Annotated in this window: 107 protein-coding genes (1 of these 107 running past the window's edge); 47 read left to right on the top strand and 60 right to left on the bottom strand. The window is 71.2% G+C overall.

All coding sequences use genetic code 11. The annotated features are described in order from the left end of the window. The 4 genes from OG787_RS01605 to OG787_RS01620 form a co-directional block, all read left to right on the top strand. Positions 1–1490: the 3' portion of an L-aspartate oxidase gene (locus OG787_RS01605; RefSeq protein WP_369034236.1), read on the top strand. 241 nt of this gene lie to the left of the window's left edge; 1490 of the gene's 1731 nt are visible here — the last part of the coding sequence; the start codon falls outside the window, past its left edge; its stop codon occupies positions 1488–1490. A gap of 118 nt (positions 1491–1608) precedes the next feature. Next, positions 1609–2355 (top strand): SDR family oxidoreductase, encoded by a 747-nt coding sequence (locus tag OG787_RS01610; protein ID WP_369034237.1) that lies wholly within the window; start codon positions 1609–1611, stop codon positions 2353–2355. Between the two features lie 122 nt (positions 2356–2477). Next, positions 2478–3854, top strand: coding sequence for an IS1380 family transposase (locus OG787_RS01615; RefSeq protein ID WP_405534056.1), 1377 nt, complete (start codon positions 2478–2480; stop codon positions 3852–3854). A 244-nt stretch (positions 3855–4098) separates the two neighbouring features. After that, on the top strand, positions 4099–4278 hold the full coding sequence (locus OG787_RS01620) for a hypothetical protein (protein ID WP_235472515.1): 180 nt from the start codon (positions 4099–4101) through the stop codon (positions 4276–4278). On the opposite strand, the gene OG787_RS01625 is transcribed toward OG787_RS01620, so the two are convergent. From OG787_RS01625 to OG787_RS01650, 6 genes are all read right to left on the bottom strand, one after another. Continuing rightward, on the bottom strand, positions 4275–7046 hold the full coding sequence (locus OG787_RS01625; RefSeq protein ID WP_405534057.1) for an ATP-binding protein: 2772 nt from the start codon (positions 7044–7046) through the stop codon (positions 4275–4277). The genes OG787_RS01620 and OG787_RS01625 overlap by 4 nt on opposite strands. A 115-nt stretch (positions 7047–7161) precedes the next feature. Further along, positions 7162–8103 (bottom strand): hypothetical protein, encoded by a 942-nt coding sequence (locus OG787_RS01630; RefSeq protein ID WP_405534058.1) that lies wholly within the window; start codon positions 8101–8103, stop codon positions 7162–7164. Beyond that, on the bottom strand, positions 8100–8585 hold the full coding sequence (locus OG787_RS01635; protein WP_369034241.1) for a hypothetical protein: 486 nt from the start codon (positions 8583–8585) through the stop codon (positions 8100–8102). Before OG787_RS01635 ends, OG787_RS01630 begins: the two co-directional genes overlap by 4 nt. A gap of 6 nt (positions 8586–8591) precedes the next feature. After that, positions 8592–9815, bottom strand: coding sequence for a macrolide family glycosyltransferase (locus OG787_RS01640; RefSeq protein ID WP_405534059.1), 1224 nt, complete (start codon positions 9813–9815; stop codon positions 8592–8594). Continuing rightward, complete coding sequence (locus OG787_RS01645) at positions 9812–10771, bottom strand: patatin-like phospholipase family protein (protein WP_405534060.1); 960 nt, start codon at positions 10769–10771, stop codon at positions 9812–9814. The genes OG787_RS01640 and OG787_RS01645 overlap by 4 nt, the downstream gene beginning before the upstream one ends. Before the next feature lie 92 nt (positions 10772–10863). Further along, entirely contained in the window at positions 10864–11868 is a 1005-nt protein-coding gene (locus OG787_RS01650) for an alpha/beta hydrolase (RefSeq protein WP_369034244.1), read from the bottom strand. A gap of 218 nt (positions 11869–12086) precedes the next feature. Here OG787_RS01650 and OG787_RS01655 point away from each other — a divergent pair, with 218 nt between their 5' ends. Continuing rightward, positions 12087–12776 (top strand): sigma factor-like helix-turn-helix DNA-binding protein, encoded by a 690-nt coding sequence (locus OG787_RS01655; protein WP_405534061.1) that lies wholly within the window; start codon positions 12087–12089, stop codon positions 12774–12776. 58 nt (positions 12777–12834) lie between these two features. On the opposite strand, the gene OG787_RS01660 is transcribed toward OG787_RS01655, so the two are convergent. The 3 genes from OG787_RS01660 to OG787_RS01670 form a co-directional block, all read right to left on the bottom strand. Continuing rightward, positions 12835–13176, bottom strand: coding sequence for a hypothetical protein (locus OG787_RS01660; protein ID WP_369034246.1), 342 nt, complete (start codon positions 13174–13176; stop codon positions 12835–12837). A 73-nt stretch (positions 13177–13249) separates the two neighbouring features. After that, a complete protein-coding gene (locus OG787_RS01665) occupies positions 13250–14857 on the bottom strand; it encodes a cytochrome bc complex cytochrome b subunit (protein ID WP_405534062.1) in 1608 nt (535 codons plus the stop codon). A 23-nt stretch (positions 14858–14880) separates the two neighbouring features. After that, on the bottom strand, positions 14881–15174 hold the full coding sequence (locus OG787_RS01670) for a WhiB family transcriptional regulator (RefSeq protein ID WP_369034248.1): 294 nt from the start codon (positions 15172–15174) through the stop codon (positions 14881–14883). A 212-nt stretch (positions 15175–15386) separates the two neighbouring features. Here OG787_RS01670 and OG787_RS01675 point away from each other — a divergent pair, with 212 nt between their 5' ends. Further along, a complete protein-coding gene (locus tag OG787_RS01675) occupies positions 15387–16244 on the top strand; it encodes an RNA polymerase subunit sigma (protein WP_405534063.1) in 858 nt (285 codons plus the stop codon). Here the strand turns inward: OG787_RS01675 and OG787_RS01680 are convergent. Next, complete coding sequence (locus tag OG787_RS01680; protein WP_369034250.1) at positions 16204–17118, bottom strand: sigma-70 family RNA polymerase sigma factor; 915 nt, start codon at positions 17116–17118, stop codon at positions 16204–16206. The genes OG787_RS01675 and OG787_RS01680 overlap by 41 nt on opposite strands. Positions 17119–17285: 167 nt before the next feature. Between OG787_RS01680 and OG787_RS01685 the strand changes: the two genes are divergently transcribed. After that, the gene (locus OG787_RS01685; RefSeq protein WP_405534064.1) at positions 17286–17729 is read left to right on the top strand and encodes a hypothetical protein; all 444 of its coding nucleotides are present in this window, start codon (positions 17286–17288) and stop codon (positions 17727–17729) included. Between the two features lie 21 nt (positions 17730–17750). Here the strand turns inward: OG787_RS01685 and OG787_RS01690 are convergent, their stop codons facing one another. The 14 genes from OG787_RS01690 to OG787_RS01755 all read right to left on the bottom strand — a co-directional run bounded on the left by OG787_RS01690 (position 17751) and on the right by OG787_RS01755 (position 33577). After that, the gene (locus OG787_RS01690) at positions 17751–18092 is read right to left on the bottom strand and encodes a hypothetical protein (protein ID WP_369034252.1); all 342 of its coding nucleotides are present in this window, start codon (positions 18090–18092) and stop codon (positions 17751–17753) included. Beyond that, a complete protein-coding gene (locus tag OG787_RS01695; protein WP_405540379.1) occupies positions 18079–19431 on the bottom strand; it encodes an NAD(P)/FAD-dependent oxidoreductase in 1353 nt (450 codons plus the stop codon). The genes OG787_RS01690 and OG787_RS01695 overlap by 14 nt, the downstream gene beginning before the upstream one ends. A 48-nt stretch (positions 19432–19479) precedes the next feature. Next, on the bottom strand, positions 19480–22497 hold the full coding sequence (locus OG787_RS01700) for a cation-translocating P-type ATPase (protein ID WP_405534065.1): 3018 nt from the start codon (positions 22495–22497) through the stop codon (positions 19480–19482). Between the two features lie 388 nt (positions 22498–22885). Beyond that, entirely contained in the window at positions 22886–23509 is a 624-nt protein-coding gene (locus OG787_RS01705) for a TetR/AcrR family transcriptional regulator (RefSeq protein ID WP_369034255.1), read from the bottom strand. Between the two features lie 83 nt (positions 23510–23592). Continuing rightward, complete coding sequence (locus tag OG787_RS01710) at positions 23593–24678, bottom strand: MSMEG_0565 family glycosyltransferase (RefSeq protein ID WP_405534066.1); 1086 nt, start codon at positions 24676–24678, stop codon at positions 23593–23595. Then, positions 24675–25511, bottom strand: coding sequence for a carbon-nitrogen hydrolase family protein (locus OG787_RS01715; RefSeq protein WP_369034257.1), 837 nt, complete (start codon positions 25509–25511; stop codon positions 24675–24677). Before OG787_RS01715 ends, OG787_RS01710 begins: the two co-directional genes overlap by 4 nt. Further along, positions 25508–26356 carry a carbon-nitrogen hydrolase family protein gene (locus OG787_RS01720; RefSeq protein ID WP_369034258.1) on the bottom strand — a complete coding sequence of 283 codons (849 nt, stop codon included), beginning with the start codon at positions 26354–26356 and terminating at the stop codon, positions 25508–25510. Before OG787_RS01720 ends, OG787_RS01715 begins: the two co-directional genes overlap by 4 nt. Then, positions 26353–27951 carry an MSMEG_0567/sll0787 family protein gene (locus tag OG787_RS01725; RefSeq protein WP_369034268.1) on the bottom strand — a complete coding sequence of 533 codons (1599 nt, stop codon included), beginning with the start codon at positions 27949–27951 and terminating at the stop codon, positions 26353–26355. The genes OG787_RS01720 and OG787_RS01725 overlap by 4 nt, the downstream gene beginning before the upstream one ends. Positions 27952–27956: 5 nt before the next feature. Further along, a complete protein-coding gene (locus tag OG787_RS01730; protein ID WP_369034259.1) occupies positions 27957–29039 on the bottom strand; it encodes an MSMEG_0568 family radical SAM protein in 1083 nt (360 codons plus the stop codon). 10 nt (positions 29040–29049) lie between these two features. Next, positions 29050–29580, bottom strand: a complete 531-nt coding sequence (locus OG787_RS01735; protein WP_369034260.1) for an MSMEG_0572/Sll0783 family nitrogen starvation response protein — start codon at positions 29578–29580, stop codon at positions 29050–29052. 42 nt (positions 29581–29622) lie between these two features. Beyond that, positions 29623–30438, bottom strand: coding sequence for an amidohydrolase family protein (locus tag OG787_RS01740; protein WP_369034261.1), 816 nt, complete (start codon positions 30436–30438; stop codon positions 29623–29625). Between the two features lie 16 nt (positions 30439–30454). After that, entirely contained in the window at positions 30455–31777 is a 1323-nt protein-coding gene (locus tag OG787_RS01745) for an MSMEG_0569 family flavin-dependent oxidoreductase (protein ID WP_369034262.1), read from the bottom strand. Next, positions 31774–32079: an MSMEG_0570 family nitrogen starvation response protein gene (locus OG787_RS01750; RefSeq protein WP_369034263.1), complete on the bottom strand. Its 306-nt coding sequence runs from the start codon at positions 32077–32079 to the stop codon at positions 31774–31776. Before OG787_RS01750 ends, OG787_RS01745 begins: the two co-directional genes overlap by 4 nt. Before the next feature lie 217 nt (positions 32080–32296). Then, positions 32297–33577 (bottom strand): GAF domain-containing protein, encoded by a 1281-nt coding sequence (locus OG787_RS01755; protein ID WP_405534067.1) that lies wholly within the window; start codon positions 33575–33577, stop codon positions 32297–32299. A gap of 163 nt (positions 33578–33740) precedes the next feature. Here OG787_RS01755 and OG787_RS01760 point away from each other — a divergent pair, with 163 nt between their 5' ends. The 4 genes from OG787_RS01760 (at position 33741) to OG787_RS01775 (ending at position 37161) form a co-directional block, all read left to right on the top strand. Continuing rightward, positions 33741–34757, top strand: a complete 1017-nt coding sequence (locus OG787_RS01760; RefSeq protein WP_405534068.1) for a carbon-nitrogen hydrolase family protein — start codon at positions 33741–33743, stop codon at positions 34755–34757. 56 nt (positions 34758–34813) lie between these two features. Beyond that, the gene (locus OG787_RS01765; RefSeq protein ID WP_369032254.1) at positions 34814–35353 is read left to right on the top strand and encodes a YbhB/YbcL family Raf kinase inhibitor-like protein; all 540 of its coding nucleotides are present in this window, start codon (positions 34814–34816) and stop codon (positions 35351–35353) included. Positions 35354–35517: 164 nt separating this feature from the next. Then, a complete protein-coding gene (locus tag OG787_RS01770; RefSeq protein ID WP_405534069.1) occupies positions 35518–36528 on the top strand; it encodes a Dyp-type peroxidase in 1011 nt (336 codons plus the stop codon). A gap of 24 nt (positions 36529–36552) precedes the next feature. Beyond that, positions 36553–37161, top strand: coding sequence for a DJ-1/PfpI family protein (locus tag OG787_RS01775; RefSeq protein WP_405534070.1), 609 nt, complete (start codon positions 36553–36555; stop codon positions 37159–37161). A gap of 14 nt (positions 37162–37175) precedes the next feature. Here OG787_RS01775 and OG787_RS01780 read toward each other — a convergent pair whose 3' ends face one another. After that, the gene (locus tag OG787_RS01780) at positions 37176–38399 is read right to left on the bottom strand and encodes an ROK family protein (protein WP_405534071.1); all 1224 of its coding nucleotides are present in this window, start codon (positions 38397–38399) and stop codon (positions 37176–37178) included. A gap of 224 nt (positions 38400–38623) precedes the next feature. Here OG787_RS01780 and OG787_RS01785 point away from each other — a divergent pair, with 224 nt between their 5' ends. The 5 genes from OG787_RS01785 to OG787_RS01805 are packed head-to-tail and all read left to right on the top strand — an operon-like array spanning position 38624 to position 43889. Further along, complete coding sequence (locus tag OG787_RS01785) at positions 38624–39970, top strand: ABC transporter substrate-binding protein (RefSeq protein WP_369036354.1); 1347 nt, start codon at positions 38624–38626, stop codon at positions 39968–39970. Continuing rightward, on the top strand, positions 39967–40950 hold the full coding sequence (locus OG787_RS01790) for a carbohydrate ABC transporter permease (RefSeq protein WP_369036355.1): 984 nt from the start codon (positions 39967–39969) through the stop codon (positions 40948–40950). The genes OG787_RS01785 and OG787_RS01790 overlap by 4 nt, the downstream gene beginning before the upstream one ends. Then, the gene (locus OG787_RS01795) at positions 40947–41807 is read left to right on the top strand and encodes a carbohydrate ABC transporter permease (RefSeq protein WP_369036356.1); all 861 of its coding nucleotides are present in this window, start codon (positions 40947–40949) and stop codon (positions 41805–41807) included. Before OG787_RS01790 ends, OG787_RS01795 begins: the two co-directional genes overlap by 4 nt. Positions 41808–41847: 40 nt before the next feature. Continuing rightward, the gene (locus tag OG787_RS01800) at positions 41848–42873 is read left to right on the top strand and encodes a Gfo/Idh/MocA family protein (RefSeq protein WP_405534072.1); all 1026 of its coding nucleotides are present in this window, start codon (positions 41848–41850) and stop codon (positions 42871–42873) included. Beyond that, positions 42870–43889, top strand: a complete 1020-nt coding sequence (locus OG787_RS01805) for a Gfo/Idh/MocA family protein (RefSeq protein ID WP_369036358.1) — start codon at positions 42870–42872, stop codon at positions 43887–43889. Before OG787_RS01800 ends, OG787_RS01805 begins: the two co-directional genes overlap by 4 nt. A 13-nt stretch (positions 43890–43902) precedes the next feature. On the opposite strand, the gene OG787_RS01810 is transcribed toward OG787_RS01805, so the two are convergent. From OG787_RS01810 to OG787_RS01830, 5 genes are read right to left on the bottom strand one after another with little or no spacing between them, the layout of a single operon-like run. Further along, positions 43903–44415, bottom strand: coding sequence for a hypothetical protein (locus OG787_RS01810; protein ID WP_405534073.1), 513 nt, complete (start codon positions 44413–44415; stop codon positions 43903–43905). Then, a complete protein-coding gene (locus tag OG787_RS01815) occupies positions 44415–45242 on the bottom strand; it encodes an ABC transporter ATP-binding protein (protein ID WP_405534074.1) in 828 nt (275 codons plus the stop codon). The genes OG787_RS01810 and OG787_RS01815 overlap by 1 nt, the downstream gene beginning before the upstream one ends. Before the next feature lie 13 nt (positions 45243–45255). Next, positions 45256–46038, bottom strand: a complete 783-nt coding sequence (locus OG787_RS01820) for an ABC transporter permease (protein WP_405534075.1) — start codon at positions 46036–46038, stop codon at positions 45256–45258. After that, positions 46035–46898, bottom strand: coding sequence for an ABC transporter permease (locus OG787_RS01825; RefSeq protein ID WP_405534076.1), 864 nt, complete (start codon positions 46896–46898; stop codon positions 46035–46037). The genes OG787_RS01820 and OG787_RS01825 overlap by 4 nt, the downstream gene beginning before the upstream one ends. Then, positions 46895–47872 carry an ABC transporter substrate-binding protein gene (locus OG787_RS01830; RefSeq protein ID WP_369036362.1) on the bottom strand — a complete coding sequence of 326 codons (978 nt, stop codon included), beginning with the start codon at positions 47870–47872 and terminating at the stop codon, positions 46895–46897. The genes OG787_RS01825 and OG787_RS01830 overlap by 4 nt, the downstream gene beginning before the upstream one ends. Before the next feature lie 158 nt (positions 47873–48030). Here OG787_RS01830 and OG787_RS01835 point away from each other — a divergent pair, with 158 nt between their 5' ends. Next, positions 48031–48849, top strand: a complete 819-nt coding sequence (locus OG787_RS01835) for a PaaX family transcriptional regulator C-terminal domain-containing protein (protein ID WP_405534077.1) — start codon at positions 48031–48033, stop codon at positions 48847–48849. Here OG787_RS01835 and OG787_RS01840 read toward each other — a convergent pair. The 3 genes from OG787_RS01840 to OG787_RS01850 all read right to left on the bottom strand — a co-directional run bounded on the left by OG787_RS01840 (position 48839) and on the right by OG787_RS01850 (position 51113). After that, positions 48839–49606 (bottom strand): hypothetical protein, encoded by a 768-nt coding sequence (locus OG787_RS01840; protein WP_405534078.1) that lies wholly within the window; start codon positions 49604–49606, stop codon positions 48839–48841. The genes OG787_RS01835 and OG787_RS01840 overlap by 11 nt on opposite strands. A gap of 58 nt (positions 49607–49664) precedes the next feature. Next, entirely contained in the window at positions 49665–50690 is a 1026-nt protein-coding gene (locus OG787_RS01845) for a DUF6745 domain-containing protein (RefSeq protein WP_405534079.1), read from the bottom strand. Between the two features lie 96 nt (positions 50691–50786). Then, positions 50787–51113 (bottom strand): hypothetical protein, encoded by a 327-nt coding sequence (locus tag OG787_RS01850; RefSeq protein WP_369036366.1) that lies wholly within the window; start codon positions 51111–51113, stop codon positions 50787–50789. 246 nt (positions 51114–51359) lie between these two features. Between OG787_RS01850 and OG787_RS01855 the strand changes: the two genes are divergently transcribed. From OG787_RS01855 to OG787_RS01895, 9 genes are all read left to right on the top strand, one after another. Next, a complete protein-coding gene (locus OG787_RS01855) occupies positions 51360–52328 on the top strand; it encodes an STM4015 family protein (protein WP_405534080.1) in 969 nt (322 codons plus the stop codon). Between the two features lie 48 nt (positions 52329–52376). Then, complete coding sequence (locus OG787_RS01860; protein ID WP_405534081.1) at positions 52377–53498, top strand: STM4014 family protein; 1122 nt, start codon at positions 52377–52379, stop codon at positions 53496–53498. Positions 53499–53529: 31 nt separating this feature from the next. Next, a complete protein-coding gene (locus OG787_RS01865; protein ID WP_405540380.1) occupies positions 53530–54336 on the top strand; it encodes an STM4013/SEN3800 family hydrolase in 807 nt (268 codons plus the stop codon). Continuing rightward, positions 54333–55688 (top strand): STM4012 family radical SAM protein, encoded by a 1356-nt coding sequence (locus OG787_RS01870; RefSeq protein WP_405534082.1) that lies wholly within the window; start codon positions 54333–54335, stop codon positions 55686–55688. Before OG787_RS01865 ends, OG787_RS01870 begins: the two co-directional genes overlap by 4 nt. Before the next feature lie 10 nt (positions 55689–55698). Further along, positions 55699–56622 (top strand): STM4011 family radical SAM protein, encoded by a 924-nt coding sequence (locus OG787_RS01875; RefSeq protein ID WP_405534083.1) that lies wholly within the window; start codon positions 55699–55701, stop codon positions 56620–56622. A 25-nt stretch (positions 56623–56647) separates the two neighbouring features. Continuing rightward, positions 56648–57220, top strand: a complete 573-nt coding sequence (locus tag OG787_RS01880) for a hypothetical protein (protein WP_369036371.1) — start codon at positions 56648–56650, stop codon at positions 57218–57220. A 140-nt stretch (positions 57221–57360) separates the two neighbouring features. Beyond that, complete coding sequence (locus OG787_RS01885) at positions 57361–58230, top strand: SDR family oxidoreductase (RefSeq protein WP_369036372.1); 870 nt, start codon at positions 57361–57363, stop codon at positions 58228–58230. A gap of 138 nt (positions 58231–58368) precedes the next feature. Continuing rightward, positions 58369–59130 carry a nuclear transport factor 2 family protein gene (locus tag OG787_RS01890; protein ID WP_369036373.1) on the top strand — a complete coding sequence of 254 codons (762 nt, stop codon included), beginning with the start codon at positions 58369–58371 and terminating at the stop codon, positions 59128–59130. 118 nt (positions 59131–59248) lie between these two features. Further along, positions 59249–60232 (top strand): protein-ADP-ribose hydrolase, encoded by a 984-nt coding sequence (locus OG787_RS01895; protein ID WP_405534084.1) that lies wholly within the window; start codon positions 59249–59251, stop codon positions 60230–60232. On the opposite strand, the gene OG787_RS01900 is transcribed toward OG787_RS01895, so the two are convergent. After that, the gene (locus tag OG787_RS01900; RefSeq protein WP_405534085.1) at positions 60202–61176 is read right to left on the bottom strand and encodes a helix-turn-helix domain-containing protein; all 975 of its coding nucleotides are present in this window, start codon (positions 61174–61176) and stop codon (positions 60202–60204) included. The two genes, OG787_RS01895 and OG787_RS01900, sit on opposite strands and share 31 nt — an antisense overlap. Positions 61177–61284: 108 nt before the next feature. Here OG787_RS01900 and OG787_RS01905 point away from each other — a divergent pair, with 108 nt between their 5' ends. From OG787_RS01905 to OG787_RS01925, 5 genes are all read left to right on the top strand, one after another. After that, positions 61285–62151 (top strand): NAD-dependent protein deacetylase of SIR2 family, encoded by an 867-nt coding sequence (locus tag OG787_RS01905; RefSeq protein ID WP_405534086.1) that lies wholly within the window; start codon positions 61285–61287, stop codon positions 62149–62151. A 175-nt stretch (positions 62152–62326) separates the two neighbouring features. Next, positions 62327–63256: an ABC transporter ATP-binding protein gene (locus tag OG787_RS01910; protein ID WP_405534087.1), complete on the top strand. Its 930-nt coding sequence runs from the start codon at positions 62327–62329 to the stop codon at positions 63254–63256. Then, a complete protein-coding gene (locus OG787_RS01915; protein ID WP_405534088.1) occupies positions 63256–64092 on the top strand; it encodes an ABC transporter permease in 837 nt (278 codons plus the stop codon). The genes OG787_RS01910 and OG787_RS01915 overlap by 1 nt, the downstream gene beginning before the upstream one ends. A 26-nt stretch (positions 64093–64118) precedes the next feature. Further along, positions 64119–65477 carry a sensor histidine kinase gene (locus OG787_RS01920; RefSeq protein WP_405534089.1) on the top strand — a complete coding sequence of 453 codons (1359 nt, stop codon included), beginning with the start codon at positions 64119–64121 and terminating at the stop codon, positions 65475–65477. Next, on the top strand, positions 65474–66142 hold the full coding sequence (locus OG787_RS01925; RefSeq protein ID WP_369036380.1) for a response regulator: 669 nt from the start codon (positions 65474–65476) through the stop codon (positions 66140–66142). The genes OG787_RS01920 and OG787_RS01925 overlap by 4 nt, the downstream gene beginning before the upstream one ends. Positions 66143–66373: 231 nt before the next feature. Here the strand turns inward: OG787_RS01925 and OG787_RS01930 are convergent, their stop codons facing one another. Further along, the gene (locus tag OG787_RS01930) at positions 66374–67750 is read right to left on the bottom strand and encodes a DEAD/DEAH box helicase (protein ID WP_405534090.1); all 1377 of its coding nucleotides are present in this window, start codon (positions 67748–67750) and stop codon (positions 66374–66376) included. Positions 67751–68000: 250 nt separating this feature from the next. On the opposite strand from OG787_RS01930, the gene OG787_RS01935 reads away from it, so the two are divergent. Both OG787_RS01935 and OG787_RS01940 read left to right on the top strand, forming a co-directional pair. Next, positions 68001–68858 (top strand): aldo/keto reductase, encoded by an 858-nt coding sequence (locus tag OG787_RS01935; protein ID WP_405534091.1) that lies wholly within the window; start codon positions 68001–68003, stop codon positions 68856–68858. A gap of 153 nt (positions 68859–69011) precedes the next feature. Next, complete coding sequence (locus OG787_RS01940; protein WP_405534092.1) at positions 69012–69725, top strand: DUF2993 domain-containing protein; 714 nt, start codon at positions 69012–69014, stop codon at positions 69723–69725. A gap of 26 nt (positions 69726–69751) precedes the next feature. On the opposite strand, the gene OG787_RS01945 is transcribed toward OG787_RS01940, so the two are convergent. From OG787_RS01945 to OG787_RS01955, 3 genes are read right to left on the bottom strand one after another with little or no spacing between them, the layout of a single operon-like run. Then, positions 69752–70777, bottom strand: coding sequence for a VOC family protein (locus OG787_RS01945; RefSeq protein ID WP_369036384.1), 1026 nt, complete (start codon positions 70775–70777; stop codon positions 69752–69754). Beyond that, the gene (locus OG787_RS01950; protein ID WP_405534093.1) at positions 70774–71646 is read right to left on the bottom strand and encodes an alpha/beta fold hydrolase; all 873 of its coding nucleotides are present in this window, start codon (positions 71644–71646) and stop codon (positions 70774–70776) included. Before OG787_RS01950 ends, OG787_RS01945 begins: the two co-directional genes overlap by 4 nt. Next, a complete protein-coding gene (locus OG787_RS01955) occupies positions 71643–73223 on the bottom strand; it encodes a bifunctional 3-(3-hydroxy-phenyl)propionate/3-hydroxycinnamic acid hydroxylase (RefSeq protein ID WP_405534094.1) in 1581 nt (526 codons plus the stop codon). Before OG787_RS01955 ends, OG787_RS01950 begins: the two co-directional genes overlap by 4 nt. Positions 73224–73341: 118 nt before the next feature. Between OG787_RS01955 and OG787_RS01960 the strand changes: the two genes are divergently transcribed. Beyond that, a complete protein-coding gene (locus tag OG787_RS01960; RefSeq protein ID WP_405534095.1) occupies positions 73342–73980 on the top strand; it encodes a TetR/AcrR family transcriptional regulator in 639 nt (212 codons plus the stop codon). 31 nt (positions 73981–74011) lie between these two features. Beyond that, the gene (locus tag OG787_RS01965) at positions 74012–75058 is read left to right on the top strand and encodes an amidohydrolase family protein (protein WP_405534096.1); all 1047 of its coding nucleotides are present in this window, start codon (positions 74012–74014) and stop codon (positions 75056–75058) included. 8 nt (positions 75059–75066) lie between these two features. Here OG787_RS01965 and OG787_RS01970 read toward each other — a convergent pair whose 3' ends face one another. Next, entirely contained in the window at positions 75067–75789 is a 723-nt protein-coding gene (locus OG787_RS01970; protein ID WP_369036399.1) for an IclR family transcriptional regulator, read from the bottom strand. A 113-nt stretch (positions 75790–75902) separates the two neighbouring features. Between OG787_RS01970 and mhpD the strand changes: the two genes are divergently transcribed. The 6 genes from mhpD to OG787_RS02000 all read left to right on the top strand — a co-directional run bounded on the left by mhpD (position 75903) and on the right by OG787_RS02000 (position 81038). Then, positions 75903–76715: a 2-keto-4-pentenoate hydratase gene (gene mhpD, locus OG787_RS01975; protein ID WP_405534097.1), complete on the top strand. Its 813-nt coding sequence runs from the start codon at positions 75903–75905 to the stop codon at positions 76713–76715. Continuing rightward, the gene (locus OG787_RS01980; protein WP_405534098.1) at positions 76712–77671 is read left to right on the top strand and encodes an acetaldehyde dehydrogenase (acetylating); all 960 of its coding nucleotides are present in this window, start codon (positions 76712–76714) and stop codon (positions 77669–77671) included. Before mhpD ends, OG787_RS01980 begins: the two co-directional genes overlap by 4 nt. After that, positions 77668–78708, top strand: a complete 1041-nt coding sequence (gene dmpG / locus OG787_RS01985) for a 4-hydroxy-2-oxovalerate aldolase (RefSeq protein WP_369036391.1) — start codon at positions 77668–77670, stop codon at positions 78706–78708. The genes OG787_RS01980 and dmpG overlap by 4 nt, the downstream gene beginning before the upstream one ends. Positions 78709–78784: 76 nt before the next feature. After that, on the top strand, positions 78785–80137 hold the full coding sequence (locus OG787_RS01990) for an ABC transporter substrate-binding protein (RefSeq protein WP_405534099.1): 1353 nt from the start codon (positions 78785–78787) through the stop codon (positions 80135–80137). A gap of 209 nt (positions 80138–80346) precedes the next feature. After that, the gene (locus OG787_RS01995; protein ID WP_369036394.1) at positions 80347–80715 is read left to right on the top strand and encodes a VOC family protein; all 369 of its coding nucleotides are present in this window, start codon (positions 80347–80349) and stop codon (positions 80713–80715) included. Positions 80716–80819: 104 nt separating this feature from the next. After that, complete coding sequence (locus OG787_RS02000) at positions 80820–81038, top strand: hypothetical protein (RefSeq protein WP_369036396.1); 219 nt, start codon at positions 80820–80822, stop codon at positions 81036–81038. Between the two features lie 134 nt (positions 81039–81172). Here the strand turns inward: OG787_RS02000 and OG787_RS02005 are convergent, their stop codons facing one another. From OG787_RS02005 to OG787_RS02040, 8 genes are read right to left on the bottom strand one after another with little or no spacing between them, the layout of a single operon-like run. Then, complete coding sequence (locus OG787_RS02005) at positions 81173–82399, bottom strand: thiolase family protein (RefSeq protein ID WP_405534100.1); 1227 nt, start codon at positions 82397–82399, stop codon at positions 81173–81175. Next, positions 82396–83043: a CoA transferase subunit B gene (locus OG787_RS02010; protein ID WP_405534101.1), complete on the bottom strand. Its 648-nt coding sequence runs from the start codon at positions 83041–83043 to the stop codon at positions 82396–82398. The genes OG787_RS02005 and OG787_RS02010 overlap by 4 nt, the downstream gene beginning before the upstream one ends. Then, the gene (locus OG787_RS02015) at positions 83043–83798 is read right to left on the bottom strand and encodes a CoA transferase subunit A (protein ID WP_405540381.1); all 756 of its coding nucleotides are present in this window, start codon (positions 83796–83798) and stop codon (positions 83043–83045) included. Before OG787_RS02015 ends, OG787_RS02010 begins: the two co-directional genes overlap by 1 nt. Before the next feature lie 5 nt (positions 83799–83803). After that, positions 83804–84772 carry a dioxygenase gene (locus OG787_RS02020; protein WP_405534102.1) on the bottom strand — a complete coding sequence of 323 codons (969 nt, stop codon included), beginning with the start codon at positions 84770–84772 and terminating at the stop codon, positions 83804–83806. Then, positions 84769–85887, bottom strand: a complete 1119-nt coding sequence (locus tag OG787_RS02025) for a maleylacetate reductase (protein WP_369037321.1) — start codon at positions 85885–85887, stop codon at positions 84769–84771. Before OG787_RS02025 ends, OG787_RS02020 begins: the two co-directional genes overlap by 4 nt. Next, positions 85884–87179 (bottom strand): MFS transporter, encoded by a 1296-nt coding sequence (locus OG787_RS02030; RefSeq protein WP_369037320.1) that lies wholly within the window; start codon positions 87177–87179, stop codon positions 85884–85886. Before OG787_RS02030 ends, OG787_RS02025 begins: the two co-directional genes overlap by 4 nt. Beyond that, the gene (locus OG787_RS02035) at positions 87176–88726 is read right to left on the bottom strand and encodes a bifunctional 3-(3-hydroxy-phenyl)propionate/3-hydroxycinnamic acid hydroxylase (RefSeq protein ID WP_405534103.1); all 1551 of its coding nucleotides are present in this window, start codon (positions 88724–88726) and stop codon (positions 87176–87178) included. Before OG787_RS02035 ends, OG787_RS02030 begins: the two co-directional genes overlap by 4 nt. A gap of 16 nt (positions 88727–88742) precedes the next feature. Further along, positions 88743–89729, bottom strand: a complete 987-nt coding sequence (locus OG787_RS02040) for an amidohydrolase family protein (RefSeq protein WP_369037318.1) — start codon at positions 89727–89729, stop codon at positions 88743–88745. A gap of 339 nt (positions 89730–90068) precedes the next feature. On the opposite strand from OG787_RS02040, the gene OG787_RS02045 reads away from it, so the two are divergent. Further along, positions 90069–90860: an IclR family transcriptional regulator gene (locus OG787_RS02045; protein WP_369037317.1), complete on the top strand. Its 792-nt coding sequence runs from the start codon at positions 90069–90071 to the stop codon at positions 90858–90860. 48 nt (positions 90861–90908) lie between these two features. On the opposite strand, the gene OG787_RS02050 is transcribed toward OG787_RS02045, so the two are convergent. The 7 genes from OG787_RS02050 to OG787_RS02080 all read right to left on the bottom strand — a co-directional run bounded on the left by OG787_RS02050 (position 90909) and on the right by OG787_RS02080 (position 100310). After that, positions 90909–91616, bottom strand: coding sequence for a maleylpyruvate isomerase family mycothiol-dependent enzyme (locus tag OG787_RS02050; protein ID WP_405534104.1), 708 nt, complete (start codon positions 91614–91616; stop codon positions 90909–90911). Positions 91617–92084: 468 nt separating this feature from the next. Next, entirely contained in the window at positions 92085–93767 is a 1683-nt protein-coding gene (locus OG787_RS02055) for a (2,3-dihydroxybenzoyl)adenylate synthase (protein WP_405534105.1), read from the bottom strand. A gap of 12 nt (positions 93768–93779) precedes the next feature. Continuing rightward, positions 93780–95885, bottom strand: coding sequence for an acetate--CoA ligase family protein (locus OG787_RS02060; protein ID WP_405534106.1), 2106 nt, complete (start codon positions 95883–95885; stop codon positions 93780–93782). Next, a complete protein-coding gene (locus OG787_RS02065; protein ID WP_405534107.1) occupies positions 95882–97486 on the bottom strand; it encodes an FAD-dependent monooxygenase in 1605 nt (534 codons plus the stop codon). The genes OG787_RS02060 and OG787_RS02065 overlap by 4 nt, the downstream gene beginning before the upstream one ends. A gap of 2 nt (positions 97487–97488) precedes the next feature. Next, positions 97489–98313, bottom strand: coding sequence for a fumarylacetoacetate hydrolase family protein (locus OG787_RS02070; protein ID WP_369037312.1), 825 nt, complete (start codon positions 98311–98313; stop codon positions 97489–97491). Continuing rightward, entirely contained in the window at positions 98310–99416 is a 1107-nt protein-coding gene (locus OG787_RS02075) for a cupin domain-containing protein (protein WP_405534108.1), read from the bottom strand. The genes OG787_RS02070 and OG787_RS02075 overlap by 4 nt, the downstream gene beginning before the upstream one ends. Before the next feature lie 87 nt (positions 99417–99503). Beyond that, a complete protein-coding gene (locus OG787_RS02080; RefSeq protein ID WP_405534109.1) occupies positions 99504–100310 on the bottom strand; it encodes a PaaX family transcriptional regulator C-terminal domain-containing protein in 807 nt (268 codons plus the stop codon). A 158-nt stretch (positions 100311–100468) separates the two neighbouring features. Between OG787_RS02080 and OG787_RS02085 the strand changes: the two genes are divergently transcribed. After that, the gene (locus tag OG787_RS02085; protein WP_405534110.1) at positions 100469–101194 is read left to right on the top strand and encodes an alpha/beta fold hydrolase; all 726 of its coding nucleotides are present in this window, start codon (positions 100469–100471) and stop codon (positions 101192–101194) included. A gap of 94 nt (positions 101195–101288) precedes the next feature. Continuing rightward, positions 101289–101570: a zinc-ribbon domain-containing protein gene (locus OG787_RS02090; protein WP_369037308.1), complete on the top strand. Its 282-nt coding sequence runs from the start codon at positions 101289–101291 to the stop codon at positions 101568–101570. A 19-nt stretch (positions 101571–101589) separates the two neighbouring features. Here the strand turns inward: OG787_RS02090 and OG787_RS02095 are convergent, their stop codons facing one another. Further along, positions 101590–103578 (bottom strand): DUF1996 domain-containing protein, encoded by a 1989-nt coding sequence (locus tag OG787_RS02095; RefSeq protein ID WP_405534111.1) that lies wholly within the window; start codon positions 103576–103578, stop codon positions 101590–101592. 253 nt (positions 103579–103831) lie between these two features. Here OG787_RS02095 and OG787_RS02100 point away from each other — a divergent pair, with 253 nt between their 5' ends. After that, a complete protein-coding gene (locus tag OG787_RS02100) occupies positions 103832–105196 on the top strand; it encodes an FAD-dependent oxidoreductase (protein WP_405534112.1) in 1365 nt (454 codons plus the stop codon). A 96-nt stretch (positions 105197–105292) separates the two neighbouring features. Here the strand turns inward: OG787_RS02100 and OG787_RS02105 are convergent, their stop codons facing one another. Continuing rightward, positions 105293–105616, bottom strand: a complete 324-nt coding sequence (locus OG787_RS02105; protein WP_369037305.1) for a YkvA family protein — start codon at positions 105614–105616, stop codon at positions 105293–105295. Positions 105617–106025: 409 nt separating this feature from the next. Here OG787_RS02105 and OG787_RS02110 point away from each other — a divergent pair, with 409 nt between their 5' ends. Next, positions 106026–106463, top strand: coding sequence for a DUF485 domain-containing protein (locus OG787_RS02110; RefSeq protein WP_369037304.1), 438 nt, complete (start codon positions 106026–106028; stop codon positions 106461–106463). After that, positions 106457–108067, top strand: a complete 1611-nt coding sequence (locus OG787_RS02115) for a cation acetate symporter (RefSeq protein ID WP_405534113.1) — start codon at positions 106457–106459, stop codon at positions 108065–108067. Before OG787_RS02110 ends, OG787_RS02115 begins: the two co-directional genes overlap by 7 nt. A gap of 479 nt (positions 108068–108546) precedes the next feature. On the opposite strand, the gene OG787_RS02120 is transcribed toward OG787_RS02115, so the two are convergent. The 4 genes from OG787_RS02120 to OG787_RS02135 form a co-directional block, all read right to left on the bottom strand. Next, positions 108547–109179: a DUF6629 family protein gene (locus OG787_RS02120; protein ID WP_405540382.1), complete on the bottom strand. Its 633-nt coding sequence runs from the start codon at positions 109177–109179 to the stop codon at positions 108547–108549. Between the two features lie 86 nt (positions 109180–109265). Then, a complete protein-coding gene (locus tag OG787_RS02125; RefSeq protein ID WP_405534114.1) occupies positions 109266–110093 on the bottom strand; it encodes a methyltransferase domain-containing protein in 828 nt (275 codons plus the stop codon). A gap of 17 nt (positions 110094–110110) precedes the next feature. Then, positions 110111–110497, bottom strand: a complete 387-nt coding sequence (locus OG787_RS02130) for a DUF6479 family protein (protein WP_369035673.1) — start codon at positions 110495–110497, stop codon at positions 110111–110113. Positions 110498–110786: 289 nt separating this feature from the next. Beyond that, positions 110787–112331 (bottom strand): helix-turn-helix domain-containing protein, encoded by a 1545-nt coding sequence (locus OG787_RS02135; protein WP_405534115.1) that lies wholly within the window; start codon positions 112329–112331, stop codon positions 110787–110789. Between the last annotated feature and the right edge of the window lie 21 nt (positions 112332–112352).

Below are 112352 nucleotides of genomic sequence, written 5' to 3' on the forward strand. Positions count from 1 at the left end.
TGCTGGCCGACCCCCGTACCGCCGAGATCGTCACCCAGGGTGCCGCCCGGGGCATCGACGACCTGGAGCGCTACGGCATGGCCTTCGCCCGGGAGGAGGACGGCCGGATCTCCCAGCGCTTCTTCGGCGCGCACACCTTCCGGCGTACCGCCTTCGCGGGCGACTACACGGGCCTGGAGATCCAGCGCACGCTCATCAGGCGCGCGGAGCAGCTGAGGATCCCCGTGCTCGACGGCGTCTACATCACCCGGCTGCTGGTGCACGACGGCGCGGTCTTCGGCGCCTACGGCTTCGACCTCACCGACGGCAAGCGCTACCTGATCCACGCGGACGCCGTCATTCTCGCGGCGGGCGGTCACACCCGGATCTGGCGGCGTACGTCCTCACGGCGCGACGAGAACACGGGCGACTCCTTCCGGCTGGCCGTCGAGGCCGGTGCCCGGCTGCGCGACGCCGAGCTGGTGCAGTTCCACCCGTCCGGGATCATCGAGCCGGAGAACGCGGCCGGCACCCTGGTCAGCGAGGCCGCCCGGGGCGAGGGCGGGATCCTGCGCAACGCGCTCGGGGAACGCTTCATGGCCCGCTACGACCCCGACCGCATGGAACTGTCCACCCGCGACCGCGTGGCCCTGGCCTCCTACACGGAGATCAAGGAAGGGCGCGGGACACCCAAGGGAGGCGTGTGGCTCGACGTCTCCCACCTCCCACGCCAGACGATCATGACGCGACTCCCCCGCGTCTACCAGACCCTCCTCGACCTCCAGATGCTCGACATCACCCGCGAACCGATCGAGATCGCGCCCACCGCCCACTACTCGATGGGCGGGGTGTGGGTACGGCCCGAGGACCACAGCACCGACGTACAGGGCCTCTACGCCATCGGCGAGGCGTCGAGCGGGCTGCACGGCGCCAACCGGCTCGGCGGGAACAGCCTCATCGAGCTGCTGGTCTTCGGCCGCATCACCGGGCAGGCGGCCGCCGCCTACTCGCGGTCCCTGACGGCGCAGCCACGGTCGGCGTCGGCCGTCGCACAGGCCCGCGCGGACATCGACGACCTCCTCACGGCCGACGGGCCGGAGAACGTACGCGCTCTTCAGCGCGCCATCCGCAACACGATGACCGAGCACGCGGGGGTCGTCCGGGACGAGGAGGGGCTGAGCGCCGGGCTGGCGGAGCTGGCGGTGATCGAGAAGCGGATGGAGGACGTCGGGGTCCACCCGGACATCGCCGGCTACCAGGACCTCGCGCACGCCTTCGACCTCAAGTCCGCCGCCCTCGCCGCCCGGGCCACTCTCGAAGCGGCCCTGGAACGTCGCGAGACCCGTGGCTGCCACAACCGCAGTGACTATCCCGAGCTGGATCCCGCTCTGCGGGTCAATCTCGTCTGGTCGCCGACGACCGGTATCACCCGCGAGAGCATTCCGGCCATCCCTGACGAGATCTCCTCACTGATGGGGGACGTCTCGACGGAGGGAAAGCTCGTCGAATGAGAAGTCGAGTGAGAAGTCGAGTGAGAAGTTTTCCCGATTCCGGGAAATCCCTGTCACACCTGGGGCCACTGCCCTGTCTCTCCTAGTACCGAGAAAGAACCTCCGGAAGGAATCCGTTATGAAGGTCGTAGTGATCGGTGGAACCGGGCTCATCGGCTCGAAGGTGGTCGGCAAGCTCAACGCGCACGGCCACGAGGCGGTCGCGGCGGCGCCCAACACCGGTGTCAACACGCTGACGGGCGAGGGCCTGGCCGAGGTCCTGGAGGGCGCGTCGGTCGTGGTCGACGTGTCCAACTCGCCCTCCTTCGCGGACGACGCCGTCATGGAGTTCTTCCGCACCTCCACGACCAACCTCCTCAAGGCGGAGACCGAGGCCGGTGTGACCCACCACGTGGCGCTGTCCGTGGTCGGCACCGAGCGCCTCCAGGCGAGCGGCTACTTCCGGGCCAAGCAGGTCCAGGAAGAACTGATCAAGGAGTCCGGGATCCCCTGGTCCATCGTCCACGCCACCCAGTTCTTCGAGTTCATGAAGGGCATCGCGGACATGTCGACCGAGGGCGACACGGTGCGGCTGGCCCCGGTCAAGATCCAGCCCATCTACTCCGACGACGTGGCCGCGGCCGTCGGCCGCACCGCGGTCGGCTCCCCGCTCAACGGTCTCGTGGAGGTCGCGGGACCCGACGTGTTCCAGCTCGACGAGCTGATCCGCAAGGGGCTCGCCGCCAAGGGCGACCCCCGCCAGGTCGTCACGGACCCGCACGCCCCGTACTCCGGTGCCGAGGTGCAGGAGAACACGCTCGTCCCGGGGCCGGGTGCGCAGATCGCCGAGACCCGGTTCACGGACTGGCTGGCGCAGCAGCACTAGCCTCGCGCTTTCATGAAGCGGGCTGTCCGATAGGCGGTCAGGCAAGCAGAAAGTGCCTCTGACCAGCAAGAATGAGGATTGTCTAGGTCCTTGTTCCCGCTGAAACCAAAGGCACTTTCCAGGTGAAGAAGCCTATCGGGTCCTACCCCCGTGTCCGTATCCGGGAGGACGGCCGGGCCGTGGTCTCGCAGGCCGGTTCGGTCCTGCTGATCGAAACTGTCCGCAAGACCGGTCTTGACCAGGCCTTATCCGCAGCCCTGACCTTGTGGCGGAAGCCGCGGGCCGTCCACGACCCCGGCAAGATACTCGTGGACCTCGCACTGGCGGTCGCGCTGGGCGGGGACTGCCTCGCCGATATCACCCTGCTGCGGTCCGAGCCTGCCGTGTTCGGGCCGGTCGCCTCCGACCCTACGGTCTCCCGGCTGATCGACACCCTTGCCGCCTCGGGCGAGAAGGCGCTGACCGCCATCCGCGCCGCACGTTCCGAAGTCCGCCGACGCGTCTGGGAGTTGGCCGGCAACCGGGCTCCGGACACCGGCGGACAGGTGACCGTGGACCTGGACGGGGTCCTGGTCGTCGCGCACTCGGACAAGCAGGACGCGGCCCCGACCTGGAAGAAGTCCTACGGTCATCACCCGCTCATGGGGTTCGTCGACCACGGTCCGGGAGGGACCGGTGAACCCGTCGCCGCCCTGCTGAGACCCGGGAACGCGGGCTCGAACACGGCCGTCGACCACATCGCAGCCGCCCGCCTGGCCCTCGCTCAACTGCCCAAAAAGTACCGGCAAGGACGGCGGACGCTGATCCGCTGTGATTCTGCGGGCGGCACCCATGAGTTCGTGGCCTGGCTCGCCCAGCGCGGGCGTTGGCTGTCCTACTCGGTCGGCATGGTGATCACCGAGGCCATCCACCAGCACGTTCTTCAGATCCCCGCATCGGCCTGGACGCCCGCGGTCGAGCCGGACGGCGAGGTTCGTGACGGGGCCTGGGTCGCCGAACTCACCGGAGACCTGCTCGACGGCTGGCCGCAGGGCATTCGGTTGCTCGTCCGCAAGGAACGTCCCCACCCCGGAGCCCAGTTGCGGATCACGGATGCGGACGGCATGCGTCTCACGTGCTTCGCCACCAACACCGCCGACCGGCCGATCGCCGAACTCGAGCTCCGTCACCGGTTGCGGGCTCGCGCGGAGGACCGGATCCGAGCCGCCCGGGCCACCGGGCTCCGCAACCTTCCCCTGCACGACACCGCGCAGAATCAGGTCTGGCTGGAGACCGTCCAGATGGCGCTCGATCTGCTGGCCTGGATGCCCATGCTCGCCCTGACCGGCCAGGCGAGACTTTGGGAACCGCGTCGCTTGCGGTTCCGCCTGTTCTCCGCGGCCGGCCAGCTCGTCATCACCGGCCGGCGCCGCCTCCTCCGCCTTGCCCGCCACTGGCCCTGGACCCGCGAGATCACAGACGCCCTCGAACGGCTCGCACTCTTGCCGAACCCCGGCTGACCAGCAGCTTTCCCACCCCTACGAGCAGCATCACCCTCACCCGGAACAGTGGAAACCGGCGTCCACCCGAGACGACACCCGGGCCCCCGGCCTGCCCGGTCTCGGCCATCGACAACGAAATGGGCCGCCGACTTCGTCGACGGCCCATCAAGAAAGATCGAGGCTAGTCCTGCCGGTGGTCCCCTGCCCTCGGGCAGGGGACCACATTCCGCTGTGAACTCCGCTCACAAGGAAATGGCCTTCCATGCCCGACCACAGGGAATTGACGATTTCGGAGAACCGGGAAGGAATGGCGGCCACAGTCGTGTCGCTGACCGCCGAAGCCACCGAACTGGAAACCCGCGCCGCCGAACTGCGCCGGGAACTAGTGGACGTCGACAAACGGATGGAAGCCATTTCCGACGCTCTGCACCGGCTGCGCTAGGCCGGTGTCGCCTCGCCTTCGAGGCTGAGGGTGCGGATCTCCTTGCGGGAGGAGATCCCGAGCTTGGAGAAGACCTTGCGGAGGTGCCATTCGACCGTGTGGCGGCTGATGAACAGCTGGACGCCGATCTCGGAGTTCGTGAGCCCCTCGCCGGCGAGGCGGGCGATCTGCGCCTCCTGGGCGGTGAGGGCCGCGGGCGTCGCGACGACCTGGCTGCGCACCTTCACCCCCGCGGCCTGCAACTCGCTTCGCGCGCGTTCGGCGAACGCCTCGGCACCGAACTCGCCGAACATGTCGTGGGCGACGCCCAGTTGGGCACGGGCGTCGACGCGGCGGTTCTCGCGACGCAGCCATTCGCCGTACAGGAGGTGTGCGCGGGCCAGCTCCACGCGGACCCTGGTCCGGGCGAGCCGCTCGATCGCCTCGCGGTGGAGCCGCTCCGCCGTGTCGCCCTCGCTCAGCAGCGCCCGCGAGCGCGCTTCGACACCGAGCGCCCAGTCCGTGCCGCTGGCCCGGGTCGCCACGGACAACTGGTCGAGCGCGTCGGTGGCCGACTCGGGCGAGCCACTGCGTACGGCAGCCTCGACCAGCTCGACGAGGCCCCAGCGCGGGGAGGCGAACTCGTACGGATGGGCGGCCGCCTCCTGGGCGGCGGTCAGCGCTTCCGCGTACTGGCCGAGGCCGTTGCAGAGCACCGCGTGGTACCAGTGGGTGACGGTGACGGCGGCCCCCTGCCCTCGCGGTACCGCCTCGCTCATGATCGTGTCGATCAGCGCCCGGGCCTCGCTCTCACGGCCCCGCCAGGCGGCCAGACCGAGCGGCAGTACGCGCGTCGGGTTGCTCCCGATCGCCGCGCACACCGTCGCGACCTCGTCGACCAGCGACGCGACCGCCGTCAGCTCCCCGGCGAGGAGGTGTGCGTGCGCACGGGCTTCGAGCACGTCGGGCAGGGCGCTGAGTGCGCCGGCCGCGCGGGTGATCGTCAGATGACGGGCCGCGAGCAGATGCCCGCGTTCGTCGTCCCACAGGTCCGAGGCGAGGACCCCGGCGAGCCAGAGCCAGCGCAGCGCGTCCTGGACGGGGAGTTCCTCGTCGCAGAACGCTTCGAGGACGCGTCCCATCATCGGCACCGAGGCCGGATACCCGTCGGTGAGGCGCACGGCGACGGCGTCCAGCAGCAGGTCGGGCAGCCGCGACGGCCGCTGGGGCGGTGGCGCGGCGCGCGCCGCCTCGCCCACCTCCGGCAGTCCCGGGCCGTGTGCCAGCCGACCGGCGAATATCGCGGCCGCGACGGCGTCCAGGTAGGTGTCGCGGGCGAGTGCGGCATCGAGCGGCCCGAACCGGCGGGCGGCGGTGAGCAGCAGCTCGGGTGCCTCACTGCCACGGTTCTGGGCGAACGCGATCCCGGCGTTCAGTACGTCGATCCGGGCGCGCCCCAGTTCGTCGAGGGGTCCGGCCGCCGCCGTGGTGAGGAGGGCCGCCGCCGGTTCGAAGGCACCGGCGTGGAGGGTCGCCTGTGCGGCGTCGACCGCGCGCTGCGCCCGCCGGGCGGGATCCTGTGTGAGTGTGGCCGCGCGCTGGAGGAACGCGGCCGCCGCCGCGATGCCTCCGCGTGCCTGTGCCCGGTCCGCGGAACGCTCCAGTTCGGCGGCGACCGTCTCGTCGGGTCCCGGGGTCGCGGCGGCGAGATGCCAGGCCCTGCGGTCGGGGTCGAGCCGGGCGTCGGTCGCGTCGGCGAGCGCCTGGTGCGCCTCGCGCCGGTCCTGCGGGCTCGCCGCACGATAGGCGGCCGAGCGCACGAGCGGGTGCCGGAAACGTACCCAGGTGCCGAGGGTGATCAGTTCCGCCGCGTCGGGGTGGGATGCGGCGGTGTCGACGTCGATGCCCAGCCGTTCGGCGGCGCCCCGCAGCAGCGTCACGTCGCCGATGGGTTCGGCCGCGGCGGTGAACAGCAGGCGCCGGGTCTCGGCGGGCAGCGCCTGGACGCGGCGGAGGAAGTCCTGTTCGATCTGGCTCGGCAGGGACAGTGTGTCGGGGCGGCCGAAGCCGCCCGCCAGCTCCGTCGTGGTCGCCCCGCGAGGCAGTTCCAGCAGGGCCAGCGGGTTGCCGCGCGACTCGGCGACGATCCGGTCGCGCACCCGCTGGTCGAGCGGCCCGGTGACGACCGAGTCGAGGAGTTCGCGGGAGTCGTTCTCGGACAGTCCCGTCACGGGCAGTTCGGGCAGACCGTCGAGGGCCTCACCGGCGCTGAGTTCACGGACGGCGAAGACGAGGGCGACCGGTTCCACGAGCAGCCGACGGGCGACGAACGCCAGGGTCAGCGCGGAGGCGCGGTCCAGCCACTGCGCGTCGTCGACGAGGCAGACCAGCGGCCGGTTCCCGCCGGCGTCCGCGATGAGGCTCAGCGTCGCCAGGCCCACGAGGAACCGGTCGGGCGCGGCGCCGCCCCGCAGTCCGAACGCCGTGCCGAGTGCGTCGCGTTGCGGCTCGGGCAGCTGGTCGAGGCCGGCCAGCAGCGGAGCGCAGAGCTGGTGCAGTCCGGCGTAGGAGAGTTCCATCTCGGACTGGACGCCGGAGAACCTGACCGTGCGGCATCCGGTGGCCCGGCCGAGGAAGTACTTCAGCAGTTCGGTCTTGCCGATCCCCGCCTCACCGCGCAGGACCAGTACACCGCTGCGCCCGGCCCTGGCGCCGGCCAGCAGGGCGTCGAGGGCCTGACACTCGTGCTGCCTTCCGAGGAGTCCGGCGCCCGCACCGCTCCTCGCCATGGCAGTTCTCCTGTCTGACACACCCCGGTCGGTATCGTAATACGCCTCCCGATCGCCGTGCTGGTGTGGTTGTGGAAGCAAAGACAGGCACTTGTTGCCGACGGGACCTGGTCCCCTACGGTCGCGGGAGGTCCGTCTCCGCGCTCGCGCCCCGCTGGGCGCGGACGATCGCGATCACGGTCTCGGTGGTGCGGTCGAGGTAGCTGCGGCCGTCGGGCAGTCGGCCCTCCGGGCTGATGTAGCTGCGCGGGCCGAGGTGGGTGGCCGGGTCGAGCCGGTGCACGGTGATCTTCCCGGCGCGGTCGGCGCGATTCCATTTGCTGCCGCGAAAAAGTCGCCAACGCTGCGGGAAGATCCAGGTACCGACCCGTTCGATCCGGTCGCCCGCGCTGGTGAGCCGATGGACGTGTTCGGCGTGGGTGAGGTCGTTGGCGCCGTTGTGGAACCCGCCGAGCATGATCACCGTGAGCGGGCAGCGCAGCTGGGCGTGGAGTTCCTCGACCGCGCCGGTGGCGACCTGGGCGCCGCCGCTGTAGCCGAGCAGCACGACGGGGATGCCGCTGCCGGGCTCGTACCCGGCGAGCCGGAGTTGCGTGGCGATCTGGGAGCCGACGGCCCTGTTGTAGAGGGGGCGGTAGCGGCGGTCGGCGGCGACGAAGACCTGCATGACGTTGTGCAGGAACAGCAGCAGCCCGGCATGGTGGCGCAGCCACCAGGTCCACGCCGGCCGGTCGGCGAGCGGGTCGGCCAGTGGCGAGTACGGCTGCACCTGGCCGAGTACCCGTAGCTCGGGCGCCCCGGCGAGCACGGCCTTGACCAGCTGGCCGCCGTCCCGGGTGTCGCGGACGCGGCGCTTGCCAATGCCGTCGAGGTAGACGAGGTAGGCGTCCGGTGGGCTGTCGGGGGCCGCGCCCCGGGCGTAGGGCGTGCCCGCCGGGAGTTCGGTGACGGGGGCCCGCCAGCCGGCGCTGTAGGCGAGCACCTCGTAGCGGGCCAGGAGGGCTTCGGCGATCAGGGCCGGTCCGAGGAGACAGGCCCAGAGCAGGAAGTCGTTCATACGGTCACCTCCGGCGGCGGGGTCGCGCTGACCCGTACGACCAGTCGCCGTACGCATTCCACGGTGACGCCGAGACCGATTCCCGCGACGGTCACGCATCCGGCGGCGCTCCACCAGCCGAGCCCGGTCGCGGTTGCCAGGGGTGCGACCAGACCTGCTCCGACGCCGACGAAGACCACCAGGTGGAGGAGGGGGCCGAGCAGCGGGAAGGCGAGGACGGCGGAGAGCACGAGCGGGGCGACCAGGCTCGGCGTCCACTCCAGGCCGGTGCCCGGAGGCGGGGTGGACAGCACCAGTTCGGCCAGGGTCCAGGCGGTCAGCGGCCACAGGGCGAACACGGTGGCCTCGACGAGGCCTGCGGCCACCAGCAGCCCGGCCACGAAGGTGCGGGACATGCCGGGCCGGCGGGACACCAGGGGCAGGATGCGTCCGGCGGCCTCCGACAGCCCGGCGAACAGCAGCAGCACGATGACGGGGGACATCGCCGCTCAGCCTCTCGGTGACGGGTCGACGTGCACCGGCTGCCGGACCGGTCCGGCCTCCCGCAGATACTCCTCGAGCTCGTCGGCGGCCCGTCGATAGCCGCCCGCCTTGTGCTGGGCGGCCCGCAGTTCGGTCGCCGCGGCCCGGAACCCGGGTTCGTGGAGCAGGCGCCGGGCGAGGGCGCGTACGGAGACCCTTTCGACGTCCTCGGTACGGATCGACAGGCCGGCGCCGAGTTCGACGACGCGTCGGGCCACCATCGGCTGGTCGGCGCCCTGCGGGACCACCAGCAGCGGAACCCCGGCGTACATGGCCTCGTTGACGCTGTTCATGCCGCCGTGGGTGACGAACAGGGCCGCGCGGGCCAGTACGTCCGGCTGCGGTACGAAGCGGCGGGCGAGGACGTTGGCCGGCAGCGGCCCGAGCGCGTCGGGGTCGGACTGCCCGGTGGACACGATCACGGTGCCGCCCAGCGGGGCGAGCGCGGTCGCGAACGTGCGCAGCAGCTGCGGGTCGGCGTTGAACACCGTGCCCAGTGAGGCGTACAGAACCGGGTCCTGGAGCCGGTCGAACGGGAACGACGGGTCGGCAGGGCGGGCGCCGATGCTCGGGCCGACGAAACGGTAGGAGCGGTCGAAGTCCTCGGCGGCGGGCTGGAACTCCCGTGAGGTGTACACGAGGTTGAGCGGCTGGCGGATGTTCGCCACGTCGATCAGCGGCAGGCCTCCGGCGGCGAAACGCCGGTGCAGCGTCCAACGGGACCGCAGATATCCCTGGAGGCTGCCGGGCCGCTTCCGCGCGGCGTCCAGCAACTCCTTCGAGCCGTGGGTCGGGCTGGGGACCTCGCGGTTGAAGGCGAACGTGGTGAACGACGAGACCGCCGGAACCCCGAGTTCACGGGCGGCGACCGCGCCCCACAGACAGGCGCTGTCGTGGACGATCAGATCGGGTGGCTCGCGCCGGAGGTCGCTCAGCACGGCGGGCAGCCAGCGTACGGCGGTGGTCGCGAGCGCCTCCATCCAGGTGAGCGGCGTGGGCGGGTCGGGGAACGGCTGGTCGCCCCCGCGGTAGAGGTGCACGGTCCCGCCGACGGCCTCGATCTCCTCCCGGAACTCGGGCGTGGTGTGGTAGGTGACGGTGTGGCCGCGCCGGACCAGTTCGGCCACGAGCGGCAGCGTCGGATTGACATGGCCGTGCATGCCGATGTTGAGGAACGCGATGGTGCTCACAGGCCTGCCTCCAATGGGGACGTAGTTGTCGCCCCGCCACGAAGGGCGGGTGCCGTCGAGGGGGCGTCGACGCGGTACAGACCCGGCCCGTCGATGTGCAGCCCGTCGAGAAAGCGCCCCGCCGTGCGGGAGGCGGTGTTGATCAGGCGCTGGGAATGGCGGAAGTCCCAGGGGGCGGGCCAGGCCTCGATGCCGGTGGGAAGCACCACGGTCGGCAGGTGCTGGGACACCTCGTGCAGGTCGCGTTCGATCTGGTGGCGCAGCAGGAGCAGCCCGGCCCTGGCGGCGATCGCACCGGCGCGTCGGCGCGGATCGACGGGTTGCAGCGGCGAGCTCTCCGGACCGGTCGCCACCACGACGATGCTGGCCGCCCCGGCCTGCTGGGCCGCCAGTACGGGGACGTAGGCGACCACTCCGCCGTCGACGAGGGTGTGGCCCCCGCGTTCCACCGGGGGCAGTACGCCGGGAATGGCGGCGCTCGCCAGCAGGGCGGACTCGAGGTCTCCGTGGTCGAGCAGCACCGGAGTGCCGGTGACCAGGTCCATGGCCACGGCGGTGAACGGGACGGCCAGCTGTTCGATCGTCGACGGCAGTCCGGCCCTGGCGATCAGGCGGCGCAGACCGCGGTCGGTGAAGAGGCTGGCCCGTGAGGACAGATAGCCGAGCGGATACACCTCACGGCGCCGCAACTGGGTCCACACGTGGTCCAGCCATGGCGCGGCCCGCTCGGGGTGGGTCGCCGCGATCGCCCCGTTGAGGGCACCCACCGAGGTCCCGATGATCATGTCCGGGACGAATCCGCGCTGCTCCAGCGCGTACCCGACACCGACGTGCGCCGCCCCGAGCACCCCACCGGCGCCCACCACCACCGCCACGGGGCGGGGAAGGGCGTGCAGGCCCGCCGATGTCGGCTCCCCGGGCGGCCGGTTCGATGACGGGGGACGAGTGACCCTCACGGTGATCAACCTTTCTTCCCATGGCGCTGAATCGGATGTGGTCCCGCAAGGAGGACCGGGCTACCACTCGATCTGTGACACCACCGTCACGATCACAATGTGTGAGTCCCGGGCTGCCACCGTGTGTTCCGGCCATGAACGTCCGTGTCCGTGCCGTGCAGAGCGGTGCGCAGGGTGTGGATCGCCTGGTCCACCGCGGTGGTCGCGGCCTGGGTGGACCGGAGGGGGTTGAGCATCATGAAGTCGTGCGGGGCGCCGTTGATCCGGATGCTGACGGTGGGTACGTCGGCCTGGGTCAACCGGCGGGCGTACGCCTCTCCCTCGTCCCGCAGTACGTCGCTGCCGTCGACGATGACGAGTGCGGGCGGCAGCCCTTGCAGTTCCTCCAGGCTCGCCAGGAGCGGTGAGGCGGTGATCTCCGTCCGCCGGGCCGGGTCGGGGGTGTAGCAGTCCCAGAACCAGGCCATGGCTCTGGCCGTGAGGTAGGGGCCGTCCGCGAACTCCCGGTAGCTGTCGGTGTTCTGGGCCGCGTCGGTGACGGGGTAGTACAGCGACTGGTGCACGAAGGTCACGTCGCCGCGCCGCTTGGCCATGAGGGTCAGGGCCGCGGTCATGTTGCCGCCCACGGAGTCGCCGGCCACGGCCAGGCGGGAGGAGTCCAGGCCGAGTTCGGCGCCGTTCACGGTGATCCACCGGGCCGTCGCGTAGGCCTGTTCGACGGCGACCGGGTATCTGGCCTCGGGTGCGCGGTCGTACTCCACGAAGACGACGGCGGCGTTCGTGCCGACGGCCAGCTCGCGCACCAGACGGTCATGGGTGCCGGCGTTGCCCATGACCCAGCCCCCGCCGTGCACGTACAGGACGACCGGCAGTGTGCCGTGGCCGCCGAGGGGCTTCACGATGCGGACCGGTACGTCGCCCACCTCGGCGGGCACCGTGATCCATTTCTCGTCCACGTCCGGCATGTCCACCGGCTCCGCCTGGAGTTCGTCCAGGAACTTACGGGCACCTTCCGGACCCAGCTCGTGCAGGAACGGTGGGACGGACGTCGTGTCCGCGAGTTCCTGAGCCGCGGTCTCAAGAACGTGCTTCGTCATCACGGCACTCCTTGGGTCGGCAGGCTCGTGCCCACTGTCACCTCTATGACAGGGCGCGCGCCGAAGGTGTGACAGGCCCGCCCGGCCACGGTTCCCCCGTGGCACGACCACGGAGTCTCCTACGGGTTCCTACGGGCGCGCTCGGCTGCCCCCGGGCGGGATTCTGGCCATCGCACCCCTTCAAGCCGTTGCCCCCGGAGCGAGCAGAGGAGCCGGTCGTGTACACGTATCCGGTCCAAGGCAGGCAGGGTCGGGAGACGGCCGGTACGACGGCCGGCCCGACGATCGGTGACCTGGACGCCGCGACGTCGGTGTTCGTCCGCGCCAGACCCGGACTGCTCAGGATCGCGGGCCGCATCGTGGGCAACGCGAACGAGGCCGAGGACGTCATCCAGGAGGCGTGGCTCCGCTGGCAGGGCACGGACCGCACGCTCGTCCTGAACCCGTCGGCGCTGCTCAGGACGACCACCAGCCGGCTGGCCCTCAACGTCGTCCAGTCCGCCTGGAGGCGCCGGGAGTCCTGCGCCGGTCCCTGGCTCCCGGAACTCGTGGACGACCGGGTGACCCCGGAGGCGGTGGTCGAGCAGCGGGACGCCGTCGAGGCGGCGGTTCTCCTGCTGATGGAGACACTGACGCCGAGCCAACGGGCGGCCTATGTCCTGCGTGAGGGTTTCGGCTATCCGTACGGGCGGATCTCCGAGGTGCTGCGCCTGAGCATCGCCAACGCGAGGCAGCAGGTCACCCGTGCCCAGCAGCGTCTCGCCACCGGTCATTGCAGGCAGCCGGTGGACTCCGTCGCGCACCGGCGGCTCGTCCGGGCGTTCCTCGCGGCAGCCCGGTCCGGTGACCTCGCCGGCCTGGAGCGGGTCCTCTCCGAGGCCGGCTCGGATGTGGGCGGCAGGTCCTGATGGTGCCCGCCCGGGGATGTCAGTGAGCCCCTTCCAACAGCCGTACTGCCGCGCGAAGTCAGAAACCAGGCTGCGGAGGAACGTCTGACCGCAGGAGTCGGACTCGCGCGGCTGGTATGCGGCCGGGCAGGTAGACGAATCCGTTGCCGTTGTCGAGGAGCAACTCCTCATCGATGCCGTCCACGGACCAGAGGTCAACCGGCCCACCGGTGTTGTTGATCTGAAGGAAGAACTCTGCTGTCTCCTCGCCCTGACAGACGAAGATCCCCTCCACCTCAGGGCGCCGGCTGCCGGCGATCCCCCGTGCGGCACCCATCCGAGTCCAATCCAGGCCATGCTGTGCGATCGAGCGCCGATTGAGCACGGACGAAACGTGGAAGAAGTTCGACGTATCAGACACGCCAGGAGTATAGGAGGCAGTGAGGCTTCCTCCTCAGGTCGAGGCGATCAGCTCCAGGATGGTTGGAAAGGGCTCAGTGCCGGTGTTCACCGGTGATCTCCTGGTACTCCTGCGCGGTCGGCTTGATGATCTGCGCGCCTTCACCGTAGAAGCCGCGGCTGAGCCTGGCCCGCAGGCGCCGGGCAACGCGTGATCCGGCGTTCGGGCCCTCGCCGTTCACCGAGGGGCGGGCGTCGATCGGCCTGTACTGCTCGTGCTGGGTGAGCGCGTGCAGTTGTTCCTGGCCGAGCGGTTCGTGCACCTCGACGAACTCACCGTGCGGGAGGCGTTTGACGATGCCGGTCTCGCGGCCGTGCAGGACCTTGTCCCGGTCCCGGCGCTGAAGCCCGAGAGCCCACCTCTTCGTGATGGCATGGGCGGCGAGAGGTACGACGACCAGCCCGATGCGAACCGCCCACGTCACGGCATTGACCGACACATGGAGGCGGAGGGCGATGATGTCGTTCGCGGCGCCGATCAGGGCCACCAGATAGAAACTGATCCAGGCGACCCCGAGTGCCGTTCGCACCGGCCTGTTTCGCGGTCGGTCGAGCAGGTTCTGCTCACGGTCGTCGCCGGTCACCCAGGATTCGATGAACGGGTATGCGCCCAGGGCGAGGAAGAGACCGACGCCGACCAACAGCGGGATGAGGTTGTCGAGGGCCAGGGTGTAGCCCCCGAAGGTGATTTCCCAGCCGGGCATGACCCGCAGCAGCCCGTCCGCCACACCCATGTACCAGTCGGGCTGCGATCCGGCCGACACCTGGTCGGCACGGTAGGGGCCGTATTCCCAGATGGGGTTGATCTGTGCGATCGCGGCCATGACGAAAACGACACCGGAGACCAGGAAGAAGAACCCAGCCGACTTGACGGCCCGCACCTTCGGCGGCAGGCCCACCACATTCCTGTTGGTCCGCCCCCGGCCCGGATACTGCGTGTGCCGGTGGCGCAGGACCAGGATCAGATGGGCGACGAGCAGTCCCACCATGAGGGCCGGAATGATCAGAACGTGGATCGTGTTGAAGCGCGCCACCAGATCCTCCCCCGGGAACTCGCCCCCGAAGAGAAACATCGAGAGATATGTGCCGACGACCGGGATGGACAGGATCGTTCCGTTGACGACCGCGAGTCCCGTTCCGGAGAGGAGGTCGTCCGGAAGGTCGTATCCCGTCAGGCCTCCGAACATCCCGAGGATCAGCAGCAGGAATCCGAACACCCAGGTGAGTTCGCGGGGTTTACGGAAGGCGCCGGTGAAGAACACCCGCATCATGTGGACGAGCATGGCGGCCACGAAGACCAGCGCCGCCCAGTGGTGAGCCTGCCGGATCAGCAGGCCACCACGGACGTCGAAGGAGATGTGCATGGTCGAGTCGAACGCCTCGGACACCAACTGGCCCTTCAGCGGCGCATAACTGCCCTGGTACTCCACTTGCTCCATCGAGGGATGGAAGTACAGCGTCAGATACACGCCCGTCACGATGATGATGAGAAAGCTGTAGAGGCATATCTCGCCCAGCATGAACGACCAGTGGTCCGGGAATGCTCTGCGCGCTTTCTCCCGGAGCGAACCAGAAGAACCCAGGCGCCCTTCGAACCATTCGGCAACCCTTGCCCCGTCACCCATATCCGTACCACCGTCCATGAATCGCTCAAGGGGTGCGGCGTTCACGCCGCCGTGGAGACCGCGTTCGTGTCCCGGCGGGCCCCGCGTCGCCGCATCGCACGGCGTTCGCTCTCCGTCGTACCGCCCCAGATGCCTTCCACATGCCCCACGTACATGGCCCAGTCGAGGCACTGCTCCTCGACGGGGCAGCGACGGCAGACGGCTTTGGCCTCGTCGACCTGTACGTGCGTCAGGCCGCTTATTCCGATGGGGAAGAACAGGTCCGGGTCGTCGACGCGCAGACAGGCTGCCCGTTCGCGCCACCGCACGGCATAGTCCCCGCGTTCAGCAGTCATGAGAGATCAGTCCTCCGGAGTTCGTCGTTCTGCTGGAGGCCCCGGAATTCGATCATGGAGTTTCTCGGCTCCACGAGAAGGCGCCGGGGGTTTTGTCACCTGAGACCGGGCAAGGGGCGCAGGTGTGACACCCGCCTCCGTGTCACAAGATCCGTGGGTGTCCGGTCAATCGGACGGAGCCGAGAAATATGGTGTGAGAGGAAGGCCGCTGTATGGACCATGCTGACGCGGTGCCGATCGCGGAGCTGCTCGACGAGCGTCGGTATCTGCTGGATGTCGCGTACTGGATGCTGGGCAGTCCGGGCGCCGCGGAGAGCGTCGTCGACGAGACCTACCGCCGGTGGTACGCGCTGTCCGACGCCGAACACAGCCGGATCACCGCGCCCCGGTCCTGGCTCGCGAAGACCGCGGGCGGGATCTGTCTGGGCCGGCTCTCCCTCCCCGGCCGGGGCACGGCCACGGAGGCGGACGCGCCTCGCGCGCAGGCCGACAAGGAGGGGCTCGAGGAGGAGGTGGGTCAGGTGCTGCTCCATGCGCTGGACCTGCTCTCGCCCGCCGAGCGGGCGGCGTTCGTCCTCAACGACGTCTTCGGGCTGGCCCCCGGCGCGATCGCCGACGTCGTCGGACGTACCGAACCGGAGTGTGCCGAACTGGCCGACCGGGCCCGCCACAGTCTGCGGCAGCGGCGCTCACGTCCCACGACACCGGCGGAGCAGGACGCCCTCGCCCGCGCCGTCCGCCAGGCCTGCGCGAGCGAGGACGCCGAGCGGCTGGCCTCGCTGCTGTCCGCGGACGCCACCGCGTTCTTCGACGGCGGCGGCAAGGTACGAGCCCTCACCAGGCCCGTCCACGGCGACCGGCAGGTCGCCGACAGCCTGCTGACGCTCCTGGCCCACCACCCGCGCACCACGGTGACCACGCATCCCGTCAACGGCACCACGGGGCTCGTCGTCCGGTACGACCGTCAGGTCGCCGCCGTCATCAGCCTCGACATCGCCGACCATCACGTCGCCCAGGTCTGGGTCGTCCTCAACCCCGACAAACTCCGTTCCTGGAACCCGAGTCGATGAACGCGGCGATCTTGCTGGGGCTGAACACCCACATCAGCTGATGGACACCTTCCTCCGAGGCGGCCAGGGTCATGAACGCGATGGCCTGGCCGTCCCGTTGGACGAGCACACCCGTCGAACCGTTGGCGTCGACGAGCCGGGGCTCCGCCCCCCGCCAGAGCTTCGGATACGTCACCATCTTGGCCACCCGCGCACGCCCCAGCACCGGGATACGGGCACAGCCCCGCATCCCGTTGCCGTCCGACAGACTGACGATGCCGGGGGTCAGCAGGGCCTCCAGCGAAGCCACATCCCCTGTCCGGGCCGCCGCGACGAAGACGCTGAGCAGACGCCGGTGCTCCGCCGCGTCCACGCTCCCCCGCTGCTCCTCCGACAGATGCTTGCGGGCCCGGCTCACGATCTTCCGTACGTTGACGAGGCTGAGTTGAAGGATCTCGGCTATCTCGGGATAGGCGTAGTCGAACGCCTCGCGCAGTACGTACGCGGCACGTTCGGCGGGGCTCAGTCTCTCCAGCACCAGCAGCAGCGCCATTTCGAGAGCCTCGGCGCGCTGCGCGCCCAGCTCCGGGTCCGAGCTGGTGTCGACGGGCTCCGGCAGCCACGGCCCGATGTAGGTCTCCCGGCGCACTCGCGCGGACTGCGCGACGTTGATGGCCAGGCGGGTCGTCGCGCTCGACAGGAAGGCCACCGGGCTGAGCACGACGGAACGGTCGGTCTTCTGCCAGCGCAACCACACTTCCTGGACCACGTCCTCGGCCTCGACCGCGCTGCCGAGCACACGGTAGGCGATCCCGAAGAGACGGTTCCGGTGCTGCACAAAGACAGAAACAGCCTCTTCCAGGTCGCTCGTCGTGGCGGACGGTTCGAGATCCATGGTCCAGCGGTCTCCGTTCCTCCGGTTGCGTCTGCTCCACTAGACCGAGCAGGAGCCGCTTTTGTGACAGTGGCGTTCCTCGGACACACCGTGTGGGTGCGACCGTGGGTAAACTGCGGAGGCTGCCCGGCGCACTGTGCGGCGGCGCGAGTCACTGGGAGGAACACATGGTCTCCGGAGCAGCGCACAGCATCGAGATCACCGCTGAGAGCCTTCAGGAGGACCTGGCCCGCCTGCGGATCCAGAAGCAGGCGCTGGAAAGGGAGTTGGCGGCTGTAGTGGCCCATCTCGGTTCCGTGCAGCGGACTCTCAGTGCCCTGCAACCCCTGATCCGGACGGCGCCCTCCCCCGAACCGCAGACCGACGGTGTCTCCGCCGAGCCCTCGGACTCGGACGGGCAGAAGTCGTACGGCAGGCTCACCGAGCAGATCATGGAGTACTTCGCCGGCATCGGTGACACCGCCGTACGGGCCCGCGATGTCGCCGCGGCTCTCGGCCGTGACACCGACAGCGGAAGCATCAACGGTGTCCGCAGCACCCTGGACCGCCTGGTCGGCGCCTCCCGCGTACAGCGGACCGGCCGGGGCCTGTACCGCGCCGGGCGTTCATAGAAGTATCGGACGCCCGGTGGTTCAGCTCACCGCCGCCACGATCACCACGCACAGCGCGGCCAGCACGAAGGTGATCAGCGTCATCGCGATCATGGTGCCCCGCAGCCAGCGCCCGAGGCGGACACGGTGCTGTGCGTGCACCGCGCTGATGCTGTCGGCGATGTGGTCCGTCACCATGCGGGCCACATAGGTCTGTTCGTCGAGATACCAGCGCTCGATGTGGGTCTTCTGCGCCGGGGTCAGCCCGGGTTCCCGGGATACGAAGTCCGCCACGCGCTGGTGGGCCGCGTGCAGATGGGCCTCGCGGTAGAGAAAGGTCTCGATGTCGGTCAGGCCGCGTGCAGCCTCTTCACGCGCGTCCATGGTCTGCTCCAGAGAGGGAAGCGGTGCGTGGGTCGCCGCTCGTCACGAAGGCGTCCCGTGGGTGCTGGACGGAGGCGAGGGAGACGAGGTCCCTGCCGAACAGGGCCGCGGTGAGCCAGACGGTGAGCACACGGATCTTGCGCTCCCAGGTCGGCACGGCCAGGACGTGATACCCCCGGTGCATCAGCCAGGCGGGGAATCCCTTGATGACGATGTTCCGGTACTGGAAGATGCCGCGTCCCAGGCCCAGCGTGGCCACGACTCCCAGGCTGCCGTGGCGGTAGTCCCGGACCCTGCCTCCGTGCAGGCCGGCCGCGATGTTCTTGGCGAGGAGCCTGCCCTGCCGTACGGCGTGCTGGGCGTTCGGCACCGTGCGCGCCCCCGGTATCGGCAGTGCCAGGTCGGGAACGGCCGCGTCGTCCCCGGCCGCCCACACGTCGGGCAGCGGTTCACTGTCGGTGCCGACACGGAGGTCGGGCCGGACCACGAGCAGGCCCCGCTCGTCGACCGGCAGGTCCGTGTGGCTGTGCACGACCGGGTTCGAGGCGTTGCCGGCGGTCCAGACGATCAGTTCCGAGTCGAACTCCTCCCCGGTGGAGAGCACGACGTGCCCGTCGACGGCGGAGACGAGCTGAGCGTCGAGGTGCACCTGCGCGCCACGGCGTTCCAGGGAGCGCACCACCCACTCCCCCGGCCCGTCGCTCACCTCGGGCAGGATGCGGTCCCGGGCCTCGACCAGATGGAAGGACACGTCCGCCGCGCTCAGCTCCGGGTAGTACTTGAGCATCGCCGTGGCCAGCGACAGCAGTTCGCCGAAGCCCTCGACGCCGGAGAACCCGCCGCCCACGAAGGTGACGGTGAGCAGTTTGCGGCGCTCGGGGCCGGGCGGCAGTGACGCGGCCTGGTCGAACGCGGTCAGCAGCCGGTCGCGGATGGCCACGGCCTCCTCGACGTGCTTCAGACCGATGGCGTGCTCCGCCAGGCCGGGTATGGGGAAGGTACGTGTCACCGCGCCGGCGGTGACGACGATGATGTCGTAGCTCAGCTCGAAGTCGTTCCCGTCCGCCGGCCGGACCGTGACCGCCCGGTCCGCGTGCCGGACCTCCGTCACGCTCCCCGCGATCAGCCGGGTCCGGCGCAGATGGCGCCGCATCGACACGGCGGCATGGCGGGCCTCTACCGAACCGGCCGTCACCTCCGGCAGAAAGGGCTGGTACGTCATGTACGGGCGCGGGTCGACGACGGTCACCCGGGCCTCGCCCGCCCGCAGGGACTTCTCCAGGCCCCACGCGGTGTAGAAGCCCGCGTAGCCGCCGCCGACGATCAGGATCTCACGCATGGTTCCCATGACTTCCTCTGTTTCTCGTCCGTCAGTCACATAGACAGTTCAGCGTGCCACGGTGTGACAACGGTGGTTTCGGGGCGCCGACCGTACGGCGCGCAGGGCGTATTCGGCGAGCAGCACGGTGGACGCGGTGCCCAGGCTCAGCGCCCATTGGCCCGCGGTCAGCGGCACGGTCCCGAAGACCGTGCCCGCCCAGGGCAGTTGGACCACGGCGACCTGCACGACGAGGACACCGGCCAGGCAGAGCCACAGCGCGCGGTTGCGGAGCTGGAAGCGGCCCAGCACCGGGCCCTCGTCGGTGCGGGCGCCGAGGGCGTTGAACAGCTGGAACAGGACGAACGTGGTGAACGCCATGGTCAGTGCGGTGTCCGGGTCGACGTACGAGCGGGCGACGGCGAAGAGCGTCACGGTGCCCGCGGCCATGACCGCGCCGGCCCAGCCGATGGCGAGGAGTCTGCGGCCGTCCAGGATCCGTTCCCCCGGGTCGCGCGGCGGGTGGCGCATCACGTCGTCGCGGGCGGGGTCGACGGCCAGGGCCATCGCGGGCGGACCGTCCATGATGATGTTGATCCACAGCAGTTGGGCCGCGGTGAGCGGGGAGGGCAGTCCGGCGAGGGAGGCGCTGAGCAGGGTGAGGATCGCGCCGATGTTGGTGGCCAGCTGGAAGCGGACGAACTTGACGATGTTGGCGTAGATGGCCCGCCCTTCGCGGACGGCCCGCACGATCGTGGAGAAGTCGTCGTCGGTGAGGACCATGTCGGCGGCTTCCTTGGCCACGTCCGTGCCGGTGATGCCCATGGCGACACCGATGTGCGCGGCCTTGAGCGCGGCGGCGTCGTTGACACCGTCACCGGTCATGGCGACGACGTGTCCCCGCCCGGTCAGTGCCTGGACGATCGCCACCTTGTGTTCCGGGGCGACCCGGGCGAACACGCCGATGACGTCGACGCGCCCGGCGAGTTGTTCGCCGGTCATCCGGTCCAGGTCGGCGCCCGTCACGACGTCACCGGCGATGTCCAGTTCCCGGGCGATGGCCGCAGCGGTGTCGGCGTGGTCACCGGTGATCATCTTCACGGCCACTCCCGCCGAACGGCACAGGGCGATCGCGTCCCGTGCCTGCGGTCGGGGCGGATCGGCGATCCCGGCGATGGACACCAGGGTCAGCCCGGGCAGTACGGCCGGGGTGAAGGCGCTCGGCGAACCGTCCAACACCGCGGTGGCCGCGCCCAGCACCCGCAGTCCGGAGCTGCCGAACCGCTCCGACACCGCGACGACCTCGTCCCGGCGCTCTTCGTCGAGGGCACGCGGGCCTTCCCCGGTGAGGACGTCGGTGCACATGCCCAGCAGGACGTCGACCGCGCCCTTGACGTGGACGCGGGTACGGCCGTCGGGTTCGGTGTGGAAGGTGGCCATGTACTTGGTGGCACCGTCGAAGGGCAGCTCGCCCACCCGGGGCAGCTCCGCACGGGTCCATTCGGCGTCCACCCCGGCCTTGGCGGCCAGGACGACCAGTGCGGCCTCGGTCGGGTCGCCGATGTAGTAACCGCCGGTCAGGCGTGCGTCGTTGCACAGGGCGAAGGGGAGCACGGCGTCACGGAGATCGTCTGCCGGAGACGTGCCGTCGGCCGGAGGAGTGCCTTCGGTGCCATGGACGCGAACGGCGCCTGTCGTCCCGTACCCCTCCCCCGTGACGTCGTAGAGCCTGCCCGCGCTCCACAAGGTGCGGGTGGTCATCTCGTTGAGGGTGAGCGTGCCGGTCTTGTCGCTGCATACGACGGTCGCCGCACCGAGCGACTCCACCGAGGCGAGCCGTTTGACGATGGCGCCGCGCCGGGCCATGCGGTGCACGCCGAGTGCCAGGGTCAGGGCCAGTACGGCGGGCAGCCCCTCGGGGATCGCGGCGACGGCCAGGGCCACGGCCTGGAGTGCGATGTCCGAGCGGGGCTCGCCGCGGATCCAGGCGCTCAGGGCGTAGGCGACGACCGCGACCCCGCTCAGCAGCGCCAACCGCCTCCCCAGACTGTCCAGTTGTACCTGGAGCGGGCTGGGCGGTTCCGTCCCGGTGCGCAACGCCTCGGCTATGGCGCCGACTTCGGTGCGCATCCCGGTGGCGGTGACGATCATCTCGGCGCGGCCCCGGGTCAGGGCGGTGTTCATGAACAGCATGTCCGTGCGCTCGGCGAGCGGTACCTGGTCGGTCGAGGCGGGGTCAACTGCCGTCACGCTCTTGGTGACCGGCTGGGACTCGCCGGTCAGCGCCGCCTCGTCCACCTCGACGGTCTCCGCGACGGTCAGTCGGCCGTCGGCCGGTACGCGGTCGCCGGCCTCCAGCAGGACCACGTCTCCGGGCACCAGGAGTTCTGCCTTCACCACCTGCTCGGTGCCGTCGCGGCGCACCTTCGCCATGGGCACGAGCATCCGGCGCAGCGCCTCCAGGCTGCGCTCGGCGCGCCGCTCCTGCCAGTAGCCGAGCACGGCGTTGATCTGAAGGACGACGGTGATCACGACCGCGTCCCTGATGTCACCGATGGCTCCGGCCACGACGGCGGCGATCAGCAGGATGACGATGAGCCAGTTGCGGAACTGGTCCAGGAACTTCAGCCACTCGGGGCGCCGGGCCGGTCCGGACAGCTGGTTGGTGCCGTTGACCGCCGTGCGCTCGGAGACCTGTCCCGTGCTCAGCCCCACCCCCGGCACGACGCCGAGCCGGTCGGCCACCTGGGCGGCGCTCTGCCGGTAGGCGTCCGGTCGACCTGCGGAGACCTGCGTGGCGGGGGCTGCGCGTGCGACCTTGCTCTCGGGTTGCCCGGCCGGCGTCGTCATGTGCGTTCCTCGGGTCAGCGGGCTCGTGGATGCTTCCAGCCGTATGACCGGGCGTGAGACGGGGATGTGACACGCCCGGCCGGGGCCACCCGCCACGGACCGCCAGCCGACGGCCACGGTCATCCCGGCGTGAGCCACTGCCGCCGAGGCGGGCCTAACAGCAGCCCGGCGGCCCAGGGTGCCGATGACCCGGTAGCGGCCCGGGGGCATGCCGAGGTGCGCTGCTGCCCGGCGCATGAACGGCACCCCGGTGCGCGGGAGTGGACGGAGTCTGATTCGCACACGGGCCGCACGACGCGGAGGCCGGGGACTACTCCTCCCGGTCTCCACCACCCCAGAACAGGCTGTGCCTGAGCGGCGCGCGGCCGGCCCGGACGGTGCCGGGAGGGGGCGCCCGGCACCGTCCCCTTTTTGTCCCGCGGCTATGGAGCCCGCTGCCAGCCACCGGGCACGCGACGTCACGTCAGTTGGGTCGCGCCGCTCCGGATCGGCTCCTGTCGGCGGCTTCCGGACCCCACTCGTAGACGCGGCCCTTCGACCGGTCGGTGTTCCGTGCGTCGCTCCAGAGCGCTGTGCGCGCTCAACGGCGGCCCCCAGTACCGGGGTTCGCCGGGCCGAGCGAGGCTCAGGCCTCGGCCGACGCCTCGTCGACCACGGCGCTCGCCCGCTTCTCCGGTACCCCGGCCGCGATGAGTGTGGCGACGGCCACCCGGGTGCCGTCGTCCTCCAGCGCCCCGGTGTTGACCTCTTCGAGCAGGGCGATCGTCATCGCCTCCAGGCCGGCGCTCAGTACCCCCGGCGGCAGATGCGAGTGGAAGACGCCGTCCCGCTGGCCCCGCTCCACGATGGCCGTGACCGTGACACGGGCGGGGCGGAGCAGCTCGGCGACCCGGGCCGTGCCCAGGTCCCGCTGGGCGAGTGCGAGGAGCATCCGGTAGCGGTCGCCCACCGGCCACATCGACAACGCGAAGTTCGCGAGCGCCCGCTCGGGCGGTTCCGTGCCCTGCGTTCCGACCGCGACAGCGTCCCGGAGAGCCTCGGCGGCCTCTTCGGCCAGCGCGTCCAGGAGCGCCGCCCGGCCGGGAAAGTGCCCGAAGAGCGTGCGCCTGACGACACCGGAGGCGCGGGCCAGCTCCTCCAGGGTGACGTCGGGGTTCCGCCCGAGCTCCTGGCGCGCGGTCGCCAGGATGCGCGCCCGGTTGGACCGCGCGTTGCTTCGCTGCGGCACACGACCGACGGGCTGGGACACGGAGGGACCTCGATGGGGAACGGACGACAGGCGGGCGCCCCATTCTGGCACGCCGGCTCGGGCGGGCCCCGTACTCCCGCCGATCAGCTCAGGGAGCGATAGAAGTCCAGGTGGAGCCGGGCGGCCGTGGCCCAGGTGTGGTGGGCGGCCAGTCGGCGACCGGCGGTCTGCCGGTCCGGGTCGGGGCGGGTGAGGGCCAGGGCGAGTTCGTCGGCCAGGTCCTGCGGGGAGGTGCCGAAGCGGGCGGCGGGGCCGAAGACCTCGCGCAGGACAGGGAGGTCGCGGACGACCAGCGGGACCCCGGCGGCCAGCGCCTCCATCGCGGCGAGCCCGAAGCCCTCCTTGAGGGAGGGGAAGGCGAACGCTCCGGCGGCCATGACCAGGGCCGGGAGTTCGTCGTCGGGGACCGGGCCGAGGACGACGGGCTCGACGCCGAGTTCCGCCGCCCGGGCCTCCCAGCGGGCCCGGTAGTCCCGGTAGTCGAACAGGGTCTCCCCGCCCGCGACGACCAGCCGCACGTCGGGATGTTCGGCGCGCAGCAGGGCGTACGCCTCCAGGAGGTCGAGGGAGCCCTTGCGGGGTTCGATGCCCCCGACGGTCAGAACGTACCGGCCCAGCCGCGTACGCCATGCCGCCCGCGCCGCCGGGTCGGTGGTCGCGAACCGTTCGTACGCCACTCCGTTGGGGATGACCTCGGCCTTGAGTCCCCAGCCCCGGGCGAGTTCGTCGGCGACCGACCGGGAGACGCACACATGCGCGTACGGCTCGACGATGGCCCGTTCGTGGCAGGCGGCCAGTTCGGGGGTGGTGAAGTGGTCGATGTGGTGGACCGTACGGACGCAGGGGCCCGCCGCGTTGGCGCTGATGCAGTCCTGGGCGTGGACGATGTCGTAGGGGGCGGGGTCGAAGGCGTCGCGCAGGGTCGCGATGGAGCGCAGGACGCGTTCACCGACCGTCTCGGCCTCGGGTCCGTCGGGGAAGGGCACGATCCGGACGCGTACGGCCGGGTCCACGGGCCGGAAGAAGGTGGCGTCGCCGCCCCGGCCGAGCGACCACACCGTGACGTCCTGTCCGGCGGCGGCCAGTGCCTCGGCGAGGGCGAGGGTGTGCACGACTCCGCCGCGCGGCCGGGTCGAGTAGCTGAGCAGGGCGATCCTCAGCGTGGTCATGACGGGGTCTCCCGGTAGGCGGCGGGCCTGCGTTCGTCGAGGTGGCGCAGGACGCGGCGGGCGCGGTCGATCTCGGCGGCGACGTCCACCTCGGCGACCGCGAGGCCCGCCTTGGCCCAGGTGCGGGCGAGGATGTCGCCGCCTGGGCCGACGACCTTGGACTGGCCGAGGAAGCGCATGCCGCCCATCGCGCCGGTCTGGTTGGAGGAGGCGAGGACGACCTGGTTCTCGGCGGCGCGGGACTGGTCGTACAGGTCGAAGAGCTTGGCCTGGCGGTCCTGGGCCATGCGGGGGGCGCGGTTGGTGATGCTGGTGGGCCAGGCGGAGAGGCAGGCGAGGATCTCGGCGCCGTCCAGGGCCAGGGAGCGGGCCGACTCGGGGAACGTCTTGTCGTAGTCGATGAGCATCCCGATCCGGCCGACCGGGGTGTCGAAGGCGTCGAAACGGTCCCCGGGCGCGTACGCGGCCACCTCCCCCGCCGGGAGGTGGACCTTGCGGTGGCGGCCGAGGACACCGTCGCCGCTGACGCAGACGGCGGCGTTGTAGCGCTCGGTGCCGCCGTCCTCGCAGTAGCCGACGCAGACGACCATCTCGGCGGCCAGGCGGGCCACTTGGAGGATCACGGGGTCGTCCGGCTTGAGGGCCGGGGGCAGGGCCTCGGGGTCGGGGTGGCGCAGGTCGGCGAGGTAGCCGCCCAGCGCGGCGTCGGGCAGGACGAGCAGTCCGGCGCCGGAACCTCGCGCGTCGTCGATGAGTTTCGCGATACGGGCGAGGTCGAACTCCAGGTCGCGGCCGAAGTGGGCGGCGGCGGCCGCGATCCGGATGCTGCTCATGCGGTGACTGCTCCTGCGTACGTATAGGTTTCCGGGCGCCGGTCCCGCAGGTGCCCCATGGAGCGGCGGGCGGTCTCCAGGGCCTGGGCGACGTCGAGTTCGGCGACCGCCAGGCCGGCTTCGACTCCGGTGTCGGCGAGGATCTCGCCGCCGGGGTCGACGACCTTGGCGCTGCCGACGAAGCGTAGCGACCCGAAGGTACCCGCCTGGTTGGCGGAGATCCACACGATCTGGTTCTCCAGGGCGCGGGCCCGGTCGAACAGGTCGAAGCGGCGCTTCCAGCGGTCGTTGACGAGATCGGTGACGGCGTTGGTGCGTGCGCCGGGCCAGGCGGAGACGACCACGCCGATCTCGGCGCCGTCGAGGGCCAGCGCGCGGGCCGACTCCGGGAACGCCTTGTCGTAGCAGATCATCATCCCGATCCGGCCGACCGGGGTGTCGAAGGCGTGGAACCGGTCCCCGGAGGCGTAGCTGGCGTCCTCGCTGAGCGGCTGGTGGACCTTGCGGTGGTTGCCGAGCACGCCGTCGCCGTTGACACAGACCACGCTGTTGTAGCGGGCGTCGCCGGCGGCCTCGCAGTAGCCCGCGACGACGGTCATCTCCCCGGCCAGGGCGGCCAGTCGGGCGATCTCGGGGCCGTCGAGGGCGAGCGCGGGCGGACCCTCGTCCAGGGCGCTGTCGTCGTCGAGGCTGAGCAGATAGCCGCCGAGGCAGGCTTCCGGGAGCGCGAGCAGCCGTACGCCCTCCTCCCGGGCCTCCTTGATCAGCCGCTCGGCGGTCGCGAAGTCCTCTTCGAGGTCACGGCCGAACTCGGCGGCCACGGCCGCCATACGCAGGGTGGTCATGCGGTCCCCATCCCGGTCACCGTGGAGGTGACCGCTTCGGTGATCTCTCCGTCGGGCCAGCGCAGCCCGACGCCTTGTCCGTCTGTCAGCTCCCCGCAGACGGCGCCCGTCGCGGGCCCCGCGGGGAGCGGTGGGGCGCCGGGCTCGTCGGTGGTGAGCATCGCGAAGCCGGGGAAGCAGGTCAGCCAGTCGCCCGTCGTCGCGGTCGTCGGCCGGGGTACGGCGGCCACGTCGAGGACGGCTCCGCAGCCGCTCGCCTCGGCGAGCATGCCGAGGGTGCCGGCGATCCCGGCCATCGACACGTCCTTGGCGGCGGCGGGCCGAGCGGCGGCCACCGCGCCGGTCATGGCGCGGAGTTCGTCCGTACGACGGTGACTTGACGAGTCCCACTGGCGGCCCCGGTATCCCGGGCGCCAGTCGCCGCCGAGGTCGGCGGTCAGCCGTACGGCGTGTCCGGGCCGTCCGCCGCCGCCCGGGACGGGGTGCGCGGTGCGGCCGAGTGCGGTCACCGACAGGGCTGCGGGCACGCCGAGTTGGGTGTGTCCGCCCAGCACCGGGACGCCGTACGCCTGTGCGGCGCGGGCGAGTCCGGCGAGGATCTGTCGGGCGTGGGCGACGTCCTTCGCGCCCACGGCGTCGAGGAGTCCGACCGGTGAAGCGCCCATCGCGGCGAGGTCGTTGACGTTCACGAGGACCGCGCACCAGCCCGCCCAGTCGGGGTCGCGCTCGACCATGGACGGCACGATGGCGTCGCATGCGGCGATGAGGTCGGTGCCGGGTACCGGGGCTCCGTCGTCGCCCACGAATCCGGGGCCGCCCGGCAGTTCGTTCACCGCGGGCCGGTGGGGGCTTGTCGCGCAGTTCCCCGCGCCCCTATCGGGGCGCGTGGCCGAACTCGCCGACTCGCCGCCGGGGATGGACCGCGCCTTCGCGCCCAGCGACCTGTCGGCCGGATCCTGGCCGAAAGTGCGGCCCGCCGACCCTGGCAGAGCCGCCAGGAGTTGTCCGAGAGGGGACTTGGTGGCTGCCACCAGGTTCGTGATCCGGTCGATCGGCCAGCGCATCAGGACGTGCGGTGTGTCCGCGACCGTTGTCGGTCGCATCCGGCGCCAGCCGAGTCGTCTGAAGAGGACTTCGTTTCGGGCCTGGACGGTCGCGTCGAAGCGGAGGACGCCCTCGGTCTCCGCCCGTGCACAGGCCGCGCGGACCAGGGCCGCGCCGATGCCGTGCGGGCCACGGGCGCCGCGGGCGACGACGAGCCGGCCGCCGGCCCACCAGCCGATGTCGGGGCCGTCGGTGACCGGGCCGAGACGCACCCCGCCGACCACCGTGCCCTCCGGGTCCCGCGCGACCAGGACGACGGTCCGGGGGTCGCTGTCGCGGTCGTCCAGGTCGTGGTGGGCGAAGAGTCCCTGCTCGTGGACGAAGGCGTCGCGGCGGAGCCGCCGGTAGGCGGCCAGATCCGCCGTGCCGTCCGCCTCCTCGACGCGGAAGGCGGGCAGCATCCGGGCGAGCGTGCTGCGGTCGCCGAGCAGGGCGAGGATGTCCTGCGGCCCGTCCCCGGCCGACGCGACGACGGAACCGTCGAGGTACACGGCGCTCACCCGCCCGCGGTCCGCAGGACACTGCACGCCCCGCAGGCGGCACAGCCGGCCTGCTGGTCGGCGCCGCTCATCCCGGCCGCGCGCAGCTTCGCCGCGACGCCCTCGGTGACGTACCGCAGCAACTCGGCGCTCGGGGCGGCGATCCCGTCGCGGGCGGCGAGCGTGCCGCCCATCGGGCGGTAGGGGACGACGAAGGGGTACACGCCCCGGTCGATCAACTCCCCCGCTCCCGCGACGAGTTCGTCGGGGTCCTCGCCGAGGCCGACGAGGAGGTAGGTGGAGACCCGGTTGGGCCCGAAGACCCGTACCGCCTCGTCCCACGCGGCCTCGTACTCGGCCATCGGGACGGTGGACTTGCCGGGCAGCCAGCGCCCGCGCACCTCGTCGTCGAGCGACTCGACGTGGATGCCGATGGCGGTGGCTCCGGCGTCGTGCAGCTCCCGTATCCACACGAGGTCTCCGGGCGGCTCGCACTGCACCTGGATCGGCAGGCCGGGTACGGCTTCCAACACCGCCCTGACCGACCGTACGAGGTTGCGGGCGCCCCGGTCGGGGCCGGCCGTCGTGCCGGTGGTCATCACCATCTGCCTGACGCCGTCCAACCGCACGGCCGCCTCGGCGACTTCGGCGAGCTGGGCGGGCGTCTTGGCGGCGACCGTCGCACCGGAGCGCAGGGACTCCTCGATGGTGCAGAAGCGGCAGCGGTCGGACTCGGCGTAGCGGATACAGGTCTGGACGACGGTGGTGGCGAGGACGTCGGCACCGTGCAGACGGGCGATCTGCTCGTAGCGGATGCCGTCGGCGGTCGTCAGGTCGTAGAACTTCGGGCGGCGTACGGCGGTCAGGGTCAGGCCGGTGTCCTCCTCGCCGAGCCAGACCTTGCCGTCGCGTACGGAGTAGGGGCTGTCGGGGTTGGTGGGCAGCGCGGCGTTGGCACCGTCGACAAGGACGTGCCCGTCGTCGCTGGGCCCCGCGCCGTCCGGCCGCCGCACGGGCGCGTCCAACGCCACGCCGTGCAGGGCGAGTTCGGCGCGGGTCATGATCCGCACGTCCACCGCTGTGTTGGTGCCAACGCTCACGGTCCGCCCCTTACAGCTGGTAGGTGGAGTTGATGATGGCGCCCTTGCGCGCGTAGTGGATCAGCGCGTCCTGGACGTCCAGGGGGTGGGTGGGGATGACGCCCTCGATGAGGTCCTCCTCGCGGGCGCCGTGCAGGGACAGTCCGAAACGGCAGCAGTAGGCCTTACCGCCCTCGGCGATGAACGTCTTGAGCTGGTTGTTGATGTTGTGCTCGCCGGGGAAGGCGGAGTTGCCGACGGTCGGGAAGCCGCGGGTGGCAAGGCAGTTGAGCGAGCCCGGGCCGTAGAAGTAGATGGCGGTCTCGAAGCCCTTGCGCAGGGCGCGGGTCGCCTGGAGGACGGCAACGAAGGAGACCGAGGACTCGTGGGCGATGCCGTGGACGAGGGTGAAGTAGGTCTCGCCGTTCTCGGCCTGGTAGTCGGGGAAGACCTTCGTGGAGCCGTAGATGCTGCTGCCGTCGGCGAGCGAGGGGTGCGGGATCTCGTCGAGGGACTTCTGCTCGACGTCGGAGAGTTCGGCGGTGACGACGGATTCGGACATGGTTGTCTCCTTGTACGTGCTGGAACTGAAAGGGGAGCGGGGTCAGTCGTAGAGCGCGGCGAACGTGTCCCTGAAGACGAGTTCGCCGAGTTCGCCGCCGCCGGTCGCTTCGGCGAGCCGGGCGTACTCGCCCGTGAAGTCGCCCCACGGCTGGTCGCTGGCGAAGAGCACGCGGTCGTGGCCGATACCGCGGCGCTCGATCTCCTGGGCCAGCCAGCGGGGTGTGAAGCCGATGGCCCAGGAGAGGTCGGTGTAGACGCGCTTGCCGGCGGTGATCCAGTCGAAGAACCGGGAGCCGACGAGCTTGATGTGGCCGCTCATCCCGCCGCCGAAGTGCACGAGATGGACGGGCACCCGGTCGGCGTACCAGTCGACCAGGTGGCCGACCTCGTCGATGTCGGAGGCGGCGCCGGGCGAGGTGTGGACGTGGACGACCAGGTTGTGGTGCTCTGCGACCTGGAAGATGCGGTCCAGCATCGGGCGGCAGGCCGGGTCGGTGGGGCGTCCGCCGAGCAGGAAACTCAACTTCAGTGCCTTCACGCCCTGTTCACCGGCCAGGGCGAGGGCCCGCGCTGTGCGGTGCTCGTCCTCGGGGCGCGGGGACACCCACAGTCCGGCCCGGATGCGGTCGTCGCTCTGGGCGGCCTCGATCGCCAACTCGTTGAAGGAGAAGGCGAGATCGGGGTCGGGGACGCCGTAGTTGGGGATGACGAGGGCGCGTTCGGTGCCCTCGGCGTCCATGTCGGCGACCAGTTGCTTGACGGTGGCGCGGGCGGTGGTGTCGGGGTTGACGGGCGGTCCGCCGTAGAAGGGGTACGCGGGCAGGACGCCGATGTGGCGGTGTGCGTCGAAGACCATGGTCGGGATACCTCCTTCAGCCGATCGGGAGCGCGGAGGCGAGTTCGCTGGGGGCGCCGGTGAGGGTGCCGCAGACATCGGCCATACGGCGGGACACGTCGATGTGGTTCGCGAGGAACTCGGCGTCCCTGCCCACCGCTTCGAAGCGTCCGGAGCCCCAGGAGTACTGCCAGGGCAGGCCCAGGAAGTACAGGCCGGGGGTGCTGGTGGCGCCCCGCCAGTGCATGGGGTAGCCGCGGCCGTCGAAGGCGGGTATCTCGATCCAGCGGTGGTCGCGGGTGAACCCGGTGGACCAGACGACGGAGGTGATGCCGGCCGCCTCCAGGTCCAGGGCGGGCGTATGCCCGGAGGGCTCCCACACCGGTACGTACCGGGGCTCGTCGGGGGCCGTGATCTTCCGCGCGGTGATGTGGGCGTCGATGCTGTCCTTGATGCCCTCGGCCACGGCGTCCGCCCGGTCGAGGTTGGCCTTGAGGTCGTCGGCGAACTCCAGGCGCGTACCGTCACTGCCGCCGATGCCCGTCAGCCGTCCGTGCAGGCGCATTCCGTCGCGGGCGAAGGCCCGCAGATCGATGTCACGGCCTCCGTCGCGCCCGGTGACGTAGTGGTTGACGCGCATCCGGACGGCGCCGGCGTCGTCGAACTCGTCGATGCTCTTGTCGTAGTAGCCCATGTCGTCCAGCCAGGCGACGCAGTCCCGGCCCCGGTAGAAGCGGGCGACGCGGGGTGCGCTGCCGACGGCCAGATGGACCTGCCGGCCGGCCAGATGGAGATCCTCGGCTATCTGGCAGCCGGACTGTCCGGTGCCGACCACCAGGACGGCTCCGTCGGGGAGCTGGTCCGCGTTGCGGTAGCCGGAGGAGTGGATCTGCTCGATCCCGGCGGGCAGTCGCTCGGCCATCCTCGGGATGGACGGGGTGTGGTAGGGACCGGCGGCCACGACGACCTGGTCGGCGGTGAACTCCCCTTCGTCGGTGGACAGTTCGAAGACGCCGCCAGCACCCCGGCGCAGTCCGGTGACGGCGACACCCTCCCGCAGCGGGGGCTGGAAGGAGGCGACGTACCCCTCCAGATAGCGGATGATCTCGTCGCGGACCATGAAGCCGTCGGGGTCGTCCCCCTGGTAGGGGTAACCGGGCAGTTTGCACTGCCAGTTGGGCGTCACCAGGCAGAAGGAGTCCCAGCGGCGCTCGCGCCACTCGTGGCCGACCCGGTTCCGCTCGACGACGACATGCTCGATGCCGCGCTCACGCAGGCAGTAGCTGACCGACAGACCGGCCTGGCCGCCGCCGACGACCGCCACCGGGAAGTGGGCCCCGGCCAGCCTCGGCGCGCTCACCGCATGCTCCCGTCGGCGTTGCTGAGTGCCTCGACGGCGACCTCGGCCCCGTCGAGGGAGGCGTACGCGGCTGCCGTCCGTTCGAGCTGCGCCAGCTGGTCGGAGGCCCCGGTGCAGGCGAATCCGTACTTCTCGCGCACCCGGTCGCTCGCGATTCCGAGCGCGGTCCGGCTTCGCTCCAGGAAGTCGCCGAGTTCGTAGACGCCGCCGGGGGCGAGGTAGTCCTCGATTACGGTGGAAGGTGAATAGCAGCGCTGGGTCTCGCCGTCGGGCCAGCGCACATGGAAATACAGCTCAGGCATGAAATCCTCCATGCGGGGCGCCGAGGTTCGGTCACCTCGCCGCTGCTTCTGACGACCACTTCAGCCAGCGCGAATTACCGAACGGCGTCATCCGGAATAAGGCGGAGTTACATAGCCCTCACGCCAAGTGCCCTCACATGCACGCAGAGTTGCCTCTGAGGCAAATCGAATGCTCCGAATGCCGTGCTGCCACGGAGAAATGAACTTGCCGCGCCGCTCAGGGCTTTTCGACCTGTCGGGCCAATTCATGGAGATGGACCGCGAGCTGAAGCCTCAGGGCGTTGTCCGGCTGCTGCCATTCGGGCCCGAGCAGGCCGCCGATGCGCTCGATCCGCTTGAGGAGGGTGTTGGTGTGGATGTGCCGGGCGCGGGCGCGCAGGGCGAGTTCGGTGGAGAACGGGCGCGGGGCGGTGAGGAGTTGGGTGAGGAGTTCGCCCCGGACGCGTTCCTCGGCCCGGACGACGGCGTCCTGGGTCAGGGTCAGCAGGGCCGCGGTCTGTGCCGCGCGTTCGAGGATGCGTGCCTCGACCGGGTCCGGGTCGCCGTGGCGGGACAGGACGAGGGCGCCCATGTGGGTGGCGCCGACGACGACCGCCGCCACGGTGTGCCGCAGGGTGTCGCCACGCTCGACGGTGACACAGCGCCCGGACCTGCGGCTCTCCTCGATGCCGGGGGCGACCGCCTCGGCCATGGGCGGGGAGGCGGAAAGGACGGCGTGCTCACGGACCTGTGCCTCGCCCTCGTCGGCAGGCTCTCCGCGGGCGACGAGGACACGCTGGGCGTGGTCGAGGACGAGGACTCCACCGCCCAGGGTGTCCACGACGAGATCGGCGACGGCGCCCACGTCACCGCCGGCCAGCACCACACGGGTGAGCGCCTCGTGGACGGCCTCGGCCGCCTCGATCGTGGCGTACGCCGTCTCCAGGGCGTGCAGCGCGCGGCGGCTCTCGTCGTAGAGCCGGGCGTTCTCCAGCGCCACCGCCGCGTGGTCGCCGAAGGCGCTCAGCAGGGCGACATCGTCCCGGACGAACGGCCGCTCCTGACGGTTCGCCGCGATCAGCGTGCCGAGGAACCGGCCACCCGCGATCAGCGGGACCCCGAGCATCGACACGATGCCCTCCGCCTCGATGGAACTGTCGATACCCGGATGGTGGACGATCTCGGTCGACGCCAGATAGTCACTCGCCCAGTACGGGGCCCGGGTCGTGGCCACCCGCCCGGCGATGCCGACATGGGCAGGACCGTGCGTCCGCTCGGCGAACCCGGGGGTGACCGTCCCGGCCGTGGCGCGCACCCGCAGATACGCCCCGTCCTCCTCCAGCACCGCCAGATACGCGAGATCGGTACCGATCAGGTCATGAGCGTGCCCGACGACACTGGCCAGCACCTCCTCGACTCCGCGCAGCACGGTCAGCGACCGTGCCGTGGCGTACAGACTGGACAGCTCCCGCTCCCGACGACGCTGCCGCTGGAGCTGTTCGTCCTCGGTGCGGTCCATCAGATGTCCTAGCTCACCACGGTCACAGGGTGGGTGAATCATACGCCGGACACGGACGAAGAGTGGAGGATTCACACCTCTTCCGGGCCGGTGAGCGGCCGTAACGTTCCCCGCAACGAGCGAACCGAGTGAACGCCGTCGCGGCCGAGATGGAGTACGAGACGTGTCTTCCGTAGTGCGTGTAGCGGCCGTACAGGCCGAACCCAAGTGGCTGGACCTCGACGCCGGGGTGGACCACGCCGTGGACCTGATCGCCCAGGCCGCCGCCGGCGGAGCCGAGCTGGTCGCCTTCCCCGAGGTGTTCCTGCCCGGCTACCCGTGGTGGATCTGGCTGGACTCCCCCCTCGCCGGCATGCAGTACGTCCCCCGGTACGCGGACAACTCCATGACCCGCGACGGAGAACACCTCGCCCGTATCGCCGCGGCCGCCGCCGAACACCGCATCTTCGTCGTCCTCGGCTTCGCCGAACGCACCGTCACCGGCAGCCTCTACATGGCCCAGGCCACCATCGACGACACCGGCCGCGTGCTCGCCGTACGCCGCAAACTCAAGCCCACCCACGCCGAACGCACCGTCTTCGGCGAGGGCGACGGCAGCGACATCCAGGTCCACGAGACCAGACTCGGCCGCCTGGGCGCGCTGAACTGCGCCGAGCACATCCAGCCGCTGACCAAGTACACGATGTACAGCAAGGGCGAGCAGATCCACGTCGCGTCCTGGCCGAGCTTCTCCGTCTACCGGGGCATGGCGACCGCGCTCGGGCCCGAGGTGAACACGGCCGTCAGCCTGGTCTACGCCGTCGAGGGCCAGACCTTCGTCCTCGCGCCCTGCGCCACGGTCGGCCAGGCGGGACAGGACCTGTTCTGCGACACCGACGCCAAGCGGGAACTCCTCCTCCAGGGCGGCGGATTCACCCGCATCTACGGCCCCGAGGGCACCGAACTCGCCAAGCCCCTGCCCGAGACCGAGGAGGGCATCCTCTACGCCGACCTCGACTCCGACCTCCTCGCCATCGCCAAACACGCCTACGACCCGGCCGGCCACTACTCCCGCCCCGACGTCTTCCGCCTCACCTTCGACCCCCGCCCGAAGGAGCGCGTCGAGTACGTCGACCCGGCTGCCGACGGGGCCGTCACCGAGCCGAAGGAGTCCGGCACGGACGTCGTCGCGCCCGACTGACCACCCCCGGACACACATCCCCGAATACCCGCATGTCCCGTGAAAGGAACGACGCCATGAGCGCCAACGACCCCTTCGCCCGCCTCCCCGAGGCAGCGACCTTCACCCTCACCAGCACCACACTCACCGACGGCGCCCCACTGCCCGTCGAGCAGATGTCCGGCCTCTTCGGCATCCCGGGCGGCAAGGACGTCTCCCCGCAACTGTCCTGGAGCGACGCCCCCGAGGGCACCCGGAGCTACGCCGTCACGATGTACGACCCGGACGCCCCGACCGGCTCCGGCTTCTGGCACTGGGCCGTGGCCGACCTCCCCGCCACCGTCACCGACCTGCCCGAGGGCGTCGGCGACGACACCGGATCCAACCTGCCCGAGGGCGCCTTCCAGGTACCCAACGACGCCCGCACCGGACGCTTCATCGGCGCGGCCCCGCCGGCCGGACACGGCGCCCACCGCTACGTCTTCGTGGTGCACGCCCTCGACGTCGAGAACATCGCCATCCCGGCCGACTCCACCCCCGCCTTCCTCGGCTTCACCATGGCCCGCCACATCCTCGGCCGCGCGATCCTCACCGCCACCGCCGAGACCCCCGCCTGACCATCACGTCGGACAGGCCGCCAGGCCGCCAGGCCGCCAGGCCGCCAGGCCGACGGATCATCGATGACGCCGCGAAGGAGCGGGCTCCGATGAGAGGCTGATCGGGTCCGGTCTCCGTGTTCGACCAAGCGTCTCGTCGAAGAAGCCCGCCGAAGGATCGAGGAATGTCCGTGCCCGAGCCGCAGCCCGTCCCGCAGTCGGTACTGAGCCCGCTCACCAACTCCGCCGTCTTCCTGGTCGTGACCGTCGATCCCGGCGGGGAGCCGGTCGTACGGGAGTTGCTCACCGACCTCTCCGGTCTGGTGCGGGCCGTCGGTTTCCGGATTCCGGAAGGGGAGCTGACCTGCGTCGCGGGCATCGGCTCCGAGGCCTGGGACCGGCTGTTCACCGGTCCCAGGCCGGCCGAGCTGCATCCCTTCCGGGAAGTCGTCGGCGCCAAGCACACCGCGCCCGCCACCCCGGGCGATCTGCTCTTCCACATCAAGGCCCGGCAGCCGGACCTCTGCTTCGAGCTGGCCACCCAGCTGATGGACCGGCTGCGCGGCGCGGTCACCGTCCGGGACGAGGTGTCCGGCTTCAAGTACTTCGACGAACGCGACCTGCTCGGTTTCGTCGACGGCACCGAGAACCCCACCGGGCCCGCCGCGAACACGGCCGTCGTCATCGGTGACGCCGATCCGGACCAGGACCCGGACTTCACCGGCGGCAGCTATGTCATCGTGCAGAAGTACCTGCACGACCTGCCCGCGTGGAACGCCCTGCCGGTCGAGGCGCAGGAACGGGCGGTCGGCCGCCACAAGCTCTCCGACATCGAGCTGCCCGACGACGTCAAGCCCGCCGACTCGCATGTCGCGCTCACCTCGATCACCGACCCCGACGGCATCGAACGGGAGATCCTGCGCAGCAACATGCCCTTCGGGGCACCCGGGCGCGGGGAGTTCGGCACGTACTTCATCGGCTACTCCAGCACCCCGTCGGTCATCGAGCGCATGCTGGAGAACATGTTCATCGGCGATCCGCCGGGCAGCCACGACCGCCTGCTCGACTTCTCCATCGCGGTCACCGGCACGCTGTTCCACGTACCGACCGTCGACTTCCTCGACGACCTGCCCGCTGCCCCGGAAGCGGCGGTCCGGGTCCGGGCCGCCGACGGTCTCCTGTCTGCGGAACAATAGACAGCCGTACTGAGAGGGGTTGTCGTGCAGGTAGCCGTGGTCACCTTCGACGGGTTCAACGAACTCGACAGTTTCATCGCGTCCGCGCTGATCAACCGCTGCCGCAAGGACGGTCTGGAGGCCTTCATCACGACGCCGACGCCGGTGGTCACGTCGATGAACGGCGTCGAGGTGACCGGGCAGCGTCCGATGGAGTTCGTGTCCGAGGCCGATGTCGTGCTGGTCGGCAGCGGGGTGAAGGCGCGCGAGGTGGTCGCCGACGACCGGCTGATCGCCAGGCTGCCGCTCGACCCCGCACGGCAGTTGATCGGTTCCCAGTGCTCCGGCGCGCTGGTGCTCGCCCGGCTCGGTCTGCTGGGTGACATGCCCGCCTGTACGGACCGGACGAGCCGCCCCTTCGTCGAGGCGCGTGGCGTCACCGTGCTGGACGCGCCGTTCCACGCCGAGGGGAACATCGCGACGGCGGGCGGCTGCATGGCGTCGCAGTACCTCGCCACCTGGGTGATCACCCGGACGCTCGGGGAGGCCGCCGCGCGAGCCGTCCTCGACTACGTGGCTCCGGTGGGAGAAAACGAGCAGAGCGTCGAGCGCGCCCTGCGTGCCGTCCACGCGGGCGAGGCCGCACTGCGCTGACGCAGCACCAAGCCCTACGAGTGCTTCACGAGCGTCCCCCGCGCCGAAAGGCTGGTGGGCCGGGTGCGGAGCACCTCCTCGACGGAGGAGAGGGCGAACCGCACCGCGCCCGTGATCACGGCCTCGTCGCCCAGCGCGGACAGCCGCCACTGCGGCAGGTCGACGAGGAGACTGCCGGCCTCCTCCTCGGCGGCGGCCAGGAGGAGTTCCGCCGCCGGCAGCAGGCCGGGGACGGGGAAGAGGCTGGTGCCGAGCACGACCAGCGCCGGGTCGAGCGCGAGCAGCACGGGCGCGATCCCGGCGGCCAGTCTCCGGCCGTACGAGGTGATGGCCGCGACCGCTTCCGGGTCCCCCGAGGCAGCGTCACGGACGCTGTCCGGGACCAGGGGTTCGAGGCCGGGCTGGGACGACGTACTGCCGGGGAAGCGGATGAACCCGATCTCACCGGCCGCGCCCCGGTGTCCGCGCAGCAGCCGTCCCCCGGTGATGACACCGGCGCCGAGGCGTTCGCCGAGCAGGACGAACACCATCTCGTCGGCCGCGCCGCCGACCCCGCGCCACTGCTCGCCCAGTGCGGCGAGGTTGGCGTCGTTCTCGACGGCCACCGGGCAGCCGAGGGTGTCGCTCAGGACGGTGACGATGTCCGCCTCGGCCCAGCCCTTGAGGTTGTCGGCCTGCCGGATCCGGGTGTTGCCGCGGTTCACCAGACCGGGGGTGCCCACCGTCGCGGCCCACACCCGTGGGGCGTCGGCTCCCGAGCGGTCAATTGCGCGCTGTACTACGGCAGTTACGGCACGGGCACGGGCCTGGCCGCCCAAGTCGGCGCGTACCGCCGTCCGTTCGACGGCCACCGGCCTGCCGTCGAGGTCGGCCAGACAGGCGCTCACCGAGCGGGCCCGTACGTCCACCCCGACGACGAAGCCCGCGTGCGGGCGGAAGCGGAACCGGCGGGCCGGGCGGCCGGGTGAGCGCTGGCCCCGGGCGGAGACGGCCGGGGCGACCTCGATGAGGCCGCAGTCGGTGAGTTCCTCGACGATCGCCTCGACCGTGGGCCGGGAGAGCTTCGTCGCCTCGGCCAGTGCGGCGAGCCGGGGGTGCGGGTCCGTCGAGCGGACGGCGGCGAGAACGGCCGCCGCGTTCGTGGCCCGCAGGTCCGCGACGCCCACCACCGCCGGGAGTTCACGCCCGGGCGGGGACGGCTCCGGCAGTCCGCCGAGCGGCCACCACGTCTGCGGCACCAATGATCAACCTCCTGAGCAGCGGGCACATCGGGGACCGGCACCGATCGTCCCGACGATAACAATCCAGCCGTGAGTGCTTGACGCGGACCGGACCCACTCTGATTATAAAACGCAACTGCGTTATCGAACCAGGGCGCATGCCTCCCCGTCGCGCCCCTGCCCCTCTCCTCTCTCTTCTTCTCTCCCTCGGCTTCCCTGTCCCGTCATGCCCAGGAGATCTCATGAGCCCCATGAGCCCCAGTCCGTCGTCCCCGTCCAGACGTACGTTCCTCGCAGCCACCGGCGCGATCGGCGCCATGGCGCTCGCCGCGTGCAGTGAGCTGACCCCGGGCGCCTCGTCGTCCGACAAGAGCAGCACCGGCCCCGTCTCCACCGCCGTACCGGCCGACAAGATCACGCTGGTGGTCGCCGACGCCGACGACACCACCATGACCCCCGGTCTGCTCGCGGCCTTCCGCGCGAAGCACCCCAACATCACCGTCAAGCGCCAGTACACGGGCTGGGACGACTACCTCAAGAGCATCAACACCACGATGTCCGCCGACAGCGCGCCCGACATCGCCCAGTTCACGTCGGGCATGCAGAACCTCGTCCCCGGGCGGCTGCTGCTCAAGGTCGGCGAGTACGGCAAGGCGTACGGCTGGGCGGAGAAGTTCCCCGGCCTGGACCAGATCACCCTCACCCAGGACGGCAAGACCGTCGGCACCGGTGACCTGTACGGAGTGGGCGCGGGCCTGTCGTTCGAGGGCGTCTACTACAACAAGACCAAGGCGAAGGAACTGGGCCTGACCACTCCCCCGGCCACGCTCGCGGAGCTGGAGGCCCTGTTCGCCAAGGCCAAGGCGGCCGGTGAGACCGCGCTGGTCGCAGGCAATCTCGACGGCGGTCTCAACCACCCCTTCAACGTGCTGCTCTCGGCCTATCTGACCCCGAAGGACCGCGAGGCGTGGGCCTTCGGCCACCAGAGCGCCACCATCGTGCTGCCGGAGGCGAAGACAGCGGCGGAGACGCTGCTGCGGTGGGTGGACAAGGGGTACGTCACCCCGAAGGTCAACGGGGTCAGCGACAACGACGCCACCGCCGCGTTCGCCAAGGGCGAGGGCGTCTTCCGGATCAGCGGCAACTGGGCGGCGGCAGCGGTGGCCAAGGGCCTTGGCGAGCGGGCCGGTTACTTCAACATGCCGCCCGTCACAGCCGGCGGAAAGGTTCGCACCACCGGCGCCGGCGTGTACTACTGCGTGTCCAGCAAGTCCAAGAACGCGGCGGCGGCAGCCGCGTTCCTCGACTTCGCGGCGAGCGCGCAGGCAGCCGCCGTGACCGCCAAGGCGGGCTTCATGGCTCCCGACGCGGGCGCCATGCCGAGCCAGAGCGGACTGATCGGCGATGTCCAGGCGGGCTGGCAGACGATCGTCAAGGACGCCGGGCTTCAGCCGTTCATCCAGAACTCCTCGACCCCGACGATGGGCGACACCCTCACCACCCAGCTCCAGCTGCTTGTCGGCGGCAAGGTGACCCCCGAGAAGTTCCTGGCCGGGCTCCAGACGGACTACGAGAACTACCACAAATGACCACTGCCGACCGGCGACTGACGGAGCCCGCCCGCGCCCTCGCCGCCCCGCGCCCGACGAAGCCCGCGCCGGACCGTGCCGGGCGCGGGGACCGCCGTACGGCACGGTCCGGCCGCCGCCGACGCCGGGCCGTGGCGTTGCTGTACCTGCTGCCGGCCCTGCTCCCCTACACGCTGTTCTCCGTCCTGCCGATGCTGCACACCGCCTACCTCTCGTTCTTCGACTGGGACGGCGTGACCCTCCCCTCCTTCGTCGGCCTCGACAACTACCGGCGTATAGGCACCGATCCGCAACTGCGCGCCGCCGCCTGGCATGCGGGCGCGCTGATCCTGTTCTTCTCCGTGCTGCCGATCTGTGTCGGCCTGGTCACGGCGGCGATCGTCTCCCGGCGGGCCGGGCGCCGGGGCACCGGCCTGGTCCGTACGGTGCTGTTCCTGCCGCAGGTCATCCCGCTGGTCGCGGTCGGCATCCTGTGGCGCTGGGTGTACGCCGAGGACGGCATCCTCAACCAGGGGCTGCGGGCGGTCGGTCTGGGCGGGTTCGCCGACGCCTGGCTGGGCAGCTTCACCTGGGCCCTGCCGGCCGTCGGGCTGATCGGGACGTGGGTCGTGTCGGGCCTGTGCATGGTGCTGTTCCTGTCCGGGACCCAGCGCATCGACCAGGAGATCTACGAGGCGGCGCGGATGGACGGGGCGGGCCCCGTACGGGAGTTCTGGTCGATCACCGTCCCCCTCCTGCGCCCGGAGTTCGCGGTGGCGCTGTCCATCACCGTGATCGCGGCCCTGTCCAGCTTCGACCTCATCTACATCACCACCGGGGGCGGCCCGGGCAACAGCACGGTCGTCCCCGGCATCCTCATCTACCGGCTGGCGTTCGGGGGCGGCGCGGTCGGGGTGGCCAGCGCGCTGGCGATCGTCCTGACGGCGGTCATCTCGGTGGCCGTCCTGGTGATCAACCGGCTGTCCAGGGAGGCACCGTGACCTCGCTGACGTCGACGACTCCACCGGCTGCTCCGGCGCGAGCGGTCGCCGGACGGCTGGCGGCGCCCGTCGTCCTCCTCCTGTTCATGGCCGCCGTACTCGTGCCGTTCGCCTCCCTGCTGCTGGCGGCGCTCCAGCCCGCGGGCGCCCCGCTGACGGGTTTCGCCCTGCCGGACGGGCTGCACTTCGAGAACTTCTCCCGGGCCTGGTCGGCGGCGGGGTTCGGCACGCTGCTGCGGTCGAGTGTGGTGATCGCGGTGTGCGTGGTGCCGGCCGCGGTGGTGTGCGCGACGCTGGCCGGATACGCGCTGGCGACCCTGGACGTGCCCGGCCGGGGGCGGTTCTACGCGTTTCTGCTGCTCGGGCTGTCGATCCCCACCGAGGGCACGGTCATCCCGCTCTACTACGACCTGCGTGCCGTGGGGCTGACGAACACCGTGCCGGGGCTGGCGCTCGCGGAGATCGGGGCGTTCATGCCGTTCGGGGTGTTCTGGATGCGCGCCCACTTCGCGACCATGCCGCGCAGTCTCATCGAGGCGGCCCGGCTTGACGGTGCCTCGTCGTGGGTGACGCTCTGGCGGATCCTGTTGCCCAGCTCCCGTCCGGCGGTGACCACGCTGGGTGTTCTGTACTTCGTGTGGAGCTGGAACCAGTTCCTGCTCCCGCTGATCCTGATCCAGGACCCGGCCCGGCGGACGGCCCCCGCCGGACTGGGCTTCTTCACCGGGCAGTTCGGTGTCGACGTGCCGCTGCTCGCCGCCGCCACGCTGATCGTGATCGCCCCGGTGGTGCTCGTCTATCTGTTCTTCCAGCGGCACTTCATCAGTGGCGTGCTCAGCGGCGCCCTCAAGGGCTGACCGCACCCGGAAACGTACGCACAGGAGGTCGGAGATTTCCATGGCAGAACTCGAAGTCGCGCTGATCGGCGCGGGCGGCATCGCCCGCACGCATCTGCCCGCGTGGACGGCCCTCGGCGCGCGGGTACGCCTCTACGCGCCCGACGGCCAAGCCCCGGCCCTGGCCCGCGAGTTCGGCGCGACATCGGTGGGCTCCCTGGGTGAGGCGCTCGACGGGGCCGGTGTGGTGGATGTGTGCACCCCGACCGACACCCACCGGGAGATCACCCTGGCCGCCGTGGCGGCCGGCGCCCATGTCCTGTGCGAGAAGCCCCTCGCGCTCGGCGCGGCCGAGGCGGAGGAGATGGCCGACGCGGCGGAGGCTGCCGGGGTGCGCCTGTACCCGGGCCATGTCGTGCGGTTCTTCCCCGCCTACGCCCGACTGCGCGACCTCGTCGCCGGGGGCGGCCTGGGGCGGGTGGCGGTCGCCCGGTTCACCCGGACCGGGCGCTATCCCACCTGGAGCGGCTGGTTCGCCGACCCGGCGCGTTCCGGCGGGATCCTGACGGACCAGATGATCCACGACATGGACATCGCGCGCTGGCTCTTCGGCGACGTCGTCCGGGTCCACGCCCGGCAGCAGGGGCACCTCACCGCCCCGGCGCCGGAAGGGGCGGTCGCCACCGGGACCGCCGTACTCACCCACGCGAGCGGCACGATCTCCCAGGTCGTGGGGGTGTGGGGGCCACCGGCGACACCGTTCCGTACGACGTTCCATGTGTCGGGCACCGGCGGCACCGTCGAGCACGACTCCCTGGCCCACCTGGATCTGCGGATCACCGGCGCCGTGTCCAGTGGCCCGGCGGCGGGCATACCGGCCGGGGACTTCGGGGAGTCGCCCTACGTCACCCAGATCCGCGAGTTCGCCGAGGCCTTCGCGGGCGGTCCGGAACCCCGGGTGAGCGGCCGGGACGGCGTGGCGGCCGTCCGTATGGCCGAGGCCGCGGCCGAGTCGGCGCGTACCGGACGGGCCGTGTCGATCGCCCCGCAGGCAACCACCGTACGCACGAAGGGAATCGAGCAGTGAGAGTCGCCGTACTGTCCTTCGCCCATCTGCACGCCGCGACCTACATCAGGCTGCTGCGCGACCGCGACGGCATCGAACTGATCACCGCGGACCCCGAGGCCCCGCCCGGCGACCCCACCCGGGGCCGGGCCCTCGCCGAGGGGCTCGGCGCCGACTACGCGGACACCTGGGACGAGGTGTTCGCGCTGCGCCCCGACGCCGTCGTGGTCACCAGCGAGAACGCCCGCCACCGGCACCTGGTCGAACGGGCCGCCGCGAGCGGGGCCCACGTGCTGTGCGAGAAGCCCCTCGCGACGACGGAGGCGGACGCCCAGGCCATGATCGACGCCTGTGCCCGGGCCGGGGTGCGGTTGATGACCGCCTATCCCGTACGGTTCAGCCCCGCGTTCACCGCCCTGCGCGGCGCCCTGGCCGACGGCTCGCTCGGCGGGCTGATCAGCGTCCACGGCGCCAACAACGGCTCGAATCCCGCCCGTTCGCACCCCTGGTTCGCCGACCCCGAACTGTCGGGCGGCGGCGCGCTGGCCGACCACACCGTCCACATCGCCGACCTCGTGGACGCGCTGCTGGACGGTGAGCAGGCGACGGAGGTGTACGCCCAGGCGAACAGCGTCCTCGACGACGGCGGCCCCACGCCGGACGTGGAGACGGCGGGCCTTGTCACCATCCGGTACCCGGGCGGACTGGTCGCCGCCGTGGACGCCAGCTGGAGCCATCCGCCGGACCACCCGACCTGGGGCGGGCTCGCGATGACCTGCGTCGCCGAGAAGGCGATCGTGGAGTTCGACGCCTTCCCCCCGCTGCTCGGCGGCTTCAACTCCGTTACCGGAAGCGGCCGTTGGGAGGCGGGCGGGGCGGATCTGGACGCCGCCATGCTCGACGAGTTCCTCGACGCGGTACGCACGGGGCGGCGCCCCTCTCCCGACGGCGAGGCGGGCCTGCGCACCCTGCGGATCGTGCTGGCGGCCTACGAGTCGCTGCGCACGGGCCAGCCGGTCGCGCTGCCGGTGGGGTAGGGGCGGGAAGGCTCTAGGCCGCGCCGAGCAGGATGTCCCGCATGGACCCCATCCCGTACTTGTTCTCGCGGCTGGACAGTTCCGCGACCTCGGTCAGGATCGGCCGGATGTCGATCCCGGCCGTCCGCGCGTCCGCGCACAGGTCGCGCAGCGAGAGCAGTTCGTCGCGGGTGTCGTTGCCGTGGTCGACGGCGGACATGTGCAGCAGCCGCTGCCGGAAGCCGTCCGGGGTGGGTTCGACGGGCAGGTGGGTGGCCCAACGGAAGGCGGTGTAGCGGGAGAAGAGCCCGCGCACCGACTCGCGAACCGTCTCGTCGCCCTGCGCGTAGACGGCGATCAGGGCCCGCAGCGCGGCCTCGGCCTCCGCCCGGACACCCGCCTCGTCCATGGGGGCCGGCCGCTGCCGCATCTTGTCCGCCCAGTCGGGATCGCTGGTGTCCACCCGCCGGTTCGCGAGGGGCCGCAGGGCCGCGTCGACCAGGGCGACCTGTTCCTCGATGCCGGCGATGTCGTCGATCGTGGTCATCAGCTCCGTGTCTCTGCGGGCTCGGGTGCGCGGTCCGCCACCTGGGGGTCCGTGTCCCCGCTCCGGTACTTGGCCCGCTGGATCTGTTCGTAAACGTGGGCGCGGAGTTCGGCGAAGCGGGGGCTGGAGCGGGTGTGCAGCTGGTCGCGTTCGTCGGGGAGGTCGATGGTGAGGTCCTCCTGTACGACGGTCGGTGACTTGGACAGGATGACGGTGCGCTGGCCGAGATAGACGGCCTCGTCGATGTCGTGGGTGACGAACAGGACGGTGACGCCGAGTTCGCGCCACAACTCCCGGATCAGATCCTCCAGTTCGGCGCGGGTCTGTGCGTCGACGGCTGCGAAGGGCTCGTCCATGAGCAGCACCTTCGGCTCGTAGGCGACGGCGCGGGCGATGGCGACGCGCTGCTGCATGCCTCCGGAGAGCTGCCAGGGGTAGGCCTCGTGGGCGTCGGCGAGCCCGACCACCTCCAGCGCGCGGTCCACGAGTTCCCGCTCGCGGGCCTTGCCGAGCTTCTTGCGGCGCAGCGGCAGGGCGACGTTGTCGCGGACGTTCATCCAGGCGAACAGGGAACGCCCGTACTCCTGGAACACCACGGCCATGCCCGGCGGTGGCCCGGCGACCGGCCGTCCCTCCAGGAGCACTTCACCGGCGGTGGGGTCGAGCAGTCCCGCCATGCATTTCAGCAGCGTCGTCTTGCCGCAGCCCGACGGCCCGACCAGGCACACGAGTTCACCCGCACCGATGTGAAAGGTCAGGTTCCGCAGGGCTTCGACCTTGCGGTTGCGGCCGGTGTAGACCTTCTGAAGGTTGCGTACGTCGAGCATCGACGGCTCCGTTTCAGGGGGTGCGCCGGGCGCTGCGCAGGCCGTGGTACCAGGCCAGGGCGCGGTTCTCGGCGAACCGGAAGAGCAGGGAGAGGAGGAAGCCGAGGATGCCCAGCAGCAGGACGCCGCTCCACATCTCGGGGATGGCGAACGAGCGCTGGAACTGGACGATGGTGAAGCCGAGTCCGTTGCTGGCGGCGAACATCTCGCTGATGACCATGAGGATGATGCCGATCGACAGGGCCTGGCGCATGCCGGTGACGATCTGCGGGCTCGCCCCGCGCAGCACCAGGTGCCGCAGACGCGCGGCGCCGGTGATGCCGTAGGACCGGCAGGTGTCGCTGAGCACCTCGTCCACGGCGCGGACGCCCTCGACGGTGTTGAGCAGGATCGGCCAGACGCAGCCGCTCACGATGACGAGCACCTTCATGGTGTCGCCGATGCCGGCGAACAGCATGATCACCGGTACGAGCACGGGCGGCGGGATGGCCCGGAAGAGTTCGAGGACGGGTTCCAGGACGTCGCGTACGGCCCGTCGCATACCGACCAGCAGCCCGAGCCCCACGCCGATCACGACGGCGAGGAGATAGCCGGCCGTGAGGCGCAGGAGGCTCGGTACGACGTCGGACAGCAGCCGCTCCCCCGTCCAGGTCTTCCCGAAGGCCTCCAGGATGGCGGAGAGGGGCGGGACGTAGAAGTCGGTGCTGTCGGCGGTGGTGAACCACCACACGGCGAACAGGACGGCGGGCAGCCCGAGGACGACCAGGGCGCGGCGCAGGACGGTGAGGGCGGTCATCCGGCCACCTCCGTGCGTACGGACTGGTGCCAGTGCAGTGCCCGTCGCTCGACCGCTCGCGCCGCCAGGTTGACGGCGACGCCGAGCAGTCCGGTGACCAGGACCAGGGCGTAGACGCGCGGTACGGCTCCGGAGGTCTGGGCGACGGCGATCTCCTGGCCGAGTCCGGGTGCGCCGATGACGAGTTCGGCGGTGACGGCGAGGATGAGGGCCACGGTGGCGGCCAGCCGTACGCCCGTCATGACGTACGGCAGCGCGGTGGGCCACATGACGTGGCGCAGCCGCCCCCAGGTGCCGAGCCGGTAGCTGCGGGCGGTGTCGTCGGCGACCGGGTCGACGTCCTGGATGCCGGCCAGGACCTGGACGATGACCTGCCAGAAGGCGGCGTACACCACGAGCAGCAGCTTCGACCGGAGGTCGGCGCCATAGAGGAGGACGGCGACGGGGATCAGGGCGACGGACGGGATGGGGCGCAGGAACTCGATGGTGGAGGCGGTGACCGCGCGCAGTACGGGGATCGAGCCGATGACGAGTCCGGCGGCCACGCCCGCCACGACGGAGATGGCCAGGCCCAGGCCCCAGCCGGTGAGGGTGTCGCCGAGCGCGGTCCAGAAGGTCTGCTCGGCGAGCAGCGCCCACAGTGCGCGGAGGGTCTCGGAGGCCGGTGGAAGGTAGTTGGCCGACACCAGGCCGGTGTGCGGCAGCACTTCGAGTACGGCGACCAGCCCGGCGAGTCCGGCGAGTCCCCGCAGCGGGGTGACGGCCCGCTCCGGGAGTCGCCGCCGGGCGGGGAGCCCGCCGGAACCGGTGTCGGTCCCGGCGGGGCCCGCCATGGCGGTCGTGACGGCGGGGCGGGTCATGAGAACAGGGCGGTCAGGTCGGGCTTCTTGCCGTCGAAGAGGCCGTCCGTCTCCCCGAGGGAGGCCAGCTTCTCCAGCGAGGCCATGTCGATCTCCGCCGGCCAGGCGGGCAGTGTGAGCTCGTTCAGGACGTCGCCGCTGATCTTTGTATAGGTGGTGAGGATCTGGCGTGCCTCGTCCGGGTGGTCGGTGGCGTACTTCAGCGACTCGGTCATGGCCGCGGCGAACTTCTTGACCAGGTCGGGCTTCTGTTTCGTGAGCTGGGTGGAGGTGAAGTACGTCGCCACGGTGAGCTTCGGGTCCGTCTCGGCGAACGGCGAGGCCACGATGCGCGCACCCTGCGCCTTGGCCGCGTTCATCGCGGGATCGCCCATCCAGGCGGCGTCCACCCGCCCGGCGTCCAGTGCGGCCGGCATCTGGTCGAACGGTATTTCGACGAACTTGACCTTCGACGGGTCACCGCCGGCCAGCCGGACCGACTCGCGCACCGTGGTGGATCCGATGTTCTGAAGGGTGTTGACGGCGACCGTCCGCCCGGCGAGGTCCTTGGCCGACTTGATCGAGCTGTCCTTCTTCACGGCCACCCCGGTGACGTCACCCCCCACCTTCCCGTTGGAGGCCGCGCCGTTGACCACGGACTTGATCGGTACGCCCTTGACCTGGGCGATCATCAGCGACGTGGTGTTGCTGAACCCGAACTGGAACTGGTCGCTCACCACACCGGGGATGATCGCCGCGCCGCCCTGGGCGCTCACCATCTCCAGTTCGATGCCCCGGCTGCTGAAGAACCCCTTCTTCTGGCCCAGATAGAGCGGGGCGACATCGATGATGGGGATGATGCCGACCTTGACCTTGGTGGTCCCGCTGCCGCCCGAGGACGACGAACCACTCTCCGCCGGGTCCGACGACCCGCATCCGGCCGCGCCGACGACCGTGATCACTACTGCGGCAAGCCCGAGAATGCGCCTTTGCATGGGCCCCTCCTGAGGAAGCAACACCGGATGTTGTGCACTTTCTTGACGGCCGCAATGTACACACCTATGTTCGCGCTGTCAGCACTCCGGACAAGAGAGGCCCCGACAACTTCGACGAGCGCGGCCCACCCAACAAGGCCCAGTCACAAGGGAGTTCAGTGCGCCCTCAGTCGCTCCTGTTCGCCTTCTTCGGCAGCTATGTGCTGGAGGAGGGGCTCGGACACGTGTACTCGGGCAGCATCATCGATGTCCTCGCCCGCACCGGAGTCGGCGAACCGGCCGTCCGGTCCACCCTCACCCGCATGGTCAACCGGGGGCTGCTGGAGCGTCAGCGCCAGGGCCGCAGGATGCACTTCGGCCTGACCGCGCAGGCCGAGCAGATCCTCTGGGACGGAAAGCGACGCCTCTGGCAGACCGGTGCCGTCAACGACGACTGGGACGGCACCTGGACACTGCTCGGCTTCTCGCTGCCCGAGTCCTGGCAGCGCCAGCGGCACGATCTGCGCTCCCGGCTCACCTGGTCGGGGTTCGGCGCCCTGTACAGCGGATTATGGATCGCGCCCGGTGACGTCGACGCCTCCTCGCTCGTCTCCGAGCTGGGCCTCGCCGCCCATGTCAAGATCTTCCACGCCACGGCCGACGACGCCACCGACATCGGCCTGATGATCCGTGACACCTGGGACCTGGGCGGCGTCGGCGCCCGGTACGCCGACTTCGACGAGCGCTGGTCCACCTGGCCCGCCACCGGCTGCGGCGATCCGCTCGGCATCCGGCTGCGGGTGATCAGCGAGTGGCTGGACATCATCCGCACGGACCCACGGCTGCCCGCCCGCCACCTGCCCTCCGACTGGCCGGCCCGCGCTGCCCAGGAGACCTTCCACCGCATCGCGCGACAGACCGAGGCCCCCGCCCGCCGGACGGCCATCGAGTTCCTGGAGACCACGAGACGGCCGCCCGGCGCGGCGGTCACCGCTTGAGGCTCGACATCAGGTCACGCATGTCAGTGATCATGGCCGACCGGTACAAGGACAGGTCGGGGAGTTCCGGCCCGTCACCGACCGCGTTCTCGTCCGGGTTCTCGCTCTCACTCTCGCGCTCGCTCTGGTAGTACGTGAAGACGGAGAGATCCAGCGAGAGGACCGCTCCGCCGTCCAACACCCGCAACTCCGCATCGCCGTTGTCCCGGGTCAGGAGATACGCCTTGTCGCCGAGGTCGGGAACCGTCTCGACCTGTTCTTCGGGCAGAACGCCGTCGTCGGTCACCCGTCGTCGTGCCTCGAACTCCGCGCCGGGGTCGGTCTTCTTGTGCAGTGCCACCGTTATTCCGACGGTGTAGCCGGTGAACCAGCCCTTCCCGGACTCCCCCGCGCCGGCCAGGAACCGGAGAGGTATGGAGCACTGGATCTGGTCGAGGGCGGCATGGCGCAGCAGCCCGGAATCGACCTTGGTGGTGGGCTCTCGCGGCGCGATCACCTCGCCGATCGCCTTCAACCGCAGCGACGGGCAAGGGTCCTGCTTCAGCTGGTACCCGCTCAGATCCGGCGCTCGATCGCCCCCTCCGTGCAGGAACAGCGCCGCTGCCCAGAGGACCGACGCCATGACCGCCCCTCCCAGCGCCCACTGCCACGGCCTCCGCGGCCGGAGTTCCCCACCGGGCTCCTCGTCGAAGCCGCCCACCACCTCACGGGTGTCGACTCCACCGAACTCCCCCGCCATCTCCGGCTCAGAAATCATCCCGCTCCCTCGGCCGTGCCTTCCGCCTTCGTCAGGATGATCGCAGCACTGCCCCCGTTCACGTCTGTCGCAGAGGCTCGTACACCTCCGCCTCGACACCGAACGTCCAGGCCACTCCCTCACGGGCCGTACGGGTCGTCGGCGGCACCCTCAGCCAATACGTACGGCTCGACCCGTCCGGTTCAGGTGTGGAGTTGACGACTTCGACCATCACCACGTCCTCGTCGCCGACGAGTTGGACGCGCCACAGCACGCCCGTCTCGTCGCGGTGGACGGGGACCGCGCCGGACTCCTCCAGGTAGCGGTCGTAGCCGTAGAACTCCAGCATCACCCGGCGGAGTTCGGCGTTCTCCTCGTCGCGGATGCGTTCCGGGGTCAGTGCGGTCAGGTCGTCCAGGAAGTCCTTCGGGACGGGCATGCCGCGCCAGGCGTACAGCTCGAACCCGTCCGCGTAGCCAAGTGCCGGGCCGTCGCCCCGGTCCAGGCGGCCCGCCTCGTCGCGGTGCAGGGTCAGCGGGCGTTCGCTGAGGACCACCGTCTTCTCGTACGGCCACCACCAGCCCGCGTCGCGCGCCACGGCGGCCAGTCCCGCCAGCGGGCTGTCGTCACCCGGCTCGAACGCGCACAGCCAGGCCGCGTCGTGCTGTCCGAGTGCGGCGTCCAGAAGCAGCAGCCGGACCCGCGCCTCCTCCTTGCGGTCGGCGCCGAGTTCCTCGACGATTCCCGCCCGCACCCGGTCGACCAGCATGCGGGTCGACTCCCACAGGCCGGCTCCCGTGGCCCGCCAGTGCCCGCTCCACCGCTCCGGGCCCAACTGCGCGTGCAGCCGCTCCCGTTCGGCCGCCCAGGGCGCGCTCCACACGGCGTTGCGGACACCGGCGCCGAGGGCGCCCAGCGGCGAGCCGTCCGGTTGCGTCGCCGTCATGAGCATCCGTACGGCTTCGAGGGGCGAACGCGCCCACACGACGCGCTCGGGTTCCGCCAGTCCCGCGCGCCGGTAGGCGAGCCGGACGCCTTCCTCGGCCGCCGCCCGGTCGCCAGGTCCCGTCGCTGCCGCCGCCGTCCGCCAACTGCCCTGGTCCATCAGTGCCGTTCCTCTCCAAGTGCTGTCGCCGGCCCGCATCCCCGTGCCGTCCGGCCCTTTCGCTTCGTTCGTCCCGCACATGTGCCCGGGGCATGGTCAGTCGGCGACGACGCGCACCGAACCCGGTACGTACTCCCGCTGCCTGATCACCCGGTACCAGCCCTTCGGGAGCGTGATCGCCGCGTGCTCCTCGTGGACGACGCGCGCACCCTCGGGCACGTGCAGCAGCATCGGGCCGAACACTCCGGCCTCGCGGATCAGCCGTCCCGGACCGGCCACCGCATGGGCGTGCCCGGTGACCTCACCGAGCGCCAGGACGAGTCGGCCACGGCCGTCGCGCGGTTCGGACGCCGCGTCGACCGCGTACTCCGGCACCGCGCCCTCCGCCAGCGCCACGATCAGTACGTCTCCCTGCCGGTACATGGGTCTCCCTCCCGATGCGGCACGCCGTGTGCCATGGGAACGACCGTAGGGGCGGGCACTGACAATCGGTCCTCGGAGCGGTTGTCGACGGGTCGCCGAAGGTCCGCTCCGCCTTGCGGGAGGCCCCAGTTGGCCGCGTTGTCAGTGGGGCTTGGTAGAACTCCTCTACCTGGACGCGATCGGCGCGCGCCAGGACGGGAATCACGACCGCCGATCCACCGGACCCAGCACAGGGAGCAGGCACGCATGACCCTCGGTAGCCACCTCCAGGAATTCCACGGCCTGCCGGCCTTCGCCTTTCCCTACGCCGGTGACACACCGGCGGACACGTCCGCCTTCCCGTCGCCCGAGTCCGTCGCCTGGTGCGTCGCCGTGGAGTCCTACGACTCCAAGGAGGAGTGGGAGGACGCCTTCGCCCGCTTCCTGGAGGCCGTGGACACCCGGCAGGTCCGCGCCCTGATCGTCGGCGCGTGGAGCGAGGTGTACGAGAACGGCCCGGACGAGGTGATCAAGGCGCTGGTCGCGGCCCGCGACCGACTGCCCGCCCTGCGCGGTCTGTTCCTGGGCGACATCGTGATGGAGGAGGCCGAGATCTCCTGGATCACCCAGGGCGAGGTCACTCCCCTCCTGGAGGCCTTTCCCGACCTGGAGGAGTTCGGCGTCCGCGGGGGCAGCGAGCTGGTCTTCCCCGCCGTCCGTCACGAGCGGCTGCGCAGCCTGACGGTCGAGACCGGCGGCCTGCCCGTCGAGGTGGTGCGCGGCATCGCGGGCAGCGATCTGCCCGCCCTCGTCGAACTCGACCTGTGGCTGGGCACGTCCGAGTACGGGGGCGACGCCGACGTGGCCGACCTGGAGCCCTTCTTCGCGGGCACGAGGCTGCCGAGCCTGACGCATCTCGCCCTGCGCAACAGCGAGATCCAGGACGCCATCTGTACGGCGCTCGCGTCCGCGCCGGTGGTGGCGCGCCTGGAGGTTCTCGACGTCTCGATGGGCGTGCTCACCGACGACGGCGCCACGGCACTGCTGACCGGTCAGCCCTTGACGCATCTGAAGAAGCTCGACCTGCACCACAACTACCTCAGCGAGGAGTTGCGCACGCGGCTGCTGGAGACGCTGGAGCCCGCCGGAGTGGAGGTCGACGCCGATCCCGACGACGCCGACTCCGACGAGGAGGACGACGGCACGGTCTGGCGGTTCGTCGCGGTGGGCGAGTAGCGCGCTCCGGGCTCCGGAGGCGGGAACGAAGGGGGGAAGGTGAGCACCATGGGGCGCAGGGGTCCGGGGGACGCCCCGCCGAGGTGGGCGGTGGTCGCCAATGGGGACAACCGTCGGGTGGCCCTGTTCGCGGCGGCTGCGGAGGCCGCCGGTCATGGCACGCCTCGCGTGGTCGAGTGGCACGACGTGCTGCGGGAGGGCGGACACGACTTCGCGGACGACGAGTTGGTCCGCCTCGACTCTCCGGGGGAGAGCGCCGAGGTGGATGTCCTGCTGCGCGGGGTCGACGATCCGACGCGGGTGGAGGGGTCCGCGCGCTGGTACGGGCGGTTCCTGGAGGGCGTGGCCTCGTTGCGCGGCGGGCGACGGCTCGACGACCCGGTGGAGCTGGCGGTGATGTTCGACAAACGGCTGTGTCACGACCGGCTCGCCCGGGCGGGCGTCCCTGTGCCGCCGTCCCCGACCTCCGGGGACGTACCGCCGGTGCGGGACTGGGCGGACGTACGGCGCCTCATGGCGGAGGCGGACCTGCGGCGTGTCTTCGTCAAGCTCGCGCACGGTTCCTCGGCCTCCGGTGTGCTGGCGATCGAGACGGCCGCGTCGGGGCGGATCCGCGCGACCACGTCCGTGGAGCGCGCCGAGGCGGGCAGGCTGCACAACTCCCTGCGCGTGCGCCGGTACACCGAGGAACGGGAGATCGCCGCGATCGTCGACACACTCGCCCCGGACGGGCTGCACATCGAGCGGTGGCTGCCGAAGGCCTCGCTCGGCGGCCGGTCGGCGGATCTGCGCATCGTCGTCGTGGGCGGCCGGGCCACCCACGCCGTGGTCCGCACCAGCCGTTCCCCGCTGACCAATCTGCATCTCGGCGGGACACGCGGCGACCTGGCGGCCGTACGGGCGCTGGCCGGTGACCGGTGGGCCACGGCCCTCGAAACCAGTGAACGGGCCGCGGCCTGCTTCCCCGGCACCCTGTGCGTCGGCGTCGACCTCCTGCCGGCCGTCGGCTGGCGCCGCTTCGCCGTCGGCGAGGTCAACGCGTTCGGTGACCTGCTCCCCCGGCTGACCGGCCTGCCGGGCAGCGGGGCCGAGGGCCTGGACACGTACGCCGCACAGGTCGTGGCGGCCCCTTCCTTCTCATCGCCGAGGACCACCCATGCCACCGTCTGAGCCCTCCCCCGCCCCGGCCTTCGGGCTGGACATGAACGAGGTGGTGGGCCGTGACGACCTGCTCCTCCTCACCCTGGACACCCTCCGGTACGACGTGGCCGTCGAACTCGCCGTCGCCGGACGGCTGCCCAACCTGACCGCGCGTCTGCCGGGCGGCGTCTGGGAGAAGCGGCACGCGCCCGGGAGCTTCACCTACGCCTCCCACCAGGCGATGTTCGCGGGCTTCCTGCCCACCCCGGCCGGACCCGGACCGCATCCGCGCCTGTTCGCCGCCAAGTTCGCGGGCAGTGAGACCACGGCGGACGGTACGTATGTCTTCGACACCCCGGACCTCGTGTCCGGCCTGGCCGCGCACGGGTACCGCACGGTGTGCATCGGCGGCGTCGGCTTCTTCAACAAGCAGGGCGCCCTGGGCGACGTACTGCCCGGGTTCTTCCAGGAGAGCCACTGGGAGCCGTCGTTCTCCGTGGCCTCCCCGACCTCCTTCGAGGCGCAGGTGGCGCGTGCCGAGAAGACGGTGTCCGAACTGCCACCCGAGCAGCGGCTGTTCCTCTTCCTGAACGCCTCCGCGCTGCACCAGCCGAACTGGTTCCACCTGCCCGGCGCGACCCGAGAGGCGGGCGACAGCCGCCTCACCCATGCCGCCGCGCTGGAGTACATCGACCGTCACGTCGGGCGGCTGTTCGCGGCGATGAGTTCACGCCGCCGCTGCTTCGCCATCGTCTGCTCCGACCACGGCACCGCCTACGGGGACGACGGTTACACCGGCCACCGCCTCGGCCACGAGTCCGTGTGGACCGTGCCCTACGGCCACTTCTTCCTGGAGCCGTCCGTATGACCGTCACCGCGATCGACACCACCGTCGGCTCACCTCGCCCGTACCAGAGCTATACGTACGCGTACCCGCACAAGACCGCCTACCGAAAGCTGCCCACAAGCCCCCGGCTCGCGGACCTGTGGGCCGGAGAGTCCCGGCAATCCCTGTCGCTGTATCTGCACATCCCGTTCTGCGAGATCCGCTGCGGCTTCTGCAACCTGTTCACCCGTATCGGCGCGCCGGGCGATCTGACGGGCCGCTATCTGGACGCCGTACAGCGCCAGGCCGCCGCCGTCCGCGAGGCGTTGGGCGACGCGGAGCCCCCGCGGTTCGCCAACGCGGCCTTCGGCGGCGGCACTCCGACGTTCCTGGAGGCCGCGGAGCTGGAACGGCTGTGCGACATCGCCGAGCGGGAGATGGGCGTCGACCTGCGGGCCGTCCCGCTGTCCGTGGAGGCGTCGCCGTCCACGGCCACGGCCGACCGGCTGGCGGTGCTGGCCGAGCGGGGCACCACCCGCCTCAGCCTGGGCGTCCAGAGCTTCGTCGAGGAGGAGGCACGGGCCGCCGTACGCCCGCAGCACAGGTCCGACGTCGAGGCGGCGCTGACCCGTATCCGTGAGGCAGGCGTGCCCGTCCTCAACATCGATCTGATCTACGGCATCGACGGGCAGACCGCGGCCAGTTGGCGCTACTCCCTCGACGCGGCCCTGGCCTGGCGCCCCGAGGAGATCTACCTCTACCCGCTCTACATCCGCCCGCTCACCGGACTCGGCCGCCGTGTCGACCCGGCGGCGGCCGACCGGGAGTGGGACGAACAGCGCCTGCGCCGCTACCGGGAGGGCCGCGACCATCTGCTCTCCCAGGGCTACGAGCAGGTGTCGATGCGGATGTTCCGGCGCTCGGACGCGCCGCCGCAGGGTCCGGACGACTACGCCTGCCAGACCGACGGGATGATCGGCCTGGGCTGCGGCGCCCGTTCGTACACCTCCCGGCTGCACTACTCCTTCGACTACGCCGTGTCGATGGGCGAGATACGCGGCATCATCGACGACTACACGGCCACCACCGACTTCTCCCGGGCTCTGCACGGGCGCCCGGTCGACGAGGACGAGGCCCGGCGCCGGCATCTTTTGCAGTCGCTGCTCCAGGCCCAGGGCATGCCCGTCGCGGAGTACCGGCTCCGGTTCGACACCGACCCTTACGCCGACTTCCCCGCCGAGCTGGACACCCTCGATGCCCGTGGCTGGCTGGAGAACGGTCCGGAGGAACAACTGCGGCTGTCCGCCGAGGGGTTGGCCCACTCGGACGCCATCGGGCCCGAGTTCTTCTCACCGGACGTGCGTGCCGCCATGGCCGCCTACGAGACGAAGTGAGCGGGGTTCCGTGGATCTGACGCTGCTGTACCGGGGGCCGCTCTCCTCCTGCGACTACGACTGTCCCTACTGCCCGTTCGCGAAGCGACGCGACAGCACGGCGCAGCTCCGCGCCGACCGTGCGGCACTGGAGCGGTTCACCGGGTGGGCGGGCGAGCAGCGGGAGGACCGGCTGTCGGTGCTCTTTACCCCGTGGGGCGAGGGCCTGGTCCGCTCCTGGTACCGGCGCGCTCTCGTCGACCTCTCGCACCAGCCGCACATACGGCGGGTCGCCATCCAGACCAACCTGAGCTGCCGCACAGACTGGCTCGCGGACGCGGACCGCGACACCGTCGCCCTGTGGTGCACCTACCACCCCGGGCAGACACCGTACGAACGGTTCCTGGCCAAGACGTACGAACTGTCCGCCCTCGGGGTCCGCTTCAGCGTCGGCGTCGTCGGCGTACCGGACCATCTGGAGCACGCGCGACGGCTGCGCGCGGAGTTGCCGGAGCATGTCTATCTGTGGGTGAACGCGGCCGAAGGGCACACCTACACGGACGAGGAGGCCGGCCCGTGGACAGCGCTGGACCCGCTCTTCCCGTTCAGCCGCCACCCGCACCGCTCGGCCGGCCTGCCGTGCCGCACCGGTGAGTCGGTGCTCTCGGTGGACGGCGAGGGCACCGTGCGCCGCTGCCATTTCGTCCGTACGGAGCTGGGAAATCTGTACGACGGCTCGTACCGCGCCGCGCTCGGCCCCCGGGCCTGCCCGCTGACCGTGTGCGACTGCCACATCGGTTACGTGCATCTGGAGACACTGCCGCTGTACGACGTGTTCGCGGGCGGCATCCTGGAGCGCGTGCCGAGGGCTCTCCCGGACCGGCCGCTCCTGCCGCTGGTCCCGTCCGAGTTGGCGTCGACGACGGCCGGCGTGACAGGGTCGCCCGAGTCGTGAACGTGGTGTTGGTGAGAGGAAGTTCGTGGACACGCAGACCTGGGACGCACTGGCCGCATCGATGAGGAACGCGTACACCGCGGGTCTGGGCGAGGGGGCGGTACCCCGTCCGGTCATCATGCCGCTGGTCCGCGGTGAACTGGTCGGTCTGATCTGGCTGCGTCCCGTCGAGACCGGCAAGGACGCGCTCACCGGCATCGCCCAGCTGTCGAACATCGCCGCGGCGGCCGGTGCCGACGAGGTGGTCCTCGCCTGGGAGACCCGGGACGTCGCCGCCCTGTGCGAGCTGCCGGTCACCGGCCCGGCGCCGTGCCTGAACCTGGTGCACGCCACGAAGGACGGCCACACCCTGCACCGGTTCCCGTACGCCGAGCAGCCCCTCGGCCACTCCCCCGAGGGCCTGGCCACGGTCGAGCCGCAGTGGCTGCTCGCACCCGAACCCCAGCAGGACGGCGAACTGATCCCGCCGGTCCGGGCCGCCGTCGACTACTCCTTCGTCCCGCTCGAGATCGACCACCCCTCCCCCTTCGGGGTCACCGTCGTCCTGATGGAGGAGGACGGCTACAACGTGCGCCTGACGGAGGCGTTCGCCCTCTGAGGCTGCTCCCCGCAGAGGGGCGGCGACGCGCCCAGTGGTGGCGGCCTGCCCGCCCTGCGGATCCGCGCCGGATTCAATGCACCCGGCGCGAGTTCCCGCCCGAGCCGCTCACCCCGACCCGACCGGAAGTGATGCCAGCCATGACCGAACTGCCCACCGAACTCTCCGCATCGACGCTGGTGGTCACCGGGGCCACGGGACGCCTCGGCGGACGTGTCGCCCGCCGCCTGGCCCAGCGGGGCATCGCGCAGCGGCTGCTGGTGCGCAGCCCCGAGCGGGCGCCGGACCTCCCCCGTGCCACGGCGGTCCGCGGCGGTTTCGGCGACCACGACGCCGTCGTCCGTGGACTGCGCGGCGCGAAGACCGTGTTCATGGTGTCCGCCTCCGAGAGCGCCGACCGGCTCGACCAGCACAAGGCCTTCGTGGACAGCGTGGCCGAGGCGGGTGTCGAGCACCTGGTGTACGTGTCGTTCTTCGGCGCCGCGCCCTATGCGACGTTCACGCTGGCCCGCGACCACTTCCACACCGAGGAGCACATCCGCACCAGCGGGCTGGCGTACACCTTCCTGCGCGACAACATGTACGCGGAGTTCGTGCCGGAACTGGCGGGTGCGGACGGTGTCATCCGTGGTCCGGCCGGGCAGGGGCGGGCCGCCTTCGTCTCGCAGGACGACATCGCCGACGCGGCAGTAGCGGTGCTGACGCGACCGGGCGACCACTCGGGAGCTGTGTACGACCTGACGGGGCCGGAGTCCCTGACGCTGGACGACGCCGCCCGCATCGTGTCCGAGGTGCTCGGGCGCAGCATCACCTACCAGCCCGAGACGGTCGAGGAGGCGTACGCCTCCCGTGCCTCCTACGGGGCGCCGCCGTGGCAGCTCGACGCGTGGGTGTCCACCTACACGGCCATCGCGGCCGGCCAGCTCGACGGTGTCAGCGACGCGGTGCCCTTCCTCATCGGCCGCCCGGCCACATCCCTGGCGGACGTCGTTCGCGCCATCAAGGGCTGACCCCGCCCCCGAAGCTCGCACTGTCGCTTTTTGACCATCAAAGGTCACCATTGGGCCCGGTCAACCGCGCCCTCCCGACCTAGTTTGAATACACCGCCCAGATCGCCCGGTGCGGATCCACAAACTAGGAAGACAGTCATGAGCAACGCGAAGAACACGGTTCTGAAGGCCGCCGGCGCACTCTTCGGCGACAAGGACCCCTCGGCCGTGGACCGCTGGGTCGCCGCCGACTACAAGCAGCACAGCTCCCTCGCCGCCGACGGCCCCGAAGCGCTGCGCGGACTGGTCGCCGGGCTCGGCGCCGACTTCCGCTACGAGGGCGCCCGGGTCGTCGCCGACGGCGACCTGGTCGCCCTGCACGGCACGTACCACGGCTTCGGCCCCGACCCGCTCGTCGGCTTCGACATCTTCCGCGTCGACGCCGACGGCAGGCTGGCCGAGCACTGGGACGCGCTGACCCCGCAGGTCAAGGACACCGTCTCGGGCCGCTCCCAGACCGACGGCCCGGCGGAGATCAGCGACGCCGACAGGACCGACGCCAACCGGGCCCTGGTCGCGGAGTTCGCGGAGAAGGTCCTTGTCGGCGCCGACTACTCGGTCCTGACCGACTACATCTCCACCGAGACCTACCACCAGCACAACACCGAGGCCGCCGACGGCCTCGACGGCTTCGGTGCCGCCGCCGCGAAGTGGGCCGAGCAGGGCAAGAACCTGATCTACAAGAAGGTCCACAAGGTCATCGCCGAGGGCGACTTCGTCCTGACGCAGTCCGAGGGCGAGTTCGGCGTGCCCGTCGCCTACTACGACCTCTTCCGCGTCGCCGACGGCAGGATCGTCGAGCACTGGGACGTCATCGCACCGGTGCCGGCCGAACTCCCGCACGGCAACGGCCTGTTCTGACGATCCGCCCGGTGCCCGGCAGACACGCGTCACGATGCGCGCCTGGCGGGCACCGGCACGGACCCCGCCCATCGCCCGTCGCCCAGCCCGTCCTCCGCCCCTCCGCATCGGAGCCCGCATGACGATGTCGTCGCCCTCGCCCCCGTACGACGACCGCACCGGAACGCCTTCGGAACTGCCTCTGCCCGCCTACCGCGCCGCGATCGCCCTGGACGAGCCGTTCCAGCCGTCCGCGGGTCCCGTCCCGGCCGATCGGCTGGACGAGCGGGTGCGCGCGGCGCTGCGGCTGCTCAGCACCGACCCGGCCGTGTCCCGGCTCGGGCTGCGGGCCGGCTCCCTGTGGGACCTCATCGTCACCGACGCGACGGCCCGCCGTCGGCTCCTGCGCGCCCTGCTGACCGTGCGCCCGCCCGGCCCGCTGCCGGACGGCGCCTCCGACGCGGTGGACTCCGTGCTCAGCACGGAACTCGGACTCCGCCCTACTACGCAGGCGTCCCAACTTCCCACGATCGCGGCGGAGTTCCCCCACACGACGTACCGTGCGGCCGAGCGCACCGCGCTGTGGCGGGGCGACATCACCACGCTCGCGGCCGATGCCGTCGTCAACGCCGCCAACAGCGCCCTCCTCGGCTGCTTCCAGCCCCTGCACCCCTGCATCGACAACGCCATCCACAGCGCCGCCGGACCACGGCTGCGGGACGACTGCCGGACCGTCGTCACACTCCAGGGCGCCCCCGAGCCGACCGGCACGGCCAAGATCACCCGGGGTTACCATCTGCCCGCCCGCCACGTCCTGCACACCGTCGGCCCCGTCACCGACGGCAACCCGCGTACGAGCGACGCGGAGGCACTCGCCTCCTCCTACCGGGCCTGCCTGGACCTCGCCGCCGAGGTGGAATCCATCCGCACGGTCGCCCTGTGCGCCGTGAGCACCGGCGTCTTCGGCTACCCCAAGGACCAGGCGGCCCCGATCGCCCTGCGCACGGTCGCCGACTGGCTCGACGCACGGCCGGAGCGGTTCGACCGGGTCGTGTTCACGGTGTTCGAGGCGGCCGACGAGAGCGCCTACCGTCACGCGTTGCGTTCCTCGGCGGGCCTCTGAGACTGCGCGTCGCCGCGCTGGGCGTGCTGCTCGGCGCCCGGCGGCAGCCCCTCCGCGCGCCCCCGGACGACCTCCCGGAAGTCGATCGGTGACCGCCCGACCCGGTGCAGGAAGTACTTGCTGAACTGGGACGGGTTGGCGAAGCCGAGCTGGGCCGCGATCTGGGCCGCCGTCCGGTCGCTGTGGGCCAGCAGCCGCTTGGCCTCCAGGACGACCCGGCGGTCGACGAACTCCTTGGCGCTGAGCCCGGCGGTGCCCAGCGTGGCGCGGGCCAGCGTGCGCGGGGAGTAGCCGAGCAGCTGGGCGTAGTCCTCCACCCGCCGGGTCCGGGTGAAGTGCTGTTCCACCGCGTCCCGGAACCGCAGGTACGTCTCGTCCGGCTCCGGCGCGGGGCCGCCGGCCGGCACGATGAGGTGGGCCAGCCGCAGCACGAGGACCGCCAGGAGATGGCGCAGGGCGGCCACGTGGACGTCCAGCGGCAACTGGCCGAGGGCATGGAACTCGCGGCTCAGATGCTCCACCGCGAGGTCCAGCGCCTGCGCGTCGGCGGCGACGGGCGTGCTGACGACGGGTGCGTGCGGGTCGTCGACGCGGGCCGCCGAGACGGTCGCCGCGTCGAGGAAGTCCTGCCGGAACAGGATCAGGATGCCCTCGGCCCGGGTGAGGTCGCCCCACTGCTGCACCTGCCCGGGGCGCACCCACAGCCAGGAGCCCGGCCGGAGGGCGTGGGCGGTGAAGTCCACGGTGTGCGAGAGGTCGCCCGCGCTGAGTGTGACCAGGTGATGGAAGTCGGGGCGCTGCGGCCGGGAGAGGGTGTGGCCCGGTACGCGCCGGCGCAGGTCGGCCAGCGACATGGCCTCGACTCCGGCGGGCGTACCCGCCGGGGCGGCGAAGGGGACCTCGGGGATCTCCCTCGCGGCACTGTGTCGGTTTTTGGCCATCATCAGTCGGAAGTGTATCCGGCCCGCACCCGTGTCGCCTCGTACGTTGGTGATCGCACCGCCCCGGCAGCGTGCCCGTGCGGCAGAAAACGGAAAGGGCACGAAGGTCACGTGAGTGCCACGAGCAACACCCCTCCCGCCGCCGCACAGGCCGGCGGGACGTTCCATGAGTGGCTGGGAGAGGCGGACCGCGTCCTGGTCGCGGCCGGCGCGGGCCTCAGCGCGGCCGCCGGTTACGACTACGGCGACGCCGAACGCTTCCGGCAGCTCCTTCCCGCCCTGCACCGGCTGGGCCTGCGCTCGCGTTTTCTGCTGGGTGTGCCGCTGCCACCGGACATGATGTGGGGCTACTGGGCCGTCCACATCGACGACATCCGCTACGACCCCGCCCCGAACCCGCTCTACCGGCGCCTGCGGACCCTGGTCGGCGACCGCGACCACTGGGTGATGACGTCCAACGTCGACGCGCTGTTCGTCCGCAACGGCTTCGCCGCCGACCGTGTCTTCACCCCGCAGGGCGACTACGGCCGCCTCCAGTGCACCGTGCCGTGCACACGCGAGACATGGTTCAGCAAGCCGTTCCTCGACAGGGTCCTCGCGGCGTACGACCGTGAGAGCGGCCGGGTGACCGACCCCGAGGCCCTGCCGCACTGCCCCAACTGCGGTGCCGACGTCTTTCCCAATGTCCGGGTCGGCCCCGAGTTCGTCGACGACGCCCATCTGCCCGCCGGCGAGCGACTGGCCCAGTGGCTCGACCAGAGGCCCACGGACGGCAGGTTGCTCGTCGTCGAGATCGGGGCCGGGTTCAACACCCCCGGCGTGATCCGATGGCCCATGGAGCACGTCGTACGCCACACTCCTGGGGCCCACCTCGTCCGGATCAACCCCGACCACCCCGAGGTCCCCGACGATCTGGGCGGGCGCGCACTGTCCCTCCCCCTCGGGGCGGACCGGCTGCTGGGCGGCCTCGTCGCCTGACGGATGCCGACTCCGACGTACCCCCTGCGAAGGACACGCCAGTGGTACCGCGGTACCACCCGGCCACCGAAGTGTCCCCTGTGGTCCCACGGCCGCGACCTGCCGTTCTCGTAGCTTCGACATCAGGCGCCGCGCTGTGTGTGCGGCCGTGTTCGCGGCAGGAGAGGCCACTTCCATGATCGAAGCGCGTGAGCTGACGAAGCGGTACGGCGACAAGACGGTCGTCGACCACTTGAGCTTCACCGTCAAACCGGGCGAGGTGACCGGCTTCCTGGGGCCCAACGGAGCGGGCAAGTCCACGACCATGCGCATGATCATCGGGTTGGACTCGCCGACGGCCGGCTCGGTCACCGTCAACGGCAAGTCGTACGCCAAGCACGCGGCGCCCCTGCACGAGATCGGGTCCCTCCTTGAGGCCAAGTCCGTCCACCCTGGGCGTACCGCGTTCAACCATCTGATGGCGCTGGCCCACACCCACGGCATCTCCCGCAGTCGGGTGGACGAGGTCATCGAGCTGGCGGGGCTGACCAGCGTGGCGGGCAAGCGGGTGGGCGCCTTCTCGCTCGGCATGGGCCAGCGGCTCGGTATCGCCTCGGCGCTGCTCGCCGACCCGGCGATCGTCATGCTCGACGAACCGGTCAACGGCCTCGACCCCGAGGGCGTGCTGTGGGTGCGCAACCTGCTGCGCTCCCTCGCCGACGAGGGCCGGGCCGTGATGCTCTCCTCGCACCTGATGAGCGAGACCGCGCTGATCGCCGACCACCTCGTGATCATCGGCCGGGGCCGGCTCCTCGCGGACACCACGGTCGACGACTTCACCCGGGAGGCGGGCGGCGGAGGCGTGAAGGTCGCCACCACCGAGGCGGTGCGGCTGCGTTCGCTGCTGGCGGGCCCGGACGTCACCATCAGCTCGTCCTCCGCCGAGGAACTGGTGGTGTCGGGGCGGAGCGCCCGGGAGATCGGGGCGGTCGCCGCCGAGCACGGGGTGGCGCTGTACGAACTCACCGAGCAGTCCGTCTCCCTGGAGGAGGCCTTCATGGCCCTCACCCACGACGCCGTCGAGTACCAGAGCGCTCCCGCCGACACCGCACGAAAGGCCGCCTGATGACCACCGACACCCTTTCCGCGGCTCCAGCCCGCACGACGGTGCACAAGGTGACCGGCCTTCGGGTACTGCGTTCGGAGTGGGCCAAGTTCTGGTCGCTGCGCTCCAGTTGGATCACCCTGGGCGTCTCCCTGCTCCTGCTCGTCGCCCTCGGGGCCATCGCCTCCGCCACCTACAGCCCGGACGTCGTCGCCGACGGCGGCCCGTCCGGCGGTCCGGGCTCCGGTACCCAGGACGCGGTGAGTCTCGCGCTGCTCGGGGTGACCTTCGCATCGCTGGCCATCGGCGTCCTCGGTGTGCTCCTGTCGGCGGGCGAGTACAGCACCGGCATGATCCGCTCCACCCTCACCGCGGTACCGCGCCGACTGCCCGTCCTGTGGTCCAAGGCCGCCGTGATCGGGCCCGTCGCCCTGCTCCTCACCACCATCGGCGCACTGGCCGCCTTCCAACTGGGCACCCTCGGTCTCGACGGCGAGAAGATCGCCCTGTCCCTGAGCGACGACGGCGTACTGCGCAGTCTGGCCGGCGCCGGTGTCTACCTCGGTCTGGTCGCCGTGTTCGGCGTCGCCCTGGGTGTGCTCCTGCGCTCCTCCGCCGGGGCCATCGCGGTCCTCGTGGGTGTCCTGCTCATCCTGCCCGGCCTGGCCTCGCTGCTGCCCGACTCCCTGTACGACAGCATCAACCCGTACTTCCCCAGCAACGCGGGCTCGGCCATCTACGCCCTGCACGACTCGTCCGACGCCCTCGCACCCGGCGCGGGACTCGCCGTCTTCGCCGGCTGGGTGGCGCTCACCCTCGCCGGGGCGGCGTACCGGCTGGTCCGCAGCGACGCGTGAGTCGCGGGCCGGGGACAATGAGGGTCATGAGCCCCGAGCGGACGGCAGCCGCCGCGCATCCGGACCGGGGGACGGCGCTCGAGCCGTCCTCCGGGTTCGACGCCGCCTGGACGCACCCGCTGCTGGGCCGTCTGTTGCGCGACCAGGGCCGCCGCCGGCGGCTGGACCGGCGGCATCCGTGGCTGCTCGACACCGCGGTGGTGCTGTTCGTCGCCCTCACCAGCCTGCCCGATGTGTTCTCCGACAAGAGAGACGGCCCGTTCGAGGAGGCGGCCCCCACCAGCGACCACCCGACCGTCGTGCTGCTCGCCTTCGCCGTCGCGCTCGTCGTGCCGCTGTGGTGGCGGCGCAGAGCCCCCGCCGTCACGTACTTCGTGATCGCGCTGGTGTCTCTCGTCCAGTGGTCCCTGGACATCTGGCAACAGGCCGGACTCAGCACGCTCGTCGCCCTGTACAGCCTGGCCCTGCACGGGTCGTTGCGGATCCTGGGCTGGGCCGCCGCGCTGACCGGCGTCCAGGTCGCCCTGGCGGTGTTCGTCCTGGTGCCCGTCGAGCCTCCGCTGCTCGCCATGTTCTTCCTGCTGGGGACGGCGACCGCGGCCATCGCCGTCGGCCTGACCCTCCGGATCCGCCGGATGTACCTGGCGGCCCTGGAGGACCGCGCCGCCCGCCTGGAGATCGAGCGCGACCAACGCGTCCGGCTGACCGCCGCCGCCGAGCGGTCCCGGGTCGCGCGCGAGATGCACGACATCGTCGGCCACAACCTCTCCGTCATGGTCAGCGTCGCCGACGGCGCCGCGACCCTCGCCACCAACCGGGGCGAGCAGTCGGCCGAGGCGCTGCGCATCCTCGGCGACACCGGCCGCCAGGCCATGGGCGAACTCCGCCGCGTCCTGGGCGTCCTGCGCGAGGACCAGGACGACGTACGGCTGCTCAACCCCCAGCCCGGCATCCACGACCTGGACCTCCTGCTGACCCGGGTCCGCGCGGCGGGGCTGACGGTGACCTACCGGACGGTGGGTGAACTCGACGCACTGACCAGCGGCGTCCAGCTCACCGTCTACCGCATCGTCCAGGAGGCCCTGACCAACACGCTCAAGCACGCGGGTACGGGCTCCACCGCCGAGGTCACCGTGGCCGCGGAGGTCGGCCGGGTGCGGGTACGCGTCGAGGACACGGGCCTGCCCCCGGGGGCGTCCCCGGAGCCGGCGCCGCACACCGGCGACGCCGGTCACGGGGTGGTCGGCATCCGCCAGCGGGCCGCCATGTACAGCGGTGACGTCACCATCGGACCGCGCGACACCGGCCACGGCTGGCTCGTGGACGTCGTGCTCGACGTGCCCTCCGCGCCCGCCGCGTCGGCACCGGGAGAACTGCTGCCATGACCACCGTGCTGATCGCGGACGACCAGCCCCTACAGCGCATGGGCTTCCGCATGCTCATCGAGGGCACCCCCGGCCTGACCCCGGTCGGCGAGGCCGCGCACGGCGCCGAGGCCGTCCGGCTGGCCTCGGAACTGCGCCCCGACGTCGTCCTGATGGACATCCGTATGCCCGGCATGGACGGTCTGGAGGCGACCCGCCGCATCATCGCCTCCGGCGGTCGCACCCGCGTCCTCATCGTCACCACCTTCGACCTCGACGAGTACGCGTACGAAGGCCTGCGCGCCGGCGCCAGCGGCTTCCTGCTCAAGGACGCCCGCCCCGAGGAACTCGTCGCCGGCATCAACGCGGTCGCGACCGGCGACGCCGTGGTGGCACCCCGTCTTACCCGCCGCCTCCTGGACGCCTACGCCCACCAGGTCCTCGCCCCGCCCGGCGCCCCGGCGGCCGTCGACCCCCGCCTGCGGACGCTCAGCGACCGCGAACGCGAGGTGCTCGTCGCCATCGCGCAGGGCTGGACGAACAGCGAGATCGCCGAGCGGCTCGTCCTCACCGAGTCCACCGTCAAGAAGCACGTGGGCCGCGTCCTCGCCAAGATCGGCGCACGGGACCGCATCCAGGCCGTGATCACGGCGTACGACGCGGGACTGGTCAGGGCAAAGCCCTAGGCTGTGCCCGCGGCGTCCGCCAGCCCGGCGACGCCTGGCACGCTCCCCCAGAGCGGGACCCCACTCGCCGCACCGGGCGAATCCCCACGTACAACCAGTACGCGGGTCTCCGCCCGGCACGCCGAGAGCACACTCCCCCACTCTCGGCTGCGCTCGACCGGGGGGACCCCCATGACGCCGCCGGGCCCGCCCTCCGGGCGGACGACGGGACCTTGCGGACACGACCTGGGGTCAGCGGCCCTTGCGGACCCGGGCCGCCGCGCGGGCTTCCGCCGTCTTGCGAGCCTCGGCGGCCTTGCGGGACTCCTTCGCGGGGCGGCCCGGGCGGGTGCCGATGCCACGGAAGGGGGCGTTGCCCGTGGTCGTCTTCGTCGCGGTCGGCGGGCGCTTCGCGCCGGTGATCGCGGTCAGCTTCTCCTCACCGGAGCGCACCTGGGCGACCGTGGGCCGGATTCCGGCGTCGGACATCATCCGGTTCACGTCGCGCCGCTGGTTGGGGGTGACCAGGGTGACCACCTTCCCGGACTCCCCCGCACGCGCCGTACGTCCGCCGCGGTGCAGGTAGTCCTTGGCGTCGGCGGGCGGGTCGACGTTGACGACGAGGTCGAGCGCGTCGATGTGGATGCCCCGCGCGGCGACGTTGGTGGCCACCAGCACGGTGATCTCGCCGTCCTTGAACTGGCCGAGCGTGTGCGTGCGTTGGGGCTGCGACTTCCCGCTGTGCAGGGCGCCGGCGCGGACGCCGCTGGCCCGCAGGTGCCGGGTGAACTGGTCGACGCCGCTCTTGGTGTCCAGGAACATCAGGACGCGGCCGTCGCGGGCGGCGATCTCGGTCGCGGTCGCGTACTTGTCGGCGGCGTGGATGTTCAGGACGTGGTGTTCCATCGTGGTGACCGAGCCCGCCAGCCGGTCGACCGAGGCGAGCACCGGGTCGTGGAGGTGGTCGCGTACCAGCTGGTCGACGTTGTGGTCGAGCGTGGCCGAGAACAGCAGCCGCTGTCCGTCGGGGCGGACCTGGTCGACGAGGTCCGAGACCTGCGGCAGAAAGCCCAGGTCGCACATCTGGTCGGCCTCGTCCAGCACCGTGATCCGGACGTGGTTCAGGAGGCAGTCCCGGCGCGACACCAGGTCGGTCAGCCGCCCCGGCGTCGCGATGACCACCTCGGCACCGGCCCGCAGCGCCGCCTGCTGCTTGTTGATCGACAGCCCGCCGACCACCGTCGCCAGCCGTACGTCCAGGGTTCGCGCGTACGGTTCCAGCGCGTCGCCGACCTGCTGGGCGAGTTCCCGGGTGGGCACCAGCACCAGCGCGAGGGGCCGCTTCGCCTCGGCTCGCAGTCCCGCCGTACGGACGAGCAGCGCGAGCCCGAAGGCGAGCGTCTTGCCGGAGCCGGTGCGGGCGCGGCCCAGGACATCGCGGCCGGCCAGCGCGTTGGGGAGGGTCGCCGCCTGGATCGGGAAGGGCTCCGTCACCCCGAGGTCCGTCATCTTCGCCAGCAGCTTCGGCGGCAGCCCGAGCGCGTCGAAGGACTCGGCCGGCGGCAGGCCTGTCGCCCCCTCGGGCGTACCGGCACCGGGGTGTCCGTGAGCTGACGGTTCGGGGTTCATGAGGAGCCTTCCTGGTCTGGCGCCTGCAACGCGCTGGGGCCCGTACCCATCCGGTACGGGCCCCAGCGGTGTCGAAGCGTGACCCCATTTTACCAGCGGTGCACGTCCCGCCCTCCGGTCACCGGGATTCAGCTCCCCGGGTGCTGAATGCGTTCGTATTCCTCTATTGGACCCCGGGGCGTCCGGCGGGCAAGGCTGGAGTGCAAGCCCTTGCTCCGCGACCGCGACCCCCGGAAGAGGTAACGAGCACATGCAGACTCGACGTATCGGCGACCTGGAGGTCAGCGCGATCGGTCTGGGCGGTATGCCCATGTCGATCGAGGGCCGGCCGGACGAGGACCGTTCTCTCGCCACCATCCACGCCGCGCTCGACGCGGGCCTGACGCTGATCGACACGGCGGACGCCTACCACCGGGACGCCGACGAGGTCGGTCACAACGAGACCCTCATCGCGAAGGCGCTCGCCACCCATGAGCGCGGAGCGGACGTGCTGGTCGCCACCAAGGGCGGGCATCTGCGTCCCGGCAACGGCAGTTGGACCCTGAACGGCTCCCCCGCGTACATCAAGGAGGCGTGCGAGGCCTCACTGCGGCGGCTGGGTGTGGAGGCCATCGGGTTGTACCAGTTCCACCGGCCCGACCCCAAGGTCCCGTACGGGGAGTCGGTCGGCGCGATCCGGGACCTGCTGGACGAGGGCAAGATACGTCTGGCCGGTATCTCCAACGCGAACCCGGACCAGATCCGGCAGGCGAACGAGATCCTCGGCGGGCGTCTGGTGTCCGTGCAGAACCAGTTCTCCCCGGCCTTCCGCTCCAGCGAGCCGGAACTGCGGCTCTGCGACGAGCTGGGCATCGCGTTCCTGCCCTGGAGCCCGCTCGGCGGCATCTCCCGGGCCGGCGGGCTCGGTTCGACGTACGCCGCCTTCGCCCGGGTCGCCGAGGCCCACGGTGTGAGTCCGCAGCGCGTGTGCCTGGCCTGGATGCTCGCCAAGTCCCCGGTGGTCGTCCCGATCCCGGGTTCCTCCCGCCCGGAGACCATCCGTGACTCGGCGGCGGCCACGGAACTGACGCTCTCCGCCGAGGAGTTGGCCGAGCTGGACGCCGTCTGAGCTTGCGGGCGCCCGCTCTCCGTTCGGGGGGCGGGCACCTTGACGCGGCCTTGAACATTCGTACGACCGTTCATGGCGGGCGGCGTCCTAGAGTCTCCCCCGGCCTCCGTGTGAGCGCCCTGTACTCGGCTCGACACAACATGGGGGATCGGCGTGAGACGTCGATGGGTGAAGGTTCTGCTGATCACGGTCGTGGTGCTCGCCGCGCTGTTCACGGCTGCCGACCGCGTCGGCGTGCACTACGCCGACAAGGAGGTCACCCAGCTCGCCAAGGAGAAGTACGGCTACGCCAACACCACCGACGGTGACCTGGACGTGTCGATCGAGGGCTTTCCCTTTCTGACGCAGGCGGCCGGCGAGGAGTTCGGTCATGTGTCGCTGACCGCGCACCGGTTCTACATCGACACCACGAACAACGCCCAGGGCGGCTATCTGCACGTCGACCGTCTCCACCTGGACCTGCGTGATGTGCGGGTGACGTCGTTGACGGCACGCAGCGCCGAGGCGAACCTCGCCACCGGCACGCTGACCATCTCGTACAAGGAGCTGTCCGGAGTGGTCACCCGACTCGCGGGCAACGGCGGCCCGTTGCAGGTCTCCCGGGCGTCGGGGTCGAACGGCCAGGCGGCACGCGTCAAGGTCGCGGGCACGGTCGGCGGGACGGCGCTGAACGCCACGGGAACGCTTCTGGCGCAGGGTACGGAGCTTTCCCTGACGGTCCCCGGTGTCGAACAGACCGGACTGGACTGGCGGGTCGGCCTCCCGCAGGGCGTCGGCTTCGCATCGGCGCGAGCCACCGCCGACGGCGTCGAGATCGACCTCGTCGGTCACCAGGTGACGCTCGGTTCGTCGCGCTTCGACGGCTGACGCGGCCCCGAAGTCAAGGCGGTCCGTCAGTCGTCGGGGATGCCGGCGCCGCTGAGCGCCGGGACGGTTTTCTCCGGGCGGGCGAGGGAGCGGGCGCCCAGGCGGAACTGGTGGAGCTTGTCGACGATGGTCCGGCCGACCGGTAGGTGTCCCCAGGTGCTGATGCCCTGGTGGGTGGAGGGTTCCCAGGTGGTCTCGTCGACGACGACCGGGTTCCAGCCGACCTCCCACTCGAAGCCCGAGGGCGAACGGGCGTAGTAGGAGAGTTCCTTGTCGTTCGTGTGCTGACCGACCGACAGCGCCATGTCGAAGCCGAGTTCGTGCACGCGTTCGTAGCTGCGGGCGAGGTCGTCGAGGGACGCGGCCTGGACGTTGAGGTGCTGTACGCGGGTGCGGACCGGGTCGATCGGCAGGCCCCGTACGGCGGCGATGGCGATGGAGTGGTGGCGCTCGTTGACGCGCAGGAAGCGGATCTTGAGCTTGACGCCACTGATCGTCTCGTCGATGCGGTCGGTGAGACGGGCGTCGAAGACGGTGGTGAAGTAGCCGCGCATCAGGGCCGGTTTGGCCGAGGTGATCGCGACGTGGCCCATTCCCGAGTCGCCGGTGACCCAGCCGGAGGCGAGCATGCGCAGGGGTTCGGATGTGGTGACGGGCGTGGTGTAGATCTCCTGGGTGATGCCCTTGGGGCCGGGGAAACGCAGGAGGCGTTCGACGCCGCGCTGCTTCGCCTCCTCGGCGGTGCCCTCGACGCAGGGGACGCCGTGGGCGCGGACGCGGGCCTCGATCTGCTCGAACGTGGTGTGGTCGTCGAGATGCCAGCCGGTGGCGACGACATCCTCGGCCGGGCCGCGCCGCAGCAGGAACCGGCACTCCTGGTCGTCGAGGCGGAAGCGCATCAGGCCGGTGTCGAGGTCGTCGTGGTGCATGCCGATGGCGTCGGTGCCGAAGCGGCGCCAGTCGGTGAAGCGGTTCGTCTCGACGACGAGGTAACCGAGGTGCACGGAACCGAAGACGGAGGCGTTCTCGACAGGGTTCGCGAAGATGTTCATCGGCGGCCCGCCAGGAAGTCGGCGCAGACGCGGTTGAACAGTTCCGCGCGTTCGAACTGGACCCAGTGCCCGGTGTTGGCGACCTCGTAGAGATCGCAGTCGGGCATGCGGTCGGCCAGCATCCGGCCACCGGAAGGGCGGTTCACCTTGTCGGCCGCTCCCCACAGCACCAGCGTCGGCACGGGCAGCCGGGACAGGCGGTCGTCCCGGGTGAAGTCCATCTTCCACATGGTGCGCAGGGCGTTCGGGCCCGATGGGCGGCGCAGCGGCGGGGCCGCGACGACCTCGGGGTCGATGCTCGCCTCGTAGCGGGCGTCGATGACGCTGTCGGGCACGTCGGCGGCGTTGAAGACGAGGAAGTTGCGGATGAACCTCTCCAGCTTCGGCCGTGAAGGGCCGTCCCCGGAGTAGTAGTTGAGCAGGCTGTTGAGGCCCGGCGTGGGCAGGGCGCGGGTGGTGCCGATGCCGCCGGGGCCCATCAGTACCATGCGCTCGACCCGGTCGGGGGTGTCCAGGGCGAGGCGCAGGGCGCAGGCGCCGCCGTAGGAGTTGCCTACCAAGTGGGCCTTGTCCAGGCCTAGTTGGTCGAGGAGGCCGCGGATGCCGGTGGCGAGGTGTCCGAACGGGTCGGAGCCGTCGACGCCCTTGGTGCTGCGGCCGTAGCCGGGCAGGTCGGGCACGATGACCCGGTACTGCTTGGCCAACTCGGCGATGTTCCTGGAGTAGTTGGAGACTCCGGAGGCTCCGGGGCCGCCGCCGTGCAGCAGCAGGACGGGCGGGCCGTCGCCGGTCTCGGCGACGAAGATCCGCCGGCCGCCGATGTCGACCAGGGACTCCTTCATGGGCGGCGGTGCGGTGTGCGTGGTCATGACGCTCCTTGGCCGATGTGGCCGATGTGGCTGGGTGCCGGTGCGAAACCGGCCGGGGGCCGCGGGAGTCGGTCGCCCCGGGGAGCGGCGGCGTAGACGAAGGCGTCCGGGCGCAGGGCGAGGGTGGCCGCGCCGTGTCGCGCCATCCAGGCGAGCAGCACACCGTCGCTGTCGACGACCGCGCCCTCGGCCGGGCGCGAGCCCGCCGCCAGGACAGCCAGCGAGGGGACACCGGAGCGGTCCCACGCGGGCTGTGGGACGGGCAGACCGCCGTGCAGGAGCAGCCAGCGTCCGCCGAGTACGTCGTCGAGGCGGACCCGTACCCCGTCCGGACCGGTCACCCAGGGCTGGGGGATCTGGCGCCCGGAGGCCTTGGCGCGCGGGTGGGCCAGAAACCCCTTGGCGTAGCGGGCGACCGGTATCCAGTGCGCGTCCACGAGCCGTTTGCTGATGCCCGACAGTCCACGCACCGCGTACAGTGCCGTGTCCCGGATCCTGGCGACGGGCAGCCGCCGTTCGGTGATGATCTTCCCGGTGAACACGGCCCGCCGGGTGATCTCCCTGACGTGCGGCTTGCGTTCGGTCTCGTAGGAGTCGAGGACCGTCTCGGGCAGTTCGCCGCGCAGCACGGCGGCGAGTTTCCAGCACAGGTTGGCCGCGTCCCGTACCCCGGCGGCCATGCCCTGGCCGATCCACGGCGGCATGGCGTGCGCGGCGTCACCGGCGAGGAAGACCCTGCCGACCCGGAAGCGGGCCGCGAAGCGGACGTGGTGGCTGTAGACGGTGGCCCGCAGGATTTCTATCTGGTCCCGGCCGATGCCGTACCGGGACACCATCGTGTGGATGGCGTCGTCGGTGGTCAGGTGCTTCTCGTCGTCGCCGGGGAGGATCGGGAACTCCCAGCGGTGGTGCCCGAGCGGGGTCGGGCAGTCCACGGCCGGGCGCACCGGGTCGCAGCGGAAGCGCAGCCGGTCGTGGTCCGGCCAGGGCTTGAGCATCTTGGTGTCGATGACGACCCAGCGGTCCTCGTACGTCCGTCCCTCGTACCCCACGTTGAGCTGGGCACGGGTGAGGCTGGAGCCGCCGTCGGCCGCGATGACGTACCGCGCGCGCAGCCGCCGTACGGAGTCGTCGGCGGTCGCGAGCATTGTCAGCTCCACACCTTCGGTGTCCTGGACGAGCCGCAGGCACTCGTGGCGCAGCAGGATCTCCACGTTCGGGTAGCGGTCGACGCCGTCGCGCAGGACCTGTTCCAGCGCCGGCTGGTAGATGAACATCTGCGGCGGATGGCCGTGCCCGCGCGGTGTGGGGCAGGCGCTGAGGAAGGTGCGGCCGCGTGCGTCGACGAAGTCCAGTGGCCGCTCGGCCAGCATGTCCTCCTTCAGCCGGTCCGCCAGTCCGGTCCGCTGCCAGATCCGGATGACCTCCTCGTCCGTGGAGATCGCCCGCGCCCGGGAGTAGACGTCTGCGTCGCGCTCCAGCACGACCACGCTGAGGCCCAGCGCGCCCAGCAGGTTCGCCGCCGTCACCCCTGTGGGCCCGTATCCGATCACCGCTATGTCGTATGTCTCCTGCACCTGGCCACCTCACTGTCGCCATTCTTACCGTAGCGCTCATTCCAATTGGAGTGGTCGCTACGGTAAGCTGGGTGCCCCGAGGGGTCAAGTGCGGGAAACGACGGAAAGGGCACATGCGATGACCAGGGCAGAGCCGGCGCGCAGAAAGCGTGCGAACGGGGTGGAGTCGCGGCAGCGCATCCTCGACGCCACCGTCGAGATCGCGGGCGAGCGCGGGTACGAGGGCACGTCCATCGCGGCGGTCAGCGCCAAGTGCGGGCTGCCCGCCAGCTCGATCTACTGGCACTTCAAGGACAAGGACGACCTGATCGCCGCGGTGATCGAGCGCAGCTTCGAGACCTGGCTCGCGGCCGTCGATCTGCCCGGCGAGGAGACCGGGACTCCGCTGGAGCGGGTGACCGCGATGGCGGCGAACGTGGCGAGGTCCCTGGTCGACGCGCCCGACTTCCTGCGCCTCGGCCTGATGCTGGCCCTGGAACGGCGGCCCAGCGAACCCCGGGGCCGCACCGTCTTCCTCCAGGTCCGCGAGATCGCCCGGCAACGGGTCGTCGAAGTGGTCGAGGCACTGTTCCCGGAGCTGGACGAAGCCGCCGTGCACACGCTGACCACCTACGCGGTCGCCGGTGCCGACGGTCTATTCATCCACCGGGAGGTCCACGGCGAGGCCGTCGACCTGGTGGCGATGTTCGAGCTGCACGCGCGACTGGTGTACGAGGCGGCGGTCCGCCTCACCGAGGAGAGCAACAAGCAGGCCTGACCAGAGCCGCACGAGAACCATGAGGCACCCCATGACCCCAGCACCCCGCCGGATCGACGTCCACCAGCACCTCGTCCCGCCCCTCTACCGCGACGCCCTCACCCGGGCGGGCATCGCCGAGGCGGGCGGCCGGGCACTGCCCGACTGGAGCCCCGAGGCAGCCCTGGAACTGATGGACCTGCTGGAGACCGACACGGCGATCCTGTCCGTCTCCACGCCGGGCGCCGGCTTCCTGGCCGACCCGGCGGAGGCCACCGACCTGGCCCGGCACCTCAACGACTTCTCCGCCGCGCTCGCCGCCCAACACCCCGACCGCTTCGGCTGGTTCGCCACGCTGCCCATGCCCGACGCCGAGACATCGGCCAAGGAGGCGGAGCGTGCCCTGACCGGGCTGGGCGCCGACGGAGTCACCCTGCTCGCCAACAGCAACGGCTCCTACCTCGGCGCCGACGGCCAGGACGCCCTGTGGCGGGTCCTCGACGACCACGGCGCCGTGGTCTTCGTCCACCCGGCGGACCTCCCGGCGCCCCCGGTCGACGGCATCCCGCCCTTCGCCGCCGACTTCCTCCTCGACACCACCCGCGCCGCCTACCTCCTCGTCCGCAACGGGGTCCCGCGCCGCTACCCGAACATCCGGTTCGTGCTCAGCCATGCGGGCGGCTTCCTGCCGTACGCCTCCCACCGCATGGCCGTCGCCATCGCCGGCAGCACCGGGCGCGGTCCCCTGGACGTCCTGGACGACTTCCGCGGCTTCTACTTCGACACCGCGCTCTCCTCCAGCCCTGCCGCGCTGCCCACGCTGCTCGCCTTCGCCCGCCCCGGGCACGTCCTGTTCGGCAGCGACTGGCCCTTCGCGCCCACGGCCGCCGGTCAGTACTTCGCCAACGGGCTGGACAGCGGTGTGGATCCCGCCACCCTCGCGGCCGTCAACCGCGGCAACGCCGAGGCCCTCTTCCCCCGGCTGGCCGGTGATTCCGTCGTCGCCCCGACCCGGTCGGTCGCCGCCCGGGTGCGGCAGTCCGCTCAACGGGCCGGTGCGCGGCTCTTCTTCAAGCTCGTCCAGCCCGGGACCGGCTGAAGGTCTTGTCAGCCGCCCCTGCGCAGCACCCGGGACAGTCCCAGGGCCGCCGTCCGTACAGCGGGGGCCAGTTGGGCCGGGCTGAAGCGGGCACGCGGCACCGCGACCGACAGGGCGGCGACCGTGGTGCCGCCCGCGAAGACGGGGGCCGCGATGCAGCTCATGCCCAGCGCGGCCTCCTGCTCCTCGTAGGCGAGACCGGAGACGCGGATCTTCTCCAGGGCCGTCCGCATCCGGGCCGGATCGGTGATCGAGTGCGGGGTGAGGCTCGGCAGCGGCCGGGACAGGACCTCCTCCATCAGCTCCGCACCCGAGAAGGCCAGCAGGGCCTTGCCGACGCCGGTGCAGGTCAGCGGCAGGCTGCCGCCGATACGGGAGGGCAGCCAGGAGGCCTCGTGGCCGTGGATGCGCTCCAGGTAGACCACCTCAAGGCCTTCACGGACACCGAGGTGGACGGTCTCGTGGGTGGCCTCGAACAGATCCTGGAGGAAGGGCAGGGCCGTCTCCCGCAGATCGAGCCGGTGCGGCACCAGCGAACCCAGCTCGAACAGCTTGGCGCCGAGCCGGTACTCGGCGCCCGACCGCTCCAGCCAGCCCAGCCCGACGAGATCCGCCGCCAGCCGGTGCACCGTCGGCTTGGGCAGACCCGTACGCTCCGAAAGTTCCGACAGACGGAAAGAACCACCGTCCGGACGGAAGCTCTCGATGATGAGTGCGGCCTTTTCCAGCATGCTGCCGCCCGCGTTGTTCCGTGTCACGGAACAAAGTTTGTCCGTTCGGACGGACGCTGTCTATATCGGTATCGACCCATCGCATTCCTCCCTCGGAACCCTGGAGGCATTCCATGCCGACCGTGCCACCGGACGTGCTCAAGGCCGCCGACCTGCTGGCCGAGGCCACCCGTACCGGCGTCCCCTGCCCGCCCGTACGTGATCTGTTCGAGGAGGGCGCCGATCTGCGGACCGCCTACGCCGTGCAGCAGCTGAACGTCCGGCGCGGCTCGGACGCCGGACGCCGGATCGTCGGCCGGAAGATCGGCCTGACCTCGGTCGCCGTACAGCGCCAACTCGGTGTGGACCAGCCCGACTTCGGTGCGCTGTTCGCCGACATGGCCGTGCCCGACGGCGGCACGGTGCCCGCCGGGCGGCTGCTCCAGCCCAAGGTGGAGGCGGAGGTCGCCCTGGTGCTCGGGCGCGATCTGCCGCACCCCGAGTGCACGGTCGTCGACGTGCTGCGGGCGGTCGACTTCGTGCTGCCCGCGCTGGAGATCGTGGACAGCCGGGTGCGGGACTGGGACATCTCCCTCCTCGACACGGTCGCCGACAACGCCTCCTCCGGGTTGTACGTCCTCGGCGCCACCCCCGTCCCCCTCGCCGCCGTGGACCTGCGCGCCGTGACGATGACCATGACCCGGGGCGGCGAGACCGTCTCCGAGGGCACCGGCGCCGACTGTCTCGGGAGTCCGCTCAACGCGGCGGTGTGGCTGGCCTCGGCGCTTGCCGAGCGCGGCGACCCCCTGCGGGCCGGCGACCTGGTGCTGACCGGGGCCCTGGGCCCGATGGTGCCCGCGTCCGCCGGTGATGTGTTCGAGGCCCGCATCTCGGGCCTGGGCTCGGTACGGGCCGCCTTCGCCGACGCCAAGGAGGACGACCAGTGAGCGGCAAGACCAAAGTGGCCGTCATCGGCTCGGGCAACATCGGCACCGACCTCATGATCAAGGTGCTGCGGCTGTCGGAGACCCTGGAGATCGCCGCCATGGCCGGCATCGACCCCGACTCCGACGGACTGGCCCGCGCCCGCCGCCTGAAGGTGGCCACCACCCACAACGGCGTCGAGGGGCTCGTCGCCCTGGACGAGTTCGCCGACGTGGAGATCGTCTTCGACGCGACCTCCGCCGGGGCCCATCGCCACCACGACGCGGTGCTGCGCCCGCTGGGCCGCACCCTCGTCGACCTCACCCCGGCCGCCCTGGGCCCGTACGTGGTCCCGCCCGTCAACGGCGACGCCCACCTGGACGCGCCGAACGTCAACATGGTCACCTGCGGCGGCCAGGCCACCATCCCGATCGTCGCCGCCGTGGGCGCGGTCACCCCGGTCCACTACGGCGAGATCGTCGCGTCCATCGCCTCCCGCTCGGCCGGTCCCGGCACCCGCGCCAACATCGACGAGTTCACCGAGACCACCTCCGCCGCGATCGAGAAGGTCGGCGGCGCCGGCCGCGGCAAGGCGATCATCGTCCTCAACCCGGCCGAACCCCCGCTGATCATGCGGGACACCGTGCACTGCCTGGTCTCCGACTGCGCCACCGAGGCCGTCACGGCGTCCGTGGAGGAGATGGTCGGCAAGGTTCAGGCGTACGTGCCCGGCTACCGGCTCAAGCAGAAGGTGCAGTACGAGCGGGTCGCCGCCGACGACCCCCTGCGCACCCTCGCCCCGGGCGTGGCCGACCCGCTGAAGGTGTCGGTCTTCCTGGAGGTCGAGGGCGCCGCCCACTACCTCCCGGCCTACGCCGGAAACCTCGACATCATGACCTCGGCCGCGCTGCACACCGCCCAACGCATCACTGCACACCGACTGACCGCACAAGGCGCCACCGAAGGGGCCGCACGATGAGCACGACGACCACGACGACCACTCGTCTGTACGTCCAGGACGTCACCCTGCGGGACGGCATGCACGCCATCCGGCACCGCTACACCGTCGGCCAGGCTCGCGCGATCGCCGCCGCCCTGGACGCGGCGGGCGTCGCGGCGATCGAGATCGCCCACGGCGACGGTCTGGCCGGCTCCAGCATCAACTACGGCGTCGGCGCCCACACCGACTGGGAGTGGATCGAGGCCGTGGTGGACGCCACCACGCACGCGGTGCCCACGACCCTGCTGCTGCCCGGCATCGGCACGCTCCACGACCTCAGGCGGGCCCACTCCCTCGGCATCCGCAGCGTCCGGATCGCCACCCACTGCACCGAGGCCGACATCTCCGCCCAGCACATCGCCGCCGCGCGGGAGTTGGGCATGGACGTCGCCGGGTTCCTGATGATGTCCCACATGGCGGAACCGGCCGAACTCGCCCGCCAGGCCAAGCTGATGGAGTCGTACGGCGCCCACTGCGTGTACGTCACCGACTCCGGCGGCCGTCTCACGATGGACGACGTCCGCGACCGCTTCCGCGCCTACCGCGAAGTCCTCGACCCGGCAACGGAGTTGGGCATCCACGCCCACCACAACCTCGCCCTGGGCGTGGCCAACACGGTCGTCGCCGTGGAGAGCGGCGCGGTGCGGGTCGACGCCTCGCTCGCCGGGCAGGGCGCGGGGGCGGGCAACTGTCCCCTGGAGGCGTTCGTCGCGGTCGCCGACCTGATGGGCTGGGACCACGCCTGCGACCTGTTCCCGCTGATGGACGCCGCCGACGACCTCGTACGCCCCCTCCAGGACCGCGAAGTACGGGTCGACCGCGAAACCCTCACCCTCGGCTACGCGGGCGTGTACTCCAGCTTCCTGCGCCACGCCGAGATCGCCGCCACCCGCCACGGTCTCGACACCCGCGCCATCCTCGTCGAGGCGGGCCGACGCGGCATGGTCGGCGGCCAGGAGGACATGATCACCGACATCGCACTGGACCTCACCGCCGACACCCGGAGCGCGACCTGACCCCGGGCACAGGACGACGATGAGGGTCCTCAAACGGACCCTTTACCGCGGCAGGGCCACAGCGCCATCCGGACAGGTGTCCGACCTGTACGGGATCGAGCGGCTGTGGGCGCAGGACGAACTCTACGGCGGCCCGTCCTACCTGCAACCAGTGCTCGACCCGGACCGTGACTACAAGGGCCCGTACAAGGACACCTCGAAGTCCGGCCTGAAAGCGATCCAGACCCCCGACGAACAGACCATCGTCTTCACTCTCCCCCGTCCCAACAGCGACTTCGAGCAGATGCTGGCCATGACGGCCGCCTCGCCGGTCAAGAAGGAGAAGGACACCAAGACGCAGTACGGCCGCAACCCGTTCTCCAACGGGCCGTACAAGTTCGAGGCTTACTCGCCCGACAAGTCCCTCAAACTCGTCCGCAACCCCCACTGGAACAAGTCGTCCGACCCCGTCCGGGCCGCCCTGCCCGAAGCGATCACGGTCGACATCCTCAGTTCCGGTTCCAGCGCCGACGTCATGAGCAGAGGTCTGATGGACGGCTCGTACGACCTGGCGCTCTGGCGCGGCGGTCTGAGCGACGCCGCCCGTGCGCAAGCGATGAAGACCCCAACACTGAGGAAGAACCTGGACGCCTTGTCGACCGGCATCATTCGCTACGCCGCCTTCCCTCAGAGCGTCAAGCCCATGAACAACGTCCACTGCCGCAAGGCGGTCATCTACGCGGCCGACCACGCGGTTCTACAGACCGCGTTCGGCGGACCCGCCGCAGGCGGTGACATCGCCCCCAACCTGCTCCCGCCGGGCTTCATCGGCGCCGATTCCAGCTACGACCCGTACGGCCTCCTCAAGAACGACGGCAAGCCGGACACCACCAAGGCCAAGGCGGAGCTCAAGGCCTGTGGCAAGCCGAGCGGATTCTCCACCAAGATCGCGGTGCGCGGCGACAGACCGCACGAGGTGGACGCCGCCACCGCCCTGCGGGAGTCACTGCGCAAGGTCGGCATCACAGCCGAAATCGACCGGATCGACTCGGCGCAGAGCCCCATGGTCTCCGGTGCTCCGGCGCAGGTGAGAGCCAGGGGCTACGGCATCATCGTCACCGGCTGGAGCAGCGACTTCCCGTCTCTCCAGGGCTTCTGGCCGCCGCTGGTCGACGGCAGGCTCATCTCGCTGAGCGCCAACACCAACCTCGCGGAGATCAACACCACGGAAATCAACAAGCTCCTGGACGACGCCCTCTCCACGACCCGCTCCGACCAGGTCGCCACGATCTCCCGCAAGATCAACCAGCGGGTCTCCGAGGGCGCCTACCACCTGCCGCTCGTCTACGAGAAGCAGCTCGTGTGGCGCGGCTCCCGGCTGACCAATGTCTACCGCTCCGACGCCTACTCCGGCTACGACTTCGTCTCTCTGGGCGTCACCGGCTCCTGAGTTCCTTCCGGGTGCACATGGTCAGCACAGGGCATACGCAGTCGACGGTGACGTCGATGTCGAGCGCGTCGCCCTACGGCTCGCCACTGACGATGGGCCAGCGGGCGTCCGGGCGAGCCAGGTCGGCAGCCGTACGAAGTCGCGTCGACACCGTGGCCCGCGTACCGTGCGCATGGCGGGTGCATGTGCTCCACGGAAAGGAGCGTGACATGGCGGGCGAACCCAGCTTCTTCGAACTCGGCGTGGCCGACCCCGAGCGCGGGCGGGCCTTCTACGGAGCCCTCTTCGGCTGGTCATTCGACCCTGGCCCCACCGGACGCGGCTTCGCCATCGCCACCGACGGGCTGCCGGGCGGCATGCACGGCGGCGACGCCGGTGCCTCCCCGTACCTGTTCTTCCGCGTCGACGACCTGGACGCCGCGGTCGCCAAACTGCGGGAGCTGGGCGGCACCGTCGAAGACATCGGCGAGGAAGGAGCCGAGGACGAGGAGTCGGTCGCCCGGTTCGGCCGGTTCAAGCTGTGCCGCGACGACCAGGGCTCCGCCTTCGGGCTGCACCAGCCGCCCAAGGGCCGGTAATCCTGCCGCGCTCCTGACCGAGGAGACGACGACGACGCTCCTCCTCACCCACCTGTCACGGTCGTCGACCTGCATGCCCACCGTGTGGAGCGCATGGTGGTGATATGAACGAGCACCCCCCTGCGGTCGTGCTGCCGCCCTCGTCGGACGGTGGGCGGCAGGTGACGATTCGTGGCGAGCGCATAGGCACCGCGTACAGCCTCTTCGATGTGCTGGAGTTCCTGAACGAGGCAGGTCTGCCCGCCGAGGACAGGGCCGTCGACGACCCGGAGCTGATCGAGTGGCGCGGGGGCGGGCCGTACGACTGGAACAACACCGCGTAGCCGCCCGTGCGCCCACAAGACCGGTCGACCCGGGTCCGGGTTCTGGTCTCCATCGAGGACGATCCGAATCCGACCCGCCGCTTCGAGACCGATCGACTGACCGCGGGTCACCAGGTGGCATGCGTCCGCGTGACTCAGCGTTCGAGGACGAGGGCGAGGCCCTGGCCGACGCCGATGCAGAGGGTGGCCACACCGACTCCCGTGCCCTGGCGGGCGAGTTGGTGGGCGACGGTTGTGGCGAGGCGGGCGCCGGATGCGCCGAGGGGGTGGCCGAGGGCGATGGCGCCGCCCTGGGGGTTGAGGATGGCGGGGTCGAACTCGGGCCATTCGGCGACGCATCCGAGGACCTGGGCGGCGAACGCCTCGTTGAGTTCGAGGGTGGTCAGGTCGTCGAATGTTCTGCCGGCTTTGGTGAGGGCGCGGTTGACGGCTTCGACGGGGGCGAGGCCGAAGTAGTCCGGGTCGAGCGCGGAGACGCCGGTGGCGGAGATGCGGGCGAGGGGTTCGCGGCCGGTGGCCTTCAGACCCTCCTCGTCGGTGAGGAGGAGGGCGGCGGCGCCGTCGTTGAGGGGGGAGGCGTTGCCCGCGGTGACCGTGCCGCCCTCCGTGCGGAAGGACGGCTTCAGCTTGGCCATGGCGGCGAGGGAGGCGTCGGCGCGGACGCATTCGTCGGTGGCGAAGACGAGCGGGTCGCTCTTGCGCTGGGGGATGGTCACGGGGGCGAGTTCGGCGTCGAACAGGCCCGACTGCTGTGCTGTGGCGGCCTTGTGGTGGCTGGCGAGGGCGTACTCGTCCTGCTGCTCCCGGGTGATCTTGTGCTTGTCGGCGATCAACTCCGCGCTCTCGCCGAGGGGGATGGTCCATTGGGGGTCCATCTTCGGGTTGGTCATGCGCCAGCCGAGGGTGGTCGAGTACAGCTCGGTGTGCCCGGCGGGGAAGGCGCGGTCGTTCTTGGGCAGGACGTAGGGCGCGCGGGTCATCGACTCGACACCGCCGGCCAGGGCGATGGAGGCGTCGCCGAGGGCGATGGCGCGGGCGGCCTGGATGACGGCTTCGAGGCCGGAGGCGCACAGGCGGTTGACCGTGACTCCGGGGACGGTGGTGGGCAGCCCGGCGAGGAGGGCGGCCATGCGGGCGACGTTGCGGTTGTCCTCGCCGGCGCCGTTGGCGTTGCCGAAGTAGACGTCCTCGATGCGGGCAGGGTCCAGGCCGGGGGTGCGGGCGAGGAGTGCGCGGAGGGCGTGGGCGCCGAGGTCGTCCGGGCGCACCGAGGCCAGGGCGCCGTTGTAGCGGCCGATCGGGGTCCGGACGGCGTCCACGATGTAGACGTCCTTGAGGCCGCGGGACAGGCCGTGCGTCATGGCTGGATCTCCTCGGGGATGCGGATCTTCGCGGCGGTCTTCGTCACGATCTCCTCGGCCGTGACGCCCGGCGCCCTCTCGACGAGCACCAGCCCGCCGGTGGTGACGTCGAGAACACCCAGATCGGTGATGACCCGGTTCACACACGCCCTGCCGGTGAGCGGCAGTTCACACTGCTCCAGGATCTTGGGGGAGCCGTCCTTCGCGGTGTGCGTCATGACGACGATGACCGTGCGGGCGCCGTGGACGAGGTCCATGGCGCCGCCGATCCCGGTGATCAGCTTCCCGGGGATGGCCCAGTTCGCCAGGTCGCCGCCCGCCGAGACCTGCATCGCGCCCAGCACGGCGACGTCGATGTGCCCGCACCGGATCATCCCGAAGGAGAGCGCCGAGTCGAAGAAGGAAGCCCCCGGCAGGACGGTCACGGTCTCCTTGCCCGCGTTGATCAGATCGGGGTCGACCTGGTCGTCGGTGGGGTAGGGGCCGGTGCCCAGGATGCCGTTCTCCGACTCCAGGACCACCTCCACCCCGGCCGGGAGGTAGTTGGGGATCAGCGTCGGCAACCCGATGCCCAGGTTCACGTACTGCCCGTCGCGCAGTTCGCGGGCGGCACGGGCGGCCATCTGTTCGCGTGTCCAGGCCATCAGCTGCTCACCGTCCGCTGCTCGATCTTCTTGTCGGCCGCCTGCCCGGGCGTCAGCGCGATCACCCGCTGCACGAAGATGCCCGGCAGATGCACGGCGTCCGGGTCGATGGCGCCCGGCTCGACCAGTTCCTCCACCTCGGCGACGGTGATCCGGCCGGCCATGGCGGAGAGGGGGTTGAAGTTCCGGGTGGACTTGCTGAACACCAGATTCCCGTGCCGGTCGCCCTTCGCCGCCCGCACCAGCGCGAAGTCGGTACGGATCCCCCGCTCCAGCACGTACTCGATGCCGTCGAACTCCCGCACCTCCTTCGCCGGCGAGGCCAGCGAGACACCCCCCTGGCCGTCGTAGCGCCAGGGCAGTCCGCCCTCCGCGACCTGGGTGCCCACCCCGGCCGGAGTGAAGAAGGCCGGGATGCCGGCCCCGCCGGCCCGCAGCCGCTCGGCGAGCGTGCCCTGCGGGATCAGCTCGACCTCCAGCTCACCGGCCAGATACTGGCGGGCGAACTCCTTGTTCGCACCGATGTACGAGCCCGTCACCCGGGCGATGCGGCCCGCCGCGAGCAGCACCGCGAGACCCGACTCCATGGCACCGCAGTTGTTCGACACCACCGACAACCCCGCGACCCCGCGCTCGTACAACGCCTGGATCAGCACGTTCGGCACACCGCTCAGCCCGAAACCACCCACCGCCAGCGACGCACCCTCCGGCACATCGGCCACCGCCTCCAAAGCCGTGGCGACCACCTTGTCCATGCCCATCAGACAGCCGCCTCGGCGCAGTCGTCGAGCGCGGACGGGTGGGTCGCGGGCGGGGTGACCGGCCCGCCGCCCTCCCTCCTGAGGACGATGTCGAAGGTCGCCGAGGTCCAAGTCCCCGTCGGCCGGCGGCCGTCCGGCGCCGCACTGCCGGCCTCGTGACGGTCGAAGCGGTACGCGAGCGACTCCTTCACGCCGAAGACGGAGTCGGTGTCCAGACCGGGGTCCCCAGCGACAAAGATGTGCGTGACGAGACGCCGGAATCCGGGGGCCGTCACCATGAAGTGCAGGTGCGGTGCGCGCATCGGTGACCGGCCGGCGTGATCGAGGAGCCGGCCCACGGGGCCGTCGTCCGGGATCGGGTACGGCGTGGGGGTGAGGCCCCAGAAGCGATACCGGCCCTCGGCGTCGGTGAACAGGTGGGCGCGGCCCGCGAGTTCACCGCTGTCGTACTGGACGTCGTACATACCGTCCTCGTCGGCCTCCCAGACCTCGACGCGGGCCCCCGCGACCGGGGCACCGTCGGTGTCCGTCACCACACCGCTGACCCACGACGGCTCGCCGGTCGCACCCCGCGCGATGTCGCCGCCGAGCTCGATCCCGGGCGAGTCCTGGACGAAGAACGGGCCGAGGACCGTGGACTCGGTCCCCTCGTCGCCCTCGTCCGGGTCTGGTTCGTTGACCGCCACGGTCAGCATGGAGATGCCGAGGACGTCCGAGAGCAGGACGAACTCCTGGCGTGTGTCGGTCGTGATGTGACCGACCGCGGTGAGGAACTCGACGGCCGTGTTCCACTCCTCCTCGGTGAGCCGGGTCTCGCGCACGAACGCGTGCGCGTGCCTGACCAGCGCCTGCATCACCTCGCGGAACCGTTCGTCCTTGGCGCCGTCGAAGCTCGCGACGACCTTGTCGGTCAGTTCCTGTTCCGTCGTCGCCGTTGCCGTCGCAGTTGTCTCAGCGGTCTCAGTCATCGGAGTTGCTCTTTCGTGCGGACGGAGGTGAGTGGGACCAGTACCGGGGTGTCGCCCCGCCACGCACGCCCCAGCAGCCCGCGCGTCTCGTCGCAGGTGACCCGGCGCGGGTTGGAGTCCGGCACCTGGGCCATGACCAGGTCGGCGGCCCGGTCGAGTTCCTCCTCCGCGAGCCCCAACTCGCGCAGCGAACACGGGGGTTCGAGCATCTTGTAGAGGGCGAGCAGCGCGCCGAAAGGGTCGCCGTGTTCGTCGAGCGCGGCGCCGAGGTGTCTGGTCGCGTCGGGTGCCGCGGGCAGGTTGAGGCCGACCACGTGCGGCAGGATCACGGAGTGGAGGGCGGCGTGTTCGAGGTCGTACGCGCCGCCGAGGACGTGGCACACCTTGTGGTGCAGTCCGGATCCGGCCCCGGCGAAGGCGACGGCCCCGAGGTAGGTGCCGAAGAGGATGTCGTGGCGGGCCGCGGCGTCCTGGCCGTCGGCGACGATGCGGGGCAGCGAGGACGCCAGTGACCGGACGCCCTCGACGGCGAGCGCCGAGCTGATCGGGTTGTGCCGTGGTGCCCACCACGCGTCGACGCAGTGGGCGAGGGCGTTGAGGCCTGAGGTCACCGACAGCCTCGTCGGCAGCGACAGCATGAGGGTGGCGTCGTAGACGACGACACGCGGAAGCACTTTCAGGTCGACGCCGGTGCGCTTGTGGCCGTCCTCGGTCAGGCCCCAGACGGGGGTCGCCTCGGAGCCGGCGTACGTCGTGGGGACGGCGAGGATCGGCAGCCCGGTGGTCAGGGCCGCCGCCTTGGCGGTGCCCGTCGTCGAACCGCCGCCCACGCTCAGCAGGAGGTCGGCGTCGTGGGTGCGGGCAGCCTCCCGTACGGCCTCTGCCACCTCTGCCGGTACGTGGGGCCTGACCGCGCTGAAGGTCGCCACGACGGGTACGTCCGCGCAGATCCGCTCGGCCAGGGCGCGTTCTCCCTCGGCCGCGACCACCAGGACCCGGCGCGCGCCGAGCCCGGTGACCTCGGCGGCCACGTCGGCCCGGGCGGAGCCCGAGCCGAACACGACACGCTGCGCCCACGATTCGTAGACCGTCGGTGCGGGGGTGGTGAGGGTCATGCCGTGGCCACCCGGCCCCGTGGTACGGCGCCCGCCACGAGTGCGCCGATGAGCGCGGGGACCGCGAAGGCGTAGAAGGCCCATTCGACGCCGTTGCCCGAGCCGAGGACGAACGCGCCCAGCGACGGTCCGACGATCGCGCCGAAGCGGCCGACGGACAGGGCCCAGGCGAGGCCGTTGGCGCGCAGGGCGTCCGGGTATCTGGTCACGATGAACGCGTTGCCGAGGATCTGCGAGCCGATGAACCCGAAGCCGCTGACGAACATGAGGACGAACATGACGGGGGTCGGCGGGCGGGTGCTCATCGCGATCAGGCTCACGGTGCCGACCAGGAACGCGGCGATCACGACGCGGCGGGCGCCGAGCGCGTCCGCGACCCGGCCGCCGACGATGACACCGCACCCGACGCCCAGCCACATGGCCGCCGTCTGGAGCAGCGCCGACCCGAGGGAGAAGCCGGCGGCCTGCATGATGCTCGGCAGCCAGGTGCTGATGCCGAAGACGAGCAGGAGTCCGCAGAACGACATGGCCCAGAAGAGGACGGTCGAGACCGCCAGGCCGCCCGTGAGCAGTGAGCCGAGGCCGAGCCAGCGGCCCGGGTCGGACGCCGGTTCGGCGTCGGAGCGGGCGAGACCGAGGCGCGCCTCCACCGCGCGTGCCTCGTCCGGTCGGCCGGTGCGGCTCAGGTGGAAGGGGCTCTCGGGCAGCCGGAGCAGGAGCGGCACGGCCACGAACACCGGCAGCACGCCGATCACGTACAGCCAGCGGTAGGAGACGTCGGGGAGCAGGGCGGTGCCGAGCAGCGGGGAGAGCAGGGCGCCGGCCGCGTAGCCACTCATCATCAGGGTGATGTTGCGACTGCGATGCTCCGGCTCGCTGAGGTCGGCGACGAAGGCGTTGAGCGTGGGCAGGACGACGCCCAGACCGAGGCCGACGACGAGGCGCCCTGTGCCCAGGGACGAGGCGCCACCGGCGGCGGCGCTGAGCGCCATGCCGACCGAGAACACGGAGGCGCCGACGACCAGGAGACGACGAGGTCCCGTGCGGTGGACGAGTGCTCCGGCGAGCGCCGCGCCGATGAGCATGCCCAGGCCGACGGTGGATCCGATGGAGCCGACCTCCGACTTGTCGATGCCGAGGGACGGGTCGCCCAGGAGGGCGGGGACGCTGACTCCGTACACGGCGAGGTCGTAGCCCTCCAGGGAGGCGACGATCCAGGCAGCCAGCAGCATGAACGTTTTTGCGGATATTCCGCGGTGGACCAGTGGGCGGGTGGCGGACGGCACTGTCATCGCCGGATCCCTTCTGTGACGGTGGCAGGAGTCTGAGTGGGTTCGATTGCAGATGCAAGGGTTTTCAGGAGCGCCGGTACGTCCGACGGCGTGCTCGCGGTGCCGAGGACGTAGAAGTCGGGCCGCCACAGGACGGCGCCGCGGCCGGTCTCGTCGAACCAGCGGCCGTAGACACCGTCGGTGTCGGTGATCCCCTGGGTGGTGAGGCGGCGGTCGGTCAGGTGGTGGACGGAGACTCCGAGTCCGGCGGCGGTCTCGGCGGTCGGGGCGTCGAGCGAGGCGCCGGCGCGGCCGTCGACGAGGAGCGTGAATCCGCGGCCGAGTACGGCGTCGAAGAGCCCTTCGGTGCCGTGCGCCTCGATGCGGCCCTGCGGCATCAGGTGGCCCGCCTGCGGGGAGTCGTCGTGCAGTCCGGGGCCGAGGCCCGGGAAGCGCATCTTGTCGGGGCGGCCGTTCGCCGCACGCTGGGCCAGCAGCCGGGCGTCGCGCTCGGCGGCGGCCACCGGATCGCGCATGGTCTGCACGCGGCCCAGTTCGATGCCCTTGGCGATGATCGCCCGGACGTGCGGCTCGCGTTCGCTCTGGTAGGTGTCGAGCAGCGCGTCGTCGGCGCCGCGCAGGACGGCGTCGAGCTTGAACGCGAGGTTCTGGGCGTCGCGGACACCCGAGCACATGCCCTGCCCGAGGAAGGGCGGCATCTGGTGGGCCGCGTCCCCCGCGAGCAGGACCCGGCCGCTGCGCCAGCGTTCCGCGACGAGCGAGCGGAACGTGTAGGTGGCGACGCGGATCAGCTCGGCCTGGTCGCGGCCGACGTAGGCGCCGACGCGTGCCCACACCCGGTCGGGCTCCCGCTCGACGGGGAAGTCCTCCGCCGAGTCGAGCATGAAGCTGAACCGGTGGTGGCGGGGGCCCAGCGAGATGACCGACACCGGCTGCTCGGGGTCGCAGACCTGGCGGGCCTTGGGAATGTCCGCGGGACCGGTCAGGCGGAAGTCGCAGACCATCCACGGTTCGGAGAACCCGTAGTCCTCCTGGCCGATGCCGAGCCGGGTGCGGGTGAAGCTGTTGCCGCCGTCGCAGGCGACGACGTACCGGGCCGAGACGGCCGTGTCGCTTCCCTCGACCTGGATGTCCACGCCGTGGTGCGTGCTGTGGACGCCGGTGACCGGGGAGTTCATCCGGATCTCGACGTTCTCGAGGCCGCGGACGACTCCGTCGAGGGCGTCCTCCAGGTAGGGCTGGTACATCATGTACCACTCCGCCCAGCCCTGGCCGCCGACGGCGGCGAAGTCGTGCTCGATGAGGAGTTCGCCCGCGCCGTTGCGCCACTCGTAGTTCCGCTGGACGTGCAACGTGGGCAGCAGGGCGTCGGAGATGCCGATGCGGTCGAAGGTCCGCATCGTCTCGTCGTCGAAGATGGCGGCGCGCGGAAGGTTGTAGAGGGTGGGGTAGCGCTCCAGGACGACCACGTCGTGGCCTGCCTGCCCGAGCAGCGCCGCAGTGGCCATGCCCACGGGCCCGTACCCGATGACGGCGACGTCGTACACGTGCGTGCCCTTCCGCTCAGGCACCCGCGAGCGCGGGCGTTGTCGTGAGGCCGAGGAGCTTCTCGGCGTTCTGGTGGCCGATCTTGAGCCGGTCGGCGTCGCTGATCGGCGCGTCCCGAAGGAAACTCGTCGCCGTCCCGATGTCCTCGAAGGGGTAGTCGGTGCCGAAGAGGATGTGGTCGGCGCCCATCGACAGCAGGGCGGTGAGCAGCGGGGCGGAGGAGCAGACGCCGCTGGTCGTGATGTAGAGGTTGTGCCGGATGTACTCCGAGGGCCGGCCGCGCTTCAGCTCGATGCCGTGGTGTGCGTGGAAGTTCCAGCGGGAGTCCATGCGCCACAGCACGAAGGGCAGTCCCTCTCCCATGTGGCCGAGCAGCAGCTTGGCGTTCGGGAAGTCGTCGAAGACGCCGCCGAAGATCAGGCGCAGGGCGTGGGTGGCCGTGTCGATGCCCCAGCTCCACATCGGTCCGACGAGTTCGGGGTGTCCGGAGAGCACGTGGGCGGTGTCGACGCCGTTGGCCGGGTGCAGATAGAGCGGTACGTCGAGATGCTCGGCGCGCTCCCAGACGACGCGCAGCTCGGGGTCGTCGAGGTACCTGCCGTGGGTGTGGGCGTTGACCAGGCCGCCGCGCAGACCGAGCTGGGTCACCGCGCGCTCCAGTTCGTCGGCGGCGGCCTTCGGGTCCTGGAGGGGCAGCGCGGCGAAGCCGGAGAAGCGGTCGGGGTGCTCGGCGATGACTCCGGTGAGGAAGTCGTTGACGGTGACCGCCTGGCGTACGGCGGCTGCCGGGTCCTTCTCCGCCTGGATGCCGGGAGAGTTGAGGGAGAGCACCTGCATGTCGAGGCCGGCGGCGTCCATGGCGTCGAGGCGTTCCTCGGTGAGGTCGAGGAGCCGGCGGGAGGCCTCGGCCCAGGCGCCGGGCTGGGCGATGGACGCGGTGGAGGTGCCGTGGCCCACGAGGTCCGGGGTCACGAAGTGTTCTTCGAGGCCGATCAGCTTCATTGCGGAGTTCTCCTCGGGTGATCTCGTACGCGTCTGCGGTCGAGGTCGCGGGTGCGGGGGCTGGTACCGGTGCGGCGGCGCCCGGCTCGGTGTGAGTGGCCGGGGCGGATGGGATGCGCGGGTGTGTGCGCCGAAGAACGAGCGGCTCCGGGCGGCTGCGAAACGGGCCGCCGGTGGGGCGGGACAGTCGAGGGAGGTGACTGCCACCGCTCCCGCAGTTCACCAGAACGTAACGCGTTCCGCAATAGTGAATGTAAGATCTGTTTGCGATCGGAGGTCGGCGCTCGGCGCGTCGATAGGCTGCATACCTTCGTCCACCTGCAAGAGGAGTGCCGCGCTGTGACCACGACCGACCCCAAGGAGAACAAGGAGAACGGGGAGCGTCAGGGCATCCAGTCCGTGGAAATGGCCATGCGGGTCCTGCTGGCCCTGGAGGGCGGCGGTGGCGCGCTGAGCCTGTCGGCGATCGCGCAGGCGAGCGGGATGCAGCCCAGCAAGGTCCACCGCTATCTCGTCAGCCTCGGCCGTATCGGGCTGACCTCGCAGGATCCCGCGTCGGGGCTCTATGACTTCGGCGCCTCGATGCGCCGCCTGGGCGCCGAGGCGCTACGGCGCACCAACGAGGTGGCCGTGGCGAGCGGGCACGCGATGCGCCTGCGCGACAGCACGGGCCACTCCGTGAACCTGGCCGTCTGGGGCGACCGCGGCCCGCTCGTGGTGAGCTGGGCGTACGGGACCCGCCCGCTGCCGCTGACCGTGCGGGTCGGTGCCACCCTCCCCCTGCTCACGTCGTCCGTCGGTCAGGTCTTCCTGGCCTACCTGCCCGAGAGCCTCACGGACGAGGTACTGCGTGAGGAGCTGCGCGGCAAGGAGGCCGACTGGACGGGCGAGCGCCTCGCGGCCACGCGCTCCCAGGTCCGCGAGCACGGACATGTCGTGACGCACAGCGGTGTCATCCCGGGCATCATCTCCGTCGCGGCACCCGTGTTCGCGGCGAACGACCCGCTGCCGCTCGCCATTTCCGTCGTACTGCCGGAGAGCGCCGGCACGCCGGGGCATCTCGCCGAGGTGACCGCCGAACTGCTCGGCACGGTGGCCGCGGCTTCGGAGGAGTTGGGGTATCTGTCGTAGCCGCGACGGGCGGGCGGTGCCCGAGCGGGGCCTCCGCAGCTGCGAAGGTCACAGCCACGACGGCAGAACCACCGGCACGGGCCCGCCCCCACGCCCGGTGACCCAGGCCAGCAGCTCCGCCGCAGGCGCCTCCGCCACCTCCGGATCGCCCGACGGACCGAGGGTCCAGGTACGGTCCCGGTCGGTCGGTGCGAGGCGGACCGACGGGCAGTGTGGGCGAACGGAGAGGGCGCCGGTCACGTCGTCGAGCAGGGTGTCGACGACGTCGACGGGCAGGTCCGCGAAGGTCGCCCCGGCATCGAGGTCCAGGGCATGCAGCCACACTTCGCGCACCCGCATCCAGGGGATCTCCGCGGCGGGGATCGTACGGCCCAGGGCGCTGCGGACCTCCGCCCGCCAGGAGCCGGCGTCGAGGGTCGCGAGGGCGTCGTCCAGTTCGGCGGCCGTGGTTTTCAGCTGTCGCCGCAGCTCAGCGGGTGGTAGGGCGGCGGAGTCCTCGATCTCGACGGCGCGCTGCTCACGGTCGGCGTACATCGGAGTCGGGACGCCGGTACGGGCCCAGGCGGCGAGCCGGCCGAGTGCCTCGGCGTTGCGAGCGAGGTGGCCGATGACATGCGCCCTGGTCCAGCCGGGGAGGGTGCTGGGGGCACACAGGCCGTCGTCGGTGAGCCGGTCGGCCACGGTGAGCAGGAGGTCGGTGCCGTCGCGCATCCAGGGCAGGGTGGCGGTGAGGTCGTGTCGGTCACAGCTCGTCATGGGGTGCTCCTGGGGCCTGCGGTGGCGGGGTGACGGCGTCGGTGTCCGGAGATGGTGAGTCTCTGGGACGTGCGGTGCCGAGGCGGTGGCGGTGGGCCGCCGGGCCCGGTGCGCTCCCGGACCCCACGACGGCGAGGGGTCGGCAGCGGACCGCCGGAACCACGACCGTCCCGGGACCCACCGAGGCGATGGAACAACGGCAGGCCGACTGCCCCCGCGCGACCACCGCACCCACCATGGCAAGGCCGCGGCAACGAACCGTCAGGACCGCTGCCGTCCCACGGTCCACCACGACGAAGGAGCAACAGCGAGCTGACTGCCCCCTCGCCACCACCGCACCCACGACGGCGGGGGAACAGCGGCGAACCGCCAGTACCGCCGCCGACCCAGGACCCACCACGACGCCCGAGCCATGCCAGACCGGCCGCCCCGCACGACCACAGGACCCACGTCGGCGATGGGCGCCGCTCACTGGCCGGTCCCGTCGGCCGTGGGGGCGATCCGGGCCGCGATGTCCGCGCGGAGCGCCTTCTTGTCGATCTTGCCGACCTTGGTGGCGGCCAATTCCGTCACGCACACGAGGTGCTCGGGGAGTTTGAAGCGGGCCACCCCGGCCGCGTCCATCGCTGCGCGGATGCCGTCGAGGGTCGGGGCGTCGTGCCCCGGTTTCGTGACGACGTAGAGGCATACGCGTTCGCCCAGTTCGGGATCGGGCATGGCCACGGCCGCCGCCTGGCTCACCTCGGCCAGTTCGTAGACGAGGTTCTCGACCTCCTCGGCGGAGATCTTCTCGCCGCCGCGGTTGATCATGTCCTTGTCGCGGCCCTCGACGACGAGGTTGCCCTCCGGCGTCCGTCGGCAGATGTCGCCGCTGCGGTACCAGCCGTCGTCGGTGAACGCGCGCGCGTTGTGCTCGGGGGCCCGGTAGTAGCCGCGCGGGGTGTAGGGGCCTCGGGTCAGGAGGGAGCCGGGCTCGCCCTCGGGGACGTCCTCGTCGAGCGGGTCGACCAGGCGTACCTCGTCGTCCGGGCACATCGGGCGGCCCTGGGTGGTGCAGATGACGTCCTCGGGGTCGTCGAGGCGCGTGTAGTTCAGCAGTCCCTCGGCCATGCCGAACACCTGCTGGAGGGTGGCGCCCAGCACCGGACGGACCCGGCGGGCCAGTTCGTCGGCCAGCCGCGCCCCGCCGGCCTGGAGCACGCGCAGGCTCGCCAGTTGGTGCGCGCCGTGTCGCTCGGCGTGTTCCAGCCAGCGTCCGGCGACGGCGGGGACGACGGCGGTGTGGGTCACTCCCTCGGCGTCGATGGCGGCGAACGCCCTGGCCGGTTCCGGGCTGGGCAGCATGACGACCTTGCCCCCGACCAGCAGGGTGCCCAGGATGCCGGGGCAGGCCAGCGGGAAGTTGTGCCCGGCGGGCAGGCTCACCAGGTAGACGGTGTCCTGGTCGACGCCGCAGACCTCGGAGCTGGCGCGGGCGTTGTACGCGTAGTCGTCGTGGGTGCGGGCGATCAGCTTGGGCAGGCCGGTGGTGCCGCCGGACAGCAGGAACACGGCGACGTCACGGCTGCCGGGCGCCGCGGCGTCCAGGCGGGCCCGGTCGGCGGCCGGGTCCTCGCCCGGCGCGCACAGGGCGCGCAGGTCCAGGCTGCCGGAGGCGATCTCCTCCCCCGCCACCAGGACGTGCCAGGGGCCGGGTGCCTCCTTGCCCAGTTCATGGGCGAGCGCCTGGTGGTCGAAGTCGCGCAGCCGGTCGGGCACGGCGATCGCGACGGCCTCGGAGTGCGCGGCCAGGTAGGCGAGTTCCATCCGGCGGTGCGCGGGCAGCGCCATCACCGGCACGATGCCGGCGCGCAGACATGCCCAGGTCAGGGCGGTGAACTCCCAGCCGTTGGACAGCTGGACCACGATCCGGTCCCCGGGGGCCAGCCCGAGGTCGAGCAACCGGCAGGCCAGCGCGTCGGCGCGGTCGGCCAGTTCGGCGTAGGTCTGGCGCAGTTCGCCGTCGACCAGGGCGGTCGCGGCGGGGTGACGGTCCGCTGCCTCGCGCAGCAGGTCGCCCAAGGGGCGGCCGGCCCAGTATCCGGCGGCGACAAAGCGGGCGGCATCGGCCTCGGGCCAGGGAACCGTGCCCTCGGTGATGGGTGCGGCCATCGGACACCTACCTCATTCGGCTCTGTTGGGGGCGGCGACGCACACAGCATCCAGGGCGACGAGGCCCCGGTCGGTGAGCCGCAGCGGGTTGATTTCGATCTCGTCGAGTTCGGGGTGGGCGGCGAGCAGATCACCGAGGGCCGCCACGATCTGGCCGAGTGCGTCGCGGTCGAGGACGGGACCGCCGCGCCAGCCGTCGAGGAGGGCGTGTCCGGCCAGTTCAGCGGGCATGTCCGCGGCCTCGGCGGGGGCGAGCGGCGCGAGCCGGAGGGCCACGTCGGCCAGCGCCTCGGCGGTGGTGCCACCGAGTCCGACCAGGACGACAGGGCCGAACACCGGGTCCCGGCGGGCTCCTACGACCAAGTCTGCTCCCGAGGGAGCCATCGACTCCACCAGGCAGCGTCCGATATGCGGCTGCCGCCGCGTGGGCCGCGCACCCGTGCCCGCCTCGATCGCGTCGAGAGCGGCGTCGAGTTCCGCCGGGGTACGCACCCCGAGCCGGACGCCGCCGATCTCCGTCTTGTGCAGGACGGTCGCGTCGAGCAGCTTGACCGCCACCGGTCCTGGCAGCTCGGCCAGGGCCCGATGGGCCTCGGCGCGGTCGGCGCACGCCCTGCGGGGCATGGTCGCCACGCCGAGCGTGCCGAGCAGCGTCTTGGCCTGGTCCTCGTCCCACGGGCCGCTGCCGATGTCCACGGTCGGCCGAGACTCCCTGGTCACGTCCGTACGGCATCGGGCGCGCGCGTCGGCGAGCAGTGCGCCGGTCATCGCGGCGAGCCCCTTCGGGTCACCGGCGACCGGTACGCCCCGGTCGAGCAGGGCCCGGCGGGTGCGGCGTACGTCCTCTCCCGCACCGCCGACCCCGAGCAGCAGGGGGACGCCGGGCGCCGCGTCGCCGTAGGCGTCGACCGCGCCGAGCAGGTCGAAGGCGGCCGGTTCGTGCAGCGCGTACCCGGCGATCAGGTCCACCGCCGGATCGGCGGCCACCGTCCCGAGCACGGCGGCGAAGCCGGGCCCGGGACGGCCGGTGTCCACCGGGTTGTGCTGATAGGTCAGCGGGGGCAGTACGGCCGCCAGGGCGCCCCGGGTGTCCTCGGCCAGCTCGGGCACGGCGGCGCGGCGTCCGCGCAGGTCGTCCAGGAGGAGCAGGCCGGGCCCGGCCTGTGCGGTCACGACGCCCACTCCCGGATCGGCGGCCGGGGACAGCCGTACGAGGGACAACGCGCCGACGGCGTCGACGAGTTCGCGCTCGTCGTCGACCAGCACGGCCCCCGCCTGGGCGAGCGCGGCTCGGGTGGTGCGCCACGAGGTGGCGAGGGCGCCGGTGTGGGAGGCGGCGAACGCCCCGATGTCGTGGCGGCCGACGACCAGGGCGACGACCGGACGGGTGCGGGTCAGCCGGGCGACCGCCCGGGTCAGCCGGCGTCCGTCGGCGACGGACTCGATGTGCAGGGCGACCGCGGTGGTCTCCCGGTCGTCCGCCAGATGGTCGAGGACGTCCTCGGCGGCGATGTCGACGGCGTTGCCGAGTCCGACGGCCAGGCTCACGCCGTGTCCGGCCTCGGCTAGCAGGAACGCCAGCGCGTGATTGACGCCGCCGCTGGCCGCCACGACGGCGATCCGGCCGGACTGCACATCGGCCGCGCCGGGCACGAAGCTGGCGGTGACGCCTCGGCCGGGCGCGAGGAAACCGGAGGTGTTGGGCCCGAGCAGCCGTACGCCGGTCCGGGCGGCCACTTCGGCCAGCTCACGCTGGTGGCGCTCGCCCTCGGGGCCCGCCTCGGCGAACCCTCCTCCGTAGATCACGGCGGCCCGCGCACCGGCCCTGGCGGCCTCGGCGACGGCGTCCGCGCAGCCGGCGGCCGGGACGCAGAGCAGCGCCAGGTCCACCGGACCGTGCTCGGCGGCCTGCTCCACCGACCCGTACAGCCCGGCGGACGGATCCGGGCGGCGGGCGTTGACCAGGCCGACGTACCCCGGGAATCCGGCGACCGACCGGGCCAGCGCCGCGCCCAGTTTCGACGGGTCGTGGGAGGCGCCGACGACGGCGATGCCGCGCGGCGCGAACAGCGCGCCGAGTCCTTCGGCGGTCTCCTTCTCGACCGTGGTGCTGGTCATTCGGGTTCCTCCCAGGAGGCCAGGGTGGCGGCGGTGGCTCCGACCAGGTCGGTCCGTCCGGACAGGACAGCGGTGACCGCGCGGTCGTGGTCCAGGCTGTCGTCGACGAGCAGCGCGGGCAGTCCGTGGCGCAGCCGGGCCTGTTCGGTGAGGAGCGTGCGGGTGTACGCCGTACCGCCGTGCACGGCGACCAGCAGCGGAGCGCCGCCCGTCAGAGAGGCGAGCGTCTCGTGCGCGGCGGTGAGGCCGGGCTCGTCGTCGGGGGCCTCGATCCAGGCGCCCCAGGGGTCGCCGTCTTCCGGCGCGGAGGCGCGCAGCGGCAGCGGGGCGCCGTTCGCGGAGCGGACCGTCGCCCCGTTTCCGTCGGGCTCGACGGCGACCGCCCGGCCGGGCGTCGACCATTCGCCGAGGTCCAGGGGTGTCCGGAGCGGCTCGGCCCCGTACCGTCTGCGCCACTGCTCGTGGCCGGCGGAGACGAAGTGCGGTGCTCTGCGCGCGAGACGCGCGTCGCTGATGCTCCGCGACAGGAAGTGGTAGGCGAACTGCCAGGGCTCGAAGGCGTCGTGGTAGGTGCCGAAGTGCTCCCACCAGCCGAGGCTGGGCCGGGCCGCGCCCTGTATCGACTCGACCGACGGCCGGGCCTCGGCCTCGTAGGCGGCGAGGGCCACCGGGAGGTCGGTGCCGTGCTTGGCGAGGGCGCCGGCGAGCGCGACCGCGTCCTCCATGGCCATCTTCGTACCGGAGCCCACGGAGAAGTGCGCGGTGTGCGCGGCGTCGCCGAGCAGGACCACCGGGCGGGGTTCGGTCACGTACCAGTGGCGGGTGCGGCGGGTGCGGAAGTTGCCCCAGCGGGAGTTGTTGACCAGGAGGTTGTGGCCTTCGATCTGTTCGGCGAACAGGCCTTCCAGGTACGCCTTGGTGCCCAGGTCGCTCGGTCCGGGCGGCTGGGTGACGTCGAAGGCGTCGAGGCCCGCGGCCCGCCAGGTCGTCTCGTCGGTCTCGACGATGAAGGTGCTCACGTCCGCGCTGACGGGGTAGCCGTGCACGGCGAACACGCCGTGCGGGCCGCGCTCGTGGACGAAGGTGAGCCCGTCGAACATGTAGTCGGTGCCGAACCAGATGAACTTGGCCGTCGCCGTCTCGACCGAGGGCTCGAACCGCTCCTGAACGGTGTCGCGGATCCGCGACGAGGTGCCGTCGGCGGCGACGACGAGGTCGTAGTCGTCCAGGTCGGCCAGTTCGACCTCCGTACGGAAGCGCAGGTCGGCGCCCAGGTCGCGGGCCCGGTCCTGGAGCAGTGTGAGCAGCGTGCGGCGGTGGATCGCGGCCATGCCGTTGCCGCCGCAGCGTATTCGCTCGCCCTTGAGCCGTACCTCTATGTCGTACCAGTGCCGGCCGTGGGTTTCGAGCGCTTCCCGGAGCACCGGGTCGGCCTCGTGGATGCCGGCGAGGGTGCGGTCGGAGAAGACGACACCGAAGCCGAACACGTCGTCGGCGTTGTTGCGTTCGAAGACCGTGACCTCGATGGACGGGTCGGCCTGCCGGGCCAGGGCGGCGAAGAACAGCCCGCCGGGGCCGCCGCCGACGACAGCGATACGCATGGTCAGCCCCTCACCAGGGTGTTGCGGCACTCGCCGACGCCCTCGACCCGGGTCACCAGTTCGCTGCCCTCGGTCAGATAGCGCGGGGGCTTGCGGGCGTGGCCGACGCCGCCGGGGGTGCCGGTGGCGATCAGGTCGCCGGGGGCGAGCGTGATGATCCGCGATATGTAGACGATCAGGGCCACCGCGTCGAAGACCAGGTCGCCGGTGTCGGCCTTCTGCATCAGCTCGCCGTCCACCGTGCAGCTCAACTCGCCGGTCAGGGGCGCGTCGTCGGGCTCGGCCGTCACCAGCCACGGCCCGACCGGGGTGCTGGCCTCGAAGGTCTTGCCCTGGTGCCACTGCGGGGTGCGGTACTGGAAGTCGCGTGCGGTGACGTCGTTGACCACCGTGTACCCGGCGATCGCCGCACGTGCCTGTTCGGGGGTCGCGTGGCGGATCTCGGTGCCGATGACGACGCCGAGTTCGGCTTCCCAGTCGACGGCGTCCGAGCCGGCGGGCAGTACCACCGGGTCGTACGCGCCGACCTGGGCGCGGGCGAACTTGGAGAAGAGGGTGGGGTGTTCGGGCAGTTCGCGGCCCATCTCCAGGATGTGGTTGCGGTAGTTGAGCCCGACGCACACGATCTTCTCGGGGGACGGCACGGGAGGTGCGTAGTCCAGTCCCGCCAGGTCGTGGCGCGGGCCGTCCGCGGCGGCGGCCTCGGCCCGCCAGTCGGGGCGGCGCAGCAGCGCGCCCAGGTCGGGGTGGCCGAGTTCGACGGCGGCGTCGTCGTCCACGCGGACGGCGCGGGTGCCGTCGGTGGTGCGGATTGTCGCGAGCCTCATACGGTCGGTTCCTCTCGGTGGGTGCGGGCCAGTCCGAGCGCCTCGTACACGGGGTCGTCGGAGAAGCGGAAGGCGTCCAGGCCGCCTTCGGTGGTGATGGTCAGCGGGGCCCAGGACGGTACGGCGAACAGGTCACCTGTCCCGACCTCGTACCGCTCGTCGCCGACGGAGACAGTGCCGGTGCCGTCGAAGACCTGCCAGACGGCGGAGCCGCACACCCGGGTCGTCGCGGTACGGGCCCCGGCGCGCAGCCGGTGCATCTCCGTGCGGATGGTGGACAGGGCGTCGCGCGCGGTGGCCGGGTCCGTGAACCGCACGACGGCGTGCCCGGGCTCGACGACTCCCGGGAAGCCCTCGTCCTCCAGTTCCAGCTGGGCGGTGAGCGCCGCGTCGGTGTGTTCCCAGCGGTACGCCATCAGCGGCGACGCCGGTGTGGCGGGGGCCCCGACCGGGCGGAGGCCGGGGTGGCCCCACAGCCGCTCGTTGCGGGAGGCGGCCGGGGTCGCCCGGGTGGAAAGCTTGTCGGGGCCGAACTCGAAGAACCCGGCGTCGAGCTGGCGCACCAGCGGGATGTCCAGGCCGTCGATCCAGGCCATGGGCCTGTCGGTGGTGTTGTGGTGCTCGTGGAAGTGCATACCGGGGGTGAGCAGCAGATCCCCGCGGCGCATGGCCACGGCGTCGCCCTCGACGTTCGTCCACACGCCTTCGCCCTCGACGACGAAGCGGAACGCGGTCTGGCTGTGCCGGTGGGCCGGGGCCTCCTCGCCCGGGCCCAGGTACTGGATCGCGGCCCAGAGGGTGGCGGTGGCGTACGCGGTGCCGGGCAGGCCCGGGTTGGCCAGCGCGATGGCGCGGCGCTCACCGCCCCGGCCCACCGGTACGAGGTCGCCGCTGCGCTCGGCGAGCGGGTGGAGCACCGACCAGCGCCACAAAGCGGGGACGGCGTCCGGCTGCGGGACCTGGGTCATCAGGCCCTCGCGCTGGGTCCACAGCGGTGTCAGGTGCGCTGCCTCGAAGTCGGCGTAGAGCCTCTCCAGCGCGGCACGTTCCTCCGTGATCGTCACGGCAGACCTCACTTCCTCGGGGTGGCCTGCCGCCAACATAAGTCACTATCTCGACGACCGTCTACGTCATGACACATATTTCGCGGAGTCTGCCCGTCGGCCGGGTCGACCTCACCGCCCACACCGTCAGGCTCCCGCTTCGGCGAGCAGCAGGTCGACGTACCCCTCCGCCTCCGTGCGCAGCAGGCCGTGGGCCTCAAGGAACACCTCGTGGGCGACCCGGCCGACCCAGCCCTCCGGCAGCAGGTCGGGCGGCAGGTCGGGGTCCCGGAAGGGGAACAGGCGGTAGTCGTGGATGAGCCGCATGCGCTCGACAAGCGCGTCGCGACCGCGCAGTTCGCCGGCCCGGTAGCGGGCGAGGCGCGGCCGGTAGCGGTCGACCAGCTCCGCGTACTCCTTGTTCAGGGCGGTCAGGTCCCAGGAGCGGGACGCCATGTCCCGGTCGGCCGCGGCACCCTCCGAACGGGCGTGCAGCGCGTCGAGCCGCACCGAGGGGTGATCGGCAAAACTCTCCCTGACCTGGGCGATCCGGTCGTGCGGACTGACCCAGACCGACGCCGACAGCATGCCGAACCCCAGCCAGGACAGCCGTTTGCGCAGCTGCTCGCGCAGGGCACGGTCGGCCTCGGGAACCGTGTAGATGACCATGCGCCAGTGGCCGTCCCACGGTCCGGACTCCCGGGCGAAGATCCGCGTCCGGCCCTCGTCGAGCAGCCGCCAGGACGCGTCGGTGAGGGCGTAGGCGGTCTCCCGGCCCTCACGGCGGCTCTCCAGCCAGCCCTCCTTGCGCATCCGGGCGGCCACCACCCGTACCGTGCTCTCCGGGATGTCGAAGCAGGCCATCAGTGCCACCAGGGCACGCAGCCGGACGACGCCGTCCCGGTAGCGCAGATAGTCGCCGAACAGATCGAAGACCAGAGACCGTGGCTTCACAGGCACCTCCAGAGACCCGCGAGGGCCCGCCTCCCGGCAGATCTCCCCCCGCATTCATTCATGTCATCCACTTGACGATCGTCTCATACCTGACTCATATTGCGGCTATCCATAGAGGCCGCTTCCGCGGCGGCCTCCCCCGCGTCAAGGGAGACGCCATGGCAGAGACCTTCGTCCTCGTATCCGGTGCGTGCCACAGCGGTTGGACCTGGCGCCTGGTGGCCGAGCGGCTGCGCGCCGAGGGGCACCGCGTCCTGGCCCCGGACCTGCCCGGCCTCGGGGACGGCGACACCCCCGGGCGCCACGGCCTGGCCGACATAGCCGACTTCCTGGTCGACCTCGTCGAGCGGGAGGATCTGCGCGACATCACGCTCGTCGGGCACAGCTGGGGCGGCTACCCGCTCACCGCGGCGGCCCCCCGGCTCGCTTCCAGACTCCGCAAGCTCGTCTATTGGAGCGCCTTCGTCCCGGCGGAGGGCGCGTCCCTCCTGGACGAGGTCCCGCCGCACTACGCCGAGATGTTCACGCAACTCGCCGCCGCGTCCGGCAACGACACGATCGTCTTCCCGTACGAGGTGTTCTGCGGGGCCTTCATGCAGGACGGCGACGAGAGCACCCAGCGCCTGGTGCACAGCCTGCTCGTGCCACAACCTCTGCGCTTCTTCACCGAGACGGTCACCCCCGTCGACCCGGCCGCGCTCGGCATCCCCGCGTCCTACGTGGTGGGCACCGAGGACCTGGCCCTGCCGCCGGGCGAGTTCGGCTGGGCCCCCCGCTTCCCGCAGCGCCTGGGCCCCGACACCCCCGTCATCGAGTACGCGGGCAGCCACGAGGCCCAGTTCACCCGCCCCGACGAACTCACCGCGGCGCTTCTCAAGGCATAGGCGGAACAGAGGGGACACGTACTGCTGGAGCGACCCGGGTCCGGAAGATACCGTCGACCGACGACAGACGCACCGACGACGGGACACCTGCAAGATGATCATCTTCGGCACCAAGGGATACCTCTACCAGCTGGCGATACTGACGCTGGTGTGCGGGCAGTGCGGCAATCCCGCCGCACACACCCTCAGGAAACGCGTCACGAAGTTCACGCTGTTCTTCGTGCCCCTGTTCCCTTTCTCCACGAAGTACCAGACACAGTGCACCTTCTGCGGTGCCGAGCAGAAGGTGACCAAGGAGCAGGCGGAGCAGCTGCAAGGCAGCGCCGTCGGTGGCCCGACGAACACGCCGCCCCAGCAGCAGTCCTACCGCCCCTGAGCGGAGGCGCCCACGGTCGTCACCGCGACGCCTTCCTGATGCGGCGCAGCATCAGGAAGCCGGCGATCAGGAGAACCGCTCCGACCGCGGCCGGCCACAACTGCGTTCCCGTGTCGGCGAGATCACCGGTGACCGCCTGCGGCGCGGGCTGCGCGACGGCATCGTCGCCGGTGCCCTCGTCGGCGGTCGCCGCGCCGCCGATCTCGCCGTCACCACCGTCGTCCGTCGGCGTCACGTCCGATTCGGCCCGCTGGGTGGCCGGCGGAGACGTGTAGGCCTTGGGCTCCGCTTCGGCGGGCTCCTTCGTGGGAGCGGGCGTGGGAGTGGCGCTCTCCTGGTCCGGGCCCTGCGTGCTCACGGACGGGGACGGCGAAGGCTCCGCGGTCTCGTCCTCACCCGGGGTGTCCGTGGGGTCCGGGGCCGGCTCGTCGGTCTCCTCGGACGGCGGGTCGGGCGTCGGCGACGGGCTGTTCTCCGGGTCCTCGCCGTTCGGGGCACCGGCCTCGCACTGCCGTCCGGCATTGATGCAGTCGACCATCTCCCGCATCAGGTTCTCGTCGAACACGTTGATGAAGTCGCCGTGGTCCGTGACCGGCTTGTGCAGCTGCTCGGGGAACGAGTCGACCGCGAACAGCGGGGTCGTACGGCCGCCGTCCCGCAGGCTCGGTGCGTCGACGTCGTACACGATGCGCTGCACCAGCTGCGGAATCGCCCGGAATCCGGCCGGGCAGTTGCCGGCCGCGTCGGCGAACGCCACATGGGTGCGGTGGTTGGCACTGTCGATGTTCGTGCCGTCCCAACAGCTCTGGAACCTGAAGGTGCGCACGACGTCGCTGCCCTGGGGGCAGAGCGGGTACTTGTCCTTGAGCTGCCGGTCCTCGAAGCCGGTGCAGCTCCAGGAGGCGTTCGCGTTGGCGGTGCCGTTGACGAACGCCTTCGCGTCGCCGGTGATAATGCGCAGCAGCCGGGGCATGGCCACGACCTCGCCGCTGGGGCTGCCCACGAACGTCATCGTGACCTGCTCGGGCGTGACGATCTCTCCGGCGTTGCCCTCGATGCCGCCACCGGGAGAACCGGCGTCCTGCTCCTGCGTTCCGTTCTGCAGGCGCAGGACGGGCCAGAAGTAGGAGGACTTGTCGCCCTGGTCCACGCAGGTGGTCTGTGCGGCGGCCAGGTCCTCGTCGCTCGCGAACGCGTTGTTGGACTGGTTGCCGACGTAGTCGTGGAAGTGGTGTGCGCCGTTGGAGACACCGGGGGCCACGATGACGTTGTCCGAGTTGAACAGCCCGTTCGCGTTCACACCGCAGCTGGTGGAGAAGGTGCCGCGGGAAGCGTTGCCCTGCTGGGACGGGCTCTGCGCGGTGGGCTGGACGGTGGTGATGTCCGCGAAGTCGTCGGCGACGGGACCGTTTCCGGCCTGACCGCCGTTGCCGTCGCCGTCCTGCCGGCCTTCCTCGCCGCCCTGGTCGCCGCTCTGGTCGTCGCCCTGTTCCTGGCCCTCCTGGCCTTCCCCGCCCTGCCATTCCTCCTCGGCCTGATTGCCGGAGTCCCGGAGCGTGCAGGCCGCCAGGGCTTCAAGCCCCTCGGGGCGGTCTCCCACCCGGTCGATGGCGATCGCGATCCGTTCGATGGTCGCGGTTCGCTTGTCCTTCAGCGGGTTCATGATCGCGGAGTCGGCGAAGCCGCTGTCTTCCTGCATGGCCTGCGTCGAGTTCTGTAGCCGTTGGTAGGCCTCGGCTGTCTGCTGGTCCAGGGCGGCGAGTTCCTTGTCGACCTCCGACCGCGCCTCGTCCGGTACGGCCGCCAACCGGTCGCCGACATCGGGGCAGTCGATCGTGGCGGCTCCCGAGTACAGCGTCTGCCCAGCCGAGTCACCGCCCGTACCGCCTTCGGTGGCCGAGGCGTAGACGTTCGCCGCGACCAGTCCGCCTCCGCCCAGCATCAGGGCGACCGCCGCAAAGGTGGCGCGGCGTGGACCAGTTGGGCGTCTGCGTGTGTTGCGTCCCACGGAGTACTCCTGCACTGCATGGCCGGATCGACATGGAAATGCCCCCAGTGCCATACGCGGCCGGACCCCCGGGCGTTCAAGTGCCCCACAGATTCATAGGAACCTCTAAGGGAGTCGGGGTGAGCAGGGGCCTCCCAGACCCCATAAGTCCGCCTTATGGGCCCATAACCCGGACCCCCGTACTAGCTTAGGCTTGCCTTAGTTTAGGCTTCCTTCGAAGATCTCTTACTCGTCGTTCGAAGGGAACCTGATCATGCCTCGCCCTCTGCGGGTGGCCATTGTCGGAGCCGGCCCGGCCGGGATCTACGCCGCCGACGCGTTGCTCAAGTCCGCAGTGGCCGTGGAGCCCGGCGTGTCCATCGACCTCTTCGAGCGGATGCCCGCCCCCTTCGGTCTGATCCGGTACGGCGTCGCCCCCGACCACCCGCGTATCAAGGGCATCGTGACCGCCCTGCACCAGGTGCTCGACAAGCCGCAGATCCGTCTCTTCGGCAACGTCGACTACCCGGGCGACATCAACCTCGACGATCTGCGTGCCTTCTACGACGCGGTGATCTTCTCGACCGGGGCCACGGCCGACCGGGCGCTCGACATACCGGGCGTCGAGCTGGAGGGCTCGTACGGCGCCGCGGACTTCGTCTCCTGGTACGACGGCCACCCGGACGTGCCGCGTACGTGGCCCCTCGACGCGGAGAGGGTCGCGGTCCTCGGGGTCGGCAACGTCGCGCTCGACGTGGCCCGCGTGCTGGCGAAGACGGCGGACGAGCTGCTGCCGACCGAGATCCCGGCGAACGTGTACGAGGGCCTGAAGGCCAACAAGGCGCTGGAGGTCCACGTCTTCGGCCGCCGTGGCCCGGCACAGGCCAAGTTCAGCCCGATGGAGCTGCGCGAGCTGGACCACTCCCCCAACATCGAGGTCATCGTCGACCCCGAGGACATCGACTACGACGACGGCTCGATCGCGACCCGGCGCGGCAACAAGCAGGCCGACATGGTCGCCAAGACGCTGGAGAACTGGGCGATCCGCGACATCGGCGAGCGCCCGCACAAACTGTTCCTGCACTTCTTCGAGTCGCCCACCGAGATCCTCGGCGAGGACGGCAAGGTCGTCGGCCTCCGCACGGAGCGGACCGCTCTCGACGGCACCGGCAACGTCAAGGGCACCGGTGAGTTCAAGGACTGGGACCTCGGCGCGGTCTACCGCGCGGTGGGCTACCTCTCCGACAAGCTCCCCAAGCTGCCCTGGGACGTCGAGTCGGGCACCGTCCCCGACGAGGGCGGCCGGGTCATCGAGGAGACCGGCGAGCACCTCGCGTCGACGTACGTCACCGGCTGGATCCGGCGCGGCCCCGTGGGGCTTATCGGGCACACGAAGGGCGACGCGAACGAGACCGTCGCCAATCTGCTGGACGACCACGCGAACGGCCGTCTCCGCACGCCCGTCTCACCCGACCCGGAGGCCGTGGACGCGTTCCTCGGCGAGCGGAACGTCCGCTTCACCACCTGGGAGGGCTGGTACAAGCTGGACGCCGCGGAGAAGGCCCTGGGCGAGCCCGAGGGCCGCGAGCGCATCAAGATCGTCGAGCGCAAGGACATGCTCCGGGCCAGCGAGGCGTAGGCGACACCGCTGGAACCGCCAGGAACACAGGAACAACAGGGCTCGGCTCGCGGGACACCGCGAGCCGAGCCCTTCTCGTCCCTCACCTCTCGTCCCTCACCCCCACTTGCCGGGACGGCCGGTCGGAGCGGATTCCGGCGGCGGGCCGGCGTCGACCTCCCGCGCCTGTGCGCGCATGGAGCGCAGGGCCAGCAGGAGTACGCCGATGTCGTCCAGGTAGACGGGGTCGGGCACGAGGTCGGCCGGGAGCACCAGATAGGCGACCGCGCCCCAGAAGATCCAGCGCGGGCCCGTCGGCAGGCCCGCGCGGCGCAGATCCCGCCGGGTGCGGACCAGCCGTACCAGCACGGTGCCCGCCACGGCCAGCACGGCCGCCGCCAGGACCGCGACGACCAGGATCACCGTCGTGGTGGAATCCATCATTCCTCCGCCGTTCCGCGCTCGTCCCGCTCCATCCTTCTCACCCTTCGACTTCCCCTTCACGGTGTCTCCACACCGCGACCCCGACACCTCTCCCGTACGGCAGATTCAAGACAGCCCAAGGGCCGAGAATAGTCCGGACCTTATCCGTCGCGGCGGATTTCCGCAGGTTGCGCCGGGCGGCAAAGTGATCAGGAAGAGCGCGAATGAGTCATTACTCAAGAGTAATTCACAGCGAGTTGATTGTTCCGGAGCGCCGCTGCCATAATCCGCTTCCTAACCCGTCACTCCCCGGGCGGGCTCTGCATCGGAATTCGCTCCACGAAACGTCCGGATTCACGATTCCCCCACTGTTTCCGCACGCGAGCGCTAATCCGGCGCGACATAAAGCAGCGAAGAAGGTGCGTTTATGTCCAATTATTTCACGCGGCCGGACGAGCCGCCCGTATACAGCCCGACGTACCCCGACCCCAGACCTGAGCGGGCGATACACGGCCACCCTGAATTCCGGTCGTTGCGGAACGACTACCGCCGCTTCGCAGCCGTTTCGACAGCGCTCGCCGTCGGCGGATTCCTGCTCTATGTCCTTTTGTCGAGCTTCGCACCCGGAATCATGAATCAGCCACTCGCCGGTCATCTGACGCTCGGGCTGGCCCTCGGCCTGGGCCAGTTCGTGGTGATGGGGGTGACCGCCTGGCGCTATGTACGGCGGATGCGCACCCGCTTCGATCCGGTCGCGCGGAGACTGCGCTCCCAGTTGGAGCAGCAGCGTCGGCCCGGGCAGCAACGCCCGGCCGAGCAGTCCGGTCCCCGCCCGCAGAGCAAGAGGGAGTTCCGCACGTGGTGACGACGACCATCGCCGCCGGTGTTGTCGACCCGTTCAGCCGGCAGTTGACCTTCGTGCTGTTCCTGTCGGTGGTCGTGGTGACCTTGTTCGCCGCGCTGCTGATCGCCCCGCAGCGTGACGAGGTCGGCGAGTTCTATCTCGGCAACCGGGAGATGTCGCCGCTGCGCAACGGGCTGGCGATGTGCGGGGACTATCTCTCGGCGGCGACCCTGCTGGGCAGTACCGGGCTGGTCGCGCTCACCGGCTACGACGGGCTGCTGTATCTGTGCGGCACGACGGTCGCCTGGATGATGGTGCTCCTGGTGATCGCCGAACCGCTGCGCAACTCGGGCAGGTTCACGCTCGGGGACACGCTGGCGCTGCGGCTGCCGCAGGGCGGACGGTCGGTGCGGCTCGCGCTCTCCCTCTGCACCCTGACCATCTGCTGCCTCTACCTGGTGGCCCAACTCGTGGGCAGTGTCGCCCTGTTGACCCAGTTCACCGGCGTCCCCAGCTCCACCACCCGCACCCTGTGCGTCGTCGTCATCGGCACCGTCGTCATCGTGTACGCCTCGCTCGGCGGTATGCCCGGCGCGACGTTCATCCAGATCGTCAAGGCCGTCATGCTCGTCTCCGGCATCGCCGTCACCGCCGTCATGGTGCTGCACCGCTTCGACTGGAACGTCAACGCGCTGCTGGAGGCGGCCACCGAGAACAGTGGCATCGGCCAGCGGTTCCTCGAACCCGGGCTGCGCTACGGCGGGAGCACCACCAGCAAACTCGACTTCCTCAGCCTCCAGTTGGCCATCGTGCTCGGCCTCGCGGCACTCCCCCACGTGATGATGCGGCTGCTCGCCCCGCGCTCCACCAACGTCCTGCGCTCTTCGGTGGTGTGGGCCGCGGGTCTGGTCGGCTTCGTCTGTCTGGCCGCCGGCATTCTCGGCCTGGGCGCCACCGCCCTGGTGGGCCGCGAGTCCATCGTCGACACCGACCCGAAGGGCGACGCGGCCGTGCTGCTGCTCGCGCAGTCCATCGGCGGCGGGGTGCTCACCGCGCTGCTGTCCTGCCTCGCCTTCGTCACGCTCCTCGCGGTCGCGGCCGGTCTCACTCTCGCCGCGGCCTCGTCCCTCGCCCACGATCTGTACGGCGAGGTCATTCGCAAGGGGCGCGCCACCCAGGCCGAGGAACTGGGCGCGGCCCGGCTGGCCGCGGTCCTCATCGGCGTGCTGGGTATGGGGCTGGCCCTGCTGTCGTGGGAGACCAACGTCTCGACGCTCGCCTTCCTCGCGTTCGCCATAGCCGCGTCGGCCCTACTCCCCACGCTCCTGTACAGCCTGTTCTGGCGGCGCTTCAACTCCCGGGGCGCGCTGCTCAGTCTGTGCGGCGGGCTGGTCTGCTCGGTGCTGCTGGTGGTGTTCTCTCCGGTGGTCTCGTCGACCCCGTCCTCCATCTACCCGTCGTCGGACTTCGCCTGGTTCCCGCTGCAGAACCCCGGCATCGTCTCGATCCCGGCGGGCTTCTTCCTGGGCTGGCTGGGCACGGTACTGGCTCCCCGCCAGGAGCCGTCCGCGTTCGAGGAGTTCGAGGTCCGCGCGCTCGTCGGCGCGGGAGCGGACGCCGAGTAGCACGAAGGCCTGTGGTGGCGGGGTGGGTCTTCTCGCCCCCGCCGCCCCTACCCGTCCCATCCCTGGGGGCTGCGCCCCCAGACCCCCCTGCGTCCTCAAACGCCGGACGGGCTAAAAGATCAAGCACCGTCCGACGTTCGAGGACAACCACACCCAGCCCACTCTTCTCCCCGCCCACCCACCCCCGCCGCACACCTGGCATTCCAGCCCGTCCGGCGTTTGAGGACAAGCGCGTTCAGCGCGACCCTCCCCAACCACCGCGACCTTCCCCAGCACCGCCCGCCACCCCCAGCCCGTCCGGCGTTTGAGGACAAGGCCGTCCAGCGCGACCATCCCACCCACCCGACGACCACCACCACCCTCCAGCCCGTCCGGCGTTTGAGGACGAGGCCGTTCAGGCCGACAGCGGGGGTCTGGGGGCGCAGCCCCCAGGGGATGGGAACGGGTAGGGGCGGCGGGGGCGAGGAAACTCAGTCGCGTCAGTGCCCCGGCACTGGGCCGTGGCGCCGGGTCCAGTTCAGCAGGACCAGGGAGCAGAGGGCGGCGAGGGCGCACCAGGTGGAGACGAACTCCAGGCGCCACAGCGCCCAGCACACCGGCGCGCCCACGCCGGCCAGCATCCCGAACAGGACCAGGCGGCGGTCTCCGGAGAGGAGCAGCGAGCCGACCGTGGCGAGCAGGTAACCGGCGACGAGCAGCCCGGAGTGGGACAGGTCGACGGCGTACCCGACGGTGTGGCCCCGGATGTCCGCCGTCACCTGGTGGTCCGACAGGCTGTACGCGAGTGCCGTGCTCGTCACGACGCCCGCGCCCAGCGGCAGCAGAAGACGGGGCCTCGCCCTCCCGGGAGCCGCGCACAGGACGGCCACCGGTACCCAGAGGGCCAGCAGCGGGAGGGCGATGACGGCCCAGGTCACGGTCGCGGGGCCGGTTCCGCCGTCCGCCCGCCAGACCAGGGACTCGACGATCTGGTGAACGCCGAGGAGCAACGGCAGCGCGGCCAGCGGCAGATCACGGCTGCGGCCCGCCCGCGTCACCGTCGTCACGCACGCCACACCCACGGCGGCGATACCCACCCCCGCCACCAGGTCCGCCGTCGCACTCCAGCACATCGCGCCGCCACAGGGTCCGTCGTCGCACACCTCGGCCTCACAGCGGACCACGGCCCGGCTCCGCCCGCACGCCGGGCGTCGACGGGTCAGGCGGGCCTGTGTGCCACCACGGCGAACATCGTCACCGACATGTGCAGCGCGCCCCGCTCCGCCGCCTCGGCCAGATCCGCGTACAGGCGGTCGCGCTGCGCCTCGGACATCAGTCCGCTCCGTACGGTCGAGTCGGCCATCATGCGGACGAGCGGCCAGGTCACCGTCCCGCTGTCCTGGATCAGCGCCTGCGAGCCCTGGTCGTCGACGACCAGTCCCGCGTCGGTCAGCTGACTCAGCAGCCGGCGCCCTGAGTACGGGTTGGCCGCCATGGCCAGGACCCCCGCCGTCAGCGCGGCCACCGTGTCGGGGTCACCGGGGTGCAGGAGGGCGGTCCCCCAGTCGGAGTCGATGAGCGCCACCCGGCCGCCGGGCCGCAGGACCCGCGCGATCTCGCCGACGGCCTTGTCCGGCTCGGACAGGTGTTGCAGGACCCGTTCGCACCAGACCACGTCCACCGTGGCGTCGGGCAGCGGAAGGGCGAGCGCGTCACCGTCCAGGAAGCGAACCGGGCTGCCGGCCGCGGCCGCCCGCCGCTCGGCGACATCGCGCATCACGGGGTTCGCCTCGATGCCCAGCGCGTCGCCGGACGGGGCCACGGCCGCCGCCAGGGCCAGGGTCTGCGTTCCCGTGCCGCTTCCGATGTCGATCGCGTGTTCGCCAGGACGCGGGTCGAGCGCGTTCTGAGCCCAGGCGCGCAGCCGCCGTACGCCGTCGGCCGCGTCCTGTGCGTCCAGGCCCGCCACGAGCTTGTCGACGTCAGCCGTGGCGAAGTTGCGCGCGTGGAACTCCGAGGTGGGCCGGATATCAGATGTTTCCCCCATGCGGCCCACTCTAGGAGTCAGGTCCTGCCCGAGCCACCGCTCCCGAAGGAACCGCTGTTGCCGGGCGACCAGCGCGGGCGGGTCTGGTCCGCGCCGCGTTTGGTGCCGGAGGGGTGGAGGTTGTGCGGCCTGAGGCGCTCGTCCTCGTCCGAGGTGTGCGGCACCTCGTTGGGCTCGCGCCGCTCCCGCTGCTCGTGCACCGCCCCGGAGTCCGGCAGCCTGGGCTGCTCGTCCGGCCTGGGCCGGGGCGCCTCCGCGTCCTTCACCCGCACTCCGAACCGGACGGCCCAGATCAGCAGGCCCGCCACGATCAGGCCACCGGCGAAGGCGGCGATCACATTGAGTACGTCGCTCGATGCGGCGAGTACCTGTCCCGTGTCTGCTGCTGCTCGTGCCGTGTCCATGGCCGCCGAGTGCCCACGAAACCGCCGGCTACTCACGAGGACACACTCGAATCCGGCGTACCGGGGCGAAAGCCGCGGGTGCGGGAAACGGCCGGACCCCCGTGCCGGCCGCGTCCCCGCACCCGCGGGTCCTGGAGGCCGTTTCCGGCCAGGCACCCGTCATGGGCACCGGCGCCCGGGTACACCTCTCGGAGAGGCGCGCGTACCGGAGCACCGGAGTCCAGATGAACCTACGCGCGTCGACCCGCGGTGTGTATCTCGCCGGTGCCCTCTCTTGTGCGCCGAGGACTCACTTGTGCACGGTCACGTCCGGATGGTCCCGCTTCGCCCGGCCGACGGCGGGTTCGTCGAGGTCGCCGAGGGCCAGATGGGCGAGGACGACCTCGTACAGGTCGCTGCCGCCGGCGAGGAGCTGGCGTTCGAGGACGGGTTCCGCGCTGCGTACGTGGTCGCGCACGGTCTGCGCGTGGATGCCGAGGACCTGTGCGGTGCGTTCCGCGTTGCCGCCGGCGGCGATCCAGGTGCGGACGGTCCGCCGCAGGTCCCGGGTGTCCGCGGCGAGGCGGCCGAGAAGACCGTCCGCCCAGGCCAGCAGCGGGTCGGTGCGCAGCAGTTCGGTCACTCCGGCGGGCGGGGTCGCGGGCGGGCGCGGTCCGTCCGGGACGGCGGCCTGGGTGTTGAGGGCCAGTTGGACGGCGGCCCGGGTGGTGAGGTCCGAGAAGTCGGCGTCGAGCAGGCCTTCCACGCGTTCCATCCGGGCGCGCACGGTGTTGCGGCTGACGCCGAGGATGATGGCCGTCTTGACGGCGGTGAACGAGAAGCCGAGGCGGGTGGTGGCGAGGAGTTCGGCGCGGGTGTGGTGGGGCAGGTCGTCGAGGGGCCGCAGCAGCCGGTCGGCCCAGCCGCGCAGGGCGAGGGGGTTCATCAGCCGCTCGGGGTGGGTGCGTTCGGCGTACACGGCGGCCCGGTCGGGGCGGAAGCGGGCCACGGCGAGGGCGCTGATGGCCTGTCCGTAGGCGGTGGCGGTCTGGGCGAGGTTCTGCCGGACGCTGCCGCCGATGAAGGTGTCGGGGCGCTCGCCTACGAGGGTGCGCAGTTCCGGGCCCGCCCTGTCCTGGCCCCGGTCGATGGGCGCCACGACGATCAGATGCTCGTCCACGGCCGGGCAGCGGACGATGAGCGCGTGCCCCTCCGCCGCCTCCTGGCAGTCCTCGGCGAGTTCGTCACGTCGTGCGGCCTGGCCTTCCAGGACGTAGACGCAGGCGGTGTCGGTGTCGAACAGGCCGGGCCAGAGGCCGGCGGCGACCCGGCGGGCGGCGATGATGTCGCCCACCATCAGCAGTTGGAGGATGGCGAGCCGGAGGTCGGAGGTCGCCCGGTCGAGCCGGTGTTCGGCGCTGATCGTCTCGCGTTCCCGCAGGAGCACTTCGAGCACCCAGGCCGTGCGGGCGACGATGTCGGTGGCCCGCCGGTCGAAGGGCCGACTGCTGGCCACCGCGAGCACGCCCTTGGTGGCGGGGTGGCCGAGTCCGGCCAGCCGGACATGGCGTCCCTGGGTGTGCACCGCAGCAGAAGCGATTCTGCCGGTGGCCACGTCCATCACGAGGTCGTCGGCGGCGGGCAACCGGTCACCTGCGAGGAGGGTGCCGGTGACGTCCTGGAGGGAGACCTCCGCGTCGATGGTTCCGGCGAGCCAGGCGGCCACTCTGCCGATGTCACGGGCGCCCGGCCGCAGTTGGTCGAGGAGTTCGTCCGCCCAGCTGCCGGAGGCGCCTACGCCGTCGTGCCCGTAGTCGGTCCCGCTGCCTGCCACGACGCCTCTCCCCTGGTCCATCACGTTCACACCGCTTCCCGG

Source organism: Streptomyces sp. NBC_00075 (assembly GCF_045041225.1).
GTDB lineage: Bacteria > Actinomycetota > Actinomycetes > Streptomycetales > Streptomycetaceae > Streptomyces > Streptomyces adonidis.

Coding starts and splice junctions, on each gene's coding strand:
- OG787_RS01885 (WP_369036372.1), top strand. CDS start 57,361: ATGACCGAACTGCCCACCGAACTCTCCGCATCGACGCTGGTGGTCACC.
- OG787_RS02050 (WP_405534104.1), bottom strand. CDS start 91,616: ATGACGAGCTGTGACCGACACGACCTCACCGCCACCCTGCCCTGGATG.
- OG787_RS01675 (WP_405534063.1), top strand. CDS start 15,387: ATGGACCATGCTGACGCGGTGCCGATCGCGGAGCTGCTCGACGAGCGT.
- OG787_RS02105 (WP_369037305.1), bottom strand. CDS start 105,616: ATGGATTCCACCACGACGGTGATCCTGGTCGTCGCGGTCCTGGCGGCG.
- OG787_RS02025 (WP_369037321.1), bottom strand. CDS start 85,887: ATGACCCTCACCACCCCCGCACCGACGGTCTACGAATCGTGGGCGCAG.
- OG787_RS01670 (WP_369034248.1), bottom strand. CDS start 15,174: ATGACTGCTGAACGCGGGGACTATGCCGTGCGGTGGCGCGAACGGGCA.
- OG787_RS01840 (WP_405534078.1), bottom strand. CDS start 49,606: ATGATTTCTGAGCCGGAGATGGCGGGGGAGTTCGGTGGAGTCGACACC.
- OG787_RS02075 (WP_405534108.1), bottom strand. CDS start 99,416: ATGTTGGCGGCAGGCCACCCCGAGGAAGTGAGGTCTGCCGTGACGATC.
- OG787_RS02010 (WP_405534101.1), bottom strand. CDS start 83,043: ATGGCCTGGACACGCGAACAGATGGCCGCCCGTGCCGCCCGCGAACTG.
- OG787_RS01630 (WP_405534058.1), bottom strand. CDS start 8,103: ATGAACGACTTCCTGCTCTGGGCCTGTCTCCTCGGACCGGCCCTGATC.
- OG787_RS02065 (WP_405534107.1), bottom strand. CDS start 97,486: ATGCGTATCGCTGTCGTCGGCGGCGGCCCCGGCGGGCTGTTCTTCGCC.
- OG787_RS01970 (WP_369036399.1), bottom strand. CDS start 75,789: ATGCTGGAAAAGGCCGCACTCATCATCGAGAGCTTCCGTCCGGACGGT.
- OG787_RS01925 (WP_369036380.1), top strand. CDS start 65,474: ATGACCACCGTGCTGATCGCGGACGACCAGCCCCTACAGCGCATGGGC.
- OG787_RS02125 (WP_405534114.1), bottom strand. CDS start 110,093: ATGGGGGAAACATCTGATATCCGGCCCACCTCGGAGTTCCACGCGCGC.
- OG787_RS01785 (WP_369036354.1), top strand. CDS start 38,624: ATGAGCCCCATGAGCCCCAGTCCGTCGTCCCCGTCCAGACGTACGTTC.
- OG787_RS01620 (WP_235472515.1), top strand. CDS start 4,099: ATGCCCGACCACAGGGAATTGACGATTTCGGAGAACCGGGAAGGAATG.
- OG787_RS01895 (WP_405534084.1), top strand. CDS start 59,249: ATGACGATGTCGTCGCCCTCGCCCCCGTACGACGACCGCACCGGAACG.
- OG787_RS01710 (WP_405534066.1), bottom strand. CDS start 24,678: ATGACCACGCTGAGGATCGCCCTGCTCAGCTACTCGACCCGGCCGCGC.
- OG787_RS01935 (WP_405534091.1), top strand. CDS start 68,001: ATGCAGACTCGACGTATCGGCGACCTGGAGGTCAGCGCGATCGGTCTG.
- OG787_RS02085 (WP_405534110.1), top strand. CDS start 100,469: ATGGCAGAGACCTTCGTCCTCGTATCCGGTGCGTGCCACAGCGGTTGG.
- OG787_RS01700 (WP_405534065.1), bottom strand. CDS start 22,497: ATGCGCCGGGCAGCAGCGCACCTCGGCATGCCCCCGGGCCGCTACCGG.
- OG787_RS01915 (WP_405534088.1), top strand. CDS start 63,256: ATGACCACCGACACCCTTTCCGCGGCTCCAGCCCGCACGACGGTGCAC.
- OG787_RS01610 (WP_369034237.1), top strand. CDS start 1,609: ATGAAGGTCGTAGTGATCGGTGGAACCGGGCTCATCGGCTCGAAGGTG.
- OG787_RS01860 (WP_405534081.1), top strand. CDS start 52,377: ATGGGGCGCAGGGGTCCGGGGGACGCCCCGCCGAGGTGGGCGGTGGTC.
- OG787_RS01695 (WP_405540379.1), bottom strand. CDS start 19,431: ATGCGTGAGATCCTGATCGTCGGCGGCGGCTACGCGGGCTTCTACACC.
- OG787_RS01865 (WP_405540380.1), top strand. CDS start 53,530: ATGAACGAGGTGGTGGGCCGTGACGACCTGCTCCTCCTCACCCTGGAC.
- OG787_RS01770 (WP_405534069.1), top strand. CDS start 35,518: ATGTCCGTGCCCGAGCCGCAGCCCGTCCCGCAGTCGGTACTGAGCCCG.
- OG787_RS01750 (WP_369034263.1), bottom strand. CDS start 32,079: ATGCCTGAGCTGTATTTCCATGTGCGCTGGCCCGACGGCGAGACCCAG.
- OG787_RS02040 (WP_369037318.1), bottom strand. CDS start 89,729: ATGAAGCTGATCGGCCTCGAAGAACACTTCGTGACCCCGGACCTCGTG.
- OG787_RS01830 (WP_369036362.1), bottom strand. CDS start 47,872: ATGCAAAGGCGCATTCTCGGGCTTGCCGCAGTAGTGATCACGGTCGTC.
- OG787_RS02030 (WP_369037320.1), bottom strand. CDS start 87,179: ATGACAGTGCCGTCCGCCACCCGCCCACTGGTCCACCGCGGAATATCC.
- OG787_RS01740 (WP_369034261.1), bottom strand. CDS start 30,438: ATGGTCTTCGACGCACACCGCCACATCGGCGTCCTGCCCGCGTACCCC.
- OG787_RS02135 (WP_405534115.1), bottom strand. CDS start 112,331: ATGGACCAGGGGAGAGGCGTCGTGGCAGGCAGCGGGACCGACTACGGG.
- OG787_RS01680 (WP_369034250.1), bottom strand. CDS start 17,118: ATGGATCTCGAACCGTCCGCCACGACGAGCGACCTGGAAGAGGCTGTT.
- OG787_RS02000 (WP_369036396.1), top strand. CDS start 80,820: ATGAACGAGCACCCCCCTGCGGTCGTGCTGCCGCCCTCGTCGGACGGT.
- OG787_RS02130 (WP_369035673.1), bottom strand. CDS start 110,497: ATGGACACGGCACGAGCAGCAGCAGACACGGGACAGGTACTCGCCGCA.
- OG787_RS02005 (WP_405534100.1), bottom strand. CDS start 82,399: ATGACGCACGGCCTGTCCCGCGGCCTCAAGGACGTCTACATCGTGGAC.
- OG787_RS02020 (WP_405534102.1), bottom strand. CDS start 84,772: ATGACTGAGACCGCTGAGACAACTGCGACGGCAACGGCGACGACGGAA.
- OG787_RS02015 (WP_405540381.1), bottom strand. CDS start 83,798: ATGGACAAGGTGGTCGCCACGGCTTTGGAGGCGGTGGCCGATGTGCCG.
- OG787_RS01800 (WP_405534072.1), top strand. CDS start 41,848: ATGGCAGAACTCGAAGTCGCGCTGATCGGCGCGGGCGGCATCGCCCGC.
- OG787_RS01790 (WP_369036355.1), top strand. CDS start 39,967: ATGACCACTGCCGACCGGCGACTGACGGAGCCCGCCCGCGCCCTCGCC.
- OG787_RS02110 (WP_369037304.1), top strand. CDS start 106,026: ATGTCCAATTATTTCACGCGGCCGGACGAGCCGCCCGTATACAGCCCG.
- OG787_RS02060 (WP_405534106.1), bottom strand. CDS start 95,885: ATGACCAGCACCACGGTCGAGAAGGAGACCGCCGAAGGACTCGGCGCG.
- OG787_RS01965 (WP_405534096.1), top strand. CDS start 74,012: ATGACCCCAGCACCCCGCCGGATCGACGTCCACCAGCACCTCGTCCCG.
- OG787_RS01930 (WP_405534090.1), bottom strand. CDS start 67,750: ATGAACCCCGAACCGTCAGCTCACGGACACCCCGGTGCCGGTACGCCC.
- OG787_RS01850 (WP_369036366.1), bottom strand. CDS start 51,113: ATGTACCGGCAGGGAGACGTACTGATCGTGGCGCTGGCGGAGGGCGCG.
- OG787_RS01870 (WP_405534082.1), top strand. CDS start 54,333: ATGACCGTCACCGCGATCGACACCACCGTCGGCTCACCTCGCCCGTAC.
- OG787_RS01650 (WP_369034244.1), bottom strand. CDS start 11,868: ATGACGAAGCACGTTCTTGAGACCGCGGCTCAGGAACTCGCGGACACG.
- OG787_RS01810 (WP_405534073.1), bottom strand. CDS start 44,415: ATGACCACGATCGACGACATCGCCGGCATCGAGGAACAGGTCGCCCTG.
- OG787_RS01950 (WP_405534093.1), bottom strand. CDS start 71,646: ATGACCACGCACACCGCACCGCCGCCCATGAAGGAGTCCCTGGTCGAC.
- mhpD (WP_405534097.1), top strand. CDS start 75,903: ATGCCGACCGTGCCACCGGACGTGCTCAAGGCCGCCGACCTGCTGGCC.
- OG787_RS01635 (WP_369034241.1), bottom strand. CDS start 8,585: ATGTCCCCCGTCATCGTGCTGCTGCTGTTCGCCGGGCTGTCGGAGGCC.
- OG787_RS02120 (WP_405540382.1), bottom strand. CDS start 109,179: ATGTGCTGGAGTGCGACGGCGGACCTGGTGGCGGGGGTGGGTATCGCC.
- OG787_RS01820 (WP_405534075.1), bottom strand. CDS start 46,038: ATGACCGCCCTCACCGTCCTGCGCCGCGCCCTGGTCGTCCTCGGGCTG.
- OG787_RS01845 (WP_405534079.1), bottom strand. CDS start 50,690: ATGGACCAGGGCAGTTGGCGGACGGCGGCGGCAGCGACGGGACCTGGC.
- OG787_RS02055 (WP_405534105.1), bottom strand. CDS start 93,767: ATGGCCGCACCCATCACCGAGGGCACGGTTCCCTGGCCCGAGGCCGAT.
- OG787_RS01890 (WP_369036373.1), top strand. CDS start 58,369: ATGAGCAACGCGAAGAACACGGTTCTGAAGGCCGCCGGCGCACTCTTC.
- OG787_RS01720 (WP_369034258.1), bottom strand. CDS start 26,356: ATGACCACCCTGCGTATGGCGGCCGTGGCCGCCGAGTTCGGCCGTGAC.
- OG787_RS02100 (WP_405534112.1), top strand. CDS start 103,832: ATGCCTCGCCCTCTGCGGGTGGCCATTGTCGGAGCCGGCCCGGCCGGG.
- OG787_RS01825 (WP_405534076.1), bottom strand. CDS start 46,898: ATGACCCGCCCCGCCGTCACGACCGCCATGGCGGGCCCCGCCGGGACC.
- dmpG (WP_369036391.1), top strand. CDS start 77,668: ATGAGCACGACGACCACGACGACCACTCGTCTGTACGTCCAGGACGTC.
- OG787_RS01625 (WP_405534057.1), bottom strand. CDS start 7,046: ATGGCGAGGAGCGGTGCGGGCGCCGGACTCCTCGGAAGGCAGCACGAG.
- OG787_RS01815 (WP_405534074.1), bottom strand. CDS start 45,242: ATGCTCGACGTACGCAACCTTCAGAAGGTCTACACCGGCCGCAACCGC.
- OG787_RS01900 (WP_405534085.1), bottom strand. CDS start 61,176: ATGATGGCCAAAAACCGACACAGTGCCGCGAGGGAGATCCCCGAGGTC.
- OG787_RS01685 (WP_405534064.1), top strand. CDS start 17,286: ATGGTCTCCGGAGCAGCGCACAGCATCGAGATCACCGCTGAGAGCCTT.
- OG787_RS01690 (WP_369034252.1), bottom strand. CDS start 18,092: ATGGACGCGCGTGAAGAGGCTGCACGCGGCCTGACCGACATCGAGACC.
- OG787_RS01765 (WP_369032254.1), top strand. CDS start 34,814: ATGAGCGCCAACGACCCCTTCGCCCGCCTCCCCGAGGCAGCGACCTTC.
- OG787_RS01665 (WP_405534062.1), bottom strand. CDS start 14,857: ATGGACGGTGGTACGGATATGGGTGACGGGGCAAGGGTTGCCGAATGG.
- OG787_RS01945 (WP_369036384.1), bottom strand. CDS start 70,777: ATGAACATCTTCGCGAACCCTGTCGAGAACGCCTCCGTCTTCGGTTCC.
- OG787_RS01715 (WP_369034257.1), bottom strand. CDS start 25,511: ATGAGCAGCATCCGGATCGCGGCCGCCGCCGCCCACTTCGGCCGCGAC.
- OG787_RS01995 (WP_369036394.1), top strand. CDS start 80,347: ATGGCGGGCGAACCCAGCTTCTTCGAACTCGGCGTGGCCGACCCCGAG.
- OG787_RS01920 (WP_405534089.1), top strand. CDS start 64,119: ATGAGCCCCGAGCGGACGGCAGCCGCCGCGCATCCGGACCGGGGGACG.
- OG787_RS01960 (WP_405534095.1), top strand. CDS start 73,342: ATGACCAGGGCAGAGCCGGCGCGCAGAAAGCGTGCGAACGGGGTGGAG.
- OG787_RS01755 (WP_405534067.1), bottom strand. CDS start 33,577: ATGGACCGCACCGAGGACGAACAGCTCCAGCGGCAGCGTCGTCGGGAG.
- OG787_RS01735 (WP_369034260.1), bottom strand. CDS start 29,580: ATGTCCGAATCCGTCGTCACCGCCGAACTCTCCGACGTCGAGCAGAAG.
- OG787_RS01855 (WP_405534080.1), top strand. CDS start 51,360: ATGACCCTCGGTAGCCACCTCCAGGAATTCCACGGCCTGCCGGCCTTC.
- OG787_RS01910 (WP_405534087.1), top strand. CDS start 62,327: ATGATCGAAGCGCGTGAGCTGACGAAGCGGTACGGCGACAAGACGGTC.
- OG787_RS02090 (WP_369037308.1), top strand. CDS start 101,289: ATGATCATCTTCGGCACCAAGGGATACCTCTACCAGCTGGCGATACTG.
- OG787_RS02070 (WP_369037312.1), bottom strand. CDS start 98,313: ATGAGGCTCGCGACAATCCGCACCACCGACGGCACCCGCGCCGTCCGC.